The sequence below is a fragment of the Pseudoalteromonas sp. HF66 genome (assembly GCF_011806445.1).
GTDB classification, from domain to species: Bacteria; Pseudomonadota; Gammaproteobacteria; order Enterobacterales; family Alteromonadaceae; genus Pseudoalteromonas; species Pseudoalteromonas apostichopi.
Genome location: NZ_JAATOU010000004.1, coordinates 1 through 115,343, shown reverse-complemented (window position 1 = coordinate 115,343; position 115,343 = coordinate 1). Strand labels below are relative to the sequence as shown.

The following is a 115,343-nucleotide window of genomic DNA, read 5'->3' as shown; positions in this document are numbered from 1 at the left end:
GTGCTTTGCGGTAATAAGGCATAATACTTTCTTCATCACCATAATTATATAAAAGAGATACTAGAACTGAGGTTGTATATAAAGCCTCTCCCTCTAGCAGCAAAAATAAATTCAAATAATTAGTTGAAGATTTAAAGGAATATAAATACCGAATACTGCTTAATAAGGCTGATAAAGCTTCACCTCTGACCTTTACATCCTCTTTTAAGAACTCGATCATTGTATTGCAACAAGCTTCAAATTCGTCAAAATTAAGTAATGCTTCAACATCAGCGGTTGAATTCCGAACAGAGAAGCAATTTGACTTTATATAGTCAATTACATAGTTTTTATCGACACTAGATTGTTCAAGTAAAATATTGTCAGAACGTAATGGTAAAGCCCCGTTAATCTTGGCACCATTACTACAGTTATAAAAATTAATCCCTTTACTCTGAAAAGAATGAATTAATTTTTCCATTTGTTTTATCCCTACACTCATAAACTCATCGGTAAGAACAGCAGGAACAAAATTACCTGGAACAGAAATTTGCTGGCCTATTTTAAGAGGTTTGTGTTCAACTCCTTCACTATTTTCATAATAGAAACTCGATTTTGAATGGTGATAACTTTCATCAATATAACCATTATCAACACCAAACAAATAAACATTCTTAAGCCCTAAATGACAAACATAACTTAAAGCAGTATTACCAACTAACGGATTACAAAATGAAAGAATCTGTGTGATCCTGTTTCTCTGAAAGTACTCCGAAAGATGAATAAGCTGAGTGGATGACTCATTTCCTTTTAAGCCATAACCAACCCAAGGAAATAATCCTGACACAGTTGGATGCATCACATTTGTCACAAGCAGGTTTATTTGCTTACGAGCGGACTCAGGTAAGAAGTCTCTTAAAAAATCGTAAGTCAGTTCCGTTCGCTCCAAAGCAACATGGAAATCTGGAATAATTCCTTCCCTCACGAGAGCTGTTGAAGCCGAGTTACACGCAACAACAACAACTTTAGATTGCATTTTCTTTAAAAAGTCTATTTCCTGATCTAAAGATGGTCCATTTGCAACAATAAAAATAGGGAAACTCTCAATATCTCGACTCAACTTATGTTCCGAGTTAATAAGGTTCAAACCATTATCTAGATTACCAAGCGTGTGAGCAATCCCCATTAAGGCATCATCAAAAAAACCAAAACCAGTAAAAAATTGATGATAATTAACTTTAAACTCTTCAATCCACTTATTCATAAAGCTTGAAGGATAATGTTGGTAAAACCATGTGTAGCTAACTGAAGCAACACCTACATTTCTTGTCCGCTCATAAAGTTCTTTAAAAACCTCAGACTCAGTCTTGCCTATACCTAAATATAAGAAACTACCACTTTTGTCTATGGTTTCTAAAATACATTTCCAATCAGCAACAAAGAGGCTTGCAAAAAAGTAATCTTCATTCGGTTCCAAAATATTGATAAAGTCAATTTTTATATCTTGTAAAATCATATTCAAATGATAACCAAGACCAATTCCAAATAACATCAAACTCGGAAGCTCTTTATCTAAAGTGCTATTATCTTGTAACTCTACTTTCGCTTTATTAAATACCACACCCAACGATTTCATTAGTTCAACATGTACAAAATCCAATTCATTTTCTAATGAAGATATACGGGAATGATCCGTTTTACCTAAAATAGGAGATTCAATATTCTTTCGAACTTGCTCTTCAACTTGCTGAATTGGGTTTTCAGAGTACATCGGAACATTTGTATCATAATCTACAATATTTGCAGTCCCATCTTCATTTACAATTAACTGAAATTTTTCATTAGGAATATAATCGATATATTTTTCAAATATCTCAGGGAAGTAATGTTTAAATGCAAGTAAGTTTTCTTCAAATTTTAAGTTTGCTTTCTCTGCAAAAGCCTGTTCTTTTTGTTGTTTTGCTAATTTCTTATCTATTTCATTAGAAAGTGATTCAAGTTGAGTTTTAACCGATTTATGTATAGTCATTCATTTCCTACCTACTTGATACCTTTATAAACATCTATCTTTTTTTGGTTGCGTAAATGAGAACCTATCTGCTGAGCTAATGCTTGTTTCTTAATTTCAGTGCGCTTTATTATTTTTTGGAAATTCGCGTAAAAATTTCGCAAAGCTTCCACTTCATCTTCATTATAATTCTCACGCTGTTCAAAGAAGTTTCTGAGCTTTTTATCAAGCTCTACAAAGCCAGACTCTAATGAATCAAAATCGTTGTTTTCTAGGTAGGAATCGAGTGCATCAATTTGCTCTTCAAGATAATCTAAACAATTAACCGACATTAGCGTCAGCACCATTTTCCCGAAGTGTTTGCTCCCTAATATCATGTGGTATCGCATCCCACGCAGACTTTATTTCTTTCAGTAAGCCACTTACCTCATCGATAATTGTAGCGTCGTTATTAATACTTGCATCTAATAATCGATCTATCATGTAAGAATAGAGCGCATATAGGTTTTCTGTCACTTCACCACCAACTTCAAAATCCAAACAACCTCTAAGTGCTTCAAGGATAGCTGAAGCTTTTGATAAGTGCTCACTCTTTGCTTCGAGGTGTTTTTTTTCAATTGCGACTTTTGCCATCACCATTTTCTCTACAGCTCCAGCCATCAACATTTGGATTATCTCGTAACGATCGGCACCTGCAACACGGGTTTTCAGAGCTTCTTTCTGATAATTTTTTACTTTTGCATTATACATAAATCACCTAATAATAATTTTTAAAGTCGCCTTAATAACTTATGATTTAGATTTGGTAAATCCTGGTAAACTTGATAACTGTGCACTTAAATAAGATTGCGTTGATTGCATCTGGGCCAGTAGTACATCTAAACCCGAATATTGTTTTCTCAATCGTACTTCAAGCTCTTCCATACGATATTGGTGATTTGCAACATCATCTTCTAATTCATCTAATTGACTATTTAAATTCTCTTCACGTTGCTTAATAATACCATCAGAATCAATATAGTTATCTAGCAATGATTCAAATTGCTTAGCTATACCGTTTTCTCCTGCAAAAGCCTTGCCAATATCATCAAAATTATCATCCATCGCTTCATTTAAGCTACGCACTAATGATGACTTTTCAAGGTAGCCTTCTTTATCAACTCCTAGGCCAATATCAAAAATACTGGTAAATGGGCCTGAATCAGTTAAATTAGTTGAAAGCGTGTTCACTAACTGCGAGCTTAAAGAACGTATTGTTGCATCACTATTGAGCGGCTTCCCAACGCGCGATTGAAAACCTAGCTGGCCGATAACGTTATTATAATTTGCAATTAACTCATCAACTAAAGTCGTAATACTCTCTCTATCGTACTCTACTGATAGTTTAGCTGTTTCACCGTCAACACTTTGACGCTTAGCAGTAATAGTCATATCTTGTACGGCATCTTTAAAGGTATTAGTATCATTTGTAATGGTGATACCATCCACTTTTATGACTGCATCTTTTGCTTCATTGCCTGCAGCGATAGCAATACCGCCAGCCCCACCAGCATTTGCAACAGTTGAGACATTATCAAGCTCAGCATTATCATTAGTAATCACAAGATCATTACCAGTACCTGACACACTCGAAGTAAAAACTAGCTTAGATTCAGTGCCTGTATTTATGATATTAGCAGTTACACCAAAGTTACTATCAGAGTCATTTATTGCATCGCGTAGATCGGCAAGAGTTGCGCCAGCATCAAGAGTTATATCAAAGCTTTTGTCACCTGCAGCAAAAGAAAGCGTTCCGCCAGAAGCCGTTACTACATCATCAGTCGAAGTAAATAAACCATCATTTGAGGTTGCTCGACTGCCTTGCGCAAGATCAACAACTTCTATATTAAAGTCACCAGGAGTAATATCTGAGGTAGGCGTTACAGAAATTAAATCGCCATCATCACTTGTGGGCTGCTTAATATTAGCAATACGTTTATCAAAGTTATCCGGGTCGGCAAGTTTCTCTATGGTATCTTGTAGTTTTGATAAAGCTGATTTCACTTCTCCAAGTGCTGATAACTCAACCTGAAGTGACTCTTCTTTTTTAACAAACGCATTCATTTTTGGAGTATTTTCAGCTGAGACTGTTGCTGAGATAATACTCTCAAGATCCAATCCTGAACCGATACCTGCGGATGTAATCAGTGGCATAATAATACTCCTAATGAAACTGGTGGTTATACTGAACTATTAAACAGTAAGCCTTTATTAGTTAATTTATCGGCAAATTCATCTAAAGCTTTAGCAACTTCACGAAATTCCTTGGTAGGAATTTCTCTGATGACCTCATCACTTTCTTTATCAAGTACCTTGATAATAGGCGGATCACCAAGCTCATCAAACTCAAAAACTAAATTTGTTGAAGTCACAGGAATATACTCGTTTAACTTTTCAAGGTTTTCCTTCACCACGGCAATTAAATCACGTTTTTCTTGTTCTTCTTTTTTAGGCGTTTTTTCAATATTCACAGGTTCACGACCAGCAAGTTCTGTGCCTTTATTACTTTTAACTTCGTCTATTTCCGGCTGAATTAAAGTTGGTGTGGACGAAGATAAGTTATCGGGCGCTTTTTTTAACGAATTAACTTCAATCATCGCAGCTGTCTCCTAATACAGATAAACCAAGTATAAGCCACTGTGCTGAAATTTTCCTCAACACAGTGGTAATTAGGTAACCACTAACCAAGTAGAGAAAGTGCTACTTGTGGACGTTGGTTTGCTTGGCTAAGAATGGAGCTACTTGCTTGTTGTAAGATTTGCATCTTAGTTAAGTTAGCTGTTTCTGTTGCAAAATCGGTATCTTGGATACGCGAACGTGCAGCAGATAAATTTTCAGCAATATTAGCTTGATTCCGAATGGTTGATTGAAAACGGTTTTGCACCGCACCTAGCTCTGCCCGCTTTTTGTCTACCACAGCAATCATTGCATCCATACCAGCTAAAACAAACTGTGCATTACCTTGTGAAGAAACACTGATAGATGTTTCTCTAAATTTTGTAGCAAAATCATCAGTACCAGCAATTGCCGCCCCTGACACATCTGATACACCTGCAGCAAGAGTTGTTAAGCCGTTACCTGTAACGTTACTAGCGATACTCGCGATACCAGATAAAGTAAAACCATCTTCAGCTGATAACGACCCTGTTGCTGAACCACCAACATTTTGCATGCTAAAGCCGATAGTTTGTACCGCATCAGCTCCCACTTGGAACTTCGCATCATAAGAACCATCTAGTAAATTTTGGCCACCAAAGGTTGTATCTTCAGCAACACGATTAACTTCCGCAGAAAGTGAACGAATTTCTTCTTGTAGTGCCAAACGGTCTTCATCTGTATTCGAACCATTCGATGCCTGTTGAGCAAGAGTACGAATACGTTGGAACATTGATGTTACTTCGTCTAATGCCCCTTCAGCTGTTTGAGCAAGAGAAATACCATCGTTTGCATTTCGGTTACCTTGCGTCAAACCATTAACCTGACCAGTTAAGCGATTTGCGATTTGCATACCAGCAGCATCATCTTTTGCGCTATTGATGCGTAAACCAGAAGACAAACGTTTGAATGATGTATCGAGTGAGTTGCCAGAATTCATTAACTGGCGCTGTGCGTTCAAAGAACTCACATTAGTATTTACGTATAAAGCCATATTAGCCTCCGCTTTATCATTTTATAGATGAATAGCGGGATACCCCTACCCTGCTATTCAACCGACTTAGAGTCCTAGATTGATAGTTCTCTAAGTCGTTTATCGTCCGATAAAGCGAAAGCTTTAGCTTTATTTGTAAATTTTTTAACTAATTTTTAAATTTTAACCTTGTAGCAAACTCAAAGCTGCTTGAGGTCGTTGATTTGCTTGGCCTAAAATAGTTTGACTTGCTTGCTGTAAAATTTGATTTTTAGTCAAATTTGCCGTTTCTGCAGCAAAGTCAGCATCTTTAATACGTGACTTCGCAGCTGATAAGTTTTCTGAAATATTTGCTTGATTCCGAATAGTTGATTGAAAACGGTTTTGTACCGCACCTAACTCAGCACGCTTTTTATCAACAACAGCTATCATAGCATCCATACCAGCAAAAACTTGCTGTGCATTTACTTGGCTTGAAACACTAATATCACCAGCAGTAATACTGCTGAAACTAACCGTTGCTTCTGTTAGCGCTGACGAAACACTACTTATACCAGCCGCAAGCGAAGACATTCCTTTACCACCAACGGCAGAAGCGATTGCTGCAATTCCTGACATGGTAAAACCACCATTATTCGTCATAGAAACCTGACCATTCGTAGTCGCACCCACACTTTTCATACTAAAGCCAATTGTTTGAACAGCATCAGCACCTACTTGAAAGCTAGCTTCATAACTACCATCGAGTAAGTTTTGACCGCCAAATGTGGTATCAGCTGCAATACGGTTAACCTCATCTGATAATTGACGGATCTCTTCTTGAATTGCGAGTCTATCTTCATCGGTGTTTGAACCATTTGCAGCTTGCTGAGAAAGAGTACGAATTCGTTGGAATGTTGAAGTAATTTCATCTAATGCACCTTCAGCTGTTTGAGCAAGTGAAATACCATCATTCGCATTTCGGTTACCTTGATTCAAACCCAAAATTTGTGATTGTAGACGGTCAGAAATTTGTAAACCAGCTGCATCATCTGCTGCACTGTTAATACGTAAGCCTGATGAAAGGCGTTTAAACGAGGTATCTAAATCGCCACCTGATCTATCCAACTGTCTTTGTGCGTTTAATGCACTAACATTAGTATTTACATATAAAGCCATAATAAACTCTCTTCTTATCTGTCAAAGTTAAGTCACTTTAAAAGTGTTTTGACAAAGTGACCCTTACAGCGGCAAATCTGAGTCGCCTGGGGCAAAAAACTGCCACTTTGCTGGTTAGTTAATTAACTTAAAAGAATTAGAGCAATTAATAGGCCAACTATTAATTGAAATTAAAAAGGAATGAAAAAAAGGCTCCATTTAGGAGCCTTAAGAGAGATAAGTTTAAGAGTGGGTTCAATCACACAAATTATGGCATAATCTGTGCTTTATATTTTATGTTCTTACAAATGTTAGAACACTACTGTCAGGATTTTGAGCGCCTCCGCTTTATAATCCTATCTTAGCGCCTTTGTTAATACCCCATTAGACAAAGGCGCTTTTCTTTAAGTCAAAGTTTTGACTTCACCTTAACTTAAATCCCTCAACTATTAACCTAGTAAGCTTAATGCCGCTTGTGGACGTTGATTCGCTTGACTTAAGATTGTTTGGCTCGCTTGTTGTAAGATTTGCATCTTAGTCAAGTTAGCTGTCTCTGTCGCAAAGTCAGTATCTTTGATACGTGATTTCGCTGCGCTTAAATTCTCAGAAATATTAGCTTGGTTACGAATTGTAGATTGGAATCGGTTTTGTACAGCACCCAGCTCCGCACGCTTTTTATCTACAACTGCAATCATTGTGTCCATACCTGCTAAGATAAATTGTGCATTACCTTGAGAAGATACACTGATAGATGTTTCTCTAAATTTTGTAGCAAAATCATCAGTACCAGCAATTGCCGCCCCTGACACATCTGAAACACCCGCAGCCAAGGTTGTTAGTGCATTACCCGTTACACCACTCGCTACACTAGCAATACCAGACAATGTAAAACCATCAGCATCCACGCCTGACATTGAGTTTGCTGTCCCACCAACATTTTTCATGCTGAAACTTATAGTCTGTACTGCATCAGCACCAACTTGGAAACTAGCATCATATGTACCATCTAAAAGGTTTTGACCACCAAATGTTGTATCCGCAGCAACACGGTTAACCTCTGAAGACAAAGAGCGAATCTCTTCTTGAATCGCTAAACGGTCTTCGTCAGTATTCGAACCATTTGCAGCTTGTTGTGCAAGTGTACGAATACGTTGGAACATTGATGTTACTTCGTCTAGCGCACCTTCAGCTGTTTGTGCTAATGAGATACCGTCGTTCGCGTTACGGTTACCTTGGTTAAGGCCGTTGATTTGCGATGTTAAACGGTCAGAAATTTGTAGACCTGCCGCATCGTCAGCTGCGCTGTTGATACGGAAACCAGATGATAAACGCTTGAATGAAGTATCAAGTGAGTTACCAGAATTCATTAATTGTCTTTGTGCGTTTAATGAACTAACATTTGTATTTACATAAAGTGCCATGATATTTCTCCCGAAGTAAACTTATCATTTACTCTCAAACTTACTCTAATTAAGCGGTAACTGTTGTTTGTTACTCTGCTTGGTTAATTAAGTTATCGGTCCGCTCAAAAAATCCTTTAGTGAATTTTTAAACAAATTTTAAATTTTTATTTAAGACACTGTATTTATAGAAGAAATACTTTAACTTTTTAACTAAATATAGCTTCTGGTTACCTTGAAAGCCGCGTTCATGATGTGTTACTGAGGATATAAAGACTAAAAATAGTGCCCTAAAAGCGCTTTTAAAGTGTGAAGCTTAAGGAAGGTTTTGTAGGTTAAGCTTATTAAATAAGCTTAACCTATATAAATTATAAGTAATCAAATAATGATAAGTTAGCCAAACGGCCAAATGTTGCCTGAGCAGCTTGCAATGATGTTTCTTGTTTAGTGAGTTCAGTAATTGCTTCAGCCATATCAAGCTCAACGAGTTCTGCTTTTGCTGCTTTATTACTGGTATCTAAATCACTATTAGACTGTTCAATTTTCTTGGCCGTATTTAAGCGACCACCTAAGCCAGCCTGAACAAGAGAAACCTGATTTTTGGCATTATCGAGTTGTACAATAGCATCCGCTAAAACTTGATCAAACTCTTCTTGAGTTAAATCAGGATTGGTTAGTCCTGCTATCAGATCATCCAAAGTATTTAACGCATTCTCTTTTTGTGGTGCTTCAAGGTCAACATCAACTTGGCCATTTGCAACAGGTGAAACAGAAATCTCCATACCTTGATATTCAATTTTACCGTTTTCAAAGCTACCGCTGTCAATCGTTACACCAGCTTGCTGCACAACAAATGTATTAGGTGTGCCTGTGGTAGTAATAAAGCTTAGTGTATTAGCATTTGCCGCTGCAGCAGGATCAGCGTTGTAGCTAGCCTGATGGAATTTATCGAAATCAGCTTGCTCAGTAACATAAATTTTTGAGCTTGTAATACCGCCTGACACAGTGCCGTCGTTTGATGCCACATTTAGTCGAGCATTTACTTTTTCGAATGTATCAAAACCATTGTCACTTGATTTGATTTCTACACCTTCAGCTACTTTGATCTTGTGTTGCCCCTGATCGCCACCATATTCATAGCGTCCAGAAGTACTATTAAAGGTGTAAGACGGAGTATTATCTTGGTAACCCGAAAAGATAAATTTACCGTCTTCGGTCTTTGCATTCATCAAATCAAGTACCGTACTTTGCAATGCTTTAACTTCTTCAGCAATACCTTCACGGTCGATATCACTATAGGCACCGTTACCAGCTTGAATAGATAAAGTATAAGCAGACTCAAGTGCGCCTTTAATATTTTGCAGCACACTTTCTTCTGTCGTTAGGCGGCTATTCAACATAGTGATATTTTTTGTGAACTGTTCATTACCCTGAATGCGATCGTTATAAAGTAAAGCGCGAGCCGTTGCTGAAGGATCGTCAGCAGCAGTCAATACACGCTTTTGGGTATTAACCTGCTCTTGTGCTTTGTTTACATTTTGCTGTGAGTTAAGAATAGAGTTAAGGTTATTCTTATACATCATGTTATTTGAAATACGCATAATTACCTCGCCGCACTTAATAAGGTGTCAAAAATAGTACGTGCTGTTGAAAGTACCTGTGCAGATGCCGCATACGATTGTTGAAAACGCAGTAAGTTTGCCGCCTCTTCATCAAGGTTTACACCTGATAGCGATTCATACCAGGCTTCCGACTGATCAGCCAATGCTGTAAAGGCTGCGCCATTGGTTTGAGCTTGACTAGTCACAACACCAATATCAGTAACAATTCCAGAATATGCTTGATTAAAGGTTTTATGATTATCAGCAGTACTACTTGCTTCAACATTTTGACGAACTAGTTCACCATTTTGTAAATCAGCCAATAGCAAACCATTACGGTTATCATCAAAACCACCAGTGTTAAACTCAAGTGTGAAAGTGTCTCCTGTAGCTGGAGAGCCTTCGATATTAAAATCGAAGCCATAAGCATCATAAGGTGCTCCCGCTTGAGCAAGAATATTCTCAGCAGGTGGTGTAATAGTAAACGTTGATGTGCCGTTGCCATCTGTGATTTGATATTCGTTAGCATTCGCCGTTTTCACTAACGTGATATCGCCATTCGCCAAACTAGGTGGTGGGCCTACGGTAATACCCGTTGAGTTATCAATATCTGAGACTGTACCAGCAGAAATACTTGCGTCACTGGTGTTATTAATATCGTTCGCAGTTCGAATAGGTGATGCTAATGCTAAGTCTTCAGGGCGTTCCGTCGCAAGCTCTAGGCTCGTAGAAGCCTGAGAGTTCAACTTAACCATAAATTGGTCACCGGTATTGGCAGCACCCGATACATTGAGCTGTAAACCAAACGCTTCGCCGCCAGTGATGGTTGATGAATCAATCACACCTGCTGTCACATTCGCTGTTGACGCGGTGCCAATTGGTTCGCCTTTATTATCGATTGCCTGAATCTCAACAGTCGTAGCACTGGTATAAGTAACGATAAAATCACTTGCTGGCAATTCGCTGCCTTTACCTGGCTCAAGAGTTGCCGTCATTGTTGATGTGCCCGTGTTGGCTTGATAACCGAACGCATCAACGGTTGGAATAGCAAAAATATCACCACCAATTTCACCATTAGCGTCCATACCTAAGCTATTTTGTTGGTTAAAGGCATCAGCTAACGCTAACCCCATTTGACCTAGCTGGTTTTGCGCTGGCACTAAAATGTCGTCACGAAATGCCAATAATCCGCCTATTTTGCCTTTCAACTTACTCACATCAACTTCAAGCGGCACAGCTTTGCCACCGTTTACATCAAGTTTCAGCTCTTTAAAGTTCGGATCAGGATCGCCACTGAATGAAAACAAGTTAAATGTACCACTTTGCATGACAAGAGCTTGGCCTGAGCCTAAATACACTTGCTTTTCGCCGTTATTACCATCTAGGGTTTCAATATCAATCAGCTCAGATAAGTCACGAATCGCTTTATCGCGTTCATTGTATAAACCACTTGATACTGACTCACGATCAGTACCATGAACCGACGCAATCTTAGTATTCAAATCACTGATATTTTGGATCAGGTTATTTGCTTCTTCAGAAAAAATCTCTAGTTGCTCATTTACCACTGCTTTTTGGTCAACCACAATGCTCGATAATCTGTCCATTTGATCAATTAAGTTTTGTGCATCAGTCATGACCAGTGAACGAGCTACTGTTGATGACGGTTGATTTAAGCTTTCTTGTACATTGTTAAAAAACGAATTGACACTCGTTGATAAGCTGTTTGACTCTTCTGAGAACAAGCTGTCTACTCGGCTTGCTTCAGTCACAAATTGATCAAAGAATGTTTTATTAGAGGTATCTCTATTTAATTGCTTCTGCGCAAATTCATTCAGTAAGCGATACGTTTCACCACGACCCACTTGGTTGTCGATCATGGTTGTGAACTCTGTACGCTCACGCACATAGCCCTCGGTATTAACGTTGGCTATGTTTTTACTGGTGGTTTGTAAAAGCTCAGAATTAGCTCTTACACCGGCATTTGCTATGTCATATAAGCTAAATGACATCAGGGTCTACTCCTTAACGTACCAATGAAGCAGCGACACTTTGAAGCTCAACACGCTTCAATACCTGCTTAATTTTATCGGCATAATTTGGATCAGTTGCATAACCTGCTTTTTGTAACGAATCTAAAAAGGCTGCAGGCTCTGCAGTATTATTGAGTGCTTCTTGATAACGTGGGTTTTCATTTAAGAAATCCACAAAGTCGTTAACACTGTCTTTAATCGATTGATAAGAACGGAAACTTGCTTGCTTTTTAACTGGCACGCCTTGTTCAAACTCAAGCGTGACTTTGCTCGCTTTATCACCTTGCCAGCTCGTATCCGATTTAATATTGAATAAGTTGTTACTACTTGTGCCATCAGCTTTACTGATAATGTGTTTACCCCAACCTGTTTCAAGGGCTGCTTGAGCAACCATCACAGCAGGATTTAAACCAATCTTCTGTGCAGCATTTTTTGCGTGCTCCCAAACAGAGCTAATAAAAGACTCCACATCTTCAAAGCGGTTTTCTGTTTGCTCGTTTGCTGTTGTATCTGCGACAGCTTGCGGTTCAGCCTTAACATCAGTTTTGCTATCAACCACACCGCTTGCCCGTTTATCACTATCAAAGTCAGCAGTAGTTCTAAGCACAGAACCAGGAGTAAACTTCTTACCGTCAGGCGAAAGCTGCTGCACTATCAAGTCAGCTAGGCCGAGCGAGCCATTAGATGAAAGCTCAACCGACATTTGTTGATCATGCATCTCTTCAAAAAACTTAACGCCGCTTGAATTAAATGGGCTGTCTTTATCTTCAAACGCTTCATTTGCTTTACGCATACTTTTAAGAAGCATTTGAGTGAAGATAGATTCGAATTGTGCCGCCGCTTTTTTCAGCGCCTCTTTTGACGCATCGCTAGAGGCATCACTTTTCAAAGCACTTTGACGTAATGAGTCTAAGTTACCTAAATCAAAAAAGTTTTGCTTGTCGAGATGATTAGTATCCATCAGCTTTTTGACACAATAGTTAATAATGAAAAATAAAATGCAAAAATTGCGCCAACAAAAAACTATATAAATGAATAGCTAATAACTGATACAGGAATGGACTGACTTCAGAACAAAGATTTTGACTGATATTTGTGTGCTAAATGATTTAATAACTACTAGAAACAAAAACGCGCTCGAAAGCGCGCTTTAATTTAAATGATAACCAGTTGCCCGTTTATCGCCCCCGCTTCTTTTAAAGCTTCTAGAATCGCCATTAAATCACCCGGTGCGGCTCCAACCTCATTGATGGCTCGAACGAGATCATCAAGATTAACACCAGGGTTAAATACAAAAGCACGTGAGTCATCTTCATTAACATCAATAATGCTTTGATTTGTGACAGCGGTTTCACCTTCACTTAAGGCATTTGGTTGTGACACATTTTGCTGCTCAGCAATAGTGACCGTCAAACCACCGTGCGTAATAGCCGCAGGCTGCAGCTTCACATTTTTACCAATCACAATTGTACCAGTGCGCGAGTTAACAATAATTTTTGCAGCGGTGTCTGCCGGCTTAAACTCTAAGTTTTCAAGAGTAGACAAATACGCAACACGTTGAGATGCATCACGCGGTGCCAATACACGAACTGAGGCTGCATCGATTGCCTGCGCGCTATCAGGGCCAACTAAATCATTAATTGTTTGCTCTAAGCGTTTTGCCGTTGTGAAATCAGGGCGGTTTAAATTAAAGGTAATGTAGTCACCTTGCATAAACGGGCTCTTAATAGCACGCTCTACAATGGCACCGTTTGGAATACGACCTACCGTTGGCGTGTTAATAATGACCCGGCTACCATCAGCTCCTTCAGCACCTAGACCACCAACAACTAAGCTGCCTTGTGCAATCGCATACGTATTACCATCAACCCCTTTTAAAAAGGTTTGTAATAAGGTACCACCGCGTAAACTACCTGCACTCCCGATAGACGAAACCGTAATATCTATGGTTTGCCCTGGTTTTCTGAATGCTGGTAGCTCTGCATGAACAGCAACGGCTGCAACATTTTTAATTTTAGGTTTTAAGCTATCTGGTAAAGTAATACCAAAGCCATTTAACATGGCTTTAAAGCTCTGTTGAGTAAATCTGCTTTGTTCACCTGTGCCTGGCAAACCTACAACCAAACCATAACCGACTAATTGGTTTGCACGAACACCTTCAACCATAGATACATCTTTGACTCGCTCAGCCTGTGCAGAAAACTGCAGGCTAATTAAGCAAAGAGCGATGATGTATTTAAACCCATTCATGACTTTGTTCCTCTAAAATGGGAAAAGCGAACTACTAAAGAAACGAGACAGCCAACCTGCGCTTTGTGTTTCTTGAATTTGCCCTTTACCTGAATATTGAATTCGCGCATTGGCAATTCGGTTTGATGTTACTGTATTACTAGCTGAAACATCTTCTGGACGAACTAAGCCTTCAAGGCGAATAAACTCTTCGCCAGTGTTCAACGTAAGCCATTTTTCACCGCGAATAACTAAGTTTCCATTGGGTAAAACACGCATCACGTTGACAGAAATATCACCAAATAAGCTGTTTGATTGATTAGACTTTGAGTCACCTTTAAACGATGCCCCCGAGCCAATACCAAATTGAATACTATCACCACCAATGTTAACTGGATTACCTCCCAGACCAATTACTGGATCTAAACTGGCATCCGTTTCTTTATCTGTTTCGGTTTTAGCTGCTTTGGTCGCTTGAGTAGACTCTTGCAATTTAACAGTGATGATATCGCCAGCGCGTAGAGCCTTTTTATCTGAGTACAAGTCATTTGATGAATAACTATCAAACAACGACCCCGTTGGTACCATAGGCTCTGTTGTCGGCTCCGGGTACATAGGCGCATAGTAAGGGTCATCCTGAACCACATGATGATTTTGCGTTGTCATACAACCACCCAGCATTAATGCTGCCGATGTGACTAAGATAATATTACGCATGCTGCCTCCTACCCATTAAAGCTGCTGATTAATGTAACTAAGCATTTCATCAACCGCTGAAATCACTTTTGAATTCATTTCATAAATTCGTTGTGTTTCAATCAAGTTAACGAGCTCTTCTGTCACATTCACGTTAGACGTTTCAAGAGAACCTTGAACCACACTGCCTAAACCATCGATACCTGGGTTACCTTGCACAGGCGCACCACTAACAGCGGTTTCTGTGTATAAGTTTTGCCCCATGGGCTCAAGACCCGATGGATTAATAAAATCACTAATAGTTAGCTGACCAATTACCACATTGTCTGGTTGCCCTGCGATACGAACTGACACTTCACCGTCTTGCGAAACAGTGATTGATTGTGCATCATCTGGAACATTCATTTCAGGCTGCAAGGGAAAACCCGCTCCCGATGTCACAATTCGACCATCTTCGTCAGTCGTGAATTGACCATTACGTGAATAGGCAATATTGCCATCAGGTAATTGCACTTCAAAAAAACCAGGACCTGAAATCATCCAATCCAATGAATTTTCTGTGGTAAGCATGTTACCTTGTGAAAAGTTCTTTTGGTTAGCAACCACTTTGGCACCGGCACCTAGCATTAAGCCCGATGGCATTTCAGTGTCTTGTGACGAACGACCACCTGGTTGGTTAATGTTTTGATATAGTAAATCTTCAAATACGGCGCGGCTTTTTTTGTAACCGACCGTGCTGGCATTCGCGAGATTATTTGAGATCACCGAAATATCGGTTTGCTGGGCGTCAAGCCCGGTTTTACTGATCCATAATGCAGGATTCATAACTCTACCCTCTCAGTCATCTTAAACAATGCGTAACAGCTGATCTTGACGCTCATCGAGCTCTTCGGCTGTTTTCATCAATTTAACTTGTAATTCAAATTGGCGTTGATTGCTGATCATGTCGACCATTTCATGCACTGGGTTTACATTCGACATCTCAAGCGTTCCCGACAGTACTTTCACGTTCGGTGAAATATCACAAAAACCACATAGATCATTTACCAACATATCTTCTTTTGGTCGAAATAAACCGTCATTACCTTTTTCAAGCTGAGTGTTATCAGCCTCAATCACTTTTAAGCGATCAACCACTTCCAAAAAGTTAGCAGGCGCACCTTGTGGGCGAACCTGAATAGCGCCATCTTCACTAAACTCAACTTTCTCGATAGGTAACGGCAAAATAATTGGACCACCTTCGCCAATTACTTGACGGCCGTGGCTAGTGATCAACGCGCCATCTGGAGTAATGTTTAATGTGCCAGTTTTGGTGTACGCCTCATTGCCTGATGCATCTTGTACACTCAACCAACCACGGTCACTCATCGCGATATCAAGCTCGCGGCCAGTTTCAACAAAGCCACCCGATTCCATATTAGATCCAGGGCGTTCTTGCATTGTAAACACCCTAGATGGCAGACCTTCACCGAAGGCTTGCATAGAGCGAGCTTGTGCAAAATCAGCTTTAAAGCCAGTGGTGTTAGCATTTGCAAGATTGTTGGCCTTGAGTTCAAGACCTCGCAAACTTTGCTTTGCACCCGACATGGCAATGTAGACCATTTTGTCCATAACATTGACTCACTAAAAATACGATAACTAAGAAATGCAATAAAAGTGCCAAAGTAAAATTGACGCTAAAATGAGAAAGAAAAATGAGGTCGGTAAAATGAAAAAAGGCTGCCAATAGAGGGAGCAGCCTTCGTGTCGGATTAGCTTAGAGCCGTTAAAATTAACGGATCTGTAGGATACTTTGTTGTAGTGTTGAGTTAACCTCAAGCGCACGTGAATTTGCTTGGAAGTTACGCTGCGCACTGATCAAGTCAACTAACTCATTGGTTAGGTTAACGTTTGATTGCTCAAGCGCTGATGAGTTAATTGAACCTAAGGTACCTGAACCTGGTTCGCCAGCAATCGGCTCACCTGATGTTAAACTCTTCTTCCAAGAAGTATTACCTACTTGTTGCAAGCCTTGTGAGTTCGAAAAACGTACCATCGCAACTTGACCTAAGAAAGAAGTATCACCATTACTGTATGAAGCCACAATTTTACCGTCAGAACCGATATCGATACCTGATAAACGACCGACAGTCGCACCATCTTGTTCAAGTGCTTTTACTTCAAAGTTACTAGCATATTGAGTAGGTACTTTATTCGCTGTTGCAGCTTCATCACGCCAGTTCATCGTTACATCATCTGGGAAGCTAGCACCATTAGATAGTAGATCAGATAAACCTGTCGCAGCGCCAGCGCCATTTGGTAAAGTTAACGGATTAAATGATGCATCAGTATTTGCAACACCATCCGTGTTAAGTGGTAAACCACTTGAATCAAATTGGAATGTAGTTAGTGGTGTGTAAGGCGTTGTTGTTTGCTCTACACCAGTTGCATCAAATGGTTTTTCATCAAGTGTGGCATACACTTCCCATTCGTTTTCATTACCTGTTGTCGCTGAGTCTGTTTTCACAAAAAAGAATTGTAAAATATGTGGCTCACCTAATGAATCATACACAGTTGTTGATGTTGAACTGTTATACGTAGCACTTGCTTCGGGATCAAACGGTGTCACAGTTGGCGCAGAGGCACGTGAATCTAAGTTGAATGACGAGTAAACATTCGTCGTTGCACGTGGCGAACCTGATGCATCAGGAATTTGTAGTGCTGAAGATGTACTCAAGCTAACAGAAGTGGTATCACCGGTTGCTTCATCAACAGGGAAACCTTGTAAGTAGTTGCCGCTTGCATCAACAATAAAGTTATCTTGGTTTAACTTAAACGCACCTGCACGAGTATATGTAAAGTCTTGCGCGCCTAAGTCATTCGCCATTGCGAAATAACCTTCGCCAGTAATCGCTAAATCGAGCGAGTTATTTGTGAAAGATAATGAACCTTGATGGAATTGTTGTGCCACCATTGTTGTTCTTACACCGTCACCATTTTTTGTTTTACCAGAACTAAATACTGATGATGCGTACACATCAGCGAACTCTGCACGAGACTCCTTAAAGCCCGTGGTATTAACGTTAGCAATGTTATTTGCTGTAACGTCTAAATCTTTTTGCGCGGCTGCTAAGCCTGTTAATGCAATATTGAAGCTCATAACTCACCTCTAACCTATCTCTTAGCCTAAGCTAACCCAAACCTTTTTTACTTATGCGATTTCAGCTATATCAGTTAGCCTAACCGCACCCTCTTTTGTATTTACGATAATGCCGCTGGCGCCATTAATATTGACACTTTCAATATTCTTAAAGGTCGCCATTGGCATACTGCTGTAGTCTCCATTTACGAAGCCTTCAGCACTAATGTCATACTCACCTTCAGGGAGTACATTGCCATCGTTATCTTTACCATCCCATTCAAAACGAAGAGCACCCGCTGACTGCGAACCTAATTCAATCGTGCGCACTAACTGGCCCGATGAATCTGTTATTCTTAACGTTAGAGACTCAACGGCAGTTTCTGCAACTACCGACCCTTTAGCGAGATTTTCACCATCAAAATCAATCGTGTCAGACTCAAGTAATGCTTGCTTACCAACAAGGGTAGAAGCCTGTAACGCAGAATTTGATGTCATTGAAGCAGTCAGTGATTCAAACTTCTCATTTAAGTTTGAAATACCCTCAGCCATAGTGAAGTTCGTCATCTGCGCAATCATTTGATCATTATCAGCTGGCTTGCTTGGGTCTTGAAACGACAACTGTTGTGTTAAAAGTGAGAAGAAGTCTTCTTGCGTTAAAGTATCATCTTTCTCTTCTGTTTTATTTTGATTGTCTTGCCAACGTAAATTATCTAAATACGTGGATGACGCACTGCTGATGTCGTTACTCATAACTTATCCTCGGTTACCGCTGCCCAAGCAACAGTGTTTTACTTAACATTTGCTTAGCTGCATCAGCAACTTGCACATTTGTTTGGTAAGAGCGAGAGGCAGAAATCATATTTGCCATTTCTTCTACAACATTAACGTTAGGCTTATAGATGTAACCATTTTCATCCGCACTTGGATGGTTTGGGTTATATTCAATTTGCAGAGGCTTATCACTCTCTACAATGCCTAGTACTTTAACGCCAACAGAAGAGCCCTGAGGATTGCTTTGTGATGCTGACGCTTTAGTCAACTCTGCAGCAAAAACAGGATGGCGCGCTCGATACGTCTGATCTTGGCTAGAACTAATCGAATTCGCATTCGAGATATTACTGGCAGTAGTATTTAAGCGGACATTTTGCGCGCTCATACCGGTTGCTGAAATATCAAAAACATTATACAAACTCATGATTAAGCTCCTTGACTACCGAGGGCTTTTTTAAGGCCTTTAATTTTACTACTCATAAATTGCAGGCTTGCCTGATACTCTAATGAGTTCTGTACATACAAGTTTCGTTCCACTTGTATATCAACTGAGTTGCCATCACCTGTATCTGCTTGATTTGGCGTACGAAACATTTCTGCATTACCAACAAAACGACTGCCTCCGGCAATATGTTTAGCATCGGTTCTTACCATACTATTGCCACCTTGCTGGTTGCTTTTTGCCGCTTTTAATGCCGAGGCAAAATCGATGTCTTTCGCTTTATAGCCCGGCGTATCAGCATTAGCGATATTTGTCGCTAATAACTCAGCGCGTTGTGAACGGATCAACATCGCATGCGGATGAACTCCAAATGCTTTATCAAAACTGATAGCCATAACCATCTCCAAAAAATTGACTCTGCAGTGAACAATGCAAAAGATAAGCCAAAAATAAGGAGTAAGCTTTATTTGTATAACAGACTGAAAAATAGATAAATTTAGCAACCTAAGGACTAGGTTGCTAAGGAGAGTTTACTTTTTTTGATAGATAATACCAGGGTTACAACGAACCATATCAAAGCTGTCACTAAGGCCCGCCATTGATTCAGATGCACCTAAAAATAGATAACCTTTAGGGTTTAAAGCTTGAGCAAATTGCGAAATGATTTTAGCTTTTACTTCTGGTGAGAAGTAAATTAACACATTACGACAAAATATAATGTCAAACTTGCCCATTAAGGCGTATGAATCTAGTAAGTTTAAATGTCTAAAGCTCACCATTTTGCGAATAGGTTCAACAACCTGAGCCATTCCATTACCGCTGTCCTTAAAGAACTTCTGACGTCGTTCCATCGACAAACCACGAGCAAGGGCTAACGAGTCGTACTCAGCGTTCTTACACATATCAAGCATGGTATTAGAAATGTCTGTGCCAATTATTTGCGCTCCCATCTTTAATACGCCAGGGTTTTTAGCCTGAAACTCAGCGACCGACATGGCAATAGAGTATGGCTCCTGCCCTGATGAACTTGCCGCTGACCATATTTTCAATGGTCGACGAACATCTTTAAGTTCAGGGAATAGCTTCGTTTTCAATAGCTCAAATGGGTATTGGTCTCGAAACCATAGCGTCTCATTGGTGGTCATCGCATCAACCACAGCGGCACGAAGCTGCCTCTCATGAGGACTTAAGGTTTTACTTACCAACTGTGATAAAGACTCGACATTAAAACGCGCCATAAGCGGCGCTAGGCGACTTTTTACTAAGTAAAGTTTGTTATCACCAAGCACAATGCCACATTGTTGTTCTAAGAAAGAGCGGAATTGATCGTATTCGCTTTGTTGTAAATGCTTATTTTCCAAAGTAATACCACCTATAAATAATTAATCACAATGAACCCACTTTTTCACAGCTGTTGCTAATTCATCTGGGTTAAATTTTGCAATAAAATCATCGGCACCTACTTTTTCAATCATTGCTTGGTTAAATACACCACTTAAAGAGGTATGCAAGATCACATGAAGAGGTGATAATTTTGGATCTGCTTTAATTTCGGCGGTTAAGGTATAACCATCCATTTCCGGCATCTCTACGTCAGATATCAATAAGCCAACGCGCTCAGTAATATCATTTTTACAATCAAGCTGAGCAATCTCACGTAAACGTAATAATGCTTCTTTGCCGTTTTTAGCTAACTCAGTTTGTACACCTAACGGTTCAAGCGCACGTTTAACTTGGTTTCGAGCTACCGCTGAATCGTCAGCAATAAAGACAATACGCTCACCTAAATCACGCTGAATTTCACCCTCACCAACCACTTCAGCACTCACTTCAGTGTTAACTGGACAAATTTCGTTTAAGATCTTTTCTACATCAAGTATCTCAACTAACTCATTTTCAATCTCAGTGACCGCTGTTAAGTATGAATAACGTCCCGCACCTGAAGGCGGTGGCATTATTTTTTCCCAGTTCATATTAACGATGCGCTCAACTCCGCCAACCAAGAACCCTTGCACAGAACGGTTGTACTCAGCAATGATGATAAAACTGTCTTTGATATTTTCAATTGCCGGACCACCTACGGCCATCGATAAATCAATAACAGAGATAGTTTGGCCACGAATGTGCGCAACGCCGCGAATATACGCATTTGATTTTGGCATGTTAGTAAGTGGTGGGCATTGCAAAACCTCTCTTACTTTAAACACGTTGATACCAAAGCGTTGTCGCCCTCTGAGTTTGAATAATAGTAATTCAAGGCGGTTTTGCCCAACCAACTGAGTACGCTGGTTAACTGAGTCTAAAATGCCTGCCATTTCAATCTCCTAAAGATAAACAATCAGAGCTGGAACAATAATTGCCTTCTTTGTGTTAAAGCTACATAAGGTTACGAAGCGTCTGTTTTTTGACGCAAAATATTTATACCTTGTTTTCAACCATAAGCATAGTCGAAACAATATGAGTTTGTTAAAAAAAAGCCGAAGATACAGTGTTTTTTATTTTCTTACTAGCCTGTTGTTTGCAACACAACTGCAGGCAGAAGTTTATAATAACGAGCAACTTCAACAAATCGCTATCGATTTTGTTAGCGAACAGCTCCCTGATCTGGACACCAAACCACAAATAAATGCTTTACCATTAGATGGTCGCATTCCAGAGAGGTTTTGTGAGTCGCCAATAAACAAAGAGTTACCAACAGAACCTCCTTTTAATCGGCAGGTAACTGTACAACTTAAGTGCCAAGACCTAAATAGTTGGACCCAATACGTCCATGTCCGCATAATTGAGCTCGAACCTGTGGTTGTTGTAACAACCAACCTTGCTCGTGGTGAAGTCATCCGTCCAGAGCATTTACGTGTTGAAATGAAACCAAAGCAGTTTGTTAGAACGCAATACGTACAAGATGAGTCTATACTTATTGGCAGCCGTAGCAAACGTAACTTGCGTGATGGCAGCCCTATTGTAATGCGTCAGGTGTGTATGGTTTGCAAAGGCGATAATGTCACTATTTATGCCTCATTACGCGGTTTAAGAATTAAGACCACTGGGATTGCTTTAGAAGATGGCACGTTAGACGAATTAGTACGTGTAAAAAACAAAAAATCAGGTAAAGTATTAAATGCACGTGTGGATGGGGTCGAGTCTGTACAAGTAAATATTTAATTTTTTATATTTATGCTAAAGTATCCGCTGTGCCCGCCGATATAAAGGCATATGTTGGGTAATGTATAGGTCAAAATTATGGTAAGCAATGTCAATAATGGTCAACAACAGCCTTCTGTGTTGACAAATACCAAGCAAAAGAAGCTTGATTTACAAAAAGATAATGCTAATGCAGCTGCTGCAAAGTCAGCCGCACCTAAAGCAAGTGCAGATTCTGTGAGCTTAACACCTCAAGCTAAACAGCTTAAGTCTTTGCAAGAAAAAGCTGAGCAATCATCTGGCTTTGACAGCAATAAAGTAGCTGAGCTGAAAAAAGCAATCAGCGAAGGTAAATACCAAATTGATGCTGAGAAGTTAGCAAAGAACATTGCTGCATTCGAGTTTGATGTCTATGGCTGATCATAATCATTTAATTGCCAGTAAACTAACACAACAAGTTTCGTGCTTAGAGTCTATTGCTGCGCTGTTAGATGATGAATTGACAGCCATTGCTGCAAAACGTGGCGATGGATTAAAGAGTATTGCCCAACAAAAAATCTCTCTGTTACAACAAATCCAAACAATTGATAAAGAAGTTCAAAAGCTTGTTGCGCACAATGATTCGCAAGATGACGAAGTGAGTTCACTTATCAAGCAAGTTAACACTTTACTATCAAGCTGCAAAAAGAAAAACGATGTTAATGCCCATGCAGCCCATCAAGCACAGCTGAGTGTTAAACAACTTAAGGATATTTTAATCGGTGCGCCATCATCGATGACCTACGACCAAGGCGGCAGTGTTATTCAAGGCGATAAGAAAATCGTTCACAACTTGAAAGCCTAAATACTATTTCATTAAAAAAGCGCGATAACTAAGTTATCGCGCTTTTTTTATGCTTGCAGAATTTGCTGGACTTATGCGGCAAGCCAATAGGTTACAACTAGACTAAGTTGCACCTAATAATATGTTACTTTTTTCACTTGGCGCGGTTTTACTTCGCCGATGTATAAATCGTGCACTCGCTTCATATCAAGCTGTAATTCAGTTGCGTAGGTGTCCCCTACTGCATAGGTTTTAATAACCTGTGCACCTTTGATCACACCTTGTACTTGGCTTTGTAATTGATCATTATGAGCAATGCTGTTTTGCACTGTAGTGCCTGCGGAAATTCTTTGCCCGTAAACTTGCTCAGCAAGCTCGCGGTAAGCTTCAAGCTTTGAGGCTTTAATCGCAAGTAGAGTACGTTGCGATTCATTACTGCCAGGCTGAGCACTTATTGGCGCATAACCCACAGCTTTTAGCACCGGGTAGCTATCTGGCTCAATGTAAGTGTATTCTACATGTTTATCAAAAATACTACTGCAGCCTGTTAATGCTGCGCAGGCAACTAGCCCACCTAATAGAAGTACTCGCATAATTTGCTTCCGCTTAAAACTCTTGTCTACAAATATGCACGTTTAATGCCACTGTGGTACAGTCCTTGCTCATTTAGGTTATTCAATAGTTTTAATGCTAGGTGTCAGCATGAACAATAAAACAATAGCCTGCTTAAAAAGCCTTGGCTTAGCTTTTACAATTTTGTTTTCTAACAATAGTTTAGCGCAGTGGTTTGAATCTACAGGCCATGCAGTTGTAAAAAATGGCGATACTAGCCAAGCCAAATCTGCCGCCATTAAAGATGCCATTACTCAGGCGTTAGTGTTTTCTGGCGCTCGAGTAAGCTCTGTACAGACCCTAGTTGACGGGGTTTTGACGCAAGATCAGCTGAAAATAAGTAGCCACGGTGAAATCCAGAAAATAGAATTAATCAGCGAAGATCGTCATAACGACACCTATGCTATTACGCTTCGCTTAGACATCTTTGCTCAAGCAGAAGAGTGCCCTGCAAACCAATACACTAAATTTATTGCTGTTACGCAAAGCCAACTTGCCAATCGCGAGCAAGCACGTATGGGCCAAATTTTTGACGTAAACAAAGCAATAAGCGAACACCTATATAATAGCTTAAGCAAGACACAAATGGCAGCTAAGCCAACGGCTTATTACAACATGCCGCTAAGGGTAGATCACTTTTTCACTCAGCAATACGATTATAGTAATGCACTACTTGAGGAAATCACTAGCCGAAGTAACTCGCAATATGTGTTACTAAGTCGTATTCGTGATTTGTCGGTCAACCATAAAATTAATAACGACTATGCATTTTGGCAGGATGACAGTTTTAAGCGCGCATATAAAGTTGATTATGTGCTCTTTGATGGCACAACTTACGAAAAACTTTGGCAAAAAAGCTACCAAACAGAAGGCATTTGGCCGTATAAAAAGACTGAGATCATCGATGTTTATAGTGACCGATTTTGGGCAACCGACTATGGCCAAGCTATTAGTGATATAAACCAAACTCTAACCTATGACTTACAAGCAGCCATGGCCTGTTTGCCCACGCAAGGTAAAATACTGCATATCGAAAACGATAGGCTGATTATAAACCTTGGTAAGGCTCATGGTCTCGAGCAAGGGCAAGTTTTAAATATTGCACACCATAATTACCTAACGGATGCACAGGGTAATAAACTTCCGCATAAAATCACGACACTTAATCAGGTAAAAGTGACTCAGCTTTATCAGCAATCAGCGGTTGCCGTGAGTATAGATAAGCAACCACTGCCTAACATTCAAATTAATGATATTGTTGAATTAGCTGCTAGCGAGTAAATGTCTTTGTAACCCCTTGTGAGCATTTAGCCAATTAGCTAATTGCTCAACACCTGCTATGTGCGGGTAATGTTTGCGTGTTGTAATAACAATTTGCCGTTGCTGGTTAGGTGCAATCGCTAAGTACTTCACTCCTTCACGTGGTGTACATGCAAGCTTAGGAACAAAGGTTACCCCATCATCCATTGCTACCAGCGCGAGTAAGGTTTCTATACTGTTACCTTTATATTGATTCGAGACTTCAACCCCAGCTGAAAAACAAAATTGCTCTGCTTGCTCCTTAAAGCAATGCCCTTCGTTTAACATTAATAAATCACAATCCTGTAATTGAGCTAAAGCGACTTCAGTGTGTTTTGCCAATACGTGTTGCTCTGACACCGCGACCAAAAAATCTTCTTTATAAAGCGGTGAAACATGATAAGGCGCTAAATCGGCTACATCAGCAACAATTGCAATATCAATCTCTCCATTATCAAGGGCCAGCAGCGTTTGTGCTGTTTGCATTTCAGTAAATGAAAATTGGGTTTCACTGAAAGCTTGCTTCATTGATGTTAATAGCGTTGGCAGTAAATAAGGTGCGATGGTAGGAATAATCCCTACATTTATTTTACCTTTTAGTGGATCGTGTGAGCTGGCGGCAATTTCTTTGAGCACTTGCGTTTGCTCAAGAATAAATGTGATCTGTTTAAGTAATTGCTCACCTTGAGCGGTGATTGTGACCTGCTTAGTTGAACGGTCAAAAATAACAACACCCAATTCTTGTTCAAGCTTTTTAACTTGCCCGCTTAGCGTAGGTTGGCTGATATAGCAGGCATCTGCTGCTTTTCTAAAGTGCTTGTACTGTGCAACCGCTTTTACATATTCGAAGTCTTTTAAATTCATAACCGCACCTTTAATAGTTTTTATCTATCATATTAATACAAACAAACGATTGGAGCTATCAAAAATAAAACCGCATAATAGCATCCAACAGATCAAGAGGAATCAAAAACATGTTAAACAATATTGAAGGCCAAAAAGTACCAAACGTTACATTCGCAACACGTGTAGACGAGCAATGGAAATCCGTTACTACTGACGAAATCTTTAAAGATAAAACGGTTGTGCTATTTGCATTACCTGGCGCATTTACACCTACTTGTTCATCAACACATTTACCACGTTATAACGAGCTTGCTGCTGTATTTAAACAAAACGGTGTTGATGACATTGTCTGTATTTCTGTAAACGATACATTCGTGATGAATGCTTGGGCTCAAAACCAAGAAGCCCAAAATATTACCCTACTGCCCGACGGCAACGGTGAGTTTACTGACGGCATGGGTATGTTAGTTGATAAAAACGACTTAGGCTTTGGTAAGCGCAGCTGGCGTTATTCTATGCTTGTAAAAGACGGCGTTATCGAAAAAATGTTTATTGAACCGCAAAAGCCAGGCGACCCATTTGAAGTATCTGACGCTGATACCATGCTTGAATACATTAACCCTGCGCAAATAAAACCAGAGTCAGTGAGCATTATTACGAAACCTAATTGCCCATTCTGTACAAAAGCTAAAGCATTATTAGAAGCAAAGGGTTATGTGTACGAAGAAATTATACTAGGTCAACACGCATCATTAACCAGCTTAAAAGCTATTTCAGGTCGTGAGACAGTACCGCAAGTATTTATAGGCGGTGAGCACATTGGTGGCTCTGACGATTTAGAAAAACACTTTGCATAATTTTCAAGTTGGGGCTGCTGAATGCAGCCCTTATATTATTTAAACAACTACAACCTATTGATTAAAAAATAAATTAACCAACTGGTCTGCTCTCGCCATCACCGATATTTATATTCAAAATACCAACATCTTAGTTACCAATTTATTACATAAAGCAAAGAATGAACCTAAAATGTCTGCAGCTACATTTACTTAAACCGTAACGAAATTAAGATGATTTAATTGGAATATAAAATGAAAAAACTAATACAAGGACTGCTCCTTTCCTTGCTATGTTTCGGTGGCCAAGCTCATGCTGCGTCAACTGGTACTATCGATTTACTTACCCATCCTATTGGTATTATCTGCCTTGTTATTTTTATCTTTGCTTATGTGCTCGTCATACTTGAAGAAAAAATTCACTTACGCAAATCAAAACCCGTATTAGTTGCAGCAGGGATTATTTGGACCCTCATTGCTTGGCAATATAGCGCACAAAACTTATCCGATCTGAGCACTAACGCGTTTCGTCACGCCTTGCTAGAGTTTTCAGAGTTAATGCTATTTTTGCTCGTTGCGATGACCTACATCAATGCACTAGAAGAGCGCCGTTTATTTGATGGCCTAAGAAGCTGGCTGGTTGCGAGGGGCTTTAGCTACAAACAATTATTTTGGATAAGCGGTGTACTGGCATTTTGTATTTCACCGGTGGCCGATAACTTAACAACCGCACTACTTCTATGTGCCGTAGTAATGAAAGTTGCAGCAAATGATAACCGCTTTATTGCTATGTCATGCGTAAACATTGTAATTGCAGCTAATGCAGGGGGCGCCTTCAGCCCATTTGGTGACATCACGACACTGATGGTTTGGCAAGCCGATGTTGTTGCCTTTACCGAGTTCTTTGTTTTATTCCTACCAGCTTTAGTCAGCTATATTATTCCTGCATTTGTTATGTCTTTATTTATCAATAACCGTCACCCGGATACGGCCGATGAAGATATTGAACTTAAACGCGGTGCGCTTCGCATATTGTGCTTATTCTTACTGACTATTTTAACCGCCGTGGTGCTAAAAACAGCCTTTGGTTTACCGCCGGTTGTGGGCATGATGATGGGCCTTGGCTATTTACAGTTTTTTGGCTACTTTTTACGCGTCACCCTACCCGGATCTCTTGCCAGAAAACGCGCTATGGCAGAGCGCGAAGGTGATAAAGAGCGCTTATCTCGCTTAGGTAACGTTGTTCCTTTTGATGTATTTAGCCGTGTATCAAGAGCAGAATGGGACACGCTCTTGTTCTTCTATGGCATTGTAATTTGTGTTGGTGGCTTAGGGTTTATCGGCTACTTAGCGCTGCTTTCTGATTTACTTTATAACAATTGGTCTGCTACCGGTGCGAACATTATTCTTGGTTTAATGTCAGCCGTTGTAGATAACATTCCTGTGATGTTTGCGGTGTTACAAATGATGCCTGATATGTCGCATGGTCAATGGCTGCTTATCACCTTAACAGCAGGTATAGGTGGCAGCCTGTTATCAATTGGCTCTGCAGCTGGGGTTGCACTTATGGGTCAAGCAAGAGGGATTTACACATTTAATAGTCATTTAAAATGGTCGCCAGTCATTTTACTCGGTTACTTTGCAGGCGTATTAACTCATTTATATCTCAATACTGCCTACTTCAGCTAAGCCTCTGTAATGTTAAAGTTAAAACCCTAATCGTTTTTAGGGTTTTAACTTTAAACACTCCACAATGAGCGGTTTATAAACAGCAATGTCGCAATAAGCGGTGTTTTTGTCGCAAAAAGTCAAGATTAAGGCAAGTACTTTACTTTAGTCTAATAATTCACAAATAAGGTGAATTGAGGACACACATATGAGCCAAATGAATTCTGTTGCCATGCAAAATGGCAAGTTGCATGTAAAACAAATTGATTTTCCCACTCCTGGACCCGGCCAAGTATTAGTAAAAAGCCTAGCTTGCGGTATTTGCGGTTCAGATATTCATATTACACGCCACACCAGTGATGTATTCGATATCTATAAAAACCTTGGCATAATGGCTAATGATGCAGGTGACGACCAAGAAATATTATTAGGTCATGAGTACGCGGCAGAAATCGTCAGCTACGGCCCAAATACCAAAGGCGAACTTGCTAAAGGAACCCGTGTAACCTCAGTGCCAATCTTACTCTCTGCTGGCGGTGCTGGCGTAGGTGTAACTCCAGGGCTGTATGGTGCCTATTCTGAATACTTTATCGTTGATGAAGCCTTGTTGTTACCTATTCCTGATGCAGTTCCATCAGAAGCGGCAGCCATTACAGAACCACTTGCTGTTGGCCTGCATGCAGTGAACCGCGCACAAATGCATAATGATGATGTTGCAATCGTAGTTGGTTGTGGCCCAATTGGCCTTGCCGCGATTGCCGCATTAAAGTTACAAGGCGTAAAACACATCGTTGCCTCTGATCCGCAAGAAAGCAAAAAACAAATTGCCCTTGAATTTGGCGCTACTGAATATGTTAACCCTATGGCGGATGATGAAGTGGCTAAAGCCGCTGTGCTTGCAGGTAGCAACAAGGTAGTTATTTTTGAATGCGCCGGTGTCAGCCGCTTATTAAACGACTACATTTTACGTGCGCCAGCAAAAGCAAAAATCATTGTAACAGGTGTACATACTGCACCACTTAACGTTAATTTTGCCTATGCAACTGTCAAAGAGTTAGACCTTATTTTCTCTTATTACTATCAACCAGAAGAATTTGCTCAATCACTCGAGAACATCGCTTCAGGTAAAATTGCATGGCAAAAAATGCGCACAGGAAAAGTCGGCATCGACGGCGTACAAGGTGCCTTTGATATCTTGTTTAAACCAAACGACCATATCAAAATCATCATTGAACCATGGCGCACAGGTGAGCTTGAAAAAGTAACGGGTTAATTAAGCTTCGGGGGTGCTGAAGAAACTTGGTAGCCAAAAACCTAGCAATTCAAGATATATTTAGTGGAGGGTCAAATAGCTTTAGTTTGCACCTATTAGTCCTTCACTATGTAAGCTACCTAGTTTTGGCGAGTTTAGGGTCAATATGAGTTTTAAATTGACGCTAAGGTATACTCACTTAGCGTCAAAACAGGTAGCTGCTACAGTTAACTAAATTGTTAAAATAAAAGAAAAACAATAACAGTAAAATTAAAATAACAAGCGAGATTTAACTAGTGAGATCAATAGCTTCTCTTAAAGTTAAACCTTTTCGTAACCACTTAGATGCCTGCTCAGCGGTAAAACCCGCACGATGCCAATTTATAATAGTTAGAGGCGAATCTATTCCATATTGAATCCATTGTTTTACGTCCATAGGCGCAAAGCCATTTCTTCTAAACTCTAGAGCACTGCTTGGCGATACTCCAATGCTAGACCAAGCTTGACTCTCTTGATAAGGCATATCTCCCCAAGGGCTAGGGCTGCTCGAACAACCAGCCACTAAAATAGTACCAGCAAAAAACGCTATTCCTAAAACTTTCTTCATCTTATTTTCCTTTTAAAGAATTCCTTGAAAACTTAATGTTTATAAGTATGGCTATGTAGGCTTATAAAAAACTAAATTACCCTTACTTATTAATAGATTAACTTTATTTCTAACATTTAACAATAAGCTAAAATAAGAGCACTCTCATTAAAATAATCTTTATATCAATTACTAACTAAAGTTTAAACGCATAACAAAGGTTGTGTGGGTTTAAAATATATATCAAAAACAAGGATAGACCTATAAAGCTTCATTACGATGTTAACGTAAATGAAGAAACAGGCGAATGCTCACAAAGCTATTACGATGGTGAGCTAATCCAAAAAATAAAAGGTTTTTGGTTCGCGGGTAAAACCTTTGTTACCCGCTTCTACCAATGGAGGTTAGAAAAAGCATAACAACATTACTTTAAATAGCTAAAGCCCTATTATGAGCTTTAGCTACCAAGTCATACTCAAAGCATTGTTTTGATGCTTTTCAGAAGACCTAAAGCTATAAAACAAGCTTTAGGTAGTTAAAATCCTCTACCAAACTTCAAAAATAATCTTTAGCTACCCACTTGCCAGAATGGCAAGAAATCTCTTACTTGGAGTTCTGTAAATAACTGTACTTTAAAGTTTTCCTTTTATAAATTAGTGCGCATTTAACTACAAACAAACCCCAAAAGGTGTTAATTTCATTAGAGAAAACTAAAACATTACAGTAGATAAGGATGTTGTATGTACTTACAGTCTCTAGAAATCACTAATTTCAGGAAATTTGGCACAAAAAACAACATAATTGAATTTGTTCAGTCAGATTATAAAAAAACAAAAGAGGACAATACTGCTGACTCTAATCCCAAGAGCTTCGTTGCTTGTGCTACAACTCTAGTTATAGGTAAAAATAATGCAGGGAAAACAACTGTCACCAAAGCATTAAAACAGGCCATAGATAATGACAATATTTTAGGGTCATCTTTTAACTTGAGTTACTTAAAGAATATCTTTGACCAATACAAAAATGCTGGTACTTGTACAAAGCAAAACAGCGTCCTTAAAGATAAATTTGATAGTATTGAACTACCAATAATGAAATTTAAGTTGAATGTTGGTTTTGATGTTAACTCTCAATCTACATCGATTCAAAACTTAAGAAAATTTATATCAATTAAAGATAATGTAATTAATGAATTAATAACTCTAGAAATTAAGTTTGTTGTCTCTGAAAGTGAACAATATCAAGAAAGAGTTTACAAATTATTTTCAAACGCTTCAAAGAAAAAATCTGAAGTTAAGTTTAGTGAATTCCTAAGGATAATAGACAAAACCAACTTCTCTCGCCACATTTATGACTCCAAAGGTAATTTAATTTCCAATTCTATCTTTAACATAAAAAACCTTTTCGATTTAACAACTATTAAAGCAAACTTGGATGATGGGGAGACCTCACTATCTTCAGTTTTTAACAAGATAGTCCAGTATAGGTTAAATGATGAAGAAGATGATAACCGTATTATCTTAGAAGAAGAGATATCAAGAATTAACAACTTTATGGATAGTCATATTGGAGAATCTCATAATAACACCGTCAATCACGTAGTTGGAAGATTAACTGAACAGCAAAATATGCTCGTGCATTTGAGATCTAACTTAGACTTTCAATCTCTATTTAGCAAACTAATTAGCTATGAATTTGAAGAGAATAATAATTTCATACCTGAAAATCAATTTGGACTTGGATACTCCAACTTAATGAAAATACTTGGTCAAATAATTGATTATGTAGAGCAGTATGAAGAAAGTGAAATACATGACAAAGTCAATCTTATTTGTATAGAAGAGCCTGAAAATTTCATGCACCCTCAGATGCAAGAGTTATTCATAAAAAATATTGATGATGCCCTTAACTTATTACTTGGAAAACATAAAAGTAAAAATATCAACAGCCAATTAATTATAACAACTCACTCTTCTCACATTGTTAATAGCAAAATTCATAGTAGTAATACATTCAATAACATAAATTACATTACTACAGATGAAAACAATTATAGTAATGTAGTTACATTAAATGATCGTAACATTGCAAAAAAAGAGAATGACACTAAAAACACAGTAGAAATAGATGAATTAAAGTTTTTAAAGAAGCACATTAAATATAAAGTATCTGAACTTTTCTTTTCTGATGCAATAATCTTAGTTGAAGGCATTACTGAAGAGCACTTACTTCAACATTACCTCAGTGAGTCAAAGGATTTGCAAAAGTATGGAGTTTCAATTTTCAACATTAACGGTGCTTTTGCACATATATATAAGCCACTTATAGACCTGTTAAAAATCCCATGTTTAGTAATTACCGACCTTGATATAAAGAGAAGTAAAGCTGACAAGGAAAGTTTTAAGCAAATTAGTAAAATTGACAATCACCTCACTACTAATACCGTTTTAAAAAAGTATATTTGCAAGTTAAATCAAACAAAATATCAGCTACCTGATGAAGAGATATTGACTGATGAAGAGATATTGACTGATGAAGAGATATTGACTGATGAAGAGATATTGACTGATGAAGAGTTATTGAATGATGATAGTGATGATGAAAAAAAAGGTGTAAAAATCCCAAGTGACATAAAATATTTTTGCGAAAATAATTTCATGATCGTTTTCCAAAAAGATCCAATAAATGGGTTTATTGCGTCAAGCTTTGAAGAAGCTTACATACTCACAAATTACAATCATAAAACGCTAAATAAAACATTAAAAGATTTAAAGCCAAGAATATATAAAAGAATCGTTGGAATTGAAGAAGAAGAAGACACTTGTAAATCAAAAGAAAACTCTTTTGAGTGGCAGTGCAAACTAGCCTCTAGTAAAAGTGACTTTGCTAACACACTTCTTTATCAAATAATCACGTCTAGAACTGATGCTCCACTTTTACCAAAGTACATTGAAGATGGTTTGGATTGGTTGGCACAAAAATTAAATGTTAAGAAATCAATTCAAAAAAAAGGTAATGAGGATGCTTAAATTTAAAGAATGCCCTCAGAAAATAATCGATGAAAATAAAGTTCAAGAGCATCTTAATACTGCAATAGATAAAAAAGAGTGTTTTGTATTTAATGCAGGTGCGGGTTCAGGAAAAACCTATGCACTAATGGAAAGCTTAAGATATATAACAAAAAAATATGGAAGTAAACTATCAAAACAAAAAAGGAAAATTTTATGTATCACCTACACCAATGCTGCAGCGGAAAATATAAAATCAAAATTCGGAAATAGTGAATTAGTAAGAGTGTCAACTATTCACGAACGAATGTGGGAAATGATAAATTCACACCAAGATGAGTTATTAGTTGAACATGAGGAAAATATAAAAAATAAAATATTAGAAATAAAAGAATCATTTAAGAACAGCAAAGATGAAGAGTGGCTAAAAAGTGGAGACAATAAAAAATTCAACAACTACTTTCTTTCAAGTGATGTAAAAAATACTTTCTACAACTCGACTTGCCTTACTACTGACTTTGAAAGCACCCTTGAAAATTTTGGTTATAAACTAAATAGAAACCTAGGTAAATTTAGAACATCAGTAAAGCAATTACATGACATAGATAAATTAACAAAATGCCTTAGCAAAATAAAATCAGGTGATTACAAAGAAGTAAAATATAACGCCAATTTTAATAGTGATAGGCTTCATTATATGCTGATTAGTCATGATACTCTTCTAGAGTATGGTTTAAAGCTATGTAAGAAATATCCAACATTTCGCAGGATAATCGCTGACTCTTACCCATACGTGTTAATTGATGAGTATCAAGACACTAATAAAAAAGTTATAGATTTCATGTATGAAATAATTAAAGATACAAACTTATCTCAAAAGTTAATGATTGGCTACTTTGGAGATGAAATGCAAAGCATCTATTCGGATGGCATTTCCAACAACCTTGATAAATACCACCCTAACTTATTAAAAATAGAGAAGAATTATAACCGTAGATCTCGAAATGAAATAATAAAAGTATCTAATAAACTTCGCAGTGACAAAATTTCTCAAGAAAGTATATACGAAAGAAATGATGGAGGTTATTTCTCATTTTATAAGTTAGTAAATGAGAGACCAAATGACTCCTCATTTTTGGTAAACAGCTTCATAAATAGTGAACAATCAAGTCAAAGCAGTGATAGAGTACAATGTTTAGTGCTTAAAAATGAAATGCTTGCTGAGTTGAGTGGCTTCAAGAAGCTTTTTAATTGCTTTAAAAATTTTTTCTATTTTCAAGAGCAATCACAGAAAGTTATAAGTAGAGATTTAACTAAGCTAGACACTTCTATCCGCATTATTCTATCTATCATAGAGTTTAGAGAATTAATATTAAAACCTCAAAAGATACTTGAAGATATACTTCCAAAAGAAAAAACATCAGTGTCGATATGTGATGCTCAACACTATCTTAACGAATTGAATATATTGATAAACGAAAAAATTAATACTTTCGAAGATTATTTAGAGGAGCTATTTAAACTCTATAAGTCTGGCTCTAATCTTTTCAAATGCAAATTAAAAGATTTTATTCCGTCTGATGATTTCGAACATACGCTTGAGGGGTTCAAGCAGCGACTAACTCATAATCTACCAAAAACAAGTTCCATCAAAGAAGAAAAACGTATTGAACTTATTAATACAGCACTTAACACCTCCTTGAGTGAATACACTAATTGGTATGAATTTATTACAGACTCTAGCAAAGAACTTATTAGATATAACACTTACCATAGTACTAAGGGGCTTGAGTATAACAATGTAGTTATCATAATGGAGAACTCATTTAAGAGAGATAATTCATATTTCCCTGACTTTTTTAAAGATCCACAGAACACTGAATACCAAGAACGCAGAAATTTGCTATATGTAGCATGCTCCAGAGCTATTAATAATATGAGAATATTATATATTGATCCCATTGACTCATTCCAAAAAGAAATTTCGTTATTCTTTGGAGAAGCAAAGGAGTTTTCGCTCTAATACAGAGTAATAAAGCATAACCTTTAAGCAGAAAATACGTAAATTAAAAAAAGCTACTCACAATAACTGTCGCCCTGAATAGCGCTAAATAAAATCAGCCACAATGCTACACATTTGCTACATAAAACTAAAAAGTAAAGAGCGATAAGATTTAACCCATTGATTTTATTGGTAGCCCCTACAGGAATCGAACCTGTAACTGCCCCTTAGGAGGGGGCCGTTATATCCATTTAACTAAGAGGCCACTCAAAAGCTGAGGGATTGCTTGTAACTTGTAACTTGTAACTTGTAACTTGTAACTTGTAACTTGTAACTTGTAACTTGTAACTTGTAACTTGTAACTAAAATTATAACGGTCTAAGGCTTTGCTAATCAAGAGAATAAACCAATCGACTCGAGAATAGTCGATTGGTGTAATGCAAGAGCTAATTAACGCTAGCTGTTGCAGATTGGATTGACTCATTTTTTAGCACAAAATACGGGATCACTTTTTGTGCGCTGGCAATAACAAGTTTTGAGTTTAAATTAATCACTCGAGCATTCACTTCAACGCCGTTAGGGCGATATATAAGCGTGCCTGTAAGTACATGGCTGGCAATGCGACGCTCGGCTAACTCTTCTATATCACGCGACATCACAAAATCACCACGTGAGGTCACACTAATTACATCCATCGCTTTAAAATCAACAACCCCAAAGCCAAATTTTTGCAGCTGGTGCAGCATTGTTTCCGACAGTTGATTACCAAGTTGAGAGCTGGTTTTTAAGCTTGCATCTAAATCGACAAAAGAAGTAATAGCAATTCCTAACTCACTTTCTTGTTGCATAGTATCAACTAACTCAAGCGCCATTTGCTCGACATAATTTACAACTGTTTTATGATGTTGATATGGCACAAATAGACGATGGTTAGCGTTATCCTGCTGCATGTCGTTTTGTTCAACTGCTTGTAGCATAGCAACGTAATCTAACTGACCATTTGCTGAAGCCTGTGCGTTTTTCGGCTCTGCTGATTGCTCTGGCAGCAATTGGCAGCCGGATAGCGCGAGCGTTAACGATGCTAAGATAAAACCTTTCATAGCTTACTCACTTGCTTGTTTTAGTGTAATACCATCACTACGGTTGGTGCTATCAAGGGCATCAACCACTGATTGCGGGATAAAACCCTGCGCTGACCCTACAACCGCTTTACTTGCTAAGCCAACAATACGGGCATTAACGAGCACACCACTTTGATGATTAACCAAGGTACCTGCCAATACATAATTAAAATTTTGATCTTGGCTTAGCTCTAAATAATCACGACTGAAAACATAGTCACCACTTGGCGTGACACGCATATAATCAGTAGTTTTAAAGTCAATGACAGGTACACCAAATGCGTGCAGTTCATGAATGAAACTTTCGGCAATTTGATTACCTAGCAAATTCGTTGAGTTGTAATCAGCATCAAGGTACACAAAACTTGAAACAGCAACCGGCGTGGTATCGCTAACATATTGCAAATTTTCAACTAAGTCTTGCATGATGCCACGCACATAATGATTAATATTTTTACGCGTTGGTGCAGCGGTAAAAGTGCTGTTGTTCATCACCGCCTTATTAGTTTGGAACACACTGTCGTTACTATGCGGCGCGGCGACTTCTCTTTGCGCAGTTAACTGAGGCTCATTATCATGCTGTGTTGCATCACCTGTTAACATCGAAGAGCAACCAAAGCCTAAAGGCAAACATAAAGTTAAAATTAAACGTTTCATTAAATGAGTTCCTCTTAATATTCGCTTCGATACAACTGGCCATCACGCTGCTGAACTTTTTCAGCTCCCCACATGACATTAATGGGGATCTCGGTGCTTGCTGCTGACACTATTCGCAGATCTTTGGTATTTACCAATCGGGCGTTAACTATGTAGGCATGTTGTTGCCGCGTCAGTGTGCCGGTAATAACAAAGTCAATATTCTGACGTTGACGTAAGGTATTTACATCACGACTAAGTACACTATCGGCCGATTGCTGCAAATTTAAAGTATTTTCTAACCGATACTCGATAGTATGAAAACCAAGCTGAGTAAATTGCGTTAATAAACTTTCTTGAATTTGCTGACTTAAGCCACTGCCCTGATCTTCTGCTAAATCAGTTCCTAAGCCATCAGCCATATAAAAACTGGTAACAGCAATACGAGCATTACCTTTATAAGGGCCTTGAATACGGCTCAACTGACTGCTTAAATCAGCAACGTATTGATGCACCGTATATGGTGCCATTGGCGATTTTGGGGTTTCTCTAGGGGGCGCACTTTGTGGCTCTTCAGTTAAGCTACAACCCACCAACACTAAAAAAACTGAATAAAATAACAGGCGCATAATTGCCATCCTCACTAAACTTAGTAAGTACAAAGCAATAATTATGCCTAAGTATTATTATTTGCTAGATATAGCTAGATAATAGTGAAGCAAGAAACTCTGTGATTAAAGAAAGTAAGCCGCTTTGTAATGGATCTGTTTTAAGTTATTAATCGCTACTCAGACTGAGTATGTGAGGTTGTTAAAACAGGAATAGCAAAGTTAGTTGACGCAAAAACAGTAGCTACAGCACCTGTCCAACAAAAGGAGCTGTCACACAAGTCTGCCCTAGCTTTTTTACTATTTCACAAAATGCAGTAGCTTGAGTATAGTTTGTAAATGGACCAGCTCTTAGTCCATACACGGTTACGCCTTTGTGCTCACGCTTTTTAAAACGAAAATCCAGGCCATGCAAAACATCAGGGTAGTCTCGCTTTAGCTCTAATACACGGTGACTTACTTTTGTCGGTGTTAAATATAAACCTAATTGCACGCCCGGTTCTACTGCTTTGGTTGCTGCAATAGCAGCGCTTTGTGAATTCGTAAATGGTTGCTCAGGCTGGCTATGCTCTTGGCTCATCATACAGGCTGTTAAAACAGTTAAGCTGATGGCTATCAATAGGTATTTAGAAAAAATAGAAAAATGCATGATTACGTCGATTCTCAAAAACAGACTTAAAACTTAGCAATAAAAATGCCACCTTTAGAATGAACTTTAACCCTAAAAATATATTCGGTTGTCAGTGTAGTTACCGACCCAGCAATCAATTCCTTGTCGCTTAATAGCCTCACAATCGGCTTTGGCATTTTTCAAGTACTTATAACGGCCAAACTTAAGGCGATAATAAGTATGCTCATTTACTTTAGCAACTTCGATATTAAGTATCGGTTTTCCTTGGAAGATATTCGGCGCACGCTTAACCATTTTTTTAAATGAATAGGCAAGGCTTTGTTCTGATTCAACAGACATAAGCTGTAAAGCAAAACTGTAATTGTGCTCAGGAAACTCCGTTTTGTTTGATGACTCAGAGACAGAGTTGAGATCGATATCTTGAATCTGCTTAACATTTTCAACTGATTTATAGTTTATTGCTGCTTTATCTGGGCTCGTTTGAATTAGTACACTAAAAGTATCTGATTGCTTAAACGCTTTATTAAAAAGGTAAGTAATATTAATATTTTTATTTTTAAGAATAGAAGGCAATGGGTTATTACTACAGCCAGCTACAGCTAGTAACACCATCAGGTATAAACTGTAACGCAAAGACTTTAAGTAACATTTCATAATCAGGATTCTTTAAAGTACCATTAAAATTAGCTTCTTATTAAAAGAAGAGCATATTGTTAGTACTTACCTGTACATCAACACTTAAAAGATAATTTGAGATATAAAACGTAACCACTAACGAATTAACGTTTCGACTATAACCTTTGTGTTAGTTATTTTTGGAAAACAGCCATAAACGAAACTATTCATTTACATTCAATAGTAACAATGCGTTAAGACAAAGGTATATCAGAAAAATCCTTTATTGGGTAATGATCGACAATTGTAAGGTTTATGTAAATAATAAAAAAGTGCCATATAGGCACTTTTATGAAGTAATTTTTGACTAGAAATCTAAATTGCTTATTTTACCAGCGACTTTATGAAGTCTGTAAGCTCACCTTTGAATTCATCACGACGCAGTGCAAACTCAACAATCGCTTTTAAATAACCAATTTTACTGCCGCAGTCATGGCTTTTACCTTTCATTGAGTAGGCATCGACAGTTTCTTTTTCCATTAGCATAGCAATCGCATCTGTTAATTGGATTTCATCGCCTGCGCCTGCAGGAGTTTTTGCAAGTAATGGCCAAATATTTTTGCTCAATACATAACGGCCAACAACAGCAAGATTTGAAGGTGCTTGCTCAATCGAAGGCTTCTCAACCATGTTTAAAATTGCAGCACTTTCACCTTGCTGGATTTTTACATCACCTAAGTCCACTACACCAAATTTATCTACTTCATTTTGCGGAACAGGCTCCACCATAATTTGGCTCTCACCTGTGCTTTCAAAGCGCTGGATCATTTCGGCTAAGTTATCTTTTTTAAGGTCGCTGGCCACATCATCAATGATCACATCCGGTAAGATAACTACAAATGGTTCATTACCTATGATAGGTGCTGCGCAGTTGATAGCATGGCCAAGACCTTTAGCTTCACCCTGACGAACTTGAATAATCGTTACATCTTTCGGGCAGATTGATTGTACTTCTGCAAGTAACTGACGCTTAACACGCTTTTCAAGCGTTGCTTCTAACTCAAAACTGGTATCAAAGTGGTTTTCTATTGAGTTTTTACTTGAATGCGTCACTAAAACAATTTCTTTAATTCCTGCAGAAATTGCTTCATTTACAACGTATTGAATCAGTGGTCGGTCAACAATAGGAAGCATTTCTTTAGGAATTGCTTTTGTCGCAGGTAACATACGCGTGCCAAGACCAGCAACTGGGATCACAGCTTTCATTGATTTCTCCTTAAATTTTATTGTTCTTACACTGAAAACGGATACTTAATTGCATCGTGACACTGATAACCTACTACTTCAAAATCGTCTTTTGTAACCCAGGTTTCAATGTCTTCAAGTGATTTAATGTTTGGGTTTATTTTTAATTCTGGTGACGCGAAAGGCTCACGCTTTAGCTGCACATCACGCATCAACTCAAGTTGGTTTTCGTAAATATGTGCATTGGCTATCTTATGATACGCCTTACCTGGTTTATGTCCGGTAATTTGTGCAACTAAAGCAAGTAGCACAAAACATTGTATCTGATTAAAGTTTAAACCTAGCGGCACATCGCAGCTGCGTTGGTATGAAGTTAAGTATAGAGTATCACCTAACAAAGAAAAGGTGTGCGTGTGCATACAAGGGCGTAAACAGCCTAGCTCAAACTCACCTGGGTTATAAAAAGTGACTATTTCACCGCGATCATCTATGCCTTTAGATAAGTTATCGATAACTTTTTTAAGTTGGTCTAGGTGACTACCGTCAGGGCGCTGCCAGCTGCGGCCTTGAACACCATAGACACGCCCCATATCATCTTCACCACGACGATGTGGGTTTTCAAGCCAAGCTTTGTTTTCGTTTGCGTTTGCATTCCAAGTCATACAGCCGATATCACGAAACTGTGCAGCACTATCGTAACCTCGTAAGTAACCAAGTAATTCAGCTATGGCGGCTTTGTAAAAGCTTTTGCGTGTTGTAATTAGCGGAAACTTGTTATTCGCTACATCATACTCAAGATCAGCGTTAATAACGGTTAAACATTTGGTACCTGTGCGTTTATTCTCAACCCACACACCTTCGTCAACTATGCGCTGACATAAATCTAAATACTGTTTCATTGATTAGCTCATGTTATGCTTTGCTTGCCACGCTGTGTTGCGGCTTTTTATAGGCCCATATTAACAAACCAAGACCACCAATTACCATCGGCAATGACAGTATTTGCCCCATTGAAATAACGCCTGCGAATAAACCTAAATGGGCATCTGGCTCTCGGAAATATTCAACAATAAATCTAAACACACCATAGCCAAGCAAGAACACCCCAGCAACACTTCCCGCTGGACGAGGCTTTTTAATAAACCATTGTAAAATTAAAAACAGCACCAGACCTTCTAAAAAGGCTTCGTACAGTTGAGATGGATGACGAGGCTCTGGCCCACCAGTAGGGAAGATAAACGCCCAAGGTACGTCAGTCACTCGGCCCCACAGCTCACCATTAATAAAGTTACCAATACGTCCTGCTAATAAACCGAGTGGCACTAATGGCACCACAAAGTCACCTACTTCAAATAATGACTTTTTACGTGTCCAAGCAAATATGGCGATTGCGGTAATCACACCTAAGGTACCGCCATGGAACGACATACCACCTTGGTCAATTCTGAATAAATACAGTGGGTTTTCAATAAAATAGCTGAACTGATAAAACAACACATAACCAATACGACCACCGAGTATCACACCGAGCATACCGTAAAATAACAAGTCGCTTACTTGTTCTTTTGTCCAACCTGAATTTGGTTTTTCAGCTTGACGATTAGCAAGCCACATTGCTAAAGCAAAACCAATTAAATACATCAAACCGTACCAACGTACGCTGAGCGGGCCTACCGAAAAAATAACCGGATCGATATCTGGAAATTGAAGAGCCATAAAATTAAAAACCTTTAACTAAACACCATTTTAAGCGCAATTATTACAAGTAATAGCGCGAATACTTTTTTTATTGTTGCCACTGGCAAGTAATGCGTGGCTTTGGCACCTATAGGCGCAATTAGCGACGAGGTAACCACAATCCCGACTAAAGCAGGTAAATACACAAATCCGGCAAATCCATCACTGAACGATGTTAATTGCCACCCAGCAGATACATAACCCACCGAGCCAAACAGCGCAATGACAATACCACATGCTGCAGCACAACCAATGGCCTTTTTAATATCAACAGAAAAATAATGCAGTAGCGGCACAATCAGCGCCCCACCACCAATACCTATTAGCCCTGACAACGCCCCCATTATGGCACATAAAAAGCCAAGAATAGGTCCTGAAGGAAGCGGCTTTTCACTGGCAGCTTTGGTGCGTGTTGATAACACCATTCTCAAGGCTATAAACACAACGCTCCCAGCAAAAACAAAGCGCAATAGTTGTTCAGGAATAAAGCTTGCTGCAAATCCGCTTATTAATGCACCCAGTCCAACCCCAGTCATGACCCAAGGAGCAATTTCCCACGGTACGTTAGCATTACGATGATGAGCAAGGGCTGAAGATGTCGAGGTAAAAATAATGGATGCTAACGATGTCGCTATCGCGATAACTAATACATGGCTTGGGTCTGCAACATCAAACGAAACCAGTAGCGCACTAAGTACCGGTACGATAATAAGACCGCCACCAATGCCTAATAAACCTGCTAAAAATCCAACCACACAGCCCAAAATTGCGCAGTACACCATTAAAAGTATTACGTCATGCATAGCACACTCATATATTCAATTTGTTATATACATATACTAAACTAATATATATACCCAAACCACCTCAAGATGCGAGTTTCAGTTGGAATTAAAAGCGATTTAGGCAAGGCATTGATTGCAAGTAATAGTGGTTCTATTGTTAAAATCAATAACGCAGTATAAATCGCTTTTAAACCAACCCTTTGGGCGCTTCACAGCACAATTTTCCCTCATGATTGACCTTGGCTTGGGGTGTAAAATAGCTCACCGAGCTGATGTTCAATCATAAAGTTACGCGTTAACCTAAGTACATGTTTTGCAGTGGGTTGTAATAAACACTCGGCAAGTAACTTTTCCATATCGCTAACATTTAAACGTCTAAGCACAAACTTAATTTTACTAATCGAAGAATAGTTCATACTCAAGCTTCGATAACCCATAGCAATAAGCAGTAATGCACCTTCTGGGTCGCCGCCTAACTCACCACATAAACTAAATGGCAGCTCATGCTGCTGACACTCTTGGGCAATTTTTAACAGCACCCGAAGTACACTTGGGTGATAAGGATTAAACAGCTCTGCAACACGCGCATTTGACCGGTCAACTGCAAGCATATACTGAGTTAAATCGTTACTACCCACAGAACAAAAATCGACTTTTTGCGACCACTCTTCAAGCATAAATACGCTCGAAGGAACTTCCAACATTACACCGATTTCTGGTCGTTCAATTGCCTGCTCAGGATATTGCTCACTTAGTTCAAAATAGGCTTGTTCGAGCAGTTTTAATGATTCATCCACTTCTTCTGAGCCACTGATCATCGGCAGCATAATTTTTAGATTACCTAAACCAATATTGGCTTTAAGCATCGCCTTGAGTTGATCTAAAAATAGCTCAGGGTGGTCTAAGGTCACGCGAATACCACGCCAACCTAAAAATGGATTTTCTTCGGTTATATTGAAGTAATCTAAAACTTTATCGCCACCAATATCGAGTGTACGCATCACCACTGGATTGGGGTGATAACTAGTAAGCACTTCACGATACCAATTTTCTTGTTCTGACTGTGAAGGAAACTGACCTTTTTGCATAAACCAAGCTTCAGTACGATAAAGTCCAACGCCATCACAGAAAGGTTTATTGTCATGCTCTATATTTAACTCAAGTCCAGCATTAACTAACAAGCTTATATGTTCGCCATCACATGTAACAGCATCTAAACTTTGCTCTGCAAAAAAGCGATCATTCAATAGCGTTTCTTGGTATTTAAGTTGGCTATATTCCTGATGTAACACTTGCGAAGGTGAAATATATAAACGCCCTGCATAAGCGTCTAGAATCATTGGTTTACCTTCAAATTGCAGTAAAGGTAAATCTTCTATACCCCATATTGCAGGGATCCCCATTGCACGCGTTAAAATTGATGCATGACTGTTTGCAGCTCCATTGACACTCACCACCCCAGCTAAATGACCTTTTGGCACTTCTGCGAGCATGGCTGGTGTGAGTGTACTGGCAATTAAAATAGTCTCTTTAGGATAAGGCTTTGCTGCATGCTCTGTATTGACTAAGTGATGCAAAACCCTCAATCCAATATCTTTAACATCAACTGCACGCTCTTTGATGTATGGGTCTTGCATTGCATTAAACTGTGAAATTAGTTTTTCGATGACTATTTTAAGTGCACTTTTAGCGCTCCAGCCCTGCTGAAGTTGCGCTTCTACATTTTGCCCTAAGCTTTTTGCATCCAGTAACTGTTGGTAAACATCAAACACAGCAAGGGCTTCTTGCGGTATCGAATCACTGAGGGTCATTGATAAAGTGCTAAACTCATTTCTAGTGGCAGCAACCGCTTGAGTAAATAACTTACGTTGAGTGGTGATGTCTTCATCTTTTTGCAACTCAATAGAAGTAAAGTCTAGCTTTGGAATTACTACAAAAGCTTCGCCGATTGCTATACCGGGAGCACCAGAAACACCTTTTAAAACAGAAGTTTGATGAGAAAACTCATCTACCCTTAACAGCTCTTTTATTTCTGCATGGGCTAACTGAGAGGCAAGCTGCGCCGATAAAGTAATTAAAAACGATTCTTCATCAGGGCTAAATACTCGCGCCAGCTTCTGCTGAACAACGATAACACCCAAAACCTTTTTCTGGTGCACCACTGGTACTGACAAAAACGCGTTGTAGCCTTCTTCATTAACTTCGGGTGAGAGTTTGAAACGTGGATGAGACTTTGCAAAAGCAATATTGATAGGCTCTTCGCGCTGCGCAACGAGACCTACAAGACCTTCAGTAAAACCTATACGAAATTTACCGACCGCATCAGGGTTTAAGCCTTGAGTTGCCATCAGTACAAAATTGTCTTGACTATAATCTGCAAAATAAATCGAGCAGCACTGTGTTTGCATGGCATCTTTTACCATTTGCACAAAACACGCTAGCGCACTAGTTAAGTCCGCCTGTTGCGACACTGCCTCAGCAATTGATCTGAGCGTGGCTAACATGATGCTGCTCCTTTAATTTAAATAAGGTTACCCTTATCGTTTATGTCGCCAATGATCTTTGTGTTGCTCTCGTTTATTAAACGGCATTGCAAACGGGGCAAACTCTTTCATTACTCTACGATATACATCGCGCTTAAACGAAACAACTTGCCTAACCGGATACCAATAACTCACCCATCGCCAATCATCAAATTCAGGGTGATGAGTTTTAAGTAAATTTACATCTTCATCTTTACAACGAAGTTTCAGTAAAAACCATTTTTGTTTTTGCCCAATACACACAGGACTTGAGTCTCTGCGAATTAAACGCTTGGGTAATTTATAGCGTAACCAATGTTTAGAACTTGCGACGATCTCAACGTCTTCAGGAAGCAAGCCCACTTCTTCGTGTAATTCTCTGTACATGGTTTGCTCTGCTGTTTCACCGTCATCAACACCACCTTGGGGAAATTGCCAAGAGTGTTGACCATAGCGACGAGCCCAAAATACTTGTCCCTGATTATTGCAAATTACAATTCCGACATTGGCACGAAAACCTTCGGCATCAATCACCTTAGTGCCTCATTTGTAAGTCGATTTTTATTGATTGTTCCACATAACCTGCGATACAGCAAACACTTTACACCTAAGCCTAAATTAGATTGAAAATTTATTTTTTAACAAACATGTTTAATCAAGGCGTTACGATGTAATTATTATAAAAATACCCTATTTGATTAAAATAACTATTTACAACCGCATTTTTATCACCTTACCCACAGCTTGTGCATAACTTTTGTAAACCATGCCTAAATTGCAAACAAATCCACAATCCACAGTTAAAATATCCAATTTCTCCACAGAAACTGTGGATAAACATGTTTATATATCTGTATTTATACAAACAACTGACTAATTAATGAAATAGAAACAACACACAAAAACAATAATTAAATTAAATATCATATACTTAGACCTGGATATCCAAAAAATTAATTGGTTATTTTTAGCTCACACTTAACGTGCGCAAAAAACACTCAAACACAAAGATATCCACTAAGGCGCACATTTGCTATCATGATCCGGTTAATTAGACAATCAAATAAACGCCTTATGCGACCGATAAAACCCACTTCTATAAATGAATTAATGCAACGTGTTGATGCTATAGCAGGCCTTACTTTAGGGCAATTAGCCGAGCAATATCATTTTAAAACACCTGAAGACTTGCTACGTGAAAAAGGCTGGACCGGGCAACTTATCGAATATGTGCTTGGCGCAACTGCAGGCTCAAAGCCAATGCCTGATTTTGAAGAATTAGGAATTGAGTTAAAAACTCTGCCCATTTCATTTAAAGGCAAACCACTCGAAACGACGTTTGTTTCTGTAACACCACTACTGAATGTAACTGGGATGAAATGGCAGCAAAGTACGGTTCGTAAAAAGTTGAATCATGTTTTATGGTTACCTATTTTAGGCGAACGCGAAATTCTACCTTTTCACCGCACCATAGGCAGCGGCTTTTTGTGGCAGCCAACGGCCGAGCAAGACACACTCTTACAACGTGATTGGGAAGAACAAATGGAGCTAATAGCTCTAGGTCGAGTGGATGAGATTTCGGGCCACTTAGGCGATGTAATGCAAATAAGGCCAAAAGCAGCCAATAGCAAAGCGCTGACTGATGCAATTGGCCCGAATGGTCAAATAATACAAACCTTGCCTCGCGGTTTTTATCTAAAAACCAGCTTCACCGGCGAGATCCTAAAACAGCAATTTCAGCTTTAATCCTAAAGCACCAATTGTTGTTGTTTTTCACAATGAGCAGGAGCTTCACGCAACGATTCATTTGCAAACTTAAGTAGCCATTTACGTAAATTTTGGTAGGTTGTTGACTGACAATTCTGCTCAACAACTTTGCCACGAATTAACTTTTCCTCACCATTTACATAAACAATATGAGAAAGAATCGGAGTGTTATTATTTTTAAACTTTAGTATAACTTCAGATTTTGCTAACTCAACAACTCCTGTTAATAAGTTAGTAAACACTTTTTTTAGTTCATCACTACCGGCTTGAAAAATTTCGTTTCTCTGTGTTTCTGTGATTTTTTTGGATGTGACTGCAATAAGGTTTTTATACTTAAAAGTCGTTTTATTTTTTCGTGTTTCACTGATCCATACTTGTGCTTTAACAGCTACTTGATCCATATTTTGACTCACGAAAAAGATTGGCTTAATTGTCACTGGCGACTGTGATAGATCTTCTGTATATGCAGCTTCCAAGTCTTTTATAAAGTCTTTATTTTTGAAGCCATTAGTAAGTGTTATAAATTCAGATACTTTTTCGTTTGCTTCAGATTGTAATCCTGCGAGTTTATTACTCTGAATTGTAGATGAAGTGGCGGCATGTGCAGCTACTTGAACAAGTAAGCCTGCTAACCCTGCATCTGCTGCGTATAGAACATCGGGATTTGTGATTGATGAATCTCTATCATATACACCTCGAATATCGAACTCATTTGGTGATGAAAGAGTAAACTTAAAATCACTTTCATCAATAGCTATCTTTTGGTTATGTATATACTTTACATAGTCGTCTCTTTTAGGTGTTGAATTACAGCCACACAAAAAGAGCAACATAATTAAAATACTAAGCTTTTTCACTTTTCTTCCCTAAAAAATATCGTGGCTTTCCCCACGATATTTATTACCTAGATCGCATTTCGAATCAGTGTTTTTGCATTTTCGATTGCTTGATAATACGCTGTAGTAACACCAGGAAAATCATCAGGCTCATCCCATAAACCTTCAGGTTGAACTTTTTCATCCACTAAACGATATTGCAGATACTGATTTGTATTTAGATCGATAGTGTAAACCACACCTTTCAAGTAGCCTTGCGGATCCCCGTTAGGAACATAACTGCTAAAACTTCTATAGGCACCAAAACTATCAAAGTTAGCAACAACTAGAACATCGATATCAAACTTCTCTTTTAAACCTCTGAAGTCTTGCTTAGCAAAACCTAATTCACCTTTGAATTTAGGTAACTTATCTAGCAACTTTGGATCATCAAGGGTGGTAACATAATCAGATCTTTCTTTGAATTCATCTTGGATTAGTGTTTTTAATGAGTCAATATCGCTAACAGGAAGTGTTGCTAAATGCTTATCAAGTGAGCTTGTTAAAGAAGATGCAACGCCATAACAAAGTAAGCAACCTGCACCAAAAATATGCGTGGTAGCTTTATCTCCTCGCTGAAAATAAAAGCCTATTTTCTTCTCTTTATTTGTAAAATGATTTGCTTGTAACTCAACAGTTGGTTGAGGTGTTGTTCCACATCCCACTAAAGTAATTAATAAAAATAGTGTAATTATTTTTTTCATTCCCTTTCCTTTTTACTACTTATAACAGATTGAAAAGCTGAATTATATTCAGCCCAAATTCAGCCCAAATTCAGCCCAGAAAGGTACAGAATTATTTAAACATTAACAACTATAAAATGGGAAAATCTGATTTTTGCATAAAATATAAACGAAAATTAATTCAAAATATAAAAAAACCTCCCGAAGGAGGCTTTTAAAGTCTAAATAGTTAGGGCTGATTACTGACCTTTAACTTCTTTAAGACCATTGTAAGGTGCTTTCTCACCTAATACTTCTTCAATGCGAAGTAATTGGTTGTACTTAGCAATACGGTCAGAACGGCTTAATGAACCCGTTTTGATTTGACCTGCCGCAGTACCCACTGCTAAATCAGCAATTGTTGCATCTTCTGTTTCACCTGAACGGTGAGAGATAACAGCTGTGAAGCCAGCATCTTTAGCCATTTTAATAGCTGCAAGCGTTTCAGTTAATGAACCGATTTGGTTGAACTTGATAAGGATTGAGTTAGCAATACCGTTATCAATACCACGCTTTAAGATCTTCGTGTTAGTTACGAACAGATCGTCACCTACTAATTGTACTTTGTCGCCAATTAGTTGTGTTTGGTGTGCGAAACCATCCCAATCAGACTCGTCTAAGCCGTCTTCAATTGAAACAATTGGGTATTGCTCAGTAAGGCCCTTAAGGAAGTGGTTGAATTCTTCAGAAGTGAATTTTTTACCTTCACCTTTAAGGTCGTAGATATTTGCTTCTTTGTCGTAGAACTCTGATGCCGCACAGTCTAGAGCTAGAGTGATATCTTTACCAAGCTCATAACCTGCATTTGCAACAGCTACCTTGATTGCAGCAAGTGCCGCTTCGTTTGATTCAAGGTTAGGAGCAAAACCACCTTCATCACCTACTGATGTAGAGTGACCTTCAGCTTTAAGTACTTTTGCTAAGCTGTGGAATACTTCAGCGCCCATACGTAACGCTTCACGGAAGTTTGTCGCGCCAACTGGCTGGATCATGAACTCTTGAATATCTACAGAGTTATCAGCGTGCTCACCACCATTGATGATGTTCATCATAGGTAATGGCATTGAGTAAACACCTGGTGTGCCGTTTAGATCTGCAATGTGCTCATAAAGCTCTACGCCTTTTGAGTTTGCAGCCGCTTTAGCTGTTGCTAAAGACACAGCTAAGATAGCATTCGCACCTAGTTTCTCTTTGTTTTCAGTACCATCTAAGTCAAGCATAACTTGGTCAACAGCTTTTTGATCAACTGCGTTTTGACCTTTAAGAGCTTCAGCGATTTCGTTATTGATATAGCCTACTGCTTTTAAAACACCTTTACCTAGGTAGCGTGCTTTATCACCATCACGTAATTCAAGCGCTTCGCGAGTACCTGTTGATGCACCAGATGGTGCTGCAGCACGGCCCCATGAACCATCAGCTAAATGTACATCAGCTTCAACAGTTGGGTTACCACGCGAGTCCATGATTTCGCGACCAATCACTTTTACGATTTCTGACATCTTGATTCCTCTTTTCCCGAAAATGGTGAGTTAGTGCCAGCTTTATTGCTGCTGGCTTTTAAAACAAATAAGCCGTGCATATAGCACGGCCTACTTAAATTACGATGACGCTTTTTGGTGAGTGTGTGCTGCTGCAACAAACCCTTCAAATAGCGGGTGACCATCACGTGGTGTTGACGTGAATTCCGGGTGGAATTGCGCGGCAATGAACCAAGGGTGATCTTTATTCTCGATAATTTCGACTAGTTTCTTATCTTCAGATAAGCCTGTGAAACTTAAGCCTGCTTTTTCAAGCTGCTCTACAAAGTGGTTATTCACTTCGTAACGGTGACGGTGACGTTCAACAATTTCGTCACTACCGTATACTTCACTTACTTTAGAGCCAGGTGTTAAGTGACATTTCTGAGCACCTAAACGCATAGTACCACCTAGATCAGATTGCTCATCACGGATTTCAACGTTACCGTCAGCATCTTGCCATTCAGTGATTAGACCAACAACTGGATGTGCTGATTTTGCGTTAAACTCAGTTGAGTTTGCATCTTCAAGGCCTGCAACGTTACGCGCATATTCAATAAGCGCTACTTGCATACCTAAACAAATGCCTAAGTAAGGAACTTTGTTTTCACGTGCATATTTAGCCGCTAAAATCTTACCTTCAACACCACGGCCACCGAAGCCGCCTGGTACTAAGATAGCATCAAGGTGAGAGAGTAACTCTGTACCTTTGCTTTCTAAGTCTTGTGAATCAACATATTCGATGTTCACGGTTAGACGGTTTTTCAGACCTGCGTGCTTTAATGCTTCGTTTACTGATTTATAAGCATCTGGTAGTTCGATGTACTTACCAACCATACCAATCGTCACTTCACCCGTTGGGTTAGACTCTTGATATAACACTTGTTCCCACTCAGATAAATCTGCTTCTGGGCACTCAAGGTAGAAACGACGACATACGAAGTTATCTAGTTCTTGTGATTTAAGTAACGCAGGGATCTTATAGATGCTTTCTACGTCTGGTAATGAAATAACAGCTTTCTCTTCAACATTAGTGAAAAGTGCGATCTTCGCGCGCTCGTTATTTGGAAGTTTACGATCAGAACGACAGATTAAGATATCTGGTTGGATACCAATCGAACGTAATTCTTTTACTGAATGTTGTGTTGGCTTGGTTTTAACTTCACCTGCAGGGCCTAAGAATGGCACTAGCGTTAGGTGGATAAACAATGCGCGCTCACGGCCAATTTCAGTGCCAAGCTGACGAATTGCTTCTAAGAATGGTTGTGACTCGATGTCACCAACTGTACCGCCAATTTCAACGATTGCTACATCGCGACCTTCAGCACCGTCATATACACGTTGCTTAATGTCGTTTGTGATGTGTGGAATAACCTGAATTGTTGCACCAAGGTACTCACCACGACGCTCACGTCGTAATACATCTTCATAAACACGACCTTGTGTGAAGTTGTTGCGGCTAGTCATTTTGGTACGGATGAAACGCTCATAGTGACCTAAGTCAAGGTCAGTCTCTGCACCGTCTTCAGTTACAAATACTTCACCGTGCTGAATTGGGCTCATAGTGCCTGGGTCAACGTTAATGTAAGGATCCAGCTTTAAAATAGTCACGTTAAGACCACGTGCTTCTAAAATAGCGGCTAATGACGCTGCTGCAATACCCTTACCCAACGAAGAAACAACCCCGCCAGTTACGAAGATAAATTTTGTACTCATGCGAACCCTAGAATATCAGGAATTAAAAGGAATAATATAGAATCAAGACGGGGCGAAATTATAGCAAAGGGGCTGCTATCAATCCAGATAAAATTAGCAAATAAGTGCACAAAAAACGAGCTTGGTTACACTGTACCCAAGCTGTATCAAAACAGGCTCACTTGGCCTGCTTTTTAATGGCTTCCCATGCGTTGTCCATTTCTTCGAGACTGGCCGTTTCTAAACTTTGGCCACGTTCATCTAAGTAGGCAGCCACTTTTTCAAAGCGTGACGCGAATTTAGCATTGGCACTTCGTAATAATTGCTCAGGATCGCGTTTAATATGACGGGCTACATTTACCGTTGCAAACAGTAAATCGCCAAGCTCTTCTGCACTGTGTTCTGAATAAGGGTCATGAGCCAGCGCTTCTTTTACTTCGTCGACTTCTTCAGCGACTTTATCGAGGGCCCCATGATAACTTGGCCAATCAAAACCTAGGCTTGCCACACGCTGTTGAATCTTCTTAGCTTTTGAAAGACCTGGCATCGCATCAGGAATATCCTGCCAAAGACTCATTTGAGGTGAAGTAGATTTTTCTGCTCGTTCTTGCGCTTTAATAGCCTGCCACTGCGCCGAAAGCTCTGCGTCCGACAGCTCACTTTGCTTTGCAAAGACATGCGGATGCCGACGAATTAATTTATCGTTTAGTGTATTTGCCACATCTGCAAAATCAAATAAGCCCTGCTCTTTAGCAAGTTGGGCATAAAAGATGATTTGAAAAAGTAAATCGCCAAGCTCACTTTTAAGCTCAGTAAGTTCACCTTTTTCAATGCAGTCTGCTACTTCGTAAGCTTCTTCAAGGGTATGCGGCACTATCGAATTAAAGTCTTGTTTTAGATCCCACGGGCACCCAGATTCTGGGTCCCGTAGTTTGGCCATAATTGATAACGACTGCTCAATGGCATGTTTATCACTCATTACGAATGACCACGCTTTGCATCATGTACACCTTCGATTTGGTGTAACTTAGACAATAATCGGTTAGTACTCGATAAGTCATGTACTTCAACCTGCATTGAAAACAGCGCAAGCTGCTTATCTTCAACGGTGTTGACATTCATGTTAAGCACATTCACCTTTTCGTTTGCAAGGACAGAGCTGATATCTCTAATAAGGCCTGAGCGATCTGTGGCTTCTACTTTAATAGTTAGTGAGTAAGAGCCATTTACATCGTCTGACCAACTTACTGATATCACCCGCTCAGGATGTTTATCACGAAGTTTTTCAAACGAATCACAATCCTCACGGTGAACTGCAATCCCACGGCCTTGAGTAATATAGCCAATGATTTCATCGCCCGGCACAGGTCGGCAGCATTTAGCAACATGGCTCATTAAGCTACCTACCCCATCAACAACAATGCCGTTTTTATCACCTGTGACACTTTTTGGTTTTTTAAACTTAATTTGTGGTTCGTCATCATCACGGTCACTAATAAAGTTTAATAATTGGTTTAAGCGAACATCACCTGCGCCTACCGCAACCATCAGGTCATCAATGCCTTTAAGATTGAATCGCTCAATTGCTGGCGCAAGGTCTTTGGTTGTTAAGTCTAGTTTTTGCAGCTCGTTCTCTAATATTTCTTTACCGGCGCTCAAGTTTTTATCGCGATCAAGCTGTTTAAACCAATGATGGATTTTAGAGCGTGCTCGCGATGACTTAATATAACCTAGCGATGGGTTCAACCAATCACGACTTGGGTTAGGTTGCTTTTGAGTTAAAATTTCAACCTGATCACCGGTACTGAGCTGATGAGTAAAGGGCACGATTTTGCCAAACACTTTTGCACCAATACAACGGTGACCAACGTTTGAGTGAATGTAATAAGCAAAATCAAGTGGCGTCGCACCCAGTGGTAAATCGAAAATATCACCTTTTGGTGTAAACACATAAACTCGGTCTTCAACTACTTGATTTTTGAGCTCTTCAGCTAAGTCACTGCCATCAACTACTTCTTCTTGCCATTGTAGTAACTTACGTAACCAACTAATTTTTTGCTCATAGCCAGAACCACGTCCTGGCAATGCCCCTTCTTTATACATCCAATGCGCAGCAACACCTAACTCAGCATCTTGATGCATTTCGCTAGTACGAATTTGGATTTCAACGGTTTTACCTTCAGGGCCAAATACCACTGTATGAATTGACTGATAGCCGTTTTGTTTAGGTGTTGCGATGTAATCATCAAATTCTTTATTTAAATGCCGCCAATTGGTATGCACGATACCTAATGCTGCGTAACAATCTTGCAGGCGTTCCACCACAATGCGCATAGCACGAATATCAAACAGCTGATCGAATTCGTAATTCTTCTGCGCCATTTTTTTGTAGATACTGTAGATATGCTTCGGGCGGCCATACACTTCACCCTCAATACCCGCTTCGGCCAAGCGTGCTTTTACTAAAGCAACCATATTTTCCATATAGGCTTCACGAGCAAGTCGCTTATCATCGAGCTGTTTTGCGATATTTTTATAGGTATCGGGGTGCAGGTAACGAAACGAAAGATCTTCAAGTTCCCATTTAAGCTGACCTATTCCTAAGCGGTTAGCAAGGGGTGCAAAAATGTCACGTGTTTCTTTAGCGGCAATTACACGCTCTTCTTCACTGGCGTCTTTAACATCACGCAAATGGCATACTTGTTCAGCGAGTTTTATCACCACTGCACGCACATCTTCAACCATGGCTAGCAGCATACGGCGGATATTATCAATTTGAACAGTGCCCTTGCCTTGATGGGCTAAGGTGCTGATGGTAGCCATTTGGCTTACACCTGTTAGTAATAACGCAACGTGATCACCAAGTTTGTCGGTCACAGTTTCAATCGAGATTTTTTCGGCTAGGAAATAAGGTGTTAAAAAAGCCGTGGCAAGTGAATCTGCATCTAAATTTAGCTCGGCTAAAATCTCTACCATTTCAATGGCTGTGTTTTCACGTTTTGCATCATCGCAATGCTGACACAATTGGTGAGCTTGCTCTAATAAGGTATGTTTGTCTTCTGTTAGCGCTAACAGCTCGATACGGCTGGCAAAATCACTCGGCTTTGTAAGCTGATGTGACTGTCTAGTGGCTACCATGTGCGCTTTACCTCCTGTGAAATAACGCCATCGTTTCAATATGCCCAGTATGCGGGAACATATTCATAAGCCCAATTTTTTCAATGCTAAAGCCTGCTTGTAAAATAAGTGCACTGTCACGGGCTAAAGTAACAGGATCACAAGAGACGTATAAAATCGTTTTAAACTGAGTAAGTGGTAACTGCTCTAAAATTGCCATTGCGCCAGTACGTGATGGATCAAGCACTAACACATCAAGTTCGGCACTAAACCAAGCAGCTGATTGCATTGATTTTGTTAAATCAAAACAATAAAAATCGGTATTCGACAATGAGTTAGTTTGCGCATTTTGTTTTGCTAATGCAACCGCAGAATCGACCCCTTCAACACCAATAACATATTTAGCATACTTTGCAATCAATAATGAAAAGTTACCAATACCACAAAATAAATCTAATACCTGCTCATGACCTTGTAAATCAAGCCACTGTTTTGCTTGATGAAGCATAGCTTGGTTCACTTGGGGGTTAACTTGAATAAAGTTTTCAAGGCCAAATTCAAAGCGTAAATCATAAGCTGGTATCTGGTAGTACGGCATTGGATGGTCACTGTGATCAATTTCACCACTGTGTGATTGCCACACAACACGCCAGCTATATTCATCACACGCCGCTACGACAATGGCTTTTAACTCTGCATTAATAGCTTTGGTATGCCTAATAACCACAAAGGCCGCATTATCAGCTTCACATAATTGTAGGTGACTAATACTACTAAGACCTGAATGGCTGTTGATAAGAACATCAAAAACTGAAAAAACGTCTTTAAAAGTACTGCTCAGCACATCACAGCTTTCAATGCTCACCAATTGTTTAGACCCTTGAGCTCGATACCCTACGCGCATTTTCTTTGCGGCTTTGTCATGCATTACAGCAATACGCGCAGAGCGACGGTAATGGCGCTCTTCACTGAGCAGAGGTGCTTGCCAATTTAAGTCATCAACTTTGGCAAACTTGCTAAACAGCTGACTAACCGCAGTTTGCTTTTCAACCAATTGTTGTTCTGCATTAAGGTGCTGTAACTGACAACCACCACAAATCTGATAATGCTGACAAAAAGGAGTAACCCTATGCGCTGAGGCTGATAGTACTTTTTTACAATCAGCACTGGCAAAGCGTGCCTTATCTTCAATCAATAACGCTTTTACTTCTTCACCCGGCAAAGCACCATTAACAAAACAGACTTTACTTCCCTGCTTAGCAACGCCTCGTCCTTGATGGTCCATAGCAGTGACATTGAGGGTTAGCATTTTTTGCGAAACGGATTTCTTTTTGGCTTTGAAAATCTGTGCCATTGGGCAACACCTTAATTATTGATAAAGCGGGATTAAGTATATACTCTTAAACAACGATAATAATGATAACAACATTCTTTATGACTAAATTTGGCTTACGTGACTCAGTCTTAATACTTACACTTATACCGACTGTGATCATAGGCTTGTTGCTGGGCGGTTATTTTACAATAAATCGTTACATTGAGCTCGATGAAATTTTATATCAGCAGGGCGTTACTATTATTGAGCCCTTAGCCATTGCTGTTGAACAACCATTACTAAAGCGTGATAAAGCCTTACTAACCCGCTTAGTTAGCCATACTCATAACAAACACTCCCCTGCGATCCAATCAATTGCTATTTTCGATGAAAACAATGAGTTAGTGATTTTTAGTAAATATCAAAGTGAATTCAAAGAAATTGTTAAAAGCAATGTTAACAGTATGGATGGGATTCAAGTACACAACTCTGATCACTATCTAACATTTTCTACCGCCATTATTAATCATAGCCGTCAAGACACGATTTGGAATCATAATAGCTATCAAGCATCACTAGGTAATGTGGTGATCATGCTTAATAAACAACAAGCCATTATCGGCCAGCAACGCGCCTTACTGGTCAGTGGCGTGGTGATACTCATAGCACTAGTACTTGCGAGCGTATTAGCATTTAGGTTGACCCGCATGTTTATTCAACCACTTAATAAGTTAGTACTAGCTACCGACAAATTAATTGAAGGGAAAGTAGATACAGGTCTTGATAAAAAAATGTTTGGTGAGTTTGAGTTATTACGCACAGGCTTAAATACCATTTCAGAAACCATGGTAGTGCAACGTGATGAGATGCAAAAGCATATTGATCAGGCAACCTCTGATTACCGCGAGACCTTAGAACAATACGAAACTCAGAATATTCAGTTAAGTATTGCCAAAAAAGACGCGCAAGACGCTAACCGTGTTAAATCAGACTTTTTAGCCAAAATGAGTCACGAATTACGTACGCCTTTAAATGGTGTAATTGGCTTTACGCGTCAGCTTTATAAAACCCCGCTTAATAAGCATCAAAAAGATTACCTCGATACTATTGAGCTATCTGCAAATAGCTTATTAACGATTATCAGTGACATTTTAGACTTTTCTAAATTAGAAGCCGGTGCCATGGAGCTTGAGTCAATGCAATTCCAGCTCCGTGACAATATTAATGAAGTTATGACCTTGTTAGCACCAAGTGCACACGAAAAACAACTTGAGCTATCGATATTTATCCATCCACAAGTACCTGACAATCTAACTGGCGACCCGACCCGCTTTAAACAAATTTTGATAAATCTTATAAGTAATGCCGTTAAATTTACTGAAAAAGGCTCAATCAAGGTTGATGTTGGCTACCGCTTATTAGATGAAGAGCGCGCCTCTATTTTAGTGTCTGTCACCGATACTGGTGTGGGCATCCCAATGGATAAACAAGATGCCTTGTTTACACCATTTGGCCAAGCAGACTCAAGTATCACCCGTAAATTTGGTGGCACAGGTCTTGGTTTAATCATCACCAAACACATTGTTGAAGCGATGAATGGTCGTATTACCCTGAACTCAGCACCTGGTAATGGCACCTGCTTTACATTCAATGCCGTATTCAGAACGCCAAGTAACTCAATTACTAGTGACTTACCGACCCAATCATTGATTAATAAACGTATTCTTTACCTTGAGCCTCATGAGCATACACATCAAGCAACCTTATCGCTTTTACATGAATGGCAAACTCGCGTTACCGCTTGTATAGATGAAGAAAGCTTCTTAAATGAGATCAATAAAGACTTCAGTTACGATATTTGTATCATTGGTCATACCGCCACAATTGACGATATGCAGCAACTTAAGAGTTATGTAAAAGCAGTGCGCCCAGTCACTGATTATTTATATATTATGCTCAATACGGTCTCGCACAATATGCGCGAAGCCTTTGTGGGTAGTGGCGCAGATGCTTGCTTAAGCAAACCACTTAACCATCGTAAATTATGTGAAGTACTTGCTGCCCCTTATCGTCTTGACCATCCAGTGCATAACATTGAACAAGGCACTGAAAAGTTATTACCTCTAAAAGTACTAGTTGTAGACGATAATGATGCCAACCTAAAGCTTATTTGCACCTTACTTGAAGAACAGATTGAGCTAATTGATACGGCACACAACGGCTCACAAGCCTACAGTCTAAGTAAAAGCCATAAGTATGACTTGATCTTCATGGACATCCAAATGCCAATTATGGATGGTATTACCGCATGTAAACTTATCCGCGAGTCATCTCTCAATGAAGATACGCCAATCATTGCAGTTACTGCTCACGCATTAGCGGGTGAAAAAGAACAGCTGCTTAAAGATGGTTTTAAAGGTTACTTAACTAAGCCTATTGATGAAGATATGCTAAAACAAATAATTAGCGATCATAGCCCACAATCGCCGATTAATCGCGAACGAAGCAAAGCTGCCACAGTTGACTCAGAACCTCCATTTGAAAGTGCCCGCCTTGATTGGCAATTAGCGCTACAACGCGCTGGCGGTAAAGAAGAGTTAGCACTAGAAATGCTCAACATGTTGTTACTCAGTGTACCTGAAACCTTACGCCTACTTAATGAAGCTATAGAAAAAGAAGATTGTGAACATGTACTTAGCATAGTGCACAAATTCCATGGCGCGTGTTGTTACACCGGCGTACCAAAACTAAAATCACTTGCCGAAACACTCGAAACATCACTAAAAAGCGATTGCGATTTAAATTACATTGAACCTGAATTGTTTGAGCTGATTGATGAGCTAAATAATTTGTTAAGTGATGCAGGTATGGTTGAGCCGCAACGATAAAAAGCACTCAAAAAAAGATATAAAGGAGTATATTAATGAAAAACTATCTAATTCTAGCTGGCTGTTTACTTGTGTTTGGCTGTACTTCAACTACAAATAAACCAATGGAACTAGAGTATGCGGATTTAGCTGTTAGCTATGATGAATTAAAAGCAACAAAATGGCAGCAACTTGAGCGTTTTCCTGCCAGATATCCGAAAAAAGCGGTGCTCCAAGCAGCAGAAGGCTGCGCGACCATTGAGTATGTCATTACGCCAAAAAATGAGATTAAAGATATTCAAGTAATAGCCTCTACAAACCCTGTATTTGCCAGTGCGGCAAAAGATGTTGTCACTAATTGGCATTGGAATGAGCTTGCGAAAAATATTACTGATAAAGCTGTGAAAACCCAAACCCGCTTTGATTTTTGTTTTGATACACCTGAGCAATCTTGCAAAGCACTCAAGCCTAACTATTCATGCCCTAGTAACGATATTATTTATTCTACGGGTACACGCGTTGTTAAATATACGAGGTAACTTGCTTTGTACTTTATCTTACTTATCGTCTTTAGTGCTATTTCACTCACTTGGTTTTTTCTCCGCTATAAAAAACTAAGTATTGAAGCTAATAATTACGTAAAAACCAATTACACAGAGCAGTGGCAAACATACGAAAGCCAAGCCCGCTTAATGAAAGCAAAACCTAACTCAATTGTGTTTCATTCAATCAAGAAAGGCGAATTGTCGGCAATAGATGATGGTGTTTTAAAAAATTTTAAGAAAAAACATCAGTATTTAGTCGCCCTACTTTGCCTTTCACCTTGGCTAGCTTCATTGCTTGCACAATTGATAGTTTACTTAAGTAAATAAAAAGCGCGGTGGATATCGCATCCATCGCGCTCTCGATTCAAAACTTGCCAGCGCCAATAAAGGGCTGACAGATTAAAGCGTATGTTTACAAACGCGCTTCAATCATCAGGCGCTTCATATCGCTTACTGCTTTTTCTAAGCCATCAATCGCTGCACGCGCAATAATCGCATGACCAATGTTTAATTCGTAAATTTCTGGCATTGCAGCAATTGGTTTTACATTGTGATAATGAAGACCATGGCCTGCATTAACAATTAAACCCAAGCTATCGGCATATTGTACGCCGTTACGAATACGTTCAAGTTCTGTGTGAAGTTCTTCGTCATTCTCTGCATCGGCATAAGCACCTGTGTGAATTTCAACGTATGGTGCATTACAAGCTTTTGCAGCGTCAAGTTGTGCATTGTCAGCATCAATAAATAACGAAACCTTAATTCCCGCAGCTGTCAGTTTTTCTGTTGCTGCTTTTACCTTTTCAAAATTACCCACAACGTCAAGACCACCCTCAGTAGTTAGCTCTTCACGTTTTTCAGGCACTAAACAAACATAAGCAGGTTTTACTTCAAGGGCGATGCCGATCATTTCATCAGTGACTGCAATTTCAAGATTCATACGTGTTTGAATCGTTTTTGCCATCACATATACATCACGGTCTTGAATATGACGACGGTCTTCCCGCAAATGGATGGTGATACCATCTGCACCAGCATGCTCTGCAACAGCTGCGGCATGCGCAGGATCTGGGTAACTCGTGCCACGCGCTTGGCGTAAAGTGGCAATGTGATCAACGTTTACACCAAGAAGAATATCTTTCATTTTTTTACCTGTTTAAAACAACGATTCAAGGCTGCTCATCAGCCTACTTAATAAATAACTCACGGCTTTTTAATGGCTTTTTGCCAAGTAAAGGCTTGAGTAAGTATCGACTTAATTGCTTTGCCATATATAACACATCAGGGGCGCTAAAGTCATGAGCTGCTATGGCATTTAATTGCTTCCCTGAAAAGCCACTATGGGGGTCGTCATGCAGCAAGAAACCGTATTCAGCAAAGTACTGATAATTTGCTGCATCGTTAATTACATCACCTTCAGCATCAACACTAAAATCTACGCCATATCCAAGCATCTCTAACAGTTGAAACTCATAAGAGCGTAGTACAGCTTGTAGGTTTTTAGTCGTTGATAATTCGTCGAGATGCTTCTTATAAAGATGATAAACACTTTCCATCGGCTCATTGATAGGTACGATACGGTTGGTTAATTCGTTCAAATAAAAACCGCAATAGAGTTGAGTACCCGACAGTACGGTTTGCCCGCCATGGGGCTCAAAACGATTGATGTATTTTAAATCTGACTTACCGCTGTATTGCACGAGCAGAGATTGAAAAGGTTGTAGTTGTGCTTTATGTTTAGTGGCCTGGCGACCACTAATGCGCGCCAGCATTCTCAGCTGACCTACGCCTTCTACCAGCATATCAAGCATTACTTGCGAGTCACTAAAAGGACGTCGGTGCAGCAAGTATGCTGTGTAGAATTCGCTGTCCATGGCGTGTAAGACTTTACTTAGTCTTCACCATAGCCAAGGCTACGTAGCGCACGCTCATCGTCAGCCCAGCCAGACTTCACTTTTACCCAAAGTTCTAAAAAGACTTTGTTATCCAGCATGTCTTCAAGGTCTTTACGAGCTTCACGGCCAATCACTTTCAACTTTTCGCCTTTATTGCCGATCACCATGCGTTTTTGCGTTTCACGCTCAACAAGGATCAAGCCATTAATTTGCCAAACACCGTTTTCTAGCCATTTAAACTGCTCGATTTCAACGGTGACTGAATATGGAAGCTCATCACCCATAAAACGCATCAGCTTTTCACGAATAACTTCTGCCGCCATAAAGCGCATTGAACGGTCTGTTACGTAGTCTTCAGGAAAGTAAAACTCACAAAGCGGTAAACGCTTTTTCACTTCATCTTTGATTAAATCAATATTTTTACCCTGCTTTGCAGAGACTGGCATAATAGCCACAAAATCAAATTTACCACCCAAAAACTGCATGTGCGGAAGCACTAAATCACGGTCTTTAACTTGGTCAATTTTATTCATAACTAATAACACTGGACGACCACTTTGACGTACTTTGTTTAGCACCATCTCATCATCTTCATTCCAGTGTGTGCCTTCAACCACAAAGATTATAAGTTCTACATCGCCAATTGAGCTTGATGCAGCACGATTCATTAATCGGTTAATAGCGCGTTTTTCTTCAACGTGTAAGCCAGGTGTATCCACATAAACAGCTTGGTATTTACCTTCGGTATGAATACCCATGATACGGTGACGTGTAGTTTGTGGCTTACGAGAAGTAATCGACACCTTCTGCTCAACAATATAGTTAAGTAAGGTTGATTTACCTACATTTGGGCGGCCAACAATGGCAACCATCCCGCAGTGCGTGTCTAGCTCTGCAGGTTCTTTGCTAATTAAATCATCAAGATTCATTTTTAAGTATCTTTAAGGCTTTTTCAGCGGCTTTTTGCTCAGCTTTACGACGAGAGCTACCTACTGAGATAATGCTATCCATCCCTTCAACAATACATTCAACCGTGAATGTTTGATTGTGCGCTTGGCCTTTTGTATCTATTACAGTGTAGCCAGGTAACGATAATTTGCGCGCTTGTAAGTATTCTTGAAGTAATGTTTTAGGATCTTTTTGATTTAAGCCCGGCGAAATTGCGTCAAGACGCGACTCGTACCAGCTTAAAATTAACTCACCACATTGTTCAATGTTTGAGTCTAAGAACACTGCCCCAATAATCGCCTCAACGGCATCAGCTAGGGTTGATTCACGGCGAAAACCACCGCTTTTAAGCTCACCTGGACCTAAGCGTAAGTAATCGCCTAAGCCAAATTCAAGGCCGAATTCAGCTAATGTTTGACCACGAACTAAGGTCGAACGCATACGGCTTAAATCACCTTCGCGTGCTTTTGGAAATTTAGTATATAGCGCATTTGCAATCACAAAGCTCAAAATTGAGTCGCCAAGAAACTCTAAGCGCTCGTTATGTTGGCCTTTATGACTACGGTGCGTCATTGCCTGCTCAAGCAAAGCTTGATCAGTAAATGTATAACCTATTCTGTTGTATAACTCTGTTACGTTTTTTTTCATCGTTACTGAATATTACCTAGGCGTTCAAAGCGAACACCAGTTGGAACCCAGCCTGGTAAAAAGTCATCTGGGCCATTTTCAAATTCAAAACTCATCCATATAAAGACGGCTTTACCTACCAAGTTTTCTTTAGGTACAAAGCCCCAAAAGCGACTATCTTGGCTATTATCACGGTTATCACCCATCATGAAATAATGATCGGCAGGAACAACCCACTCGTCTGAGCGTGTACCTGGTTGTTGATAATAACGGCCTTTCATTTCAGGAGCTTGCGGGTTAATCAAAATATTATGATTTACTGTGCTTAGGTTTTCTTCTAAACGCACTAAATTCATAGAACCCTGCTTGAACTCGTCACTATTGAGGATTTCCATATCAATTTTGTTGTATTCATTACACAGCAAATCACCTTGCTGAGTCACACCTTCGGCGCATTTCGGCTGAATATAAAGGTGCTTATTGCGATATACAATTTTATCGCCTGGTAAACCAATCGTACGTTTAATGTAATCCACACGCTCATCTAATGGGTATTTAAATACCACAATATCACCACGTTCAGGTTCATCAACGTCAACTAACTGACTACGCCAAATTGGATCTTTGATGCCATATGAGTACTTCTGTACCAAAATGAAGTCACCCACCAATAAGGTTGGCATCATTGAGCCCGATGGAATTTGAAACGGTTCAAAAATGAAAGAGCGGAAAATAGTAATTGCCGCAATCATTGGAAAAATTGATTTAGCCGTTTCAGTGATACTTGGCTCAGGCGCAATTAATGCAGCAGTTTCTTCGTCTAACTCACCACCTGCCGCGTTTTGAGCAAGGGCAATGCGTTGCTGACGCTTTGGCGCAAACATAAAGTGGTCAATTAACCAAATTAATCCTGAGCCTAGCGTTAACAACACTAAGAAAATAGAAAAGTAACCCGCCATGCATTAATTCCTTTATTTACTTCTAATTATTTACCAACTTTAAGGATAGCTAAGAATGCATCTTGAGGTACTTCAACGTTACCTAGTTGCTTCATTCGCTTTTTACCTTCTTTTTGTTTTTGTAGCAGTTTTTTCTTACGACTTACGTCACCACCGTAACATTTCGCGATTACGTTTTTACGTAATTGCTTAACTGTTGTACGCGCAATAACATGCTGCCCAATCGCTGCTTGAATCGCAATATCAAACTGCTGACGTGGAATTAAGTCTTTCAGTGCTTCAGCTAACTGACGACCACGTGATTGTGCAATATCGCGGTGTACAATAATAGCTAACGCATCAACACGCTCACCATTAATCAATACGTCAACACGTACCATGTCTGAAGCTTGGAAATGTTTAAAGTTATAATCAAGTGATGCAAAACCACGGCTTGTTGATTTTAACTTATCGAAGAAGTCCATTACTACTTCAGCCATCGGTAATTCGTACGTCACCGCAACTTGCTTACCATGGTAGCTCATTTTAGTTTGCATACCACGCTTTTCAACACAAAGCGTAATTACGTTACCTAAAAATTCTTGCGGTACTAATATGTTAGCTTCAACAATTGGCTCACGGATTTCAAGAATATTATTCACCGGCGGTAAGTCAGACGGGTTATCTATCTGTTTAGTTCCGTCTTTAGTCTCTACTTCGTAAATTACTGTTGGTGCAGTTGTAATAAGATCAATGTCGTATTCACGCTCAAGACGCTCTTGGATGATTTCCATGTGAAGCATACCTAAGAAGCCACATCGGAAACCAAAGCCTAGTGCTGTTGAGTTTTCTGGCTCGAAGAATAACGAAGCATCGTTCAAACTCAGTTTATCAAGCGCATCACGGAATGATTCATAGTCATCAGATGAAATTGGGAACATACCTGCGTAAACCTGTGGTTTAATACGCTGGAAGCCTGGTAAGCGCTCTGGAGCAGAGTTACGCTGTAAAGTAATAGTATCACCTACTGGTGCACCATGAATTTCTTTAATACCCGCAATTACGAAGCCAACTTCACCGGTTTTCAAGATGCCCGTGTTAGTTTGCTTTGGTGTAAAAATACCTACTTTATCTGCGATATGAACTTGATCATTCGACATGATCTTAATTTTATCGCCTGAGCGTAATTCACCGTGTTTAATACGTACTAATGATACAACACCTTGGTATGGGTCAAACCATGAGTCAATGATAAGCGCTTGTAGTGGCTTATCTTTGTCGCCTTCTGGTGGCGGGATATCTTTAACAATGATTTCGAGTACTTCTTCAATACCAATACCTGTTTTAGCACTACATTGCACAGCATCTAGGGCATCGATACCAATGATGTCTTCAATTTCTTCTGCTACACGAAGTGGATCAGCTTGTGGTAAGTCGATCTTATTTAGAACTGGAATAACTTCTAAGTCCATTTCAATTGCTGTGTAGCAGTTAGCTAAGGTTTGTGCTTCTACACCTTGACCCGCATCAACAACTAAAAGTGCACCTTCACAGGCTGCAAGTGAGCGTGATACTTCGTATGTGAAGTCAACGTGTCCTGGCGTGTCGATAAAGTTTAACTGGTATGTTTCGCCGTCTTTAGCTTTATAATTTAGCGTTACACTTTGCGCTTTGATGGTAATACCACGCTCACGCTCAATGTCCATTGAATCTAACACCTGCTGCTGCATTTCACGGTCTGTTAAACCACCACAAACTTGGATAAGACGGTCAGAGAGAGTCGATTTACCATGGTCAATATGGGCGATGATCGAAAAATTACGGATATGCTTCATAAACTGGATTCTAAACTTCTATATAAAATGGACTAAGTGTATAAAGCGGCAATTTTACATTTAATTGGCTTTAATCACCATCTATTTGAGTGAAAGGAATAGCAATTGGGTGAATTTTTATTACTTTAATATCATGCTTTAGGCTCTTAACCCTTGATTTAGCTATCACATAGCCCGTTAAGCCACCAATGGCGGCTGCTAAAATTTGCCAGCCCTCAGCAAGCGAAAAAGCCGCAAATGCGATTAAAGCAAACCCTAAACTAAACAAAAGTGGTAGCATATAAACAGCCAATGCATGTTTGACCAAGTGGCTATCATCGAGTGCCAAGGTTACTTTTTGCCCTACCTGTAGCTCTTTTTCGAATGTATACGGAAAGGTTTTTTTTGCTGTTCCGAACAGCTTAGCAAAGATCTGCGAACCGCAGCGACCATTACAGCCAGCGCAAGCTTGCTTTTGCTCTGCTTCTAAATTCGCTGTCGTGCCTTTAACTGACACGACAGAGAGTGTTTGTTCAATCATAATTTAAAGAGGTCGCGCTACCGACTCTGCTATAGCTTTGGCTGTCATAGCTGGGATATTACCAACAACCGATACATCAAAGCTACCACCATTGTGAACATAGACCGTCGTCGCACCTGATGTTAAAGCACCACTTGCACGTTTACCGGGTAAGGGTCTTTGAATAAAAACAGATACTTCAACAAACCCATCTGAATATAAATAATAGTCAGCAAGTTCATTGTTTAAGTCGAGTTTATGACGGTCTGATTTTAACAGCTTAAAGCCATCAGGGAGCCAGCCAATTTTCCAATCATTCGCTGCGCCGTCGCTATCACTGGCAATATCATTCGTTGAAAGCACAGCAGGAAACTCACGGTTTTGCATTTCAACTAACATCGGCGCAGGTTGCTCTGTAACGCTAATATGAGTTAGTTGTAATTGCTCTAGCATCTCACCTTTGTGATTTACATAGGCTGATTTAAGTAACAACGAAGACTCTGTATCAAGCCAGATCCAATAGTTATATTTGTATTCATCTTTAGATTCGATGCGCACTAACTGCGCAGAACGACCAGCAATACGACCTTTTCCGCCAAGAACAAAGTCATAATGAGCACTTAGTCTATCGATGTCTTTAAAAAGCACTTCGGGAATAGGTCCAGCTATAGAGTCTGTTTTGACTGAATAAGGCTCAGAATGCGGTTCAAAATAAGTAACTTGATCATCAACACGCACCATTTCAAGACCAGCACCGTTAAGCAAACTTAAATGCTCAAGTTCGATATCATTTTGTTTTGCATGTAACCATCGATACGGTTCCATCGCTTGGCCTTTTACAACTACAAACGATGCATCAAAATTGCGAGTATGAACGGCCGTAGCCATATCATGTAATAATGTTTTGGCGGGATTTTCGTCGCTAGCAATGGCAGGGGCCGTTAATACCAGCGACAAAATAAAAGTAAAAACTTTCATTTAATTAGTTTTTTTCCTCTTCTGCATTTTCTGCAGTTTGCGATTCTTCTAGCGAATATGCAACACGCGCTTGACGTTGATGTTCAAGAACTAATGCACCAATACGTTGCTGTTGTAATTCACGTAAACCTTGCTGAGCATTCTCTAACGCAGGTTGCTCAGATGAGTAACTTACCGGAGAAGCCATACCGGTTAACGGTACTGTTTGTAAGGTTGGAATGTCATTTTGTGGTACTTCGGTGTTTTGTGGCAAAGTTTGTACGCCCACAATCGCAAACATAGCAACACTGGCAGCAATTGCCACTTGGGCAAATGGACGACGCCAATTAAATGCTACTACGTTATCTGTGCCTGTTGCCGCCACGATTTCTTCGCTTTTTGGTACCGTTGTTTTATTCGCGAAATCAGCGTATACAGGTTCTTGCTCAAGTGCTTCAGCCACTGCATCTGCAATGTCAAAGTTAAAAGCGTTATTATTTGCCTCAGCACGCATTACATCACCAATCATTGCGTAACGACCAAATGTAGACACATCGTCGTTTGTGATCGCTTGATCAGTTAACTGCTGCTCGCCGTCAAGTAACGCGGATAACTGCTCATTATCCAACTTGTTAACGTCTGCTTTTGTCATACTAAGACTCACCTATTAATGGATTCAATTTATTATCAATCGCCTCACGGGCACGGAAAATACGTGAACGTACCGTTCCCACAGGACAATCCATAACCACGGCTATTTCTTCATAGCTCATACCTTCAATTTCACGAAGGGTAATCGCGGTTTTAAGATCTTCAGGCAAACTATCAATCGTATTAAAAATTACAGCACGTACTTCGTCACTTAATAACAGGTTTTCTGGCGATGCGTTTGAACGCATAGCATCAGCACTGTCATAAAACTCTGCCTCTTCGGCATCAACATCGTTAGCTGGGGGCTTACGGCCCTGAGCAACTAAGTAATTTTTAGCACAATTTACGGCGATACGGTATAACCAAGTATAAAAGGCGCTATCCCCTCTAAAGTTAGGCAATGCACGGTAGGCTTTAATAAAGGCTTCTTGTGCGACATCAGCAACATCACCTTGGTTTGATACATAACGTGAAATCAAACCTGCAATTTTATTCTGATATTTTCTAACTAATAGGTTGAAGGCGTTTTTATCTCCTTGCTGGACCCTTTTAACTAGCGCTAAATCCAAATCCTGCTCGCTCATTCGAGCCGGTACTCCTCTGTTTGATTCTTGCTTGCTATTCATATACTCGCCATTGTTTACACAAACTCTGACTGCACCATGAATATAAAAGTTCAGTTTAAAATGATTTTTTTATAAAATAGCACGCAAATAAATTGAGTCATACCAATCTTATTACACGGAAATCCTAATAACTGCCTAAAAATCAACGGTTATCTATATTAAATTCACAATTCAAAACAGTTAACAATAAACTGTTTATGTGACGATAAAACTAATAAGATTGGTATAACGTATTAAAATGACTAATAGTGTTAAAGCAAATATGGTACATATACGTATACCACATAAAAATTTATTTGCTCAAACTTTTGGCACTACTAGCCGAGCATTGTAACCGCAAAGACCACAGACATGAACCAAAATAAACATCACATTACTGATGTCGCTATCATTGGCAGCGGCGCCGCTGGCCTTTCTCTTGCTTTATCTCTAGCTAATCACTGTAAAGTGACAGTACTTAGTAAAGGAGCGTTAACCGAAGGTTCTACCTTATATGCTCAAGGTGGTATTGCAGCAGTATTTGACAAAAAGAATGACAGCATTGAATCTCATGTTGAAGACACGTTGGATGCAGGTGGCGGATTATGTGACCGCGACGCAGTCCACTACACCGCTAGCAATGCTAAAAAGTGTTTAAAGTGGCTCATTGAACAAGGCGTGCCTTTTGATATGGAATTTGATTCAAAAGGTAAAGAACGTTTCCATTTAACCCGCGAAGGCGGTCACAGCCATCGTCGCATATTACATGCTGCTGATGCTACAGGTCGTGCAGTACAAACGACCTTAATTAGCCAAGTTCAAGCACACCCTAATATCACCCTATTAGAAAACTACAATGCCATTGATTTAATCACTGATAAAAGCCTAGCTAAAAAAGGCAAACATGTTCATGGCTTATATGTTTGGAACTGTGTCGATAAAAAAGTTGAAACAATTAAAGCAAAGTTCGTTTCACTTGCAACAGGTGGTGCAAGTAAAGTGTACTTATATACCTCTAACCCTGATGTATCCAGTGGTGATGGTATCGCTATGGCATGGCGCGCTGGGTGTCGTGTCGCTAATATGGAGTTTAATCAATTCCACCCAACTAGTTTATATCACCCAGAACTGCAAAACTTTTTAATCACAGAAGCAATGCGAGGTGAGGGAGCTTACTTAAAACGCCCTGACGGCACCCGCTTTATGAAAGATTTTGACGAACGCGGAGAACTTGCTCCTCGCGATATCGTTGCTCGCGCTATCGATTTTGAAATGAAACGCCTTGGCGCGAACTGTGTATACCTTGATATTAGTCATAAAGAAAAAGATTTTATCATTGAGCATTTCCCGACTATCTACGCAAAATGCTTAAGTGTTGGTCTCGACATTACCAAAGAAGCCATTCCGGTAGTACCCGCTGCACACTATACCTGCGGTGGTGTTATGACCGACTTCAATGGCCGCACAGATTTAGACAACCTTTATGCGGTTGGCGAAGTAGCTTACACAGGCTTACATGGTGCTAATCGCATGGCCAGTAACTCACTACTTGAATGTATTGTATTTGCTCATGCTGCCGCAAAGGATATTTTAAGCAAAATAGATTCAAGCCCAGCCCTTGAAGCTTTACCACTATGGGATGAAAGTCGTGTAACTAACTCAGACGAAGAAATTGTTATTACCCATAATTGGCATGAGCTAAGATTATTTATGTGGGATTACGTCGGTATTGTCCGTTCTACAAAACGCTTAGAGCGCGCGCTTCACCGAGTAGAGTTACTACAGCAAGAAATTCATGATTACTACGCTAACTTTAGGGTTACAAATAATTTGTTAGAACTTCGAAACTTAGTGCAGGTCGCAGAGCTTATTATTCGCAGCGCACTTGAGCGCAAAGAAAGCCGTGGCCTTCATTACACTATTGATTATCCTGAGCAAAACGAGAATCCCACACCAACAATTTTAACCCCTAAGACGGTTGCTGCACTGCAATAATCGCACGCTTTAACCGCGAATAACTCATTTCATCAACACTGGCTGCATTAATTATCAGCCAGTGTGATTTATAAAACCCCGCCAGCCTTAGCACTACAAAATTAGCAAACACATAACTTTTAGCCATGATCTGGCCTTGAATTTTAAGATTGTCGTTCACGAACCTAAGCTCTGCTTGCTCTAAAATAATAACGCCATTTTCAGGCTGCGCATGTTGGGCTTTTTTAAAACACAGAATGGCTAGAAAAAAACAAGCTAAACACGCCAAAAGCTGAGCAATAACATGCTGGTAAGCAAAGCATAATATGATGGCTATCAAGCAAAAAAAGACCACAAAGGGTTTGTGGTCTGTGGTGTTATTTGTAACGGTAAATCTATACACGAACTCGGTCTAAAATTAACGCGACCATACCGTTTAGCTCTGGGTCCTTACACTCTTCGTGACCCATAAACCATGCGAATAAATCAGGATCATCGCACTCAAGTAAGCGTTGAAAAACAGCTTGCTGTTCTTTTGATAGTGAGTCAAACGCTTCTTCAACGAATGGCATAAATAAAACATCTAGTTCTAACATACCGCGACGGCATGCCCAACGAATACGTTCTTTACTGTGAATTTCAGTCATTTTAAACCTCGTACTTATTTGTCTGCAGTTTACCAAATTGCTATCGAATAAACAGCTATTTAAATTGCTACCCTAACTAAGTTATCATTAGCGCTCATTCATATCGTAAAGAAGGTTTTTATGTCGACTGTTTACGCATGTCCTTTATCTTACTCACTTATCAGCCTGACAGGCAAAGATAAGTTATCTTACCTTCACGGACAAATCACGCAAGATATCAACAAGTTAAGCAATGATAACTTCCTTTGGGCTGGCCACTGTAATGCAAAAGGCAAACTTTGGGGTGTGTTTAGGTTGTTTTCTCACCTTGACAGCTATTACCTGGCAGGTTCAAAGCCTGAGGTAGAACAATCTCTAGTCGAGTTAAAAAAATATGCTGTATTTTCGCAAGTAGAAATTCAGCAATCTGAAAAACAGCTAATTGGCTTATTAGGTGATGACCTAACAGCGGCTTTAGAAACCTTAGCAATTACTTTTGATGATGAGCATAGCGCAGTCGATTTTGCTGACGGTAAAGCCCTCAAGCTTGCAAATAACCGCGTATTACTTATGGTCAATGATGAGTTTAGCTTACCTGATAACGTAATAGCGCTTGAAGATGACGCTCCATGGCAACAAGCAGCTATTGCTGCTGGTGAGCCATCATTAAATAGCGATGCTATTGGTGAATACGTACCGCAAATGGTTAACTTGCAAGCGCTCGGTGGTATCAGTTTCAGAAAAGGCTGCTACACAGGGCAAGAAACCGTAGCCCGTATGAAATACCTAGGCAAAAATAAACGTGCTATGTATATCGTGTCAGGCAAAGCTGAAGGCTTACTTGATGAGCTTGAGCTTGAAACACAAATGGGCGAAAACTGGCGCCGTGCCGGCAAGCTTATCAGCCAAAGTTATAATCAACAAACGCAAACCTTAATGGGTCTGGTTGTGCTTCCTAACGATAGTGAAGCAGGCCAAATTTTGCGGGCAAAACACCTCCCTCAGGTAGAGTTATCAATTCAAGCTCTGCCTTACTCTCTCGAAGATGAATAAATAGGAATGACTATGATCGTAGCAGCAAACAAAGTGGTAAAAATGCATTATTCAGTATTGGATAATAACAAAAACACCATCGACAACTCTTTCGATGGTGAGCCACTAGTGTTCATCGTTGGCACAGGTTACTTAATTCCAGGCCTCGAAAATGCGCTATTAGGTAAAGAAGCAGGCGACACATTCAGCGTAACCGTTGAACCAGAGCAAGGCTATGGTGAGCGTCACGATGACCTAATGCAAGCAGTACCAAAATCAATGTTTGAAGGTATGGAAATTGAAGTTGGTATGCAGTTCCGCGCTACGACAGATGCTGGCGACCAATCAGTGATGATCATCGAAATTCAAGACGAAGACGTCATTGTAGATGGTAACCACCCTCTTTCAGGTATTACGCTACATTTTGATGTTGAAGTACTTGAAGTACGCGATGCAACTGAAGAAGAGTTAGCACATGGTCATGTGCACGGTGAAGGTGGTTGTGGTCACAGCCATTAAAATATAGACATAAAAAAAGCGCCTATGGCGCTTTTTTTATGTCTATATACTGCTGTCAAATAGCTGATCATTTACTCTGCTTCTGAGGTAGCCTCTTTGCTAATTTCTGGTACTGCTTCAGTAATATGCAATTTAAGTGCAGCAAGTAAACCATCTTGGTCGTTGGTTCCTAAGCGATAGTGAGTACCGTCTTTCATTGCCAGTTCTACAGCACTGAATCCTGATACACTATAAACCCAACCATCATGAGTAATACGAAGGCCTATGCCATGTCGAAATGAGTTACTTACCGCTCGAACAGACTCAATCTCATCAAAAGCTACTGTTTTACCAAATACACCAGGTCCAAATGCCCAGCTTACGGTTTTATCGTTGACCTTGATGGTTAAACCATGGAATAAAAAGGCCACCAGCACCAAAATAGCGCTAAACACCATGAGCGGAATATCGGCACCAATTAAATTCCAAGCTAAGGCGATGAAGCCGCCAATCCAGCCTAATATAACAAAAATAAAAATAGCGTACTGCTTATGTTGATACATAGTGAGGTATTCTCTTAAAAGCTATAAACAAAGGTCGCACTCAGCTCAGAATCGTACTTAAGCTTATCTTCCTCTGGTTTTGAGTTATAGCGATACATATAGGTAAATTTGAGTGAAACATCACCCATGATTTTGCTGATCAATGAGGTTTCTGATTTTAAACGCGAGTTTAACCCTGACAACGATTGCTCATAACTAACGTCTTGATTAAAGCGAGTTCGCGCAGAGACCGTACGCTCCCACTGCAGCGCTAAACGAAGTAGATAACCCGTTTTTGTTTGATCTTCTTCTGTAGCCGTATCTTGATCAGCCACCGATCGATATAAACCAGGGCCAACATCGATATCGACTTTATTCTTACTGCCTTGATAAATGCGATTACCGTAACCAGTCGCTACTGTGCTCTTAAACTCAAGACCACTAAATTTATCTCGCTCGTAGTCACCATAAATGAAAAACGACTCATTTTTCACATTTAACTTATAGTTGCCTTGGCCTGATACAAATATTCGATCAGCTGAGACTTCTTCATCACCGGTTTCTTCATTGCGGTCACGTTTGTATAAAGTATCGAGCTTAAATTGGTTCCGCCATTTTTCAAAATCTTGGTAGAGATTACCTTTGAGTTTGAAACTAGTTGAGTTGGTATTGCCACGACTTACCATAAAGCCAAACTCCATATCTCCATACAGCAACTCGCCTTTATGAATTTTATGAATTTCTTCTTCTGATAATTGTCCGTATTCATGAAAGTCTTCAAACGGATCAACAGCAAAAGCCTGCCAACTGCATACGAGCAGGGCGGGCAAAATAATTCGTTTTATTGAATTAAAACAACTAAAAGTAGAGTCAAACATCGGCTGGAGAGTTATTCGCTATCTTTCCATAGGATGTGGCAAAACGGTGCATCTTTGTCTCGGCTAATTAATATTTTCGCAAATAAAATATCTTGATTGTCGAATTCAAGCCCTACTAAGACTTGCACAAACAGCTCAGGTTCAATTTCTAGTGCAACAAAATCTTGCCACTGCTCGTCAGGCTCACCTTCTTCAATAAAGCCAAGCTCTTCTCTGTGCTCGTTAAAATAAGCAATATCTTGCTCGCTTAAGTTATCAGGCGCTAACTCTAAAAAGATATCATAAGCCTGATGAGTTACTTCTTCTTCACTGTATAAGCGTGGACCAGCCATTCCTTAAACCTCTGCACATGTGTATCGCTTTGAATTCGGCTATGATAACAAACCTCTTTTGAGTTTTACCAAAAAAAAAAGCCAGGTTACCCTGACTTTTTTGTAATTTTAAGAATTTTTACTCTGAACTCGCTGTGCCTTTTATTTTTTCACGCATTGATTGCACTAATGTATAAAATAGCGGAACTAACAAGGTGCCAAAGATGGTTGCAGCTAGCATCCCAAATAACACGGTAATACCGAGCGATATACGACTACCTGCCCCTGCGCCACTTGCAAACACCAGCGGTAATACACCAAGCACAAACGAGAGTGCCGTCATTAATACAGCCCTAAAGCGTAATCTTGCAGCGTTAAGAGCCGCTTCAAAAATACTTTTACCTGCCGCACGCTCTTCCATAGCAAATTCAACAATTAAAATAGCGGTCTTGGTGGATAGACCAATCAGGAGCACTAAACCAACCTGCGCATAGATGTTGTTTTCCATACCAATCACATATAGCGCAAGCATGGCGCCAAATAACGCCAGCGGTACCGCTGCAATTACCGAGAACGGAATTGTCCAACTTTCGTATTGCGCTACTAAGAATAGATAAACAAACACCACCGCTAAGCCAAACAAGATGGGCGCCATATTTCCGGCTTCAATCTCTTGTTTCGATTGCCCAGCCCACTCATAGACATAGCCCGTTGGTAGCTGCTCAGCCAACTCTTGCATTGCTTTAATAGCATCACCACTGGCATAACCCGCTGCTGGCTGTCCGCTAATACTGGCGCTGCGATATAAATTAAAATGGGTCAAACTTGTTGGGCCAAGAATTGGCTCAAGTTTAGCTAAAGTGGTGAGCGGCACCATTGCCCCCTCATCATTTCGTACATAGTAGTACTGCAAGTCTGCAGGGTTTTGACGAAAACGGCTTTCCGCCTGCATGATAACGCGGTAAGTACGGCTAAATTGGTTAAAGTCATTAATGTATAACGACCCTAATTGCGCCTGTAAAGTTAAGAAAATATCACTAAGCGCTACCCCTTGAGCTTTTGCCTTATTACGGTCAATTTCAAGAAAATACTGTGGAACGTTCGCTCTAAATGTACTGTAAACATTAGAAAGCTCTGGACGCTGGTTGGCTTCATAAATCAGGCCATTTAACACTTGTGCAAGCTCAGCAGGTTCACGCCCTTCGCTGTCTTGTAATCTAAACTCAAAGCCAGCACTCGTGCCAAGACCCGGTATTGAAGGGGGATTAAATGCCATGATTTGCGCATCTGGCATAGCCCAAAACTGACCCATTAAACGCGTTAGTACCGCGCGTAATCCAAGCTCCGGACTTGTACGCTCTTCCCAATCTTTGAGCACGACGATACCCAAAGCATTATTAGAACCTGCACCACCTAGTAATGAAAAGCCAGATACCGCAATAAAATCGGTTGCGGCAGGTTCATTTTTCACTATATCACCCAGTTTGTGCATCACTTCTTTAGTACGACCGCTTGCTGCGGCATCAGGTAATTGCACATCAACAAAAAGAAATCCTTGGTCTTCTGCTGGAACAAAGCCCGTAGGAACTGTTTTCACCAACCACCCTGCCGCAGCAAAAATAACCACTGCAAACAGCGCCATTCTTGCTGTGCGTTTTAAGATAAATTGAATAACCTTACTGTAGCCACTGGTCGAGCGAGTAATAATATTTTCGAAAGGCGCTAACCATTTAATCGGCTTCATGGCTTTTTCATTTAACAATAAAGCACACAAAGCTGGGCTTAATGTCAGTGCGTTTAAAGAAGAAATGAGTACCGCAAACGAAATAGTCACCGAGAACTGTTTATAAAGCTCCCCTGTTATTCCGGGCATAAAGCCAACAGGCACAAACACCGCAAGCAATACTAAGGTCGTTGCCACTATCGGCCCCGATACCTGCTCCATCGCTTTTGTGACCGCTTCTTTAATTGGCAATTTTTCTTCTTTAAGTATTCGCTCAACGTTTTCAATTACAATAATGGCATCATCCACAACAATACCTATTGCAAGGACTAAACCGAATAAAGTGATCAAGTTGATGGAGTAATCCATCATCATCATAAACGCGAAAGTCCCCACTAACGATACTGGAATAGCAACCGTTGGAATAAGCGTAGCGCGCCAATTTTGTAAGAATAAAAACACGACTAAAATAACCAAGCCGACCGCTTGAACAAGAGTAATAACCACTTCGTCAATAGAACGATTGATGAACTCTGTTGTGTCGTAAGGGATTGAGTACTCAACACCATCCGGTAGCTGTTTAGCAAGCTCTGCCATACGTGCTTTTACATCAGCAGCAACTTGAGTCGCATTCGCTTCTGTCAGCTGATAAATAACAATAAACGCAGTGTCTTGCTGGTTTAGCTTTGCTGTTGTACTGTAACTTGCTGCACCTAATTCAATACGTGCAATATCGTTTAAGCGTACAAAGTTGCCATCTTTGCTTGAGCGAATAATGGTTTGACCAAATTCTTCAGGGGTTTTTAAGCGCCCTTTAGCTTGAATTGAATATTCAAACTGCTGACTCGGTTCAGAAGGCGCAGCACCAAGCTTACCCGCAGCGACTATAGTATTTTGCTCTTGCAACGCAGCTCGAACCTCTGACACCGTTAATCCAAGTGATGCCATCCGATCAGGGCGTAACCACAAGCGCATAGAATAAGTTTGCTCGCCCATTACTTCAGCAGATGCAACTCCATTAATACGCCCTAATGGCTCTGTTAAATAGTTTGTCGCATAATTACTCAAGAAAATTGCGTCGATATTTTCTTGGTTCGAATATAAGTTAATACCCAGTAGCATCGAGCTCGATTTTTTCTTAACCGACACACCTTGGCGTTTCACCTCTTCAGGTAAGCCTGCTTCAGCGAGTGCGACGCGGTTTTGTACGTTAACTTGGGCTATATCTGTGTCTGTTCCGACCTTAAAGTACACGGTTATATTAGCCGTACCGTTATTAGAAGATGTTGATTCGATATACATCATATCTTCAACACCATTAACCTGCTCTTCTATGGGCCTGATCACCGACTCTTCAACTATTTGTGCACTTGCACCTGGGTAACTGGCACTAATTTGAACTTGCGGAGGTGTAATTTGCGGGTACATATTCACTGGCAACAATGCCATTGAAATTAAACCCGCAATAGTAATAACAATCGATATTACCAAGGCAAACTTTGGGCGAGATATAAAAGTTTTACTGATCATATCTCAATCCTAAGAGTTAGCTTTGCTAGAAATAGTGCCAGTTGTCTCATCGACGTTTTTTTCAACCGCTTTCACTTCAACACCTTGGCGAACTTTTTGTAAACCTTCGATTATGACTTTTTCACCAGCTTCTAAGCCTGACTCAACCACCCACATAGCATTAATGCGACGACCAAGTTTGACGATACGCATAGCAACTTTATTTTCATCATCAACAACAAGTACAAACTTACCTTGCTGGTTTTCTTGTACCGCTACTTGAGGAATGAGTGCCAGCTCCTGTTTATTGGTACTTTCAACGATTAAGGTAACAAATAAGCCAGGCATAACTATGCCATCAGGGTTATCAAATTCAGCTCTAAGCTCAACCGTACCTGTGTTTCGATTAATTTTAGTATCTGCGAAATCCAGTACACCTTTGTCAGGAAATGTCGAGTTATTCGGTAAACGCAAAGTTAAGTCAATGGGCACATCACGAGGGTCTTTATCTGAAGGTGCTTGATGTTGCTGGCGATAAGAGATGTAATCTGCTTCTTCAACCTGAAAGCTCACGTAAATTGGGTCAACATCGGTAAGCTCTGCGAGTTCATTTGATGATGGACCAACAATATTGCCAACATCATAATTTACTTTACCAATACGCCCTGCAAACGGTGCACGAATATCAGTATAACTTAAATTAAGCTTTGCTTTTTCAAGCTCTGCCTCAGCCGCTTTGACAGCTGCAGCCGTTTGCTCAAAGTTAGTAGTGAGTTTATCGAGGTCTGATTGTGAAATAAAACCTTGTGCGGCCACATCTCTTCCGCGCTTTAAATCACGTTCAGCAGCATCCGCTGCAGCAATTTTACTTTTCAGGTCAGCTTCAACTTCTGCGACCGTTGAGCGATATTCAGATGGGTCAATCCTTAGTAAAAGCTGATCTTTTTCAACAGACGAGCCTTCATTAAAGTGACGTTCTATTAATTCCCCCTCAACTCGGGCTCTAATTGCGACCTCTTGGAATGCTTCAGTACGCGCAACAAATTCTCGGTAATTACCAACTTCTTGTGTGACGACATTAAATACTGATACGGCCGGTGGCGGCGTAGCTTGTTGTTGTGCTTTATCATCTGAACAGCCAACCATTGTGGTTGTTAAAGCTACTGAAAAAGCAGCAAAAGCCAAAGAACGAGATGATTGTTTAGTTATGCGAGCTGTGTTGCGCATCAGCATATTTTTACTCCTTGTAGCGCGACTTAAAGCTAAGTCTAGTCGTGTCATGGGATTTTGTGAAAGTATCTAACTATTCACAAAACCAAACTAGCTATGAACTAGCATCTTTGTTTTAAAAATATACATCAATTTGTAACTAAATATATGACAAGGTTACCCATTTTTGGAAAATATAGTGATTCCTTGCGACACATCAGCAATTCTTTACTTAGTTGTAATTAACTCGTAAGCTCTAGCAAACAGGTCAGAGGAGTTACCATGATAAAACTAGAAATAAAACAACAAGTCGCATGGGTTAGCCTTGTTCGTCCCGAGAAACAAAATGCACTAAGTTTTGCTATGTTTGTTGAGCTTTCAAACGTAATAAAAAAAATTAAACGCGATCGCAATTTGCGCGCTGTCGTTATATCTGGCGAAGGTGGACACTTTTGCTCTGGGCTAGATGTTGCTGCGGTGATGAAAAAGCCGAGTAATATCGTCAAACTCTTATTCAAATGGTTACCAGGAAACCAAAACCTAGCGCAGAAAGTCGTGTTAGGTTGGCAAGATTTAAGTATTCCAGTGATTGCTAAAATTAACGGACATTGCTTTGGTGGCGGCATGCAAATCGCACTCGGTGCTGATTACCGCATCGTCGATAAAAATGCCAAATTAGCCATCATGGAAGCGCGTTGGGGCCTTTGCCCAGATATGGGGGCTAACGTGGTACTTGCTGGCTTGATGAAACGCGACCAAGCTCTTTGGTTGGCAAGTCATGCAGGCCCTATCTCGGCTGAAGACGCAAAAGAATATGGCTTAGTTACGCAACTAACTGATGACATTGATAAACAAACAGACGCTGTACTCGAAACACTGATGGCCCGCTCGCCGGATACCCTTGCTGCAATTAAACGAATTACTCAGCAAAGCTATCGCTCACAGCAGCGCAAAATTCTCGCTAAAGAAACATGGAGTCAAATTCGTTTACTGATGAACCCTAATACCAAAAAGGCTATTGCGAAGGCGAAAGGCGCTGAAGACATCAAATTTAATAATGCAAAATCATGGTAAGCTAAAGTCGCATAGTACAACTGACAAGGGTATGATGTAGTTGTACTTTATTCGCAATCATCCTGACTCATGAAATACCTCATCAGTAGTATCATTATTCTTGGCTGTTTAGCCGTTGCTAAATATTTGACGGCTTTGCTTGAAAGCTCTTTCCCTGCCCCATTGCTAGGTATGGTGTTACTGCTTGTATTACTGTTAACGGGCCTAGTGAAAGAACAACACTTAAAACCGACAGCCAGCCCTTTACTTAATTATATGCCGTTATTTTTCATCCCAGCTGGGGTTGGCATTATTGAGCACCTAGGTTTAATTACACAGAATTGGCCTTTATTACTGACTATTTTTTTTGTAGTGCCACTGACCAGTGTTTTACTAATAGGCTCTGTTATTGCTTACTTTAAAGGACGTGAAAATGACAGTTAGTTTATGGTGGCTAAGCGTTCCTTTTATTATTGCTCTTTTCTTAGTGTTACGCTTTTTGAACTCTAAAGCACACCATGCCATTCCTAAAGCACTTAGCAACCCTGTGTGCTGGGCAATTGTCTTAATTGCGGCGCTGTTAGTGATATTTAAACTCCCTTATGCACCTTTTGCCGAACACAGTAAAATTTTAAGTTGGTTACTTGAGCCTGCGATTGTGGCTTTAGCTTTACCGCTTTATCAGCAATTTATACATGTAAAAAAGAACCTACTATTAATTCTTATAAGTTGTAGTTTAGGGGTATTCAATGCGACGCTGGTAGCATCGCTAATATGCTATATTTTTGACGCACCCACGCAGTTAAGTGCATCACTTGCCAGCTTGTCAGTAACGACACCGATCACTTTATTAGTGACAGAATCACTGGGGGGCATTCCCTCTTTGGCCGCAGCAATGGTGATCTTTATTGGCGTATTAGGGGCTATTTTTGGTAATTTGATTTTCTCGCTGATAAATATTCGCAACGCTCAAGCAAAAGGCGTTGCCATTGGCACTGCATGTCACGCCATTGGTACAGCGTCATTGATTGCTGATCAGCCAAAAGCTGGCGCCTTTGCCTCTGTAGCTATGGCATTAAGCGCACTACTAAGCGCTATTATAGTGCCAATACTCTATCCTGTTATTCAGCATATTCTGGTATAGTCAACGCTCGCAGTAACCTTGTTAGGAAAACACATGATTGACTCAGAAATACAACAAGTCGAAAAATACTACAATCTGATAATGGAATATTTAGTCACCTATAGCATGCAAATTGTAGGTGCCATCTTAATTCTATTTTTTGGCTTATGGATTGCGCAAAAAGTATCGAATATGGTGGCTGGCCTCATGCAGCGTCATAATATCGATATCACCCTCACCAACTTTGTCAGTAATGTCATAAAAGTATTGCTGATCATCATGTTCTTAGTTATTGCCCTTGGTAAAATAGGCATTAGCGTCACGCCTTTTGTGGCAGCGATTGGTGCCGCATCATTAGGTGCAGGTTTAGCAATGCAAGGCATGCTCTCAAACTACGGCGCTGGTCTTGCGATCATTGCAACAAGGCCATTTGTCGTTGGCGATACTATCGAAGTGAAAGGAGTAAGCGGACAAGTTAAAACCATTGAGCTTGGCCACACGATTCTTATTAACGAAGAAAAAGTCGAAATCACCATTCCTAACAAACATATTGTTGGCGAGATTTTACATAACTCGTTTAGCTATTCACTAGTCAAAGGCGAAATAGACATAGCTTATGATGCAAATGCTGACCTAGCTATTGAGCTTATCGAAAAAGTCTTAAACGATCATGAGCTAGTTAGTGACTCTCCTCACGCACAAGTAGGTATTGAGCGCTTTGCACAAAGCGGTGTTACCTTGAGCTATCGCTTTTGGGTGCCAACCACCAAAATTATAGAGACTAAATTAGCGGTTAACCGCAATGTATTTAAAGCAATTCAGGGGGCGGATATCGAAATTCCTTTCCCACAACGGATTGTTACCCTGAATCAAAATTCCGAAAAAGGCGCTTAATAGCCTTTTTACTAGTTCGACGACAGTGATTGTGTTTGTTTAAAACATTGTAGTACAATTTAAATGATAACAATTACTATCATCAATTAACGTCGAGCTATTTTTACCATGAGTAAACGTCTTTGGTTCCAACTACATGGTTGGTTTTCGCTCCCTTTGTGGGTGCTATTTTGCTTTATCTGTATCACAGGTACTGTGTCTGTGATAAGCCATGAGCTTACTTGGCTCACTAACAGTGAAGCACGTGCAAACAACCCAAATGACTTACCAGCACTAGGTGTTGATCAAGTTATTAGTAGCGTTGAAAAAGCCTACCCTACAGCTGATGTGATGAGTGTTCTCACTTATGAGCCTTATCTGGTGAATGCTGTTATTTTCACCGATACTGACAAACCTTATGCTGTGGCCTACGTCAATCAATATACAGGCGAAGTACAAGCGGTTAATGACACGATCTCTTTTATTGAATTTATGCGTACCCTACACGGCTGGCTATTCTTCCCTTGGCAAGAAGGTTACAGCGTAGGTTACTACCTAGTCAGCGCCATGGCTTTTGTCATTTTAGGTGCGCTAGTAACAGGCTTAGTGATTTATAAAAACTTTTGGCGCGCATTTAGTCAGCCAAAACTACGTTTTAACCAAGGTAAAAAAACCTTTCTAAAAGATTTACATACCCTAAGTGGCGTTTGGTCAATTTGGTTTATGGCTGTGATGGCTTTGACTGGCCTGTGGTATTTAGTACAAGCCATCATGTGGCATAACGAAATAGACATAGAAGAGCACGCACCGCTAGTGGCTGTGTCAGCCTTACCTGCAGATAAACAAACACCGCCTACAGACTTAAAAGCGGCATTAGCGATTACCAAAGAGAAATACCCAGATTTCAAAGCAAGCTATGTGATGCTCCCTGAGCATAACCGTGGCATGTTTAACATCATGGGAAGTGGCGATACTATTTTCTATGATAACTACGCCTACTCAACATCAGTCAATCCATGGACTGGTGAAATTGCAGTAAGCAAAAGCCCAGAGACGATGAACGCTTTACAAACCCTGTCGCATATCGCTGATCCACTGCATTACGGTAATATTGGCGGTCTTTGGACAAAAGTTATTTGGTTTATTTTTGGTTTAATTTTAAGTGGAATGTCAATCACAGGTTTTATGATGTATGCCGCTAAATTAGTTAATAGCAAACCGGTAAAAGCGCGCCAAGCTGCGCCAGTAAATAATGTTCAGGAGGCAAACTAATGGCTCGTTTACAAGCAACTTGGTGGCAACGTAAAAAGTACATTTTGCATGCTGTAATACTAGCTTTGCCTGTATGGTTTATTTATCAATCATTAAATCCCCAGTTTCCTGCTCTTTGGCAAGAGCAACAAGCGGGTGAATATAAAATCGCGCCGATGCCGCTCAATGAAGATGCTCCTTACTCACACCACAATGAATACGTAAAAGATTTTTTTATTGCTTTTAATCAAGGTGACATCAGCAATATCCGCCAGGCTTACCTAAATATTGGTAAAGCGCCTTTGTCACTGACTGAGTTTGCCAAAGATGAAGAAGGCATAATGCATGGTACAAATCATGGTCAGCATGCCCATGCTATTGCCCCAAAAACCATCTCAGCAGACGATAAACTGTGGATCACCATTCAAACTTGGCAAGGTCAACTACATACCCTGAAATGGGATATTCCCAGTCAGTTTATTACTCAATAACATCCGAAAAGCCACTCACTGAGTGGTTTTTTTGTATCTCTTTAAAACACTTTCGCCCCCTCTAAAACAGTTGAAAGTAAATTTTTTGTTAATTATTCCCACTAAAACCTTTACAAAGGTAATAATATAATAAAGTATTATAAATAGTTTTAATCTGCACCACTGCTATTAATTGATTGGTGTTGATCAAAACTCATCCAAGGAGCAGAACACACAAGGAAAGCTCAATAACAATGATTTGGAGACACAATGATACTTTCAAAAAAAGCGCTCGCTGCGCTTAGCTTTGCATCAACACTGATACTTCCCTGTGCCTATGCGATTGATAATGGCGTATACACGATTAAATCAAAGTACAGTGCTAAGTTTGTTGAAGTTGCCAGCGCACAAACCAATGATGGTGCGAATGTCAGTCAATGGGCTAACACTAATCACGATACTCAGCGCTGGTTAATTACCAACATAGGTGGCAGCAACTATTCTGTTATTAATCTAAATAGTGGTAAAGCCCTCGAAGTGTTTGACTTCTCAACTGCCGATGGTGGCAATGTTGTGCAATATGAATACGCTAATCTTGCCAGTCAACATTGGCAAATTAATAATGAAGGTAGCGGCTACTACAGCTTCATAAATGATCACAGTGGTAAAGCACTCGACTTATATGCTTTTGATGGCAACGATGGAGCGAATATTAGCCAGTGGAGCTACAACGGCAGCGATGCGCAGCAATGGCAACTAACCAAGCTTGCTAATGTTGAATCAACACCATTTGATCCATCAACGACAAATGGCACTGCAGATCACTGGCCACTTACAGGTAATTTAGTCACCCACGATCCAACCCTTGGCTATGAAAATGGCACCTGGTGGGTTTTTCAAACGGGCCCAGGTATCTACGGTAAGTATTCAAGCAACGGTGTAGATTGGAATGATGCGCAACCGATTTTCTCAAATGGTTTAAGCTGGTGGAGTAACTACGTGCCAGATCATGATGGAATTGATGTCTGGGCGCCTGAATTAAAAAGCTACAATGGCCGCAGCTGGCTTTATTATTCTATTTCGACCTTTGGTTCACGTGTTAGTGCTATTGGCCTTACTTCTGCAAGTAGTGTGGCAACAGGTGATTGGCGTGATGATGGTTTAGTAATCAATACCACCAGTAGCAATAATTACAACGCCATCGACCCAGATCTTGTAGTGGCAAAAGATGGTGCACCTTGGCTTGCCTTTGGCTCATGGAATTCGGGCATTAAACTCACACGTATTAACCCGATGACCATGAAACCATTTGGCCAAATCTATTCGTTAGCTAGTCGCTCAGGTGGGATCGAAGCACCTACCATAGTGTATCGCCAGGGCTACTACTACTTGTTTGTTTCGGTTGGTAAATGCTGTGATGGTACCAATAGTACATACCGCATTGCTTACGGTCGCTCTACTGACATTCGTGGTCCATATCTAGATAAAAATGGCATCAACATGTTAGCCAGCGGCGGCAGCATTCTTGATGCGGGTAATAGCCAATGGGTAGGCCCAGGAGGACAAGACATTTTAAATACCGATGTGATTGTTCGTCATGCCTATGATGCAGGTGATAATGGCACGCCAAAATTGCTCATAAGCACCCTTAATTGGGATGCTAATGGCTGGCCTAAATACTAGTTCTCCCCATTAAGCGCGTGCAAGCGCGCTTTTTATAATCTATCTAATATACTGCGAATAAAGTCAGAGTTGAGTATCTGAGTTACTGCCCCACTACACCATAAGTAGGCGCGTTGTATGGGATAACCTTTAAAAATCCAACGCTTACGAACATGATTAAAGTCGTGTAAATAATCAGCCTTCGTTTGTGGTAATGAATCATTGGCTAACTTCTGCCACGCTTTATAAACCCCACTCATATCAGCACCACGCATAAAACGCTGTAACCAACGCGGAAAGCGTGCAAAGCGAATCGCTGACTGAAAATCAATAATGTAAGGCTTACCGTCTTTTGAACAAATCACATTTCCCAAATTACGTAAATCCAGATGCACCACGCCGCGGCGGTGCATTTTTGCAACTAAACGCTCAAACTTTTTAAAGAAATCACTCGGTAAATGCTGCTGTTGCAAGGCAAGCTGACGAAGTGGCGTGCCTTCTATAAAATCGTAAACAATGGCAATAGATGACAAACGACAAAAGTTATCGACCACTCCGTCTACGTCTTGCAGGCGTGCCAGCCCCTTGTACTCCTGATTGATAAAAAGCGGCGCGATAGTTTTTCTCACCCACCATGGGCTGTGCTGAAAGTCTTTAATAATTAAATCAAATTTCGCATCTTTGTAACGATAAACAATGGCATTAGCAAAGCGGCCTGTATGAACAACCGACAAACCTTCTGGGCTAAATTGATGAGCTGGAAATTGCGCGTGAAGCTGCGCGAGCAAAGATGATTCAAACATAACAACCCGGACTTGTTAAAATTAAATGCCTAGGCAACTATATTATCAAAATGCTCTAACAGCGACAATGTACCGCTTAGAGAAATTTATGCTTTTAAATTATGAATTGCTCTAAACAGCAAGCTTGCGAGTTGCTTTTGCTCATCATCAGAGAAGCCTGTAAGTGCTTTGCGATAGATATCATTTACGGTTGGTAAAATTTCAGGATAGAGTTGTTGGCCCTTTTTCGTGAGGCATAAAAGAGTTGAACGGCGATCTTCAACTGACTGCTTTTTAGCAACCAAGCCCTTGTCTTCTAAACGAGAAAGTAACCGACTCATAGCGCCACGGTCATACATCATGTGCTCACAAAGCTCAGCCAAGGTATTTACCTTACCACGCGCAAGTAGCACAACCACAATATATTGGGCCGACGTTAGCTCTTTATCCTCTAAAGCATCATCAAGGTGAGTAACGAGGTTTGAACGTAAATAAGAGACTAAGCGACCTAAGTCTTGCACGGGATCTAAATCTTCAATACAGCACTGACCAATTGATGCAGGTTCTTTCATATTTCCTCTAAAACGATTAATAGCAATTCATAGACAGTTAAGCGGCAAAATAATTCAATCCTATTAGATTGCTTCTACGACTATGAATAGTGTAGCGTGAGTAAGCGTAAAAACTGTCGGGGGGCGTTATGCTAACTAAGCAACATCTTATCAAGTATTTATCTCTTTCAATACTGCTACTTTTTTGTTGGCTAGAGCATTATAACCATTTCATCATGCGCTTTATCGACAGCGCCCTTGTGCAATCAACACTTGTCTATGCTTCATCTCGAACAGTCAATGCTGCTATATCGCTGTTGCAATCAGCCGAAGTGGGCATTGGTATTGCCAGTATTCAACCTGCACAGCTTCTTGACCCAGTAAATGACTTAGCAGAATACATGTCGGATGCCATGCGCCTTGCGATAGGCTCGTTATTCTTACAGCGCATTTTATACACCATTTCTTCTGGAGTTATTTTTAGCGGTGTATTTACAGTTTCAGTTGTCGCTTACTTTATTTGTGAATGGCGTAATTATTTGCCTAACGTACGTCATAAGATTATGGCAAGCTTGATTTTAATTCGCTTTTTAGTACCTGCGGTGGTGCTTACAACAGGCCTCGTTAGCCAGATATTCTTAGATGAGCAAATAAACCAGCAAAGTGAAATTGTGAGCGAAAAAGTAGAGACTGTTAATAGCAGTGCAAATAATGCCTCTGCCCTATCGGCTAAGCTAAAAGCTGAGGTCGATAGTGAAAAACAAACTATCTTCGACAAGTTATCGCTATTAAATGAACAGCAAATTAAAAACCACCAGCGAGCCACAGAGCTCAAAGGTGATTTGGCAGAGATCGAAACACAAATAGAAGCGATTCAAGCAACCCGCAGCTTGTCTGAAAGACTCACTTTTACTGAGCTTGAACAAGCCAAGCCACTACTTGATAAAAAGCAGCAATTAACAAAGCAATTTAATGCTGTACTCGCGCAACAAAGAGCGCTTAACCTAGACAAAGACGCCTTAAACGAGCAACTAGAAAACCTTAACGCATCACTCAATCAAAACCAATCGTCACAGGTGAGTAAAATTATTGATACCGTTACCTCTGGCATTAGCAACATGGTGGCTGCCGTCGAAGACTTATTTATCGACTTTTTGAATATCTTGTCACTGCTGATTTTAAAGCTGTTGCTAATGCCGCTAATATTTTTATTCCTATTTAACAAAGCCTTTAAGGCTATTTGGCAGCGCCGCTTTATGGATGTACTAATGCAAACAAAGCAATTGGCTGTTAATCGCTGATATTTCAGCTAAAGTTATAAACCTAACTCGTTTTTAAAGGATATAAGTATGACTGAGCAACGCCATAACCACATTCCCCAAGAAGCTTTCGATTGGTACGATGAATACGCCCATGGCTTAATGGATCGCCGCACCTTTATGAAAAAGCTTGGTGGCTTAGCAGCCCTTGGTTATTCAATGGCAATGCTAAGTAGCGCTTTACTGCCAAACTACGCATTAGCTGAGCAAGTATCCTTTAATGACCCTGATATTAAAGCCAGCTATAAAACCTTTGATTCGTTTAAAGGTCATGGCGAAGGAAAAGGTTATTTAGTCGAACCCGCTAATTTAACCGGTAAGCACCCATTAGTCTTAGTGATCCACGAAAACAGAGGCTTAAACCCTTATATTAAAGATGTTGCTCGTCGCCTTGCCAAAGCCGGTTTTATTGCCTTTGCGCCAGATGCATTACACCCTCTTGGTGGCTACCCTGGCAACGATGATGAAGGGCGTGCAATGCAGCGCTCTATGGATAAACAAAAAATCCAACAAGATTTTATCGCCGCAGCTGAATATATAAAAAGACACCCAAATAGTAATGGCAAACTCGGTGCGGTAGGCTTTTGCTTTGGTGGTTATATGGTCAACTACCTAGCAGCAGTTGATAGCAAACTAATTAATGCAGGCGTATCCTACTACGGAACACCCGCAGTCAAAGAGCTCAGACAAAACATCAAAGCCCCTCTACTAGTGCATTTAGCTGAGTTTGATAACCGCGTTAATGCAACATGGCCAGAATACGAGAGCGACTTAAAAGCCCATCAAGTGCCTTACACTATGCATATGTATGAACAAGCAAATCATGGTTTTCATAACGACTCCACATCGCGTTATGATGAAAGGCAGGCGGAGCTTTCATGGCAACGCACATTGGTGTTTTTCAATGAGCAATTGATTTAAACAGAGCAATTTCATACACTCTCGAAAAAATTTTAGGCTAGAAAAGAGATGGAATCGCAAGTAAGTTATCGCTTTGACTCACAGCAAACCGCCAATCGGTTTTTAAACAAGCTTAAACATTGGTCAGTGGCTAAAGTCACTGCGACACTTTGCCAAGGTGGTTATGGCGTGAAAATACGTTACGAAGTCGATACGAGTGACTTTGATTACACCCTTGCTGAGCTTGATGATTTAGCGATGCAGCACGAAGGCGAAGAGATTTAATCCTCATCCATTAAGATACTCTAAGCATAAAAAACGGCTAACCAAGGTTAGCCGTTTCGTTTATTAAAGCAGAGCTTATAAATCAAAGCTGCGTGAAATAGACGCTACAATTCGCTCATCTGCGGTATCCCAGTCAAGGCTGGTGTTTTCGCCAGCAAGCTCGAAATCAAAACCTGCAAAGCTTGTTTGATAAGCTAAACGATAATGATTGTATGATTTATCGTTGCCATCCCAGGCAAACTTATTACCATCGAGAGAATTAGAAATATCAAAGCTGGCACGAATTGCATGATTTGGTGCAATTTCAAAGGTATGGGCAACCATAGAAATCACATGCCCTGCATCGGTACCAAAGTAATCCCAAGCGTACCAAAAGTTAAGTTCTGTGAAACCTAGGCTATTGGTATAGCCAAACTTTGCATAAGTCTCAAAATAGTTACCGTCGCTTGAGTAATCTTCACCATGGTATGAATAGTAAGCAATACCATAATCAACACTAAGGGCGTCGTTTATCTCAACATAATTACCGAAATACGCATCCCACTCAATGTCAGTACCATCGCCAAAATCTACATTTGAAGCCCAAGTCCCCACATACATACCTGAATCCGCAAAGGCATAATCTAAGCTGCCTTGAATCGCTGGATCATTCATGGTTTGGCTCACACCGTTAAAGGTGTAATCTGACGCCAATGTAACCGTAGCCGATAAGTCAGCCATCGCTGATGTCGATAGTAATGCCAATGGCAACGCTGCCGCTAATACTGTTTGTCTTGTTGTCATGTTGGTTTCCTAAACTTAATGCAGTTATGTTTAGCATCATTCTCAATTACAGATAAAACATCATTTTTGGGATGCACTTAAATTACATCACCGCACAAATAAAATTTTACTCAGTCTAAATTTAAGCCAATGTCATTGATACGAACTAAATTTATCATCATTAAGTTTAGGTTATTTATATGAAAAAGGATCGTAGAAAAGTAGCCTAATTCAAAATTGATGGATTCATTCGTGGTATTTACGAATAACCGCTATCTTGCCATCTTCTATTTCGAGCACATCCATAATGGTTTGCGTGTATTCAATTTCTTGCTGGTTTTGTGGGTGTATACCTTTAGCGTGATGGGTATAACGTAAGGCAATGGCCGAATCATTAAAAATAAAGGTATCGAGTAAGTTTGCTTGATATTCAGTGTGCGCCCCAAGGTAAAAAGTCATGCCTTTGCGCATCATGGCTTTACCATCTGGTTCTCTTGAATCATCAGTTTGATAAGGTAAGTGCTGGTTTGCTACGTCGTCAGTTAATAAAGCTAAAAAGGCTTCTAACTCTTTTTTGGTGGCATTAGGTGCTTGTGTTGCAACCATGGTATTGAAGTACTGCTGTGCTAATGCTGTCAGCTCTGGGTTAGCTTGCTTTGCATGGCTGCTAAATGCGCTTAGCAAACAAATAGCCAGAAAATAAAGGTGCTTCATCGTTATTCCTTGTGGTTTTAGTTATTGACTAAGAATCAAATTACGAACCTAAAATAACGACAAAACCCCTAACTATCAATAGTTTATTTTTAAGCTGTTTGTGGCTTTATAAGCGCTCGTTTATCTAAATAACCGCTGTATCTTGTTGCAATTAACGCCGCTAAACTAATAATAGCGCCAATCCAAGCAGTGTCTTGTAATGAGTAGTTTTCAACGACAACGCCTCCTAACACTGAACCTAGCGCAATACCGATATTAAACGCTGCAATGTTTAACCCAGAGGCCACATCAACGGCATTGGGTGTGAATTTTTCAGCAAGTTTAACCACATAAACTTGCAGCCCAGGAACATTACCAAATGCAAATGCACCCCATACGAGTATGGTTAGTACCGCTGCTATTTTAGATTGCATGGTAAAGGTCAGTACTAATAGCACAATACTTAAAGCACTAAAGATAATAGTAAGCGCACTAATCGGGCCCTTTTTATCGGCTAACTTACCACCGTATATATTCCCAACAGCAACCGATACCCCGTAAACCAGCATGATTAAGCTAATGGTGGCAGATGCAAAACCAGTTTGCTGCTCTAAAATGGGCGCTAAATAAGTGAAGGCAGTAAATGTCCCACCATAACCAAGTATGGTCATCAAATACACCAGTAAAAGCCTAGGTTGCACCATTACCTTTAATTGCTCACCCAACGTGGCTGCTTTACTTTGCTTTAAGTTGCTTGGAATTAAAAATGCACTGCCAATAAGTGCTATTAAACCCAACAAAGACACCACTAAAAAGGTCGCTCGCCAGCCAAAATGTTGACCAATCCAAGTCCCTAATGGCACACCAGTTACTAATGCAACCGTTAAACCAGTAAACATAATCGCGATAGCACTGGCTTCTTTATCTTTACTGACAAGCCCAGTAGCGATGGTTGAACCAATCGAGAAAAATACCCCATGAGCAAGGCCTGTTAGAACCCTTGCGGTGATCAAACTACCATAACTAGGTGCTTGCCAAGCCAGTAAGTTACCGATAACAAAAAGACTCATTAAACTAAGTAATACATGTTTTCGATTCCAGCGCCCGGTAAGCGCAGTTAGTACTGGCGCCCCCACCGCAACCCCTAATGCATACAAGCTAACAAGTAACCCAGCACTCGGTAACGAAACCATCAAATCATCAGCGATAGTTGGTACTAAGCCGACAATCACAAACTCAGTGGTGCCTATGGCAAACGCACTGAGAGTTAACGCAAGTAATGCTATTGGCATCACATATCCTCTATTAATTTTTGAAAGTGCGACTATTGTGGCTAAAATTAAATTTGCAAAAAATAGCGATAGTGACAAAATACTTTTGTCAAAAATGAAAAGGTAAAGCCATGAGTGTGGTCTCCAATACCCAAGATTTAGAAGCATTTATTAGCGTGGTTGATACCGGCGGGTTCTCAAGTGCAGCCAATGCCTTAGATGAGCAAGTAGCAAAAATATCACGGGCGGTGACTCGGCTCGAAAAATCCTTAAACGTTACTTTATTCAATCGCACCACAAGGCGCATTGAGCTGACCGAAGAAGGCGAGTTATTTTTAGGCTATGCTAGAGAAGCACTCAGTCAGCTTGCACAAGGCGAAGAAGCCTTAAAACTCCTACACTGTGCCCCATCAGGAAAGTTAAGAGTCGATGCCGCGAGCCCCTTTGTGTTTCACCAATTAGCGTCACATTTAAAAGCCTTTAATCACGCTTATCCCGATATAAAGCTCGAGATCACCAGCCACGACAACATTATCGATTTGCTTGAACATAAAACCGATATTGCCATTCGTATTGGCGAACTTGCTGACTCAAACTTGCATGCGCGCACTTTGGGCATAAGCAAACTACAGCTAGTAGCAAGCCCTGATTATTTACAAGCTGCACCACCATTAAATGAGCTAACCGATTTAGCCTCACAACAACTTATTGGTTTTACCGATGCACCGCATTTAAACCACTGGCCGCTAACCACGCCTTTAGAGCTTAAATTTTCAATCAGTGCTTCAAGTGGTGAAACTGTTCGCCAGCTTTGTATTCAAGGTCACGGCATTACCTTGTTGTCGGAATTTATGATCAATGAAGATTTAAAAGCAGGCCGTTTAGTAAAAGTGCTCGAAGGCGAAGTGCTGAGCCCTAATCGCCGCGAAAAAGTGCATGCGGTGTATTATCAAAACAGCGGTGTGTCATCACGAGTATTAGCATTTTTAGACTTTATAGCACCAAGGTTAACGCTATAGTTTTTTCATTTTTAGCAAAAGTGTTTTGTGATTACTGGCATTAATTTCATAAATAACTTTCGTTATGCTGAAAGCATATTCGCTTTTAAGGAGCCGTAATGAACAAATTATTCGAAACCGTACAACTTGCCGGTCATACATTAAAAAACCGCATTGTTATGCCACCAATGACACGCTCTCGCTCATCACAACCGGGTGATATCGCCAATGAGTTAATGGCCGACTACTATGCCCAACGTGCCAGCGCAGGCTTAATCATTAGCGAAGGTACACAAATATCAGCGCTAGGTAAGGGCTATGCTTGGACGCCGGGTATTTATACTCCCGAGCAAATTGTCGGTTGGAAGAAAGTAACCGACAAAGTTCATCAAGCTGGTGGCATTATGTTCGCTCAGCTTTGGCATGTTGGCCGAGTGTCTCACCCAAGTAACACGGGTGGCGAGCAACCCATTGCGCCATCAGCCATTGCAGCCAAGGACGTAAAAGTTTTTATTGATGAAGATGACAAACCCGACTTTGTTGCCACATCACTGCCACTCGCAATGAGCCATGACGACATCAAACAGGTTATAAACGAATACCGCCAAGCTGCCCGTAATGCAGTTGATGCAGGGTTTGATGGTATTGAACTACATGCTGCTAATGGTTATTTAATTAATCAATTTATTGATTCAGAGTCGAACCAACGCACTGATGAATACGGCGGCAGTTTAGAAAACCGCTTACGTTTTTTACAACAAGTGACACAAGCGGTTTGTGATGAAATTGGCGCTGAGCGTGTAGGCGTGCGCCTTGCACCACTCACAACACTCAATGGTACGGTTGATGATAACCCCTTTGAAACCTATATTGGCGCAGCAAAAGTACTCAATGACCTAAACGTTGCTTACTTGCACATTGCCGAAGCTGATTGGGATGACGCGCCACTAATGGAGCAAAGCTTTAAGCAAGCACTACGTGAAAACTATGCCGGATTAATGATTTATGCAGGCAAGTACACTGGCGATAAAGCAGAGCAAGCATTAGCCGCAGGCTGGGCTGATTTAATAGGTTTTGGTCGCCCGTTTGTTGCCAACCCAGATCTGCCAGCTCGTATTGAACAAGGTATTGAGCTTGCTCAGCATGATCCAGATACCTTATTTGGAGGCGGTGCTAAAGGCTACACCGACTACCCTTTAGCAACGTAATAACACGCTAAAAAAGTAAGCTCGTCAACCAATAGCCCAGCACAATAAAGCTGATGTTGGCGAGCGCTCTTAACCACCAAGGAGCAGAGCTAAACTGAAGTTGGCTGTACTTGCTTAGCAATACCAAAGCGCCCATCACAGTAAACCAAGGAGTAAAAAAGAATATTGGCTTTAACTTCACTAAACTCACTGCTAAATCGTGCAGCGCTCCGCTTACGGCAAAGGTCACCACAACAGCACACCAAACCGGCATAATGTCATTGCAAGGCTTCATCACATAACGAGACAAATAATAGCTCCACACCGGGTTCCAATATCGCCAAAATAGATAAAACGAACTCGCCCCCAGCGAACGTGTCAGCATATTGCGCAGCGAATCTTTATGGCCAATGGGCACACCTGTGCGTTTTTTAACGTATTGAGTAAGGGTTATAGCAGCAGACACCGACTTTCTCTTTTTTACTAATGACTAATTCAGACTACTAAACAACCAGTAAAAGAGAAACCAAAACAAGACTAGAAATTGTAACGGTTTATGAAGTGAGCAGCTCTAAGGTAGGCAATAAAGCTGAGCTAAGCGCTCACTTCATTACAGTCACATTTTACTTTTCACTTTGTTGGTCGCTTGACTGATGGCAGGGTTGTCTGGCCAAAAATGTTTTGGGTAACGCCCTTTCATTTCTTTTTGCACGTCGCGGTAACTTGTTTGCCAAAAGTTAGCTAAGTCTTGGGTTAGCTGCAGCGGTCGCCGAGCTGGCGATAATAACTCCATTAATAACGGCAACTTACCTTGCGCAAGTAAAGGCGTACTGGTCATGCCATACACTTCTTGCATACGAACACTTAGCTTTGCAGGGCCATCAAGCTGATAAGTCACTTTTACATTTGAACCACTTGGCACGATTAATCGTAAGGGCAGTAATTCATTTAATAAGCTTTGCTGCTGCCAATCAAAACAGCTTTTAATCGCTTCGCTATAGTTAAACTTTTTTAACTGCTCAAGGTTTTTAATATCATCCAAATAAGGTGCAAGCCATTGGTTATCATCGATTAATTCATCACGATTAAAAAGTGGGAATGTTTCTGGTAATAGCTTACTTGCTAAGCTCATTCGAATAAGTAACTGCTCACTATCGGGTTGCTCATTAAATAACGAAAAGCCCTGTTTACTAAATAAACTTAGCCAGGCCTTAGTGCGCTCGCTCTTATCTAAGGGGTGTTTACTTGGCTGACTCGCTATTGTGATAGCACCAAGCTTTAGCTCATCTTGATGGATAAAGCGCCCTGCTTTCTCATCGTATTCGCAGCGAGTTTGCTCAGTAAATAAATGCGAAAGCTCATCTTCAAGCTCACTTGGCATAAAGGCAACAGCAGCGAAAACACGGTTTCCCTTATGACCGCCCATGTGAGCAATGGCAATATAATCATCGTTATGCCAAAACTCCTCACTTAAGTCTGCGCCCGCACCATTGGCAAGTAAATAACCATTACCGCGCTTTTTTGCTAGCCGGTCAGGAAAAGCAAGCGCCACCAGCACCGCTAAATACTCTGTTTTAAGCTCATCAACCGGCTTGAGCTGCAAGCGTGATAGCCAATAAGTTAATTGCTGCTTAAATACTGGGTGCGGTTTGCTGTGCTGACTATGTAATGCCAAATTAAGATCAGCAGGCATACTAATGCGGCTTTCAAGCAGTGCAGTTAAATACCCCGCTAATATATAAATACCAGGCATGCGCTGCTCTAGTTGCTTTGCTTTAATAAGCATGTGCGAGAGGCGAATATCGGCTCCATAGCTCAGCATTTGGCTGCCAAGCGAGGTCAGCTTTTCATTTTCATCAATAGCTTCGAGCATTTTCAAAAGTGCCGTTGCCTGCTTAATTTGCTGGCTACTTGGTGGGTCGAGTAAGCTTAGCTCAGCAAGTGATGCCCCCCACTGTTTTGTCTCTAATAACAACTGACTAATATCACTGGTAAGAATTTCTGGCGCATCATGGCTGTTACGGCGCTCAAAGGTTTGCTTAGAGCCTAATCGATACACAACCCCCGGCTCAATACGCCCAGCACGACCACCGCGCTGTATAGCTGAAGAACGAGAGATACTTTGAGTAACAAGTTCAGTGACACCGGTTTTTAAATTGAAATTAGCAGCACGGCGTTTGCCGCTATCAACCACAATGCGTATTCCTTCAATGGTCAAACTGGTTTCAGCCACATTGGTGGTTAATACCACTTTGCGTTTGCCATTTTTAGCTGGCGCTATAGCAGCTTGTTGCTCGTTTTTATTTTGCTCACCATACAAGCTAAATACTTCGACACTATCAGCTAAATCGTTTAGAGATTGCTGAACGCGTATGATTTCACGCTGTCCTGGTAAGAATACTAAAGCACTACCCGTTTGCTCACTAAGCGCCTGTTTTATCACGGCGGGTATATCATCAAGCCAGCGGCTTTCGTCTTTAAGTGGAATATACACTTCATCAATGGGGTAGCTTCGCCCTTGAGATGAGATAATAGGGCAGCTAAAAAAGTCACTGTAACGATCGCCGTCTAAGGTTGCCGACATCAGTAAGATTTTTAAATCATCGCGAAGTGCCGCCTGTGTTTCTAGGGCAAATGCCAAAGCTGTATCAGCAGCAATTGAGCGCTCGTGAAATTCATCAAATATAAGTAAATCAACATCACTTAGCTCTGGGTCATTTTGTAACATACGCGTCAGCATGCCTTCGGTGACTATTTCGAGCTTTGTTGCAGCGCTTACTTTTGATTCGCCACGAATACGTAAGCCGACACTTCCGCCGACTTTTTCATTTTGCTGACTTGCCAAGTACTGAGCAATATTGCGAGCGGCGAGTCGTCTTGGCTCTAACATTACAATGCGTTTAAAGTGCCCTTCGCGCATCAAGGTAAGAGGCAGCCATGTTGATTTACCCGCTCCCGGTGGCGCTTGCAATAAGGCCATAGGGTTACTCTGTAATGTGGTTAACAGGGATTGATAAATATCTTGAACTGGCAGCACGTTAGGTATCTCTTACTTTCTTTTCGCGCATTGTATCAAAAAATCAAAAGTTGCGATGAATAGAGGCTTATTTCCTGTATCGAGCTTTACAAGTGAAAACATTGCATTCTGCCTATTTAGGCTTATTCTTGATTAAGCAACCAAACAAAAATCAGGATAAGGAATTAACTTGTTCAGGATTTACTTTCACATTTTAATCACCTTGCTACTTTTGGTTTTGCCGTTTCAAAATGCGTTTAGTCAGCAAAAAATTACGGTAGCACTTGGAAATACCATGCCGCCTTGGGTAATGGTTGAAGACAACTCCGGCATTATTCCGGACTTGCTTCGCGCGACACTCGGTGCACATGGTTATCAAATACAATTCGTCTACGTCCCCTATGCAAGACGGATCACTTTATACAATGAAAACTTAGTTGATGTTGTTTATGATATAAATGAAAAAGTTATCGAGACTCATAGAATGAGCGGCTACTTTTCAGATATTGCTTACAGCTATGAGAACTTTGCTTTTAGCCTAACCAAACAAAACCTTCAGCTTAATTCTATTGGCCAATTAAAACACTTTAGTGTTCTTTCATGGCAAGGTGCTAAAGAATTACTCTCGCCAGAATATCAAGTAATGGCCAGAGAAAATCCACAATACGCAGAAACTTATGATCAATTAGCACAAGTTCAACTTTTGTATCGAAAGCGCTATGAGGTGATCCAGATGGACGGTAAAATTTTTGACTATTACCGAGCATTAATTAACATCAAGGGGGAAATTGATGTCTCTGAACCAGTGCAACGATTTGCATTATTTGGCAAGAATTCGAACGGCTTTTTATTTCGTGACGAAGCCTTAAGAGACCTATTTAACGAGAGCTTACGTAAGCTCAAATCAACTGAAGAATATATACGTATAATAAATCGCTATACATCTAAAAGTCACTGAGCAGCATAAAGCACTACCGGAACAGAAAATTTTACAGACTTTCTTTAAAAACTACGTAGTAATTGCAACTTTCTATCCTCCCTCCTTACTATCATAAAAAACAAAACAACTACTAATCAACAAGTTAACCAAATAAAACATATGGTACAGCGATTGCTTTTATTAAAGTGAATGTTTAACAAAGTAAGGAGATTATGATGAACAGCGATCGTTTAGAAGGCAATTGGAAAGAGCTTAAAGGTAAAGCACAACGTAAATGGGGTGACCTTACCAATGATGATTTAGATAAAATTGAAGGTAGCCGTAAAGAGCTGGTTGGTAAGCTTCAGCAAAAATACGGTAAATCGAAAGAAGAAGCTGAGCGTGAAGTCAGCGACTTTGAAAAAGGCCATTAATTTGAGCAATCAATAAAGCCGCTTATTGCGGCTTTATATTTTAAGCTGGCTCATGCTTTGCTAAATCTACTTCAGCGACCGTTTGATTTTTACCTTGTGATTTAGCACGGTATAGCCGTTTGTCGGCAATGTTTAAACAATGATCCATGCTCTCACCAGAAACGCGCACGTACAAGCCAATACTTAAGGTGACATGAAAACGATGCTGGCCACTCTTAAATGGCTTTTCAGCGAGTTTTTTATGTATTTTTTCAGCTACTTTTCTGGCCCTAAGTTCATAGCCTGTCGGGATCACAATTAAAAACTCTTCACCCCCCCAACGGGAAATAACATCTCCTTCTTCGCACACTTTTTTAAATACATCAGCAAAAAATATCAGCACCTCATCGCCCACTTGATGTCCGTAGGTATCGTTTATCTGCTTAAAGTTATCTACATCCATCAGTAAAAACACTGACCCTTCACCAAAGCGCTCATCTTGCAAACATTCTGTTGCATAGCGACGATTAGCGAGTTCTGTCATCGCGTCTGTGCGAGCAAGCTTTTGATTAAGCTTAAGTTGCTCCATTAACTGCAAACTGTATTTATTACGGTAATATTCGTAGAAGCCGGCCAAAATACATAAAATCGAGAAACACAGCATGACCCGTGTAGGAAAGTAGTAGCTCGGATAACTGTAATAACCTAATTGATCGGTAAAGTAGAAAAGCACCGAGATAATAATGGCGAGTAATATAAGATCAAAGGCACCGCGCTTTAAGCCACGAATAAAAAAGGTCACGGGAGATACAATAAATAGCCATAACGGCCCTGTGCCATTGCTGCCACCCGAGACAGTTAAGAAGCACATCATTGCATAAAGTGCGTATAGCATGAGTACTGAGATAAATTGATCACGCCCCTTTATTAAAAAAGGCAAAGCAAAAATTACAACGCCAACAATTAATAAATAACTTAACGCGATGTAGCCATCTTGATAACTTGTGACCGACATCAACAAAGAGGTCACTGCACCAATAAATGCAAATACGCGTAAGAATCGCGCTTTATCTCTCTCGCTTGCATTCACAGTATCAATCACAATTCCACCTTAGACTCCTTGCTCAACCTCAATAACTTTAACACAAATATTTAAATTAGAAGGAAATTACCAATAATTAAGCTATGAAAATGCATTAAAGATAAAAAAGTATGATCAAAAAATGGGCACAAAATAATGGCAATATAGCAGTAAAAAAACGAGCCAGATTTGGCTCGTTTCATTTAAAATTTAAAGCTAATAACTAACTACTATTCAGGTTCATAGCCTAAATTAGGCGACAACCAACGCTCAGCTTCTGCAAGTGTCATGTTGGTCCGCTTGGCATAATCTTCAACCTGATCCTTTTGAATTTGCGCCACAGCATAGTACTTAGCTTCAGGATGAGAAAAATACCAGCCAGATACAGCAGCTCCCGGCCACATTGCGTATGAACTGGTTAGCTTCATACCAATACGCTGCTCGGTATCGAGTAACTGCCAAATTTTCTTCTTCTCTGTATGCTCAGGACAGGCAGGGTAACCTGGCGCTGGGCGAATACCTTGGTAGTTTTCACGGATAAGTTCGTCATTCGATAGATTCTCATCTACCGCATAGCCCCAATACTCTTTACGCACTTGCTCATGCAAATACTCAGCAAAGGCTTCTGCTAAACGGTCTGCAACTGCTTTAACCATGATCTTATTGTAATCATCTTGCTTAGCATCGAAGGCATCGGCAAGGTCATCTTCTTCAAGACCACCAGTTACCGCAAAGGCCCCGAAGTAATCAGGGGTGCCTTTTGGCGCAATATAATCAGCTAAGCAGTAGTTAGCAAAGTCGGTTTTTTCCGTTTGCTGACGCAAATGACACGATGTAGTTAAAAGCGTTGTACGTGACTCATCGGTATAAATCTCAATGTCATCCCCTACTCGGTTTGCAGGGAATAACCCAATGACACCTAGAGGTTGTAGCGCACCTGACTGCTCAAGCTCATCAAGCATTGCGTTGGCATCAGCGAATAAGCTTTTAGCTTGTTCACCAACAATTTCATCTTCAAGAATACGTGGGTACTTACCAGCGATTGACCACGTCATGAAATAAGGTGTCCAGTCGATGTACTGTCTTAACGTCGCAATCGAAACATTTTTAAACTCAGTCACACCCAGCTTTTTCGGTACTGGTGGCGTGTAGTTGTCCCAATCGAGTTTAGCTGCGTTGTCGCGAGCACGCTGTAAAGTAACTGGTTTTGAGCGCGGCTTTTTACGTGCTTGTTGTTCACGTACTTTTTCATACTCAGTTTTAGTTTTCTCTAAAAAAGCTGGCTTTAATTCTTTAGACAATAAATTAGAGACCACACCCACAGCACGGCTAGCATTATTTACGTAAACCACACCTTTATCATACTGCGGCTCAATTTTAACCGCGGTATGCGCTTTAGAGGTTGTTGCACCACCAATCAGTAGCGGTAATTCAAAACCACGGCGAGTCATTTCTTTAGCAACATGCACCATTTCATCTAGCGAAGGGGTAATAAGCCCTGATAAACCAATTATATCGGCTTTCTCGTCAATAGCAGTTTGCAAAATTTTCTCTGCCGGCACCATCACACCAAGATCAATGACCTCGTAGTTATTACATTGCAGTACTACGCCTACGATATTCTTACCAATATCGTGCACGTCGCCCTTAACGGTTGCCATAACCACTTTACCGTTCGTTGCGCCTTCTTCTTTTTCAGCTTCAATGAAAGGGTCAAGATAGGCAACGGCACGCTTCATCACACGGGCAGATTTAACAACCTGAGGTAAGAACATTTTACCCGCACCGAATAAGTCACCTACTACGTTCATGCCATCCATAAGCGGGCCTTCGATAACTTCAATTGGCTTAGCTTTGCTCTTACGGCACTCTTCAGTATCTTCGTCGATATACTCAGTAATGCCTTTTACTAGCGCGTGTTCAAGGCGCTTTTCAACAGGCCATGTACGCCATTCTAAATCTTCAACTTTTTCTGCTTGGGCCATACCTGAGTATTTTGGTGCAAGTTCAACAAGTCGCTCACCTGCACCGGGGTCGGTATTGAGGATCACATCTTCCACTGCTTTACGCAGCTCTTCGGGGATATCGTCGTAAACCGCTAATTGGCCAGCATTTACAATACCCATATCCATACCCGCTTTAATCGCATGGTATAAAAACACTGAGTGGATAGCTTCGCGTACCGGGTTGTTACCACGGAACGAAAACGATACATTCGATACACCGCCCGACACTTTACAATGCGGTAAGCCTTGCTTGATTCGACGCGTACCTTCAATAAATTCAACAGCGTAATTATCGTGCTCTTCAATGCCCGTTGCTACAGCAAAAATATTTGGATCAAAAATAATATCTTCTGGCGGGAAGCCAATATCATCAACAAGTATTTTGTAGCTACGCTGACAAATCTCGAACTTACGATCAGCGGTTTCAGCTTGACCGGCTTCATCAAACGCCATAACAACCGCAGCGGCACCAAAACGTTTTATTATTTTGGCTTGCCGTATGAACGGTTCTTCACCTTCTTTAAGTGAAATTGAATTAACAATGGCTTTACCTTGAATACATTTTAAGCCTGCTTCAATAACGTCCCATTTCGATGAGTCGACCATGATAGGTACTTTTGAGATATCAGGCTCTGATGCAATTAAATTTAAAAACTTTACCATCGCAGCTTTCGAATCCAACATGGCTTCATCCATATTGATATCAATCACTTGCGCACCATTTTCTACTTGTTCACGGGCAACATCGAGGGCAGTCTCGTAATCTTCTTCCATAATTAAGCGTTTAAACTTAGCCGAGCCTGTTACATTGGTACGCTCACCGACGTTAGTAAATACAGCAATTTGGTCAGTCATGTCGGTTTCCTAGTTTAAGTTACACGCTTCAAGGCCCGATAAGCGCATACGCACTTCAAGCTCAGGTAATTGGCGAGGTTTAACACCTTCAAGGCCTTTCGCAAACGCCTTTATATGAGCCGGTGTGGTGCCGCAACAACCACCTACAATGTTGATAAAGCCAGACTTGCCCCAATCAATAATTTCTTTTGCCATTTCAGGGGCTTCTAAATCATATTCGCCAAACTCGTTCGGTAAACCTGCATTTGGATGCACCGAGGTAAAGGTTTCACAAACACGGGATAACTCTTCAACATACTGGCGCAGTAAGTCAGGGCCAAGGGCGCAGTTAAGGCCGATTGATAGCGGCTTAATATGGCGAATTGAGTTATAAAATGCTTCTGTTGTTTGGCCTGATAAAGTACGGCCTGAGGCATCGGTAATGGTGCCTGAGATCATCACAGGTAAACTACGACCAGCCTGTTCGAATGCTTCTTCCACAGCGAACGAAGCAGCTTTTGCATTAAGCGTATCAAAGATAGTTTCAATCAAAATGAGGTCTGCACCGCCTTCCATAAGTGCAAGTGTTGACTCAACATACGCGGCCACCAGCTTATCAAAGTTGATATTTCGATAACCTGGATCGTTTACATCTGGCGAAATAGAACAGGTTTTTGATGTTGGTCCAAGTACGCCTGCAACATAACGAGGCTTGCTTGGATCTTTTGCTTCAAACTCATCACATACGCTGCGTGCAAGCTTAGCTGACTCTAGGTTGATTTCGCGGCTAAGGCTAGCCATGTCGTAATCTTCCATCGAAATAGTCGTGGCATTAAAAGTATTGGTTTCGATGATATCAGCACCGGCTTCTAAGTAAGCACGGTGAATATCAGCAATGATTTTTGGCTGAGTCAGGCTTAATAAATCGTTATTGCCTTTAATAAGTACATGCCAGTCTTTAAAGCGCTCACCGCGATAATCCTGTTCTTCTAATTTATGTTCTTGGATCATGGTGCCCATCGCGCCATCGAGGATTAAAATTCGCTGTTTTAGCGCCTCGGTTAATTGTTCGCGTTTATTCACTGCATTACTCGGCATAGTTGTTAGTCCTTACATCTTGGCTAACTAAGTTAATATCATACGGTGTAGTTTGGTACACATAATAGTTTAACCAATTCGAAAACAATAAAAAGGCATGGCTTTGCCACGTTTTCGACGGTTCGTTATCTGGGTTATCGTCAGGGAAGTAGTTTTCTGGCTTAGGCGCATCAGCTGATTTTTCTTGGTCACGCAAATACTCCCCTTTTAGGGTATGGGCATCGTACTCTGGATGGCCCGTAATATATACTTGGCTACCTGATTTATTTTTAATTAAATAGGCACCTACTCGCTCAGAGCCTGCTAACACAACCAGCTCATCGCAGGCATTGATCTTCTCGATATCAATATGACCATAGCGAGAATGTGGCACTAAAAAGGTGTCATCAAAGCCTCGGGTAAGTGCCGCATGATCAAAATAACTTTTATGGGTAAATACGCCACTGAGTTTATTTGGTTTCAGCTCACGCTTCAGACCATAGTGATGATAAAGCCCAGCATGGGCCGCCCAACACGAAAACAACGTAGACGTAACATGCTGCTCTGCCCAATCTAAAATAACTTTTAGTTCATCCCAGTAAGCAACTTCGTCATACTCTAAATGAGCAAGCGGCGCGCCTGTTATGATCATGGCATCGTAGTTATTATCTTTCACTTCTGAAAAATAACGATAGAAAGTATCCATGTGCTGCTCAGAGTTACTACTCGTGCGATGAGTATCCAACCTCAACAACTCAACATTAACTTGTAACGGTGAGTTAGCTAATAATCGAATAAATTGCACTTCGGTTTCAACTTTGTTTGGCATTAAGTTTAAGATAGCCAAACGCATTGGACGAATCTCTTGCGTTTTAGCACGACTTTTTGGCATTACAAACACGTTCTCTTGACGTAATTTTGCAATGGCTGGCAATTCATCTTTTACTGTAATGGGCATAGCTGGCTCCGAGCATACTTATCTGACTGCTAATTATGAACGGATAGTTAGAAATTTCAACCTCTAGATGTTTAGATGTCCAAATGAATTTTATTTGTTTGAAAGCAAAGCCCATAAAAGCCTGTTTCGTTGACGTATACGCGACAGAGCCTCTACAATATACGCTGTTAATTTTTCTTATAAATTGAAGGCTCCTTTCATGGTGTTACCAGATAAGTTTATATTCTCGATGAGTCGAGTTTCTAAGGTTGTGCCACCTAAGCGCACTATCTTAAAAGATATTTCTTTACACTTTTTCCCAGGCGCAAAAATTGGTGTGCTAGGTCTAAACGGTGCAGGTAAATCAACGTTACTTCGCATTATGGCTGGTGTTGATCAAGACTTTGAAGGTGAAGCTCGCCCTCAACCTGGCACTAAAATCGGTTACTTACCGCAAGAGCCAGTGCTTGACGAAAGCAAAACAGTTCGCGAAACAGTAGAAGAAGCAGTAAGCGAAGTTAAAAATGCACTAAACCGCCTTGATGAAGTATACAACGAGTATGCAATGGACGGTGCTGACTTCGATGCACTTGCTAAAGAGCAAGGCGAACTTGAAGCTATCATCCAAGCGCACGACGGTCACAATATCGACAACGTGTTAGAGCGTGCAGCTGATGCATTACGTCTTCCACCTTGGGATGCAAAAATTGAACACCTTTCGGGTGGTGAGCGTCGCCGTGTTGCGATCTGTCGTTTACTACTTGAAAAACCAGATATGCTTATTCTTGACGAGCCAACCAACCACTTAGATGCTGAGTCAGTTGCTTGGTTAGAGCGCTTCTTACACGATTACGAAGGTACCGTGGTTGCTGTAACCCACGACCGTTACTTCTTAGATAACGTAGCAGGTTGGATTTTAGAACTTGACCGTGGTGAAGGTATTCCTTGGGAAGGTAACTACTCATCGTGGCTTGAGCAAAAAGATTTACGTTTACAACAAGAACAGAAATCTGAAAAAGCACGTCAAAAATCAATCGCGCAAGAACTTGAATGGGTTCGTTCAAACCCGAAAGGCCGTCAAGCTAAGTCTAAAGCACGTATGGCACAGTTCTCTGAGCTACAGCAAAACGATTACCAAAAGCGTAACGAAACGAATGAACTATTCATTCCACCGGGTCCACGCTTAGGTGACCAAGTTATCGAAGTGAAAGGTCTGAAGAAAAGCTTTGGCGATCGCGTATTAATCGATGACTTAAACTTTGCAATGCCAAAAGGCGCTATCGTAGGTATTATCGGCGCTAATGGTGCGGGTAAATCAACCCTGTTCAAAATGCTAAGTGGTGAAGAAACGCCAGATAGCGGTGAGATCCTTGTTGGTGACACTGTTGAGCTTGCAACGGTTGATCAGTTCCGTGGCGACATGGACGAAAGCAACACGGTTTTCCAAGAAATCTCTAACGGCCAAGACGTATTAAAAATTGGTAACTTTGAATTCCCAAGCCGTGCCTATGTTGGCCGCTTTAACTTCAAAGGTAACGACCAACAAAAATTCGTTAAAGACCTATCAGGTGGTGAGCGCAACCGTTTACACCTAGCTAAGCTATTAAAAGCAGGTGGTAACGTATTACTACTGGATGAGCCTACCAATGACCTAGACGTTGAAACACTACGTGCACTTGAGAACGCGATTTTAGAGTTCCCTGGCTGTGTAATGTGTATCTCGCATGACCGTTGGTTCCTTGACCGTATTGCTACACATATTCTTGATTACCGTGACGAAGGCCAAATTAACTTCTTCGATGGTAACTACACAGAATACGAAGAGTGGCTGAAGAAAACCTTAGGCGCAGAAGCGGCACAACCTAAGCGTATTAAATACAAAAAAATTGGCTAATTAGCTGATACTCAAAAAGCCCCGATTTAGGGGCTTTTTTGTTGCTATAATCATTTCTCTCACTAATTTCATAATGATCTATACTCATTAAGTTAATATAGGTGGAGATAAAGTTATGAATGAACGCAGAGAGTTTTCGCGGGTATTATTTTCTTGCCCTGCGATCCTTCGCATCGAAGATAACGACTACCACTGTCAGTTACTTGATCTATCTTTGCAAGGTGCGCTTATTACTAAAAGTGATTCATTTTTAGTGCCTATTCATAGTAAGGCAGACTTAATCTTTACCCTGCCAGAGTCAAATATCGAGATAAAAATGCAAGTGGAGCTGTGCCATATTGAGCATCAACATGCAGGCCTTCGCTGTGAACATATAGATATTGATAGTATTACTCACTTAAAACGACTGATTGAGCTAAACTTGGGTGATGAAGCATTATTACATCGCGAGTTGGGCCATTTAATTCACGCACCAGAGTAAACATTTGCCAGTAGATTCGTTATGCTGTAGCAAATTCAGCTATCCTATGAGCTATGCAGTTAAATCCCCACTTACCCTTGGTGTATCACCCAAATTACTCGTTTAGTTTCGATCCTAACCATCGCTTTGTGATGAGTAAGTTTGCTTATTTATATGAGCATGTACAAAGCCTTGGATTAATAAATGACAACCTAACACAGCCGGTGCTTGGCACCCCTGAGCCCCTTGAATTAGTGCACTGTGAAAATTACATCAACGACCTTTGGCATAATAGATTAGATGAAAAGGCGATGCGCCGCATTGGCTTACCTTGGTCAAAAGAGCTGATGGCACGTACTTTTACCGCCCCACTTGGCACCTTACAAGCAGCACGCTTAGCACTTAAACATGGCATCGCTTGTCACTTAGCCGGTGGCACTCACCATGCTCATACTGACTTTGGCTCAGGCTATTGCATGGTAAACGACTTAGCTTTCACCAGCGAAACCCTGATAAAAAGTGGCGAAGTGACCAATATACTTATTTTTGATTTAGATGTTCATCAAGGTGATGGTACCGCAGCAATGCTGGCACATCAGCCCTACGCCTATACCTGCTCTATTCACTGTGAAAAGAATTTTCCGTTTCGAAAATCAGCCAGCGACTTAGACATAGGTTTAGCACCGAATGTCGCTGATAGTGAATACCTAGGCGTTGTTGACGATACGCTGAGTTATTTATTAAACACCCTAAACCCAGATTTAGTACTTTATGATGCAGGTGTTGATGTATGGCAGCAAGATGGTTTAGGTAAACTTGATATAAGCTGGCAAGGGATAGAGCAACGCGACCATTTAGTCTTCAAGCGCTGCCTTGAGCACAATGTACCTGTCGCAACCGTAATTGGGGGTGGTTATGATAAAGATCATCGCCGTTTAGCGGCTCGTCACGGCATTGTAGTTGAACAAGCGGCTCGCTTTTAATAACGACAAAGAAAAAAGGCCCGGTGGAGAAAAAAACCGGGCCTTTGCTACTGTAACATTGGGATATGTTAGCAACTTTTTTCTAAGTTAAAACAAGTAGCTGTGGAGCTACCGAATGGTAATCTAAAGCCATAGCTATGCTCAAAACCGTGATGTTTACAATTGAAAAAGCAAACACTTGGCGCGCCCAGCCGCTTACATCAATATTGCGACGATAGCCACGAAGCGCCATTAGCAACCACCAAAAACTCGTTGTACAAGCTACAGCCATAAAGGCTAAACCTGTATAACCACTAATGGTTAATAACATCACAACCAACGCATACACGGCGATATATAAAACAATGTGATGCTTTGCCTTCTCGATCCCCTGCGCTACAGGTAACACAGGAATTCTGGCCGCTTGGTAGTCGTTATAACGAAAGATTGCAATTGCATATGAATGAGGCATTTGCCATAGACTAAACATAACCAATAAAATCACAGCACCAGCATCAAACTGCCCAGTCACGGCACAATACCCCACTACAGGCGGTACTGCGCCAGATAAACTTCCTACAAAGGTGCCGTACACAGAACGACGTTTCATATATAAGCTGTACACACCTACGTAGATGACGTAACCAAAAGTAGCAAATAAGAGTGCCACTACGTTGGTATACACAGCTAATAAGCCGAAACCAATAACACCAAGCACGATGCCATGTGCCATAGCTGCCTTTGCTGACATTTCGCCAGTTACTGTGACGCGTTTGCGAGTGCGCGCCATAGCAACATCAATATCACGATCAATTACGTTATTGATCGCGCATCCTGATGCCACTACTAAAGATAACCCTAGTAAGGTTGCGATCATTAACCATGGGTCAATATCACCGCGAGAGGCTAGCAAGAATCCCCCCGCGACAGAGATCAAATTGCCCATGATAATGCCAGGTTTAGTGACATTTAAATAACGTCGAAACACTTCCTCGACTCCTCTAATTTTCAGCACAAACGCAATATTACGAAAGAAACTAGTTAGTAACAGACTGTAAGAACTGGAGACACAACCTCAGACTAACCAGCTCCTTTCGTAAATCTTTTTACCAATTACAAAGTAATTGTTATTAGTACATCATCATGGCGTTCGATTCGTAGATGATCCACACCGACAAACCAACCACCATCACGATGATTAAAGCACTAAAGATAAACGACAATGAACTTGCTTTGCCGTCTTCTGTTTTGAAGTTTAGGTGTAAGAAATATTTCAAATGCACCCAAATTTGCACAATCGCCATGCTCACGATGCACCATGCAGTGGTCGTTTTAGAAAACGAGCCACTCATCACAGCCCAAAATGGAATAGCTGTTAAAACCACTGACAATACAAAACCAATTAAATAGTCTTTAACGCTGCCATGTGATTGATCATTATGTGCATGAACTTCTAAGTTATTAATTACATGTGATTCACTGTGACTCATTACATTGCTCCCATTAAATAAACAACGGTAAATACACAGATCCACACCACATCTAAGAAGTGCCAGAATAAGCTTAAACAACTTAGGCGTGTCACTGTTTGTGGGTTTAAACCACGGCGCACAACTTCAATCATCAGGACAGTCATCCAAATAAGACCTGCTGTAACGTGAAGACCGTGTAAGCCCACTAAAGAGAAGAACGATGTTAAAAAGGCACTTTGCTGAGGGCCATTGCCATGCGCAATTAGGTGATGGAATTCATATACTTCCATACCAATAAACACAGCACCAAAGGCAAAGGTAACCAGCAACCAAGTTAAAGTAGCCGCCTTTTTCTGCCCGTGAGCAGAGATCATCGCAAAACCAAAAGTGATACTACTGAGTAGTAGTGCTGCGGTTTCAACCGCAACAAAATCAAGTTCAAAAATGTCTTTACCGGACACACCGCCAGCAGTATTCATGAACAATACTGCATAGGTTGCAAAGAATGATGCAAACAACAGGCAGTCAGTCATTAGGTAAAGCCAGAAACCAAATACGGTGTTACCACCTGTATCGTGGTGCTCATGGTCATGTGCATCGACATGACCGTGTGCGCTGTTTAAGGTGTCGAGTCCTGCAGAAATGGTACTCATGCATTCACCTCCTTCGTAGCGGCTGTATTGTGAGCCGTTTCTAGTTCAACAATTTCATCTGGTTGCACGTAGTAATCAACATCGCTGGTGTAACAACGTTTGATGAACACCACGATAGCACCCAGTAAACCAAAGGCTGCAAGCCACCAAATGTGCCAGATCATGGCAAAACAGAAGGTTGTTAAAGCTGCGCTCATTAATACACCTGCTGATGTATTTTTTGGCATATGAATTGGGCTATAAGAGGCTTCTTGTTTGTAAGCTAAGCCTTTTTCTTTCATATCTGTCCACGCATCAATGTCATCAACATGTGGGATTTTCGCAAAGTTGTAGTACTGCGGAGGTGAAGCAGATGCCCACTCAAGGGTATGACCATTCCACGGATCGCCCGTTGTATCATCAAGTTGCTCGCGATTTTTGAAGCTCACTACAAGTTGCACAACTTGGAACAAGATACCGAACATAATGATTACCGCACCGCCAGCTGCAATGTATAACCAAATGTTCCAATCAGGGTTGTTAGTGTGATTTAAGCGACGTGTCATACCTAAGAAACCAAGTACATATAACGGCATGAATGCAACGAAGAAACCTATTAACCAACACCAGAAAGATCTTCTGCCCCAGCTCTCGTCAAGTTTGAAGCCCATTGCTTTAGGGAACCAAAACGCAAAACCAGCTAAATAACCAAATACCGCACCACCAATAATGGTGTTATGGAAGTGAGCAATTAAGAATAAGCTGTTATGTAATACGTAGTCAGCACCAGGAATAGCAAGTAACACACCGGTCATACCACCGATAGTGAAAGTCACCATGAAACCTAAAGTCCAAAGGACAGGCACAGTAATACGTAAACGACCACGGTACATAGTGAATAACCAGTTAAACAACTTAACCCCGGTCGGTACCGCAATAACCATGGTCATAACACCAAAGAAGGCATTAACGTTAGCGCTTGAGCCCATAGTAAAGAAATGATGAAGCCAAACGATAAAACCTAAAATTGAAATCGCACCGCTTGCATAAACCATCGACTTATAACCAAACAGGCGTTTACCAGCAAAAGTTGAGATAACTTCTGAGAAAATACCAAACGCAGGTAAGATCAGAATGTAAACTTCAGGGTGACCCCATGCCCAAAATAAGTTGATGTACATCATCGCGTTACCACCTAATTCATTGGTGAAAAAGTGGAAATCGAGATAACGGTCAAGCGTTAGCATTGCCAGTACCGCAGTTAAAATTGGGAACGATGCGGCAATTAAGATATTCGCCCACGTACATGCCCAAGTAAAAATAGGCATTTTCATTAATGTCATGCCTGGTGCACGCATTTTAAATACAGTCGCTAAGAAGTTTACCGATGTTAATAAGGTACCCAAGCCGGATATCTGCAAGGCCCATATATAATAGTCGACCCCGACACCTGGACTAAATGACAGCTCAGACAGCGGTGGATATGCAACCCAACCTGTTTTAGCAAACTCACCAAAGAATAGTGAGATATTAATCAGGATTGCACCGCCAGCAGTTAACCAAAAGCTAAGGTTATTTAAGAATGGGAATGCAACATCACGGGCACCAATTTGCAAAGGTAAAATGATGTTCATTAAACCAATCATAAACGGCATCGCCATAAAGATGATCATGATCACCCCGTGCGCCGTAAAGATTTGGTCATAATGCTCTGGTGGTAAGTAACCACTTGCACCGCCGGTAGCCATTGCTAATTGCAGTCGCATCATAATGGCATCCGCGAAACCACGGAAAAGCATGATTAGCGCAAGAATGATGTACATAACACCTAAACGCTTATGGTCAATTGAGGTGATCCAGTCGTGCCAAATCACGCCCCACTTTTTATATTTTGTTACTAAGCCTGCCACTAACAGACCTAAGACAGCAACAACCGTCATGGTAACCATGATAATTGGTTCATGAAACGGGATTGCGTCTAATGTTAATTTACCTAACAACGACATGATTATTCCTCGTCCTCGCTGTGCTTCTTATGAGCTGAGTGCTCTGGCATAGCGTGTTGCATTGCACCGTGAGAGCCATGCGCTTGCATATATTTCATTACGATTGAATGGAACATATCTTTATCTACGCTGGCATAGTATTTAACTGGGTCGTATTCACTTGGTTTTGCTAGTTCAACATAGCTTTGCTTAGTCAGTGCAGAACCGGTATTTTTTACTTTGTTTACCCATTCATCGAAATCAGCTTCAGTAGCTGTTGCAATGGCATCGAACTTCATACCGGTGAAACCTGCACCACTGTAGTTAGCAGAGAAGCCTTTAAAAGTACCCGGTTCATCAGCTATTAAGTGAAGCTTTGTTTCCATACCTGCCATTGAATAAATTTGGCTACCAAGCTGTGGAATGAAAAACGAATTCATGGTGCTTTCTGAGGTGATCTTGTACTGCACAGGCACATTGGCAGGAAAAACAAGCTCATTCACTGTGGCGATGCCTTGCTCTGGATAAATGAATAACCATTTCCAGTTCAAAGAAACAACTTCAACAGTAAGGTGCTCACCTTTACCTTCAAGTGGTTTATATGGGTCAAGTTGTTGCGTTGACTGCCATGTGATCACACCTAAAATCGCAACGATAATGATAGGAATGGTCCAAACCACAGCTTCAATCTTGTTTGAGTGCGCCCATTTTGGAGCGTAAATTTCTTGATCTCGTCCATCACGGTATTTCCATGCAAAATAAATTGTCATGGCAATAACTGGAATTACAACAATCAGCATTAATACCGTAGCTACGATAATTAAATACTTCTCGTCGACACCAATTTGACCTTTTGGATCGAGTACCCCGCCTTTACAGCCAGACAAAGCCAGCACTAAAGACGCTAGAGCAATATTACAAAGGTTTCGAATTGACAAAGGAATATCCTACAACCTAAAAGTTAACACTTGTCGAAATAAGTACACGACGCTTTTCTGCAACAGATGCTACAGATATCCCTCGGCTGAATAACGAGCACGACAAATCGACACGCTAAAAAGTAAGGGAATTTAGGTTGGCTGACTGAAATTTGGGCGTAAAAAACCCACTAGGTGCTTTAGTAAAGACAACTTAGAAAACGACTAAAATGGCTGAACTTAAGCAACAAAGCTTATTTACAGACAACCACTTACACGAGGAGGAGCACGACAGCCATGAGCACTGTGTACTACTAAAGACTTTATCGTTTCACGCGCAGCGAAGGCCGCTTTACGTAAAATGACACCTGCACGACGCGCAGGAAAGAAATGGAAGACCAACCAGCATAAACCAATAAGTAATTGGCAAGACACCACAGGGTAAGCTAAAAAACTCAACACATTAAGTAGTGGGATTTCGTATAAAGCACCTTCACTTAATAAGCTTCTTAGCCCTTGAGCATCTTCTAATGTACCGTTGATTAGCATGGCTGAATTAATCAGCAACAAGGCTAAAACTGACATTAGTTCTTTACCAGCAAAAAATGCACGCGCAGCCAGTTGCAACCTAGCTAAGCTAGACTGTTTGGCACCTTGTGACTGATTAATTGCTCGCAAAACCCACGCCTTTTTATCGCTTTTACTGCATTTTAGGTAAGTGGCTTACCCTATTTTTAAATGCGGTAATATGATCTTCATCAATAAAGTTTCAGTAATTACTGAAATTTCGGTGTGGAGTATAACAAAGTCAACAGACGGTACAAGTAGAATTTGGCAGCACAAAGTTAAGCATTATTTAAGCACACGTTATCAATGTGTAAAAAACCGATTTAATTAAAGCTAAGTATTTAAAATTAATACTTTATTTTATATAGCTAAAAGCAATGAAGAAAATGAAAATAGCATATTAATAACGTTTTAAAGCATAAATACCGTTTTAAAGCATACTAAGTCAGTACTAACTGAAGATTAAATACTGAGCAAGGATTAGCCAAACCCATTAAAATATAATATTCTAACAAAACCAAAAATAAAGAATAAAAGAGACAGTTATGCGTCAATATGCACTCGCTGCTGCCATTTTAGCATTAAGTAACAGCGCACTCGCAAATACGATTGAAGACACCGTAGTGAATGGCTTAAATAAACCCGCGATTTATTACACCGATATTGAGCCACACTTAAAAACCGTAGCAAAGCATCCTAGCGTCAAACTAGAACAAATTGGTACCTCATTTCAAGGACAGGCACTCAATTCTCTTAAAATTGGCACAGGCCCAATCAAAGTGATGATGTGGAGCCAAATGCACGGCGACGAAAACACTGCAACTGCCGCACTTATGGACTTTTTAAGCTTCATAACAGCTGATGAAAACGCACAATGGCTAAAAAGCTGGCGACAGAAAATATCCCTTCTCATAATCCCTATGGTGAACCCTGACGGCGCGGCCGTACAAACCCGTTATAATGCTCAAGGAATTGATTTAAATCGCGATGCTAAAGCTCTTCGCACAAAAGAAGGGCAAATACTAATGGCTGCCGCAAATCAGTTTAAACCTGACTTTGGCTTTAATTTACATGATCAGAACGCATATTACGGAGCAGGAAAAAAAGGTAAACAAGCCACCATTTCAGTGCTAGCGCCAGCCTATAACGAAGCGAGAGAAGTAAATAAAAGTCGCGGCGAGGCTATGCAGTTTATAGCCCACTTAGCTAAAACGGTTGAAACAATAATCCCAGGCCACTTAGGAAAGTACAACGACAGTTACTCATACCGTAGCTTTGGGGATACTTTTTCGGAAAAGGGTATTAGAACAATATTAATTGAATCAGGAGCGTACCCTAATGATCCAAACCGACAAATAGCACGCAAGGTTAACCGTGTTTTATACAAAAAGACGATTGATTCGTTAACTTCGGGGGAGTGGAAAGACGCGAGGATATCGCAATATCACGCTATTCCATTTAACGCTAAAGACAATTGGGTCGACTTACTAATAGACGACATAATCGTAAATAGTGAGCTAGGTGATTACCAGATAGATATTGCAATTAACAATAAAGGACAGTCACCTGTAATCAAAGAGCTAGGTGATATAAGTAGTATCCGCCAAGGTTATACGAGTTTAGATGCAAGCAGCCTAAGCTTTAAGGCAGGTAACAGCTTTGTTTTAAATAAATCGTTAACGCTTACAGAAAGTAGCTATAAAAATATTTTAAAACAAGGCTATAGCTGTTTTTCGGGTGATATGAACAAATTAAAAAACACCTCAAAATGGCCAGTTTACGCGTGCAAAAGTATATTTACATCAATACCATCTCTTCGCGCCCCTGCTGCTTTTTTCTTACAAGCCGACGGCATAAATAAGTATGCTATTTTGGGGACTGAGTTAATTAATCTAGAAAGTTAATAACAAAAGACAGTCACCCATAATTAAAAACACGCTTTGAAAGACAGGCACTCTTAAAAGTGCCTACTAAATCTTCAAATACTTTAGATTTTTTAACCTAAAATACTCGTTTTGTAGGCAACCTACCCTATTAGCTTAATCCACTAGTAAAAACCAAGATAAAAGATTTAGCTTTCTGAGAATTGAAAGTACGAGTTAGCTGCAATGTTTTGCAAAAAATAAAAGTTGAGAGAAATTTAAGATTAGCTAGCAAGTAATAACTTACAACTTGTTATATTACTTCGCCGCTTTCGAGCAGTTTTACTACAGTAGTTTTCAATAGCTTGTATTCGACCTACAGCACCGTGAAATAA

Annotated in this window: 110 protein-coding genes and 1 tRNA gene (1 of these 111 running past the window's edge); 34 read left to right on the top strand and 77 right to left on the bottom strand. The window is 40.4% G+C overall.

Annotated features, from left to right (window positions below):
• From HCZ11_RS06105 to HCZ11_RS06005, 21 genes are all read right to left on the bottom strand, one after another.
• Positions 1-2,008 carry the 5' portion of a 6-hydroxymethylpterin diphosphokinase MptE-like protein gene (locus HCZ11_RS06105; RefSeq protein ID WP_167657924.1) on the bottom strand. Its footprint begins 71 nt before the window's first position, so the window shows 2,008 of its 2,079 coding nt (coding positions 1-2,008); it begins with the start codon at positions 2,006-2,008; its stop codon lies beyond the left edge, outside the window.
• A gap of 11 nt (positions 2,009-2,019) precedes the next feature.
• Positions 2,020-2,319: a hypothetical protein gene (locus tag HCZ11_RS06100; protein ID WP_167657923.1), complete on the bottom strand. Its 300-nt coding sequence runs from the start codon at positions 2,317-2,319 to the stop codon at positions 2,020-2,022.
• Complete coding sequence (gene fliS, locus HCZ11_RS06095) at positions 2,309-2,737, bottom strand: flagellar export chaperone FliS (protein WP_167657922.1); 429 nt, start codon at positions 2,735-2,737, stop codon at positions 2,309-2,311. The genes HCZ11_RS06100 and fliS overlap by 11 nt, the downstream gene beginning before the upstream one ends.
• A 39-nt stretch (positions 2,738-2,776) precedes the next feature.
• A complete protein-coding gene (fliD, locus tag HCZ11_RS06090) occupies positions 2,777-4,180 on the bottom strand; it encodes a flagellar filament capping protein FliD (protein ID WP_167657921.1) in 1,404 nt (467 codons plus the stop codon).
• A 26-nt stretch (positions 4,181-4,206) separates the two neighbouring features.
• Positions 4,207-4,623, bottom strand: a complete 417-nt coding sequence (locus HCZ11_RS06085) for a flagellar protein FlaG (RefSeq protein WP_167657920.1) — start codon at positions 4,621-4,623, stop codon at positions 4,207-4,209.
• Positions 4,624-4,706: 83 nt separating this feature from the next.
• The gene (locus tag HCZ11_RS06080; protein WP_167657919.1) at positions 4,707-5,675 is read right to left on the bottom strand and encodes a flagellin; all 969 of its coding nucleotides are present in this window, start codon (positions 5,673-5,675) and stop codon (positions 4,707-4,709) included.
• Between the two features lie 162 nt (positions 5,676-5,837).
• Positions 5,838-6,812 carry a flagellin gene (locus HCZ11_RS06075; RefSeq protein WP_167657918.1) on the bottom strand — a complete coding sequence of 325 codons (975 nt, stop codon included), beginning with the start codon at positions 6,810-6,812 and terminating at the stop codon, positions 5,838-5,840.
• A gap of 428 nt (positions 6,813-7,240) precedes the next feature.
• A complete protein-coding gene (locus tag HCZ11_RS06070; RefSeq protein WP_167657917.1) occupies positions 7,241-8,212 on the bottom strand; it encodes a flagellin in 972 nt (323 codons plus the stop codon).
• 347 nt (positions 8,213-8,559) lie between these two features.
• Entirely contained in the window at positions 8,560-9,792 is a 1,233-nt protein-coding gene (gene flgL / locus HCZ11_RS06065; RefSeq protein WP_167657916.1) for a flagellar hook-associated protein FlgL, read from the bottom strand.
• A 2-nt stretch (positions 9,793-9,794) separates the two neighbouring features.
• Entirely contained in the window at positions 9,795-11,804 is a 2,010-nt protein-coding gene (flgK, locus tag HCZ11_RS06060) for a flagellar hook-associated protein FlgK (RefSeq protein WP_167657915.1), read from the bottom strand.
• 13 nt (positions 11,805-11,817) lie between these two features.
• A complete protein-coding gene (gene flgJ, locus HCZ11_RS06055) occupies positions 11,818-12,786 on the bottom strand; it encodes a flagellar assembly peptidoglycan hydrolase FlgJ (RefSeq protein WP_167657914.1) in 969 nt (322 codons plus the stop codon).
• A 194-nt stretch (positions 12,787-12,980) separates the two neighbouring features.
• Positions 12,981-14,075, bottom strand: a complete 1,095-nt coding sequence (locus HCZ11_RS06050; protein WP_130052105.1) for a flagellar basal body P-ring protein FlgI — start codon at positions 14,073-14,075, stop codon at positions 12,981-12,983.
• A gap of 12 nt (positions 14,076-14,087) precedes the next feature.
• Complete coding sequence (gene flgH, locus HCZ11_RS06045) at positions 14,088-14,771, bottom strand: flagellar basal body L-ring protein FlgH (RefSeq protein WP_130052106.1); 684 nt, start codon at positions 14,769-14,771, stop codon at positions 14,088-14,090.
• 15 nt (positions 14,772-14,786) lie between these two features.
• The gene (gene flgG / locus HCZ11_RS06040) at positions 14,787-15,575 is read right to left on the bottom strand and encodes a flagellar basal-body rod protein FlgG (RefSeq protein WP_130052107.1); all 789 of its coding nucleotides are present in this window, start codon (positions 15,573-15,575) and stop codon (positions 14,787-14,789) included.
• A gap of 21 nt (positions 15,576-15,596) precedes the next feature.
• On the bottom strand, positions 15,597-16,361 hold the full coding sequence (locus HCZ11_RS06035) for a flagellar basal body rod protein FlgF (RefSeq protein ID WP_167657913.1): 765 nt from the start codon (positions 16,359-16,361) through the stop codon (positions 15,597-15,599).
• Between the two features lie 160 nt (positions 16,362-16,521).
• A complete protein-coding gene (gene flgE, locus HCZ11_RS06030; protein WP_167657912.1) occupies positions 16,522-17,889 on the bottom strand; it encodes a flagellar hook protein FlgE in 1,368 nt (455 codons plus the stop codon).
• 51 nt (positions 17,890-17,940) lie between these two features.
• The gene (locus tag HCZ11_RS06025) at positions 17,941-18,621 is read right to left on the bottom strand and encodes a flagellar hook assembly protein FlgD (RefSeq protein ID WP_062566777.1); all 681 of its coding nucleotides are present in this window, start codon (positions 18,619-18,621) and stop codon (positions 17,941-17,943) included.
• A 13-nt stretch (positions 18,622-18,634) separates the two neighbouring features.
• Positions 18,635-19,066 (bottom strand): flagellar basal body rod protein FlgC, encoded by a 432-nt coding sequence (flgC, locus tag HCZ11_RS06020; protein ID WP_130052110.1) that lies wholly within the window; start codon positions 19,064-19,066, stop codon positions 18,635-18,637.
• A 2-nt stretch (positions 19,067-19,068) separates the two neighbouring features.
• A complete protein-coding gene (gene flgB, locus HCZ11_RS06015) occupies positions 19,069-19,479 on the bottom strand; it encodes a flagellar basal body rod protein FlgB (protein WP_130052111.1) in 411 nt (136 codons plus the stop codon).
• A gap of 135 nt (positions 19,480-19,614) precedes the next feature.
• Positions 19,615-20,445, bottom strand: coding sequence for a protein-glutamate O-methyltransferase CheR (locus tag HCZ11_RS06010; RefSeq protein WP_130052112.1), 831 nt, complete (start codon positions 20,443-20,445; stop codon positions 19,615-19,617).
• A 21-nt stretch (positions 20,446-20,466) separates the two neighbouring features.
• Positions 20,467-21,399: a chemotaxis protein gene (locus HCZ11_RS06005; RefSeq protein ID WP_130052113.1), complete on the bottom strand. Its 933-nt coding sequence runs from the start codon at positions 21,397-21,399 to the stop codon at positions 20,467-20,469.
• Between the two features lie 142 nt (positions 21,400-21,541).
• Between HCZ11_RS06005 and flgA the strand changes: the two genes are divergently transcribed.
• The 3 genes from flgA to flgN all read left to right on the top strand — a co-directional run bounded on the left by flgA (position 21,542) and on the right by flgN (position 23,069).
• Positions 21,542-22,246 carry a flagellar basal body P-ring formation chaperone FlgA gene (gene flgA / locus HCZ11_RS06000; protein WP_167657911.1) on the top strand — a complete coding sequence of 235 codons (705 nt, stop codon included), beginning with the start codon at positions 21,542-21,544 and terminating at the stop codon, positions 22,244-22,246.
• Between the two features lie 78 nt (positions 22,247-22,324).
• Complete coding sequence (flgM, locus tag HCZ11_RS05995; RefSeq protein ID WP_054553314.1) at positions 22,325-22,645, top strand: flagellar biosynthesis anti-sigma factor FlgM; 321 nt, start codon at positions 22,325-22,327, stop codon at positions 22,643-22,645.
• A complete protein-coding gene (gene flgN, locus HCZ11_RS05990; protein WP_167657910.1) occupies positions 22,638-23,069 on the top strand; it encodes a flagellar protein FlgN in 432 nt (143 codons plus the stop codon). Before flgM ends, flgN begins: the two co-directional genes overlap by 8 nt.
• Positions 23,070-23,182: 113 nt before the next feature.
• Here flgN and HCZ11_RS05985 read toward each other — a convergent pair whose 3' ends face one another.
• Positions 23,183-23,641 (bottom strand): LPP20 family lipoprotein, encoded by a 459-nt coding sequence (locus tag HCZ11_RS05985; RefSeq protein WP_130052116.1) that lies wholly within the window; start codon positions 23,639-23,641, stop codon positions 23,183-23,185.
• 109 nt (positions 23,642-23,750) lie between these two features.
• On the opposite strand from HCZ11_RS05985, the gene HCZ11_RS05980 reads away from it, so the two are divergent.
• Positions 23,751-24,941, top strand: coding sequence for a flagellar assembly protein FlgT (locus HCZ11_RS05980; protein WP_167657909.1), 1,191 nt, complete (start codon positions 23,751-23,753; stop codon positions 24,939-24,941).
• Here the strand turns inward: HCZ11_RS05980 and HCZ11_RS05975 are convergent.
• Positions 24,924-25,823, bottom strand: a complete 900-nt coding sequence (locus HCZ11_RS05975; RefSeq protein WP_167657908.1) for a LysR substrate-binding domain-containing protein — start codon at positions 25,821-25,823, stop codon at positions 24,924-24,926. The genes HCZ11_RS05980 and HCZ11_RS05975 overlap by 18 nt on opposite strands.
• 110 nt (positions 25,824-25,933) lie before the next feature.
• Here HCZ11_RS05975 and HCZ11_RS05970 point away from each other — a divergent pair, with 110 nt between their 5' ends.
• The 3 genes from HCZ11_RS05970 (at position 25,934) to HCZ11_RS05960 (ending at position 29,582) form a co-directional block, all read left to right on the top strand.
• Positions 25,934-26,662 (top strand): glutathione peroxidase, encoded by a 729-nt coding sequence (locus HCZ11_RS05970; RefSeq protein WP_130052119.1) that lies wholly within the window; start codon positions 25,934-25,936, stop codon positions 26,660-26,662.
• 234 nt (positions 26,663-26,896) lie between these two features.
• A complete protein-coding gene (gene nhaD / locus HCZ11_RS05965; protein WP_167657907.1) occupies positions 26,897-28,330 on the top strand; it encodes a sodium:proton antiporter NhaD in 1,434 nt (477 codons plus the stop codon).
• Between the two features lie 187 nt (positions 28,331-28,517).
• Complete coding sequence (locus HCZ11_RS05960; RefSeq protein WP_167657906.1) at positions 28,518-29,582, top strand: zinc-binding dehydrogenase; 1,065 nt, start codon at positions 28,518-28,520, stop codon at positions 29,580-29,582.
• 268 nt (positions 29,583-29,850) lie between these two features.
• On the opposite strand, the gene HCZ11_RS05955 is transcribed toward HCZ11_RS05960, so the two are convergent.
• Positions 29,851-30,168 (bottom strand): hypothetical protein, encoded by a 318-nt coding sequence (locus HCZ11_RS05955; protein WP_167657905.1) that lies wholly within the window; start codon positions 30,166-30,168, stop codon positions 29,851-29,853.
• Between the two features lie 719 nt (positions 30,169-30,887).
• Between HCZ11_RS05955 and HCZ11_RS05950 the strand changes: the two genes are divergently transcribed.
• Together HCZ11_RS05950 and HCZ11_RS05945 are read left to right on the top strand one after the other, a co-directional pair.
• Positions 30,888-33,176, top strand: a complete 2,289-nt coding sequence (locus HCZ11_RS05950; protein WP_167657904.1) for an AAA family ATPase — start codon at positions 30,888-30,890, stop codon at positions 33,174-33,176.
• Positions 33,169-35,178, top strand: coding sequence for a UvrD-helicase domain-containing protein (locus tag HCZ11_RS05945; protein WP_167657903.1), 2,010 nt, complete (start codon positions 33,169-33,171; stop codon positions 35,176-35,178). The genes HCZ11_RS05950 and HCZ11_RS05945 overlap by 8 nt, the downstream gene beginning before the upstream one ends.
• 169 nt (positions 35,179-35,347) lie before the next feature.
• On the opposite strand, the gene HCZ11_RS05940 is transcribed toward HCZ11_RS05945, so the two are convergent.
• From HCZ11_RS05940 to rppH, 12 genes are all read right to left on the bottom strand, one after another.
• Positions 35,348-35,422, bottom strand: a tRNA-Arg gene (locus HCZ11_RS05940).
• A gap of 181 nt (positions 35,423-35,603) precedes the next feature.
• Entirely contained in the window at positions 35,604-36,257 is a 654-nt protein-coding gene (locus tag HCZ11_RS05935; RefSeq protein ID WP_130052122.1) for a FlgO family outer membrane protein, read from the bottom strand.
• Positions 36,258-36,260: 3 nt separating this feature from the next.
• Positions 36,261-36,935, bottom strand: a complete 675-nt coding sequence (locus tag HCZ11_RS05930) for a FlgO family outer membrane protein (protein WP_130052123.1) — start codon at positions 36,933-36,935, stop codon at positions 36,261-36,263.
• Between the two features lie 14 nt (positions 36,936-36,949).
• The gene (locus HCZ11_RS05925; protein WP_130052124.1) at positions 36,950-37,543 is read right to left on the bottom strand and encodes a FlgO family outer membrane protein; all 594 of its coding nucleotides are present in this window, start codon (positions 37,541-37,543) and stop codon (positions 36,950-36,952) included.
• A gap of 223 nt (positions 37,544-37,766) precedes the next feature.
• Positions 37,767-38,171, bottom strand: coding sequence for an SPOR domain-containing protein (locus tag HCZ11_RS05920; RefSeq protein WP_167657902.1), 405 nt, complete (start codon positions 38,169-38,171; stop codon positions 37,767-37,769).
• 72 nt (positions 38,172-38,243) lie between these two features.
• Positions 38,244-38,807 carry an SPOR domain-containing protein gene (locus HCZ11_RS05915; protein ID WP_167657901.1) on the bottom strand — a complete coding sequence of 188 codons (564 nt, stop codon included), beginning with the start codon at positions 38,805-38,807 and terminating at the stop codon, positions 38,244-38,246.
• A 345-nt stretch (positions 38,808-39,152) separates the two neighbouring features.
• On the bottom strand, positions 39,153-40,034 hold the full coding sequence (gene galU, locus HCZ11_RS05910) for a UTP--glucose-1-phosphate uridylyltransferase GalU (protein ID WP_167657900.1): 882 nt from the start codon (positions 40,032-40,034) through the stop codon (positions 39,153-39,155).
• Between the two features lie 26 nt (positions 40,035-40,060).
• Positions 40,061-40,912: a thymidylate synthase gene (locus HCZ11_RS05905; RefSeq protein ID WP_054562236.1), complete on the bottom strand. Its 852-nt coding sequence runs from the start codon at positions 40,910-40,912 to the stop codon at positions 40,061-40,063.
• Between the two features lie 13 nt (positions 40,913-40,925).
• A complete protein-coding gene (lgt, locus tag HCZ11_RS05900; protein ID WP_130052128.1) occupies positions 40,926-41,729 on the bottom strand; it encodes a prolipoprotein diacylglyceryl transferase in 804 nt (267 codons plus the stop codon).
• Between the two features lie 14 nt (positions 41,730-41,743).
• Positions 41,744-42,553, bottom strand: a complete 810-nt coding sequence (locus HCZ11_RS05895) for a sulfite exporter TauE/SafE family protein (RefSeq protein ID WP_130052129.1) — start codon at positions 42,551-42,553, stop codon at positions 41,744-41,746.
• Positions 42,554-42,762: 209 nt separating this feature from the next.
• The gene (ptsP, locus tag HCZ11_RS05890; RefSeq protein WP_130052130.1) at positions 42,763-45,039 is read right to left on the bottom strand and encodes a phosphoenolpyruvate--protein phosphotransferase; all 2,277 of its coding nucleotides are present in this window, start codon (positions 45,037-45,039) and stop codon (positions 42,763-42,765) included.
• Between the two features lie 33 nt (positions 45,040-45,072).
• Positions 45,073-45,591, bottom strand: a complete 519-nt coding sequence (gene rppH, locus HCZ11_RS05885) for an RNA pyrophosphohydrolase (RefSeq protein WP_054554350.1) — start codon at positions 45,589-45,591, stop codon at positions 45,073-45,075.
• A 540-nt stretch (positions 45,592-46,131) separates the two neighbouring features.
• Between rppH and mutH the strand changes: the two genes are divergently transcribed.
• On the top strand, positions 46,132-46,803 hold the full coding sequence (gene mutH / locus HCZ11_RS05880) for a DNA mismatch repair endonuclease MutH (protein WP_167657982.1): 672 nt from the start codon (positions 46,132-46,134) through the stop codon (positions 46,801-46,803).
• A 2-nt stretch (positions 46,804-46,805) separates the two neighbouring features.
• Here mutH and HCZ11_RS05875 read toward each other — a convergent pair whose 3' ends face one another.
• The 7 genes from HCZ11_RS05875 to rlmD all read right to left on the bottom strand — a co-directional run bounded on the left by HCZ11_RS05875 (position 46,806) and on the right by rlmD (position 56,104).
• Positions 46,806-47,681, bottom strand: a complete 876-nt coding sequence (locus HCZ11_RS05875) for a hypothetical protein (RefSeq protein ID WP_167657899.1) — start codon at positions 47,679-47,681, stop codon at positions 46,806-46,808.
• A gap of 47 nt (positions 47,682-47,728) precedes the next feature.
• Positions 47,729-48,403: a hypothetical protein gene (locus HCZ11_RS05870; RefSeq protein WP_167657898.1), complete on the bottom strand. Its 675-nt coding sequence runs from the start codon at positions 48,401-48,403 to the stop codon at positions 47,729-47,731.
• Between the two features lie 218 nt (positions 48,404-48,621).
• Positions 48,622-49,920 carry a phosphopyruvate hydratase gene (gene eno, locus HCZ11_RS05865; RefSeq protein ID WP_062566760.1) on the bottom strand — a complete coding sequence of 433 codons (1,299 nt, stop codon included), beginning with the start codon at positions 49,918-49,920 and terminating at the stop codon, positions 48,622-48,624.
• Positions 49,921-50,019: 99 nt separating this feature from the next.
• On the bottom strand, positions 50,020-51,654 hold the full coding sequence (locus HCZ11_RS05860) for a CTP synthase (protein ID WP_054562242.1): 1,635 nt from the start codon (positions 51,652-51,654) through the stop codon (positions 50,020-50,022).
• Positions 51,655-51,811: 157 nt separating this feature from the next.
• The gene (gene mazG, locus HCZ11_RS05855; protein WP_167657897.1) at positions 51,812-52,612 is read right to left on the bottom strand and encodes a nucleoside triphosphate pyrophosphohydrolase; all 801 of its coding nucleotides are present in this window, start codon (positions 52,610-52,612) and stop codon (positions 51,812-51,814) included.
• Positions 52,612-54,771, bottom strand: a complete 2,160-nt coding sequence (gene relA / locus HCZ11_RS05850; RefSeq protein ID WP_167657896.1) for a GTP diphosphokinase — start codon at positions 54,769-54,771, stop codon at positions 52,612-52,614. The genes mazG and relA overlap by 1 nt, the downstream gene beginning before the upstream one ends.
• 7 nt (positions 54,772-54,778) lie before the next feature.
• A complete protein-coding gene (gene rlmD, locus HCZ11_RS05845; RefSeq protein ID WP_167657895.1) occupies positions 54,779-56,104 on the bottom strand; it encodes a 23S rRNA (uracil(1939)-C(5))-methyltransferase RlmD in 1,326 nt (441 codons plus the stop codon).
• 80 nt (positions 56,105-56,184) lie between these two features.
• On the opposite strand from rlmD, the gene barA reads away from it, so the two are divergent.
• Genes barA through HCZ11_RS05830 form a run of 3 tightly spaced genes read left to right on the top strand, consistent with a single transcriptional unit; the run spans position 56,185 to position 59,804 of the window.
• Complete coding sequence (barA, locus tag HCZ11_RS05840) at positions 56,185-58,953, top strand: two-component sensor histidine kinase BarA (RefSeq protein ID WP_130052320.1); 2,769 nt, start codon at positions 56,185-56,187, stop codon at positions 58,951-58,953.
• Positions 58,954-58,988: 35 nt separating this feature from the next.
• Positions 58,989-59,471 (top strand): energy transducer TonB, encoded by a 483-nt coding sequence (locus HCZ11_RS05835; RefSeq protein ID WP_167657894.1) that lies wholly within the window; start codon positions 58,989-58,991, stop codon positions 59,469-59,471.
• Positions 59,472-59,477: 6 nt separating this feature from the next.
• The gene (locus HCZ11_RS05830) at positions 59,478-59,804 is read left to right on the top strand and encodes a hypothetical protein (protein ID WP_167657893.1); all 327 of its coding nucleotides are present in this window, start codon (positions 59,478-59,480) and stop codon (positions 59,802-59,804) included.
• 85 nt (positions 59,805-59,889) lie between these two features.
• On the opposite strand, the gene pdxJ is transcribed toward HCZ11_RS05830, so the two are convergent.
• The 10 genes from pdxJ to rpoE all read right to left on the bottom strand — a co-directional run bounded on the left by pdxJ (position 59,890) and on the right by rpoE (position 68,411).
• Positions 59,890-60,621, bottom strand: coding sequence for a pyridoxine 5'-phosphate synthase (gene pdxJ, locus HCZ11_RS05825; protein WP_130052136.1), 732 nt, complete (start codon positions 60,619-60,621; stop codon positions 59,890-59,892).
• 43 nt (positions 60,622-60,664) lie between these two features.
• Positions 60,665-61,351 (bottom strand): DNA repair protein RecO, encoded by a 687-nt coding sequence (gene recO / locus HCZ11_RS05820; RefSeq protein WP_130052137.1) that lies wholly within the window; start codon positions 61,349-61,351, stop codon positions 60,665-60,667.
• 17 nt (positions 61,352-61,368) lie between these two features.
• Positions 61,369-62,301 carry a GTPase Era gene (era, locus tag HCZ11_RS05815; RefSeq protein ID WP_167657892.1) on the bottom strand — a complete coding sequence of 311 codons (933 nt, stop codon included), beginning with the start codon at positions 62,299-62,301 and terminating at the stop codon, positions 61,369-61,371.
• On the bottom strand, positions 62,291-62,968 hold the full coding sequence (rnc, locus tag HCZ11_RS05810) for a ribonuclease III (protein WP_130052139.1): 678 nt from the start codon (positions 62,966-62,968) through the stop codon (positions 62,291-62,293). The genes era and rnc overlap by 11 nt, the downstream gene beginning before the upstream one ends.
• 2 nt (positions 62,969-62,970) lie before the next feature.
• Positions 62,971-63,906 carry a signal peptidase I gene (gene lepB / locus HCZ11_RS05805; RefSeq protein WP_062566752.1) on the bottom strand — a complete coding sequence of 312 codons (936 nt, stop codon included), beginning with the start codon at positions 63,904-63,906 and terminating at the stop codon, positions 62,971-62,973.
• 26 nt (positions 63,907-63,932) lie between these two features.
• Positions 63,933-65,720: a translation elongation factor 4 gene (gene lepA, locus HCZ11_RS05800; protein ID WP_054554335.1), complete on the bottom strand. Its 1,788-nt coding sequence runs from the start codon at positions 65,718-65,720 to the stop codon at positions 63,933-63,935.
• A 70-nt stretch (positions 65,721-65,790) separates the two neighbouring features.
• Positions 65,791-66,240, bottom strand: coding sequence for a SoxR reducing system RseC family protein (locus HCZ11_RS05795; RefSeq protein ID WP_167657891.1), 450 nt, complete (start codon positions 66,238-66,240; stop codon positions 65,791-65,793).
• Between the two features lie 3 nt (positions 66,241-66,243).
• Complete coding sequence (locus tag HCZ11_RS05790; RefSeq protein ID WP_130052141.1) at positions 66,244-67,197, bottom strand: MucB/RseB C-terminal domain-containing protein; 954 nt, start codon at positions 67,195-67,197, stop codon at positions 66,244-66,246.
• Between the two features lie 4 nt (positions 67,198-67,201).
• The gene (locus HCZ11_RS05785; protein ID WP_130052142.1) at positions 67,202-67,828 is read right to left on the bottom strand and encodes a sigma-E factor negative regulatory protein; all 627 of its coding nucleotides are present in this window, start codon (positions 67,826-67,828) and stop codon (positions 67,202-67,204) included.
• A gap of 1 nt (position 67,829) precedes the next feature.
• Complete coding sequence (gene rpoE / locus HCZ11_RS05780; RefSeq protein WP_036969086.1) at positions 67,830-68,411, bottom strand: RNA polymerase sigma factor RpoE; 582 nt, start codon at positions 68,409-68,411, stop codon at positions 67,830-67,832.
• Positions 68,412-68,804: 393 nt separating this feature from the next.
• Between rpoE and nadB the strand changes: the two genes are divergently transcribed.
• Complete coding sequence (nadB, locus tag HCZ11_RS05775) at positions 68,805-70,427, top strand: L-aspartate oxidase (RefSeq protein WP_130052143.1); 1,623 nt, start codon at positions 68,805-68,807, stop codon at positions 70,425-70,427.
• Here nadB and HCZ11_RS19770 read toward each other — a convergent pair.
• The gene (locus tag HCZ11_RS19770) at positions 70,402-70,761 is read right to left on the bottom strand and encodes a protein YgfX (RefSeq protein ID WP_368484042.1); all 360 of its coding nucleotides are present in this window, start codon (positions 70,759-70,761) and stop codon (positions 70,402-70,404) included. The genes nadB and HCZ11_RS19770 overlap by 26 nt on opposite strands.
• Positions 70,762-70,801: 40 nt before the next feature.
• Positions 70,802-71,053: a succinate dehydrogenase assembly factor 2 gene (locus tag HCZ11_RS05765; protein WP_054562257.1), complete on the bottom strand. Its 252-nt coding sequence runs from the start codon at positions 71,051-71,053 to the stop codon at positions 70,802-70,804.
• A gap of 120 nt (positions 71,054-71,173) precedes the next feature.
• Here HCZ11_RS05765 and ygfZ point away from each other — a divergent pair, with 120 nt between their 5' ends.
• Positions 71,174-72,085: a tRNA-modifying protein YgfZ gene (ygfZ, locus tag HCZ11_RS05760; RefSeq protein ID WP_167657889.1), complete on the top strand. Its 912-nt coding sequence runs from the start codon at positions 71,174-71,176 to the stop codon at positions 72,083-72,085.
• A gap of 12 nt (positions 72,086-72,097) precedes the next feature.
• Positions 72,098-72,583: a peptidylprolyl isomerase gene (locus HCZ11_RS05755; RefSeq protein WP_130052146.1), complete on the top strand. Its 486-nt coding sequence runs from the start codon at positions 72,098-72,100 to the stop codon at positions 72,581-72,583.
• 71 nt (positions 72,584-72,654) lie between these two features.
• Here the strand turns inward: HCZ11_RS05755 and HCZ11_RS05750 are convergent, their stop codons facing one another.
• The 5 genes from HCZ11_RS05750 to HCZ11_RS05730 form a co-directional block, all read right to left on the bottom strand.
• Positions 72,655-73,125 carry a hypothetical protein gene (locus tag HCZ11_RS05750; RefSeq protein ID WP_167657888.1) on the bottom strand — a complete coding sequence of 157 codons (471 nt, stop codon included), beginning with the start codon at positions 73,123-73,125 and terminating at the stop codon, positions 72,655-72,657.
• A 14-nt stretch (positions 73,126-73,139) separates the two neighbouring features.
• Positions 73,140-73,949 carry a YdiY family protein gene (locus HCZ11_RS05745; protein WP_130052321.1) on the bottom strand — a complete coding sequence of 270 codons (810 nt, stop codon included), beginning with the start codon at positions 73,947-73,949 and terminating at the stop codon, positions 73,140-73,142.
• A 44-nt stretch (positions 73,950-73,993) separates the two neighbouring features.
• A complete protein-coding gene (locus HCZ11_RS05740) occupies positions 73,994-74,314 on the bottom strand; it encodes an HI1450 family dsDNA-mimic protein (RefSeq protein ID WP_130052148.1) in 321 nt (106 codons plus the stop codon).
• A 118-nt stretch (positions 74,315-74,432) separates the two neighbouring features.
• The gene (locus HCZ11_RS05735) at positions 74,433-77,546 is read right to left on the bottom strand and encodes an efflux RND transporter permease subunit (RefSeq protein ID WP_130052149.1); all 3,114 of its coding nucleotides are present in this window, start codon (positions 77,544-77,546) and stop codon (positions 74,433-74,435) included.
• A 9-nt stretch (positions 77,547-77,555) separates the two neighbouring features.
• Positions 77,556-78,758, bottom strand: coding sequence for an efflux RND transporter periplasmic adaptor subunit (locus HCZ11_RS05730; protein WP_240701327.1), 1,203 nt, complete (start codon positions 78,756-78,758; stop codon positions 77,556-77,558).
• Between the two features lie 258 nt (positions 78,759-79,016).
• Between HCZ11_RS05730 and HCZ11_RS05725 the strand changes: the two genes are divergently transcribed.
• The 7 genes from HCZ11_RS05725 (at position 79,017) to HCZ11_RS19705 (ending at position 85,187) form a co-directional block, all read left to right on the top strand.
• A complete protein-coding gene (locus HCZ11_RS05725; protein ID WP_130052150.1) occupies positions 79,017-79,808 on the top strand; it encodes a crotonase/enoyl-CoA hydratase family protein in 792 nt (263 codons plus the stop codon).
• A 69-nt stretch (positions 79,809-79,877) separates the two neighbouring features.
• Entirely contained in the window at positions 79,878-80,231 is a 354-nt protein-coding gene (locus HCZ11_RS05720; protein ID WP_130052151.1) for a CidA/LrgA family protein, read from the top strand.
• Positions 80,221-80,931, top strand: a complete 711-nt coding sequence (locus tag HCZ11_RS05715; RefSeq protein WP_167657887.1) for an LrgB family protein — start codon at positions 80,221-80,223, stop codon at positions 80,929-80,931. Before HCZ11_RS05720 ends, HCZ11_RS05715 begins: the two co-directional genes overlap by 11 nt.
• A 33-nt stretch (positions 80,932-80,964) precedes the next feature.
• Complete coding sequence (locus tag HCZ11_RS05710; RefSeq protein ID WP_130052153.1) at positions 80,965-81,804, top strand: mechanosensitive ion channel family protein; 840 nt, start codon at positions 80,965-80,967, stop codon at positions 81,802-81,804.
• Positions 81,805-81,903: 99 nt separating this feature from the next.
• Entirely contained in the window at positions 81,904-83,055 is a 1,152-nt protein-coding gene (locus tag HCZ11_RS05705) for a PepSY domain-containing protein (protein ID WP_130052154.1), read from the top strand.
• Complete coding sequence (locus HCZ11_RS05700; protein ID WP_167657886.1) at positions 83,055-83,525, top strand: hypothetical protein; 471 nt, start codon at positions 83,055-83,057, stop codon at positions 83,523-83,525. Before HCZ11_RS05705 ends, HCZ11_RS05700 begins: the two co-directional genes overlap by 1 nt.
• 249 nt (positions 83,526-83,774) lie before the next feature.
• Entirely contained in the window at positions 83,775-85,187 is a 1,413-nt protein-coding gene (locus tag HCZ11_RS19705; protein WP_167657885.1) for a family 43 glycosylhydrolase, read from the top strand.
• A 32-nt stretch (positions 85,188-85,219) separates the two neighbouring features.
• Here the strand turns inward: HCZ11_RS19705 and HCZ11_RS05690 are convergent, their stop codons facing one another.
• Both HCZ11_RS05690 and HCZ11_RS05685 read right to left on the bottom strand, forming a co-directional pair.
• On the bottom strand, positions 85,220-85,969 hold the full coding sequence (locus HCZ11_RS05690) for an RIO1 family regulatory kinase/ATPase (RefSeq protein WP_167657884.1): 750 nt from the start codon (positions 85,967-85,969) through the stop codon (positions 85,220-85,222).
• An 86-nt stretch (positions 85,970-86,055) separates the two neighbouring features.
• Positions 86,056-86,520: a MarR family winged helix-turn-helix transcriptional regulator gene (locus tag HCZ11_RS05685; protein WP_130052158.1), complete on the bottom strand. Its 465-nt coding sequence runs from the start codon at positions 86,518-86,520 to the stop codon at positions 86,056-86,058.
• A 128-nt stretch (positions 86,521-86,648) separates the two neighbouring features.
• Here HCZ11_RS05685 and HCZ11_RS05680 point away from each other — a divergent pair, with 128 nt between their 5' ends.
• From HCZ11_RS05680 to HCZ11_RS05670, 3 genes are read left to right on the top strand one after another with little or no spacing between them, the layout of a single operon-like run.
• A complete protein-coding gene (locus HCZ11_RS05680) occupies positions 86,649-87,800 on the top strand; it encodes a hypothetical protein (RefSeq protein ID WP_167657883.1) in 1,152 nt (383 codons plus the stop codon).
• A 48-nt stretch (positions 87,801-87,848) separates the two neighbouring features.
• Positions 87,849-88,739, top strand: a complete 891-nt coding sequence (locus HCZ11_RS05675; RefSeq protein WP_167657882.1) for a dienelactone hydrolase family protein — start codon at positions 87,849-87,851, stop codon at positions 88,737-88,739.
• A gap of 48 nt (positions 88,740-88,787) precedes the next feature.
• Positions 88,788-89,003, top strand: a complete 216-nt coding sequence (locus HCZ11_RS05670) for a hypothetical protein (RefSeq protein WP_130052161.1) — start codon at positions 88,788-88,790, stop codon at positions 89,001-89,003.
• A 75-nt stretch (positions 89,004-89,078) separates the two neighbouring features.
• Here HCZ11_RS05670 and HCZ11_RS05665 read toward each other — a convergent pair whose 3' ends face one another.
• The 3 genes from HCZ11_RS05665 to HCZ11_RS05655 all read right to left on the bottom strand — a co-directional run bounded on the left by HCZ11_RS05665 (position 89,079) and on the right by HCZ11_RS05655 (position 91,750).
• A complete protein-coding gene (locus HCZ11_RS05665) occupies positions 89,079-89,786 on the bottom strand; it encodes a TorF family putative porin (RefSeq protein ID WP_130052162.1) in 708 nt (235 codons plus the stop codon).
• 225 nt (positions 89,787-90,011) lie between these two features.
• Positions 90,012-90,479, bottom strand: a complete 468-nt coding sequence (locus tag HCZ11_RS05660; protein WP_130052163.1) for a nuclear transport factor 2 family protein — start codon at positions 90,477-90,479, stop codon at positions 90,012-90,014.
• An 89-nt stretch (positions 90,480-90,568) separates the two neighbouring features.
• Positions 90,569-91,750, bottom strand: coding sequence for an MFS transporter (locus HCZ11_RS05655; protein ID WP_167657881.1), 1,182 nt, complete (start codon positions 91,748-91,750; stop codon positions 90,569-90,571).
• A 110-nt stretch (positions 91,751-91,860) separates the two neighbouring features.
• Here HCZ11_RS05655 and HCZ11_RS05650 point away from each other — a divergent pair, with 110 nt between their 5' ends.
• Both HCZ11_RS05650 and HCZ11_RS05645 read left to right on the top strand, forming a co-directional pair.
• On the top strand, positions 91,861-92,748 hold the full coding sequence (locus HCZ11_RS05650) for a LysR substrate-binding domain-containing protein (protein WP_167657880.1): 888 nt from the start codon (positions 91,861-91,863) through the stop codon (positions 92,746-92,748).
• A gap of 98 nt (positions 92,749-92,846) precedes the next feature.
• Positions 92,847-93,935 carry an alkene reductase gene (locus HCZ11_RS05645; RefSeq protein ID WP_130052166.1) on the top strand — a complete coding sequence of 363 codons (1,089 nt, stop codon included), beginning with the start codon at positions 92,847-92,849 and terminating at the stop codon, positions 93,933-93,935.
• 7 nt (positions 93,936-93,942) lie between these two features.
• Here HCZ11_RS05645 and HCZ11_RS05640 read toward each other — a convergent pair whose 3' ends face one another.
• Positions 93,943-94,380, bottom strand: a complete 438-nt coding sequence (locus HCZ11_RS05640) for an acyltransferase (RefSeq protein WP_167657879.1) — start codon at positions 94,378-94,380, stop codon at positions 93,943-93,945.
• A 150-nt stretch (positions 94,381-94,530) separates the two neighbouring features.
• A complete protein-coding gene (hrpB, locus tag HCZ11_RS05635) occupies positions 94,531-96,951 on the bottom strand; it encodes an ATP-dependent helicase HrpB (protein ID WP_167657878.1) in 2,421 nt (806 codons plus the stop codon).
• A gap of 169 nt (positions 96,952-97,120) precedes the next feature.
• On the opposite strand from hrpB, the gene HCZ11_RS05630 reads away from it, so the two are divergent.
• Both HCZ11_RS05630 and HCZ11_RS05625 read left to right on the top strand, forming a co-directional pair.
• Entirely contained in the window at positions 97,121-97,888 is a 768-nt protein-coding gene (locus HCZ11_RS05630) for an ABC transporter substrate-binding protein (protein WP_233786789.1), read from the top strand.
• 197 nt (positions 97,889-98,085) lie between these two features.
• A complete protein-coding gene (locus tag HCZ11_RS05625) occupies positions 98,086-98,283 on the top strand; it encodes a CsbD family protein (RefSeq protein ID WP_130052324.1) in 198 nt (65 codons plus the stop codon).
• Positions 98,284-98,323: 40 nt separating this feature from the next.
• Here HCZ11_RS05625 and HCZ11_RS19765 read toward each other — a convergent pair whose 3' ends face one another.
• From HCZ11_RS19765 to metA, 4 genes are all read right to left on the bottom strand, one after another.
• The gene (locus HCZ11_RS19765) at positions 98,324-99,364 is read right to left on the bottom strand and encodes a GGDEF domain-containing protein (RefSeq protein ID WP_167657877.1); all 1,041 of its coding nucleotides are present in this window, start codon (positions 99,362-99,364) and stop codon (positions 98,324-98,326) included.
• 209 nt (positions 99,365-99,573) lie between these two features.
• Positions 99,574-102,204, bottom strand: a complete 2,631-nt coding sequence (gene metH / locus HCZ11_RS05615) for a methionine synthase (protein WP_167657876.1) — start codon at positions 102,202-102,204, stop codon at positions 99,574-99,576.
• Positions 102,205-102,213: 9 nt separating this feature from the next.
• Positions 102,214-103,281 (bottom strand): homocysteine S-methyltransferase family protein, encoded by a 1,068-nt coding sequence (locus tag HCZ11_RS05610; RefSeq protein ID WP_130052171.1) that lies wholly within the window; start codon positions 103,279-103,281, stop codon positions 102,214-102,216.
• Complete coding sequence (gene metA / locus HCZ11_RS05605; protein ID WP_167657875.1) at positions 103,271-104,218, bottom strand: homoserine O-succinyltransferase; 948 nt, start codon at positions 104,216-104,218, stop codon at positions 103,271-103,273. Before metA ends, HCZ11_RS05610 begins: the two co-directional genes overlap by 11 nt.
• Before the next feature lie 199 nt (positions 104,219-104,417).
• Here metA and ettA point away from each other — a divergent pair, with 199 nt between their 5' ends.
• From ettA to HCZ11_RS05590, 3 genes are all read left to right on the top strand, one after another.
• Positions 104,418-106,091, top strand: a complete 1,674-nt coding sequence (gene ettA, locus HCZ11_RS05600; RefSeq protein ID WP_130052173.1) for an energy-dependent translational throttle protein EttA — start codon at positions 104,418-104,420, stop codon at positions 106,089-106,091.
• Between the two features lie 115 nt (positions 106,092-106,206).
• Positions 106,207-106,572, top strand: a complete 366-nt coding sequence (locus HCZ11_RS05595) for a PilZ domain-containing protein (RefSeq protein ID WP_130052174.1) — start codon at positions 106,207-106,209, stop codon at positions 106,570-106,572.
• Between the two features lie 53 nt (positions 106,573-106,625).
• Positions 106,626-107,534, top strand: a complete 909-nt coding sequence (locus HCZ11_RS05590) for a histone deacetylase (protein ID WP_167657874.1) — start codon at positions 106,626-106,628, stop codon at positions 107,532-107,534.
• An 82-nt stretch (positions 107,535-107,616) separates the two neighbouring features.
• On the opposite strand, the gene cyoE is transcribed toward HCZ11_RS05590, so the two are convergent.
• From cyoE to HCZ11_RS05560, 6 genes are all read right to left on the bottom strand, one after another.
• On the bottom strand, positions 107,617-108,501 hold the full coding sequence (gene cyoE / locus HCZ11_RS05585; RefSeq protein WP_054554292.1) for a heme o synthase: 885 nt from the start codon (positions 108,499-108,501) through the stop codon (positions 107,617-107,619).
• A 142-nt stretch (positions 108,502-108,643) separates the two neighbouring features.
• Positions 108,644-109,003, bottom strand: a complete 360-nt coding sequence (gene cyoD / locus HCZ11_RS05580; RefSeq protein ID WP_130052176.1) for a cytochrome o ubiquinol oxidase subunit IV — start codon at positions 109,001-109,003, stop codon at positions 108,644-108,646.
• Positions 109,003-109,638, bottom strand: coding sequence for a cytochrome o ubiquinol oxidase subunit III (gene cyoC / locus HCZ11_RS05575; protein WP_167657873.1), 636 nt, complete (start codon positions 109,636-109,638; stop codon positions 109,003-109,005). The genes cyoD and cyoC overlap by 1 nt, the downstream gene beginning before the upstream one ends.
• Positions 109,635-111,623 (bottom strand): cytochrome o ubiquinol oxidase subunit I, encoded by a 1,989-nt coding sequence (gene cyoB, locus HCZ11_RS05570; RefSeq protein WP_054554289.1) that lies wholly within the window; start codon positions 111,621-111,623, stop codon positions 109,635-109,637. The genes cyoC and cyoB overlap by 4 nt, the downstream gene beginning before the upstream one ends.
• Positions 111,624-111,625: 2 nt before the next feature.
• The gene (gene cyoA, locus HCZ11_RS05565; RefSeq protein WP_130052178.1) at positions 111,626-112,540 is read right to left on the bottom strand and encodes a ubiquinol oxidase subunit II; all 915 of its coding nucleotides are present in this window, start codon (positions 112,538-112,540) and stop codon (positions 111,626-111,628) included.
• Positions 112,541-112,777: 237 nt separating this feature from the next.
• On the bottom strand, positions 112,778-113,197 hold the full coding sequence (locus HCZ11_RS05560) for a hypothetical protein (RefSeq protein ID WP_130052179.1): 420 nt from the start codon (positions 113,195-113,197) through the stop codon (positions 112,778-112,780).
• Positions 113,198-113,631: 434 nt separating this feature from the next.
• Between HCZ11_RS05560 and HCZ11_RS05555 the strand changes: the two genes are divergently transcribed.
• Entirely contained in the window at positions 113,632-114,990 is a 1,359-nt protein-coding gene (locus HCZ11_RS05555) for a M14 family zinc carboxypeptidase (RefSeq protein ID WP_167657872.1), read from the top strand.
• The last annotated feature ends 353 nt before the right edge of the window (positions 114,991-115,343 follow it).

What these genes read in the sequence shown, in the direction of transcription:
- HCZ11_RS06100 (WP_167657923.1), bottom strand. Translation starts at nt 2,319, where the DNA reads ATGTCGGTTAATTGTTTAGATTATCTTGAAGAGCAAATTGATGCACTC.
- fliS (WP_167657922.1), bottom strand. Translation starts at nt 2,737, where the DNA reads ATGTATAATGCAAAAGTAAAAAATTATCAGAAAGAAGCTCTGAAAACC.
- fliD (WP_167657921.1), bottom strand. Translation starts at nt 4,180, where the DNA reads ATGCCACTGATTACATCCGCAGGTATCGGTTCAGGATTGGATCTTGAG.
- HCZ11_RS06085 (WP_167657920.1), bottom strand. Translation starts at nt 4,623, where the DNA reads ATGATTGAAGTTAATTCGTTAAAAAAAGCGCCCGATAACTTATCTTCG.
- HCZ11_RS06080 (WP_167657919.1), bottom strand. Translation starts at nt 5,675, where the DNA reads ATGGCTTTATACGTAAATACTAATGTGAGTTCTTTGAACGCACAGCGC.
- HCZ11_RS06075 (WP_167657918.1), bottom strand. Translation starts at nt 6,812, where the DNA reads ATGGCTTTATATGTAAATACTAATGTTAGTGCATTAAACGCACAAAGA.
- HCZ11_RS06070 (WP_167657917.1), bottom strand. Translation starts at nt 8,212, where the DNA reads ATGGCACTTTATGTAAATACAAATGTTAGTTCATTAAACGCACAAAGA.
- flgL (WP_167657916.1), bottom strand. Translation starts at nt 9,792, where the DNA reads ATGCGTATTTCAAATAACATGATGTATAAGAATAACCTTAACTCTATT.
- flgK (WP_167657915.1), bottom strand. Translation starts at nt 11,804, where the DNA reads ATGTCATTTAGCTTATATGACATAGCAAATGCCGGTGTAAGAGCTAAT.
- flgJ (WP_167657914.1), bottom strand. Translation starts at nt 12,786, where the DNA reads ATGGATACTAATCATCTCGACAAGCAAAACTTTTTTGATTTAGGTAAC.
- HCZ11_RS06050 (WP_130052105.1), bottom strand. Translation starts at nt 14,075, where the DNA reads ATGAATGGGTTTAAATACATCATCGCTCTTTGCTTAATTAGCCTGCAG.
- flgH (WP_130052106.1), bottom strand. Translation starts at nt 14,771, where the DNA reads ATGCGTAATATTATCTTAGTCACATCGGCAGCATTAATGCTGGGTGGT.
- flgG (WP_130052107.1), bottom strand. Translation starts at nt 15,575, where the DNA reads ATGAATCCTGCATTATGGATCAGTAAAACCGGGCTTGACGCCCAGCAA.
- HCZ11_RS06035 (WP_167657913.1), bottom strand. Translation starts at nt 16,361, where the DNA reads ATGGACAAAATGGTCTACATTGCCATGTCGGGTGCAAAGCAAAGTTTG.
- flgE (WP_167657912.1), bottom strand. Translation starts at nt 17,889, where the DNA reads ATGAGCTTCAATATTGCATTAACAGGCTTAGCAGCCGCGCAAAAAGAT.
- HCZ11_RS06025 (WP_062566777.1), bottom strand. Translation starts at nt 18,621, where the DNA reads ATGAGTAACGACATCAGCAGTGCGTCATCCACGTATTTAGATAATTTA.
- flgC (WP_130052110.1), bottom strand. Translation starts at nt 19,066, where the DNA reads ATGAGTTTGTATAATGTTTTTGATATTTCAGCAACCGGTATGAGCGCG.
- flgB (WP_130052111.1), bottom strand. Translation starts at nt 19,479, where the DNA reads ATGGCTATCAGTTTTGATAAAGCATTTGGAGTTCATCCGCATGCGATG.
- HCZ11_RS06005 (WP_130052113.1), bottom strand. Translation starts at nt 21,399, where the DNA reads ATGGCAGGCATTTTAGACTCAGTTAACCAGCGTACTCAGTTGGTTGGG.
- flgA (WP_167657911.1), top strand. Translation starts at nt 21,542, where the DNA reads ATGAGTTTGTTAAAAAAAAGCCGAAGATACAGTGTTTTTTATTTTCTT.
- flgM (WP_054553314.1), top strand. Translation starts at nt 22,325, where the DNA reads ATGGTAAGCAATGTCAATAATGGTCAACAACAGCCTTCTGTGTTGACA.
- flgN (WP_167657910.1), top strand. Translation starts at nt 22,638, where the DNA reads ATGGCTGATCATAATCATTTAATTGCCAGTAAACTAACACAACAAGTT.
- HCZ11_RS05985 (WP_130052116.1), bottom strand. Translation starts at nt 23,641, where the DNA reads ATGCGAGTACTTCTATTAGGTGGGCTAGTTGCCTGCGCAGCATTAACA.
- HCZ11_RS05980 (WP_167657909.1), top strand. Translation starts at nt 23,751, where the DNA reads ATGAACAATAAAACAATAGCCTGCTTAAAAAGCCTTGGCTTAGCTTTT.
- HCZ11_RS05975 (WP_167657908.1), bottom strand. Translation starts at nt 25,823, where the DNA reads ATGAATTTAAAAGACTTCGAATATGTAAAAGCGGTTGCACAGTACAAG.
- HCZ11_RS05970 (WP_130052119.1), top strand. Translation starts at nt 25,934, where the DNA reads ATGTTAAACAATATTGAAGGCCAAAAAGTACCAAACGTTACATTCGCA.
- nhaD (WP_167657907.1), top strand. Translation starts at nt 26,897, where the DNA reads ATGAAAAAACTAATACAAGGACTGCTCCTTTCCTTGCTATGTTTCGGT.
- HCZ11_RS05960 (WP_167657906.1), top strand. Translation starts at nt 28,518, where the DNA reads ATGAGCCAAATGAATTCTGTTGCCATGCAAAATGGCAAGTTGCATGTA.
- HCZ11_RS05955 (WP_167657905.1), bottom strand. Translation starts at nt 30,168, where the DNA reads ATGAAGAAAGTTTTAGGAATAGCGTTTTTTGCTGGTACTATTTTAGTG.
- HCZ11_RS05950 (WP_167657904.1), top strand. Translation starts at nt 30,888, where the DNA reads ATGTACTTACAGTCTCTAGAAATCACTAATTTCAGGAAATTTGGCACA.
- HCZ11_RS05945 (WP_167657903.1), top strand. Translation starts at nt 33,169, where the DNA reads ATGCTTAAATTTAAAGAATGCCCTCAGAAAATAATCGATGAAAATAAA.
- HCZ11_RS05935 (WP_130052122.1), bottom strand. Translation starts at nt 36,257, where the DNA reads ATGAAAGGTTTTATCTTAGCATCGTTAACGCTCGCGCTATCCGGCTGC.
- HCZ11_RS05930 (WP_130052123.1), bottom strand. Translation starts at nt 36,935, where the DNA reads ATGAAACGTTTAATTTTAACTTTATGTTTGCCTTTAGGCTTTGGTTGC.
- HCZ11_RS05925 (WP_130052124.1), bottom strand. Translation starts at nt 37,543, where the DNA reads ATGCGCCTGTTATTTTATTCAGTTTTTTTAGTGTTGGTGGGTTGTAGC.
- HCZ11_RS05920 (WP_167657902.1), bottom strand. Translation starts at nt 38,171, where the DNA reads ATGCATTTTTCTATTTTTTCTAAATACCTATTGATAGCCATCAGCTTA.
- HCZ11_RS05915 (WP_167657901.1), bottom strand. Translation starts at nt 38,807, where the DNA reads ATGAAATGTTACTTAAAGTCTTTGCGTTACAGTTTATACCTGATGGTG.
- galU (WP_167657900.1), bottom strand. Translation starts at nt 40,034, where the DNA reads ATGAAAGCTGTGATCCCAGTTGCTGGTCTTGGCACGCGTATGTTACCT.
- HCZ11_RS05905 (WP_054562236.1), bottom strand. Translation starts at nt 40,912, where the DNA reads ATGAAACAGTATTTAGATTTATGTCAGCGCATAGTTGACGAAGGTGTG.
- lgt (WP_130052128.1), bottom strand. Translation starts at nt 41,729, where the DNA reads ATGGCTCTTCAATTTCCAGATATCGATCCGGTTATTTTTTCGGTAGGC.
- HCZ11_RS05895 (WP_130052129.1), bottom strand. Translation starts at nt 42,553, where the DNA reads ATGCATGACGTAATACTTTTAATGGTGTACTGCGCAATTTTGGGCTGT.
- ptsP (WP_130052130.1), bottom strand. Translation starts at nt 45,039, where the DNA reads ATGTTAGCCACGCTCAGATCAATTGCTGAGGCAGTGTCGCAACAGGCG.
- mutH (WP_167657982.1), top strand. Translation starts at nt 46,132, where the DNA reads ATGCGACCGATAAAACCCACTTCTATAAATGAATTAATGCAACGTGTT.
- HCZ11_RS05870 (WP_167657898.1), bottom strand. Translation starts at nt 48,403, where the DNA reads ATGAAAAAAATAATTACACTATTTTTATTAATTACTTTAGTGGGATGT.
- eno (WP_062566760.1), bottom strand. Translation starts at nt 49,920, where the DNA reads ATGTCAGAAATCGTAAAAGTGATTGGTCGCGAAATCATGGACTCGCGT.
- HCZ11_RS05860 (WP_054562242.1), bottom strand. Translation starts at nt 51,654, where the DNA reads ATGAGTACAAAATTTATCTTCGTAACTGGCGGGGTTGTTTCTTCGTTG.
- mazG (WP_167657897.1), bottom strand. Translation starts at nt 52,612, where the DNA reads ATGAGTGATAAACATGCCATTGAGCAGTCGTTATCAATTATGGCCAAA.
- relA (WP_167657896.1), bottom strand. Translation starts at nt 54,771, where the DNA reads ATGGTAGCCACTAGACAGTCACATCAGCTTACAAAGCCGAGTGATTTT.
- rlmD (WP_167657895.1), bottom strand. Translation starts at nt 56,104, where the DNA reads ATGGCACAGATTTTCAAAGCCAAAAAGAAATCCGTTTCGCAAAAAATG.
- barA (WP_130052320.1), top strand. Translation starts at nt 56,185, where the DNA reads ATGACTAAATTTGGCTTACGTGACTCAGTCTTAATACTTACACTTATA.
- HCZ11_RS05835 (WP_167657894.1), top strand. Translation starts at nt 58,989, where the DNA reads ATGAAAAACTATCTAATTCTAGCTGGCTGTTTACTTGTGTTTGGCTGT.
- pdxJ (WP_130052136.1), bottom strand. Translation starts at nt 60,621, where the DNA reads ATGAAAGATATTCTTCTTGGTGTAAACGTTGATCACATTGCCACTTTA.
- recO (WP_130052137.1), bottom strand. Translation starts at nt 61,351, where the DNA reads ATGGACAGCGAATTCTACACAGCATACTTGCTGCACCGACGTCCTTTT.
- era (WP_167657892.1), bottom strand. Translation starts at nt 62,301, where the DNA reads ATGAATCTTGATGATTTAATTAGCAAAGAACCTGCAGAGCTAGACACG.
- rnc (WP_130052139.1), bottom strand. Translation starts at nt 62,968, where the DNA reads ATGAAAAAAAACGTAACAGAGTTATACAACAGAATAGGTTATACATTT.
- lepB (WP_062566752.1), bottom strand. Translation starts at nt 63,906, where the DNA reads ATGGCGGGTTACTTTTCTATTTTCTTAGTGTTGTTAACGCTAGGCTCA.
- lepA (WP_054554335.1), bottom strand. Translation starts at nt 65,720, where the DNA reads ATGAAGCATATCCGTAATTTTTCGATCATCGCCCATATTGACCATGGT.
- HCZ11_RS05795 (WP_167657891.1), bottom strand. Translation starts at nt 66,240, where the DNA reads ATGATTGAACAAACACTCTCTGTCGTGTCAGTTAAAGGCACGACAGCG.
- HCZ11_RS05790 (WP_130052141.1), bottom strand. Translation starts at nt 67,197, where the DNA reads ATGAAAGTTTTTACTTTTATTTTGTCGCTGGTATTAACGGCCCCTGCC.
- HCZ11_RS05785 (WP_130052142.1), bottom strand. Translation starts at nt 67,828, where the DNA reads ATGACAAAAGCAGACGTTAACAAGTTGGATAATGAGCAGTTATCCGCG.
- rpoE (WP_036969086.1), bottom strand. Translation starts at nt 68,411, where the DNA reads ATGAGCGAGCAGGATTTGGATTTAGCGCTAGTTAAAAGGGTCCAGCAA.
- nadB (WP_130052143.1), top strand. Translation starts at nt 68,805, where the DNA reads ATGAACCAAAATAAACATCACATTACTGATGTCGCTATCATTGGCAGC.
- HCZ11_RS05765 (WP_054562257.1), bottom strand. Translation starts at nt 71,053, where the DNA reads ATGACTGAAATTCACAGTAAAGAACGTATTCGTTGGGCATGCCGTCGC.
- ygfZ (WP_167657889.1), top strand. Translation starts at nt 71,174, where the DNA reads ATGTCGACTGTTTACGCATGTCCTTTATCTTACTCACTTATCAGCCTG.
- HCZ11_RS05755 (WP_130052146.1), top strand. Translation starts at nt 72,098, where the DNA reads ATGATCGTAGCAGCAAACAAAGTGGTAAAAATGCATTATTCAGTATTG.
- HCZ11_RS05750 (WP_167657888.1), bottom strand. Translation starts at nt 73,125, where the DNA reads ATGTATCAACATAAGCAGTACGCTATTTTTATTTTTGTTATATTAGGC.
- HCZ11_RS05740 (WP_130052148.1), bottom strand. Translation starts at nt 74,314, where the DNA reads ATGGCTGGTCCACGCTTATACAGTGAAGAAGAAGTAACTCATCAGGCT.
- HCZ11_RS05735 (WP_130052149.1), bottom strand. Translation starts at nt 77,546, where the DNA reads ATGATCAGTAAAACTTTTATATCTCGCCCAAAGTTTGCCTTGGTAATA.
- HCZ11_RS05730 (WP_240701327.1), bottom strand. Translation starts at nt 78,758, where the DNA reads ATGCTGATGCGCAACACAGCTCGCATAACTAAACAATCATCTCGTTCT.
- HCZ11_RS05725 (WP_130052150.1), top strand. Translation starts at nt 79,017, where the DNA reads ATGATAAAACTAGAAATAAAACAACAAGTCGCATGGGTTAGCCTTGTT.
- HCZ11_RS05720 (WP_130052151.1), top strand. Translation starts at nt 79,878, where the DNA reads ATGAAATACCTCATCAGTAGTATCATTATTCTTGGCTGTTTAGCCGTT.
- HCZ11_RS05715 (WP_167657887.1), top strand. Translation starts at nt 80,221, where the DNA reads ATGACAGTTAGTTTATGGTGGCTAAGCGTTCCTTTTATTATTGCTCTT.
- HCZ11_RS05710 (WP_130052153.1), top strand. Translation starts at nt 80,965, where the DNA reads ATGATTGACTCAGAAATACAACAAGTCGAAAAATACTACAATCTGATA.
- HCZ11_RS05700 (WP_167657886.1), top strand. Translation starts at nt 83,055, where the DNA reads ATGGCTCGTTTACAAGCAACTTGGTGGCAACGTAAAAAGTACATTTTG.
- HCZ11_RS19705 (WP_167657885.1), top strand. Translation starts at nt 83,775, where the DNA reads ATGATACTTTCAAAAAAAGCGCTCGCTGCGCTTAGCTTTGCATCAACA.
- HCZ11_RS05690 (WP_167657884.1), bottom strand. Translation starts at nt 85,969, where the DNA reads ATGTTTGAATCATCTTTGCTCGCGCAGCTTCACGCGCAATTTCCAGCT.
- HCZ11_RS05685 (WP_130052158.1), bottom strand. Translation starts at nt 86,520, where the DNA reads ATGAAAGAACCTGCATCAATTGGTCAGTGCTGTATTGAAGATTTAGAT.
- HCZ11_RS05680 (WP_167657883.1), top strand. Translation starts at nt 86,649, where the DNA reads ATGCTAACTAAGCAACATCTTATCAAGTATTTATCTCTTTCAATACTG.
- HCZ11_RS05675 (WP_167657882.1), top strand. Translation starts at nt 87,849, where the DNA reads ATGACTGAGCAACGCCATAACCACATTCCCCAAGAAGCTTTCGATTGG.
- HCZ11_RS05670 (WP_130052161.1), top strand. Translation starts at nt 88,788, where the DNA reads ATGGAATCGCAAGTAAGTTATCGCTTTGACTCACAGCAAACCGCCAAT.
- HCZ11_RS05665 (WP_130052162.1), bottom strand. Translation starts at nt 89,786, where the DNA reads ATGACAACAAGACAAACAGTATTAGCGGCAGCGTTGCCATTGGCATTA.
- HCZ11_RS05660 (WP_130052163.1), bottom strand. Translation starts at nt 90,479, where the DNA reads ATGAAGCACCTTTATTTTCTGGCTATTTGTTTGCTAAGCGCATTTAGC.
- HCZ11_RS05655 (WP_167657881.1), bottom strand. Translation starts at nt 91,750, where the DNA reads ATGCCAATAGCATTACTTGCGTTAACTCTCAGTGCGTTTGCCATAGGC.
- HCZ11_RS05650 (WP_167657880.1), top strand. Translation starts at nt 91,861, where the DNA reads ATGAGTGTGGTCTCCAATACCCAAGATTTAGAAGCATTTATTAGCGTG.
- HCZ11_RS05645 (WP_130052166.1), top strand. Translation starts at nt 92,847, where the DNA reads ATGAACAAATTATTCGAAACCGTACAACTTGCCGGTCATACATTAAAA.
- HCZ11_RS05625 (WP_130052324.1), top strand. Translation starts at nt 98,086, where the DNA reads ATGAACAGCGATCGTTTAGAAGGCAATTGGAAAGAGCTTAAAGGTAAA.
- metH (WP_167657876.1), bottom strand. Translation starts at nt 102,204, where the DNA reads ATGACTGACCAAATTGCTGTATTTACTAACGTCGGTGAGCGTACCAAT.
- HCZ11_RS05610 (WP_130052171.1), bottom strand. Translation starts at nt 103,281, where the DNA reads ATGCCGAGTAATGCAGTGAATAAACGCGAACAATTAACCGAGGCGCTA.
- metA (WP_167657875.1), bottom strand. Translation starts at nt 104,218, where the DNA reads ATGCCCATTACAGTAAAAGATGAATTGCCAGCCATTGCAAAATTACGT.
- ettA (WP_130052173.1), top strand. Translation starts at nt 104,418, where the DNA reads ATGGTGTTACCAGATAAGTTTATATTCTCGATGAGTCGAGTTTCTAAG.
- HCZ11_RS05595 (WP_130052174.1), top strand. Translation starts at nt 106,207, where the DNA reads ATGAATGAACGCAGAGAGTTTTCGCGGGTATTATTTTCTTGCCCTGCG.
- HCZ11_RS05590 (WP_167657874.1), top strand. Translation starts at nt 106,626, where the DNA reads ATGCAGTTAAATCCCCACTTACCCTTGGTGTATCACCCAAATTACTCG.
- cyoD (WP_130052176.1), bottom strand. Translation starts at nt 109,003, where the DNA reads ATGAGTCACAGTGAATCACATGTAATTAATAACTTAGAAGTTCATGCA.
- cyoC (WP_167657873.1), bottom strand. Translation starts at nt 109,638, where the DNA reads ATGAGTACCATTTCTGCAGGACTCGACACCTTAAACAGCGCACACGGT.
- cyoB (WP_054554289.1), bottom strand. Translation starts at nt 111,623, where the DNA reads ATGTCGTTGTTAGGTAAATTAACATTAGACGCAATCCCGTTTCATGAA.
- HCZ11_RS05555 (WP_167657872.1), top strand. Translation starts at nt 113,632, where the DNA reads ATGCGTCAATATGCACTCGCTGCTGCCATTTTAGCATTAAGTAACAGC.